The sequence below is a fragment of the Catenovulum maritimum genome (assembly GCF_001050375.1).
Lineage (GTDB): Bacteria > Pseudomonadota > Gammaproteobacteria > Enterobacterales > Alteromonadaceae > Catenovulum > Catenovulum maritimum.
In genome coordinates this window covers 1-115,343 of the sequence record NZ_KQ130488.1, presented here as the reverse complement: position 1 = coordinate 115,343, position 115,343 = coordinate 1, and the positions used below count along the sequence as shown (strand labels likewise).

Here is a 115,343-nt window from a genome sequence, read left to right as displayed (position 1 = left end):
GTATATTACGAAGATACGGATGCAGGTGGCATTGTTTACCATGCAAACTATTTAAAATACTATGAAAGAGCAAGAACGGAATTTTTATCTCATTTAGGTGTCGAACAAGACCAAAGTTTATCGGATGGGTTTGGTTTTGTAGTAAAACGTTTAAATATGGATAATGTTAGAGCGGCTAAATTTAACCAAAGGTTAGAGATATGCAGCCAGATTTGTCAGTTAAAACGCGCTAGTTTAACTTTCAAACAATGGATTGAATATGAGAACAACACGATAAATAAAGCTGAAATTGAAATCGCATTTATCGATTTAAAAAATCTAAAACCGGTAAGAATACCGCAACCAATTTTTGGGGAATTTCAACGTGTCTGCTGACATTACTTTTTTTGGTCTATTTCTAGAAGCGAGCTTATTAGTTCAAGCTGTAATGGTGACTCTATTACTTGCCTCTTTAGTCTCTTGGGCAATGATTTTTCAACGCAAAGCCATTTTATCTAACGCCCTTAAAACGGCCCGCGAGTTTGAAGACAAATTTTGGTCTGGAGTCGAGTTAAGTAGTTTGTATCATGAAATTACCCATAAACAAGAAGCATTAACAGGTGTAGAAAGCTTATTTAAAGCAGGTTTTAAAGAGTTTGCTCGTTTTCGTAAGGGGAATCATGGCAGCGTTCAAGGTTTGATGGATGCAACTCACAGAGCAATGCGCGTGAGCTTATCTAGAGAAGTTGATAAACTCGAAACAAATTTACCTTTTTTAGCGACCGTTGGTTCTATCAGCCCTTACATAGGTTTATTTGGAACAGTATGGGGGATTATGAATGCCTTCATCGCCTTAGGCGAAGTGAAACAAGCTACCTTAGCTATGGTTGCACCAGGCATAGCGGAAGCACTGATTGCGACTGCTATGGGCTTATTTGCCGCCATTCCTGCCGTCATTGCATATAACCGTTTTTCGCATAAGGTTGAAAAATTAGAAAACAGTTATATCAATTTTATTGAAGAGTTTTCGTCAATTTTACATCGCCAAGCTTTATCTGCTAGTGCTACAGAGAAGCAGGGAGCTTAAGCTTAAATGTTTCAACGCAAAAGACGCCGTCCTGTTGCTGAAATTAATGTTGTACCATACATAGATGTTATGTTGGTGCTGCTGATTATCTTTATGGTGACAGCACCTTTGATTACTGCAGGGGTCAATGTTGACCTGCCTAAAGCTGAAGCCAATCCATTAGCGGAAGACAGTAAGCCACCTATTGTGGTTTCGGTTAACTCTGATTATGAGTATTTTGTCACTGACGGCTCTAGTAAAGATGGACCTATGTCTCCTGGTGATTTAGCTGCATTAGTTGGAGCTTACATCAAAGTAGAGCCTGACCGACCTGTTATGGTCGAAGGGGACGCCACTGTCACCTATGATGTTGTGGTAAATTTGATGGTGTTATTACAAAAGCAAGGTGTGGAATCTGTTGGCTTAATGACAGATCCAGTTGAGGAATAAAATGAATTTATATCCAATAGCACTGATAGCCTCGATCTTTTTACATCTTCTTTTAGGTATCGTTTTGGTATTTAGTTTTGAGTTCAAAACACCAGTTAAAGAACAAAAGGAGCATAGTAACCCGAGCCCAAATAGCGAGCATAAAACTAAACCAGATTTAGTGCATGCCGTATCTGTTGATAAATCGGCATTAGAAAAACAAGTTAAAAAATTGGCAGCTAAAAAAGCGGCAGCAGAAGCAGCCGAAGCAAAGCGGGTCGCAGATTTAGAGCGTCGAGCTCGAGCAGCAGAAAACAAATTGCAAAAAGACAAGCAAGATATAAAGCAGCTAGAGAAGCAAAAACGTAAAGCCGAAGCCGATGCTAAAGCTGCAAAACAAAAACAAATTCAAGAATCTAACCGAGCTAAAGAGCTGAAAAAACAAGCTGAAGAACAAAATGCTTTAAAGCGAAAAGCTGAAGATGAAGCTAAAAAAGCGAAAGATAAAGCGAAACAAATTGAAGAAGAATTAAAACGTAAAGCTGAAGAGAAACGCAAAGCCGAAGAAGCGGCGAAGAAAGCGGAAGAAGAACGTAAACGTAAAGCGAAAGAAGCAGCCGAGCAAGCAGAATTAGAGCGTCAAATGCGAGCTCAAATGGAAGCTGAACAAGCTGCGCGAAATCAACAGCGTCAACAATACGTGATGACAGAAGTTGAAAAGTACACAGCTATGATTAAATCTGCGATTCAAGTAAATATTAATCAAGATTTTGTTGTTGCAGGTACTGCTTGTCGGGTTCAAATTCGAATTTCACAAAGTGGCGTCGTTATCTCAACCAAAATTTTGTCTGGTAACGCAGTAACTTGTAAAGAAGTTGATAAGGCGATTAATAAAACTTATCAAGTTCCAGTTTCAAAAGAAGCTGATGTAACCGCAAAATTAAGAGATATTATTCTTAATTTTGGTGAATAAATTAAATATCAAAGAGATATAGAGAAAATTAATGAGAATATTTTTATCCCTGCTTTTTACACTCTTGCTTATAAAGCCGTCCTTTGCGGCGATTGAAATTTTCATTACTGAAGGGGTTAGTGGTGCTAAACCAATTGCGGTTGTGCCATTTGAATATAATGGTTTTCAAACTGTTCCATTGAATGTCGCCAATGTTATTGGCTCTGACTTAGGTCGAAGTGGCAAGTTTCAGCCAAAATCAGAATTTGAAATGCCACAAATACCTAAAACTATTAATGAAATAGATTTTACCAAATGGGCAGAACAAAATATTGATACTCTAGTCATGGGACAGGTTAGAGATGTTAGACCTGGCTTGTTTGCTATCTCTTATCAAATTGTTGATGTGATACGTGGCCAGATTACCGGTGGCGCAACTCAAATGTTAAGCAATGGCGAATTGGTTGAGAGTAATGACTATATTGTGTTTGCAAGTAAGCCATTTCAAGTTGAAGAAGGTGACTTTAGGCGAGCTGCGCATTCAATCAGCGATAGAGTATTCGAAACTTTAACAGGGATTAAAGGCGCTTTTCAAACCAAGATTGCTTATGTGTTAGTTAACGATGACGCACCTTTACCTTATCAGTTAGTTGTCGCTGATTATGATGGTTATAACGAAACCGAAATTGTACGTAGTTCAGAGCCTTTAATGTCACCGTCTTGGTCACCTGATGCAACTAAACTGGCTTATGTCACATTTGAAAATCGCCAAGCTCAAATATTTGTTCACGATCTTTATACTGGTCGTCGCGAAATGATTGCATCTTATCCAGGTATTAATGGTGCGCCTTCTTGGTCGCCAGACGGCTCTAAGCTCGCTATGGTGTTGTCTAAAGATGGTAATCCAGAAATTTATTTAATGGACTTACTAACCCGCCAATTAACACGTTTAACGAATAACAGAACCATAGACACTGAGCCAAGCTGGGCGCCAGATGGACAGTCTCTTGTGATTACTTCTGAACGAGGTGGTAAACCTCAGTTGTATCGAATTGATGTGAATACAGGAAAAACTCGACGTTTAACTTTTACAGGTGAAATGAACCTAGGTGGTTCTTTCACGACAGATGGTGAAAGCTTGATTATTGTCAACCGAACACGTGGTAAATATCATATTGCTCGGCAAGATATTCGTTCGGGTACAATGAGTGTATTAACGAAAACTTATTTGGATGAATCTCCTAGTATATCTCCAAATGGAAATATGATAATTTATAGTACATTACATGGTCAAAATCAGGTACTTGCTTTAGTATCTGTTGATGGACGCTTTAAAGCCCGATTACCTTCAGGGGTAGGACAGGTGAAATCACCATCTTGGTCACCCTATTTAGAATAAAAATTACACTTTATTTTCATATTTAGGTCATTTAGTGTATAAAACCATCAAAAATAACATTTTGTTTGGTTTTTAGCGCTAAACCTTTATATAAAATGGCTTTTAACTTTAAAAATATAACTTACCAATTATAAGGAAAACAACATGCAACCAACTAAAATTGCAAAATGCCTAATGATTGTATTACCGCTATTTACAGCAGCTTGTTCAACTACTACTGGTGAAGATGAGTCTATTGCTACAAATGCGGCTGATACAGCAACGACAAGCGGTGGTGTTGCTTCAAACGGCACTGCAAATGGTGGCGTTGAGGTTTCAACTTTAGAGCAAAAGCGTCAAATCGAAATTGAGCAAGAAAAAATGAAGCAAAAAGCTTTATTAAAAACTAGCACAATTTTCTTTGATTTTGACGAATCAAACATTCAAGGTAAATACTTTGAAGTGTTACAAGCTCACGCGACATACCTAACTAAAAACCCAAGTGTTAAAGTCGTTATTGAAGGCCACTGTGATGAGCGTGGTACGCCTGAGTACAACATTGCATTAGGTGAGCGTCGAGCTAAGTCTGTTGCTAAGCACTTACAAAATCACGGTGTTTTAGCATCTCAAATCTCTACTGTAAGTTACGGTGAAGAAAAAGCATTAGATAAGTCACGCACTGAAGCAGGCTTTGCAAAAAACCGTAGAGCTGTATTAGTTTACTAATCAATCAATCGAGTTTTATATGACCAAGCTAGTAAAATTGCTTGTATTATCTTTAGGGGTTGCGGTTGTAACCCCTAATGCATTTGCTGAACGCCAAGTTTCTTTAACCGAAAGGTTGGATACTATGGAGCGTATCATCAATGCACGTGGTCAAGCTCAAGTTAATTTATCGCAAGATATAGATTCATTACAAAACGAATTAAGCGAACTTAGAGGTATCTCTGAGGAGCATAATTATAAACTTTCTCAAATTCTTGAAAGGCAACGAGAGTTGTATCAAGAACTTGATAAATTAAATGAATCAACCAAAAAAATGATGGCGCTTAGAGATGCGCAGGCAGCACCTAGTTTACCTATGTTATCTCCTAATGCTAATACATCCGTTTCTGGTCTTCAGGTCGCTCCTGCGACTCAGCAAGCGAGCTTAGATGAGAATCAAGCTTACGACAAAGCAGTTAATTTAGTTTTAAAAGATAAACGCTACGAACAAGCGATACCTGAATTTCAGGCTTTTATTAATAAATACCCTGAATCTAGCTATCAACCCAATGCACATTATTGGTTAGGTCAGTTACTTTTCACTAAAGGTGAGTTTAAATCTGCAGCTAAAAACTTTCTGACTGTTGTCGATATGCACACCGAATCAAATAAAAGACCGGATTCTTTATTTAAATTAGGTTTAGTTGCGCAAAAATTATCTAATTTGGCAGAAGCTAAAGTTAGATTTGAACAAGTTGTTTCGGAATATCCAGATTCAACAGCAGCTAAATTAGCTAAGCAAAGATTACTCGAACTGTAATTTGTTCTATTATTAATCAATAAAAGTTTGTTTAATAATCGTTTTGTTTTATTTCATTTATTTCGTAAAAAAAAATGAAATTTTTGTTGCGTTCGCCAAACATATCAGTATTATACGCCTCCGTTAGCAAGCGGTCGGAAAGAAAGTTTGAGCGAATGCTAACAAGATTGATAAAGTGGGTCATTAGCTCAGTTGGTAGAGCAGTTGACTTTTAATCAATTGGTCGCTGGTTCGAATCCAGCATGACCCACCACTTTTATCAATCAGACTTATGTAAGGGTCATTAGCTCAGTTGGTAGAGCAGTTGACTTTTAATCAATTGGTCGCTGGTTCGAATCCAGCATGACCCACCACTTACATATAGTCGCCATCCAATTTTAAAGTGGGTCATTAGCTCAGTTGGTAGAGCAGTTGACTTTTAATCAATTGGTCGCTGGTTCGAATCCAGCATGACCCACCACTTTAAATATCCTCAGATTGATTTATCCTCATAAACATTATTTATTAACTTATTCTTATACCTAGCTGCCTGTAAGGCTTGTATGCTAGATTAATTACACTTTGAGTTATCTACCTCTATTTTTCTTTGGGAGCTACTATGGCGCGTAGAGTAAGCTATAAATTTAAAAACGTTGCGAAAGAGATTAATTTTTCTTATGACAAGCACAGGGATATTTATGAAGCAATTGCTGCTGCAGAGAAGATTGATTTGACAAAATTTTTGCAGATGGAAGAGCAAGTGCACATGACAGCGAAAGATAAATCTGCGATCAAAAACTTTCGTCAAAAAGAATTTGAACGCATGGGCTTTAGTGAAATAGTCTCAATTAAAGAGATTAAAGAATAGGAGCTTGCCGGCTATAATGGTTAAGCAGGCTATAATATAAGCCTACTTAACTAGAAGTTATTTTAGATCTATAGTTGGTGAGATTATTCTAAATAAAGTTTTAAAAACTCATCATGGGATGGCATTTTCTCTAGCGGGGCTGATTTTGCCCTCCTAGTATTGGTAAATATTTCTGTTAGTTTAGCTTGACTATATTGGCTTGCTAAAGGATGGTAACCCATAGGTTTAATGCCTTGGCCTAGCATGACTTGTAACCAAGATGGCTCCCAAAATACGTCTAAATCATCGTGTACTAAGGTTCCATTTTCTTTAAACATATCTAGTTTTTCTGTTAGCCTCCTCGGTAACTCTAATGCTTTCATATCCCGCCAAAATTGGCTGTCAGTTCTACTGGTAGCACAGTAATGTAAGATTATGAAGTCTCGAATAAGCTCATATTCTCTTTGTGATTGATTATTAAATTCATTCACAGATGAAGCTTGAATACCTTTATGTGGAAAGAATTTAAGTAATCTAACGATTGCAGATTGTACGAGGTAAATGCTAGTTGATTCTAACGGTTCTAGAAAACCACTAGATAGGCCGATGGCAATAACATTTTTGTTCCACTGTTTTCTGGTTCTGCCCGTTTTAAACTTGATTAAATTAGGATCTGCTAAAGTTTTATTCTTGATATTCTTTATTAGTGTATCTTGCGCTTCATCGTCAGAGCAGTAACGGCTCGAATACACTATTCCGTTACCGTTCCTATGCTGTAATGGTATATTCCATTGCCACCCCTTAGAATGTGCTATAGAGCGTGTATAGGGGAGGGTTTTGGTATCTCTTTCTGATGGTATTGCAATTGCCCTATCTGCCGCTAACCAATGACTCCAGTCTTCAAAGCCTGTACCTAAAGCTTGGTTAATGAGTAAGCCACGCATACCGGAACAATCTATAAATAAATCGCCTGTGACAGTTCCGCCTCCGGTCAAGGTTAAACTTTCTACGTTACCAGTCGCTGGGTTTAAATTTACGTTTTCAATTAGACCTTCTGTTCTAATAACACCTGACTTTTCTGAATGTTTACGTAAGAACTGACCATAAAGCGCTGAATCGAAATGATATGCATATTTCATTTCGTACATGGGGTCTTGAGTTTCAAGCTTAGCAAATTTACCAGCAGTTGCTGCTAAGTAATTTAAGTCATAATCCCATAAATTAGTTTTTAATCCGAGTGACTCTGCTCTTGTCCATAGGTGATGATAATGACAAAAAGGTAAGCTCTGTCCAGGCGCGCCAAAAGTGTGAAAATAGCTTTGTCCTTTTTGCCACCAATTCTCGAATTTAATCGCTAGCTTTATACTTGCCTTTGTTTCCCGCATGAATTCAGCTTCATTTATACCTAGCACTTCATTAACTGTTTGTATAGGAGGGATAGTTGCTTCACCAACGCCTATTATTCCGATTGTTTTTGATTCAATTAACTCTATATTTACTGTATTGCCTAATATCTTTTTGAGCAGAGCTGCAGACATCCAACCAGATGTCCCCCCACCAACGACAACAACCTTATTGATATGATTCATCTTGACCTTATGAATTGAAAATATTGAAGTTTATTTAAAGGTAGCACATAACTTTTAAATTGTAGGCTTATGTTCATAAAAGGAGAAAGGCTCTATTGATTAAATCAATAGAGCCTTAAAATTGCTAACCTAGAAGGTAAGAGAATGGTATTAGAATTTGTAATTTAATCCTAATAAGTAGTTTGAACCAAACGATTGGTGCTTAACGATTTGTCGAGGATCACCGTTGGCAAATTTAACTTGATCTTCATCTGTTATATTTTGCGCTTGAAGTGAAACTGTTAAGCCTTCAAGGGAATTAAAACCACCTTTACCAAAGTCGTAGCCAATTTGTGCATCCCACAGAGTACTACCATTATCAGTAGAAGGTTCTAGAGCTAGGCTTAAACCTCTATCTTCGGTTAAAAATTCGTCACGTTTAGTACCTGCGATACGAATTTGTAATCCACCAGATTCATAGTAACCAACAAGTGAGTAGGTTTCATCCGATAAGCCTGGTATTTCTAATGTCTCATCTAGCTTAACACCTTCGAATGTATTTAGATTTCCATCATTAAAGGCCGCACTAAACATAACACCGAATCCATCTAAGCTGTCAGCGACTAAATTCAGTGGTAGTGTTACTTGGAATTCGTAACCTCTAACAAAGCCTTCTAGTCCGTCAATTTTTGCCGACGAAATACCCATGAAAGTACCAGGTGTAATTACATTTCCTTGGTCATCTTCTGTTTTATGATAGCTTGCAATGTAAGCATCACTAAAGTCACGAGGTAAACTTGCTTGATAATGCCAGTTTGTTATGTCTTTATAGAAAAATGCAGCAGACATAAATCCATCTTCAGCAAAATACCAGTCATATGCTAAATCAAATTGGTTTGCTTCAAGTGGTTTTAGGAATGGGTTACCACTGTCTGCACTCCATGGACTGTTATCAATAGTTGTACTTGCTACTCGACCTGGATTAAAAGAAAAATCAACTTTCCCACCGGCTTTCATATCATCAATTCGTGGCCTAGTTTGCGTTTTAGCAACTGCAGTTCTTAAAATATGGTCATCCATTAACTCGAAGTTTAAAGATAAACTAGGTAATACGGTTGAATAGCTAAGCTCTTCCGATGTTTCTGCTGCATTAACCAAGCTTCCCTCACCAATTTGAGCGAAGAAACCACTTGATGACTGAGTCGTGTCGACATATTGAACACCCATATTACCTCTAACATAAATAGAACCAATTTCGGCTTCTATATCTGCTTGTAGATATATTTGAGTCATTTCTTCAGATACAGTATATGAATCACCTTTTCGACCCGTTTCAAAAAGAGCGGCATCACCTTTTGTGTACTCATTATTATCGAACATAGCTAAGCTGTCATACGCAACCATGTTGCCTAAACCTAAAAAGCCTAAACTTGTTTGCCCAACAATATACTCTTCTGGAATTTGACCCTGGTCAGGCCAAGCTGTAGAGGTTAAAAATGCACCTCTATTGTCTTTTGATTTACTTCTATCACTGTATCGGATACCAGTATGTAGTTTAGTAATAGGACCTAATTCGACTAGGCCTGTCGCATTAAACTTTAACGCGTCCATTTCTTCGTGGAAAACGGGTTCGTTAACAAAACCATCTTGAGCTTCTGCATAGGTAATTGGCGCATCTGAATTTTTAGCTTGAGTCGTATTTTCAGGGAATCTATCAGCGAAGCCTTGCATTCCACCACCCCAAGATTGCGGTCCTGCTAGTTTAACTACAGCTGTGTCTGATAGGTCTGGGTTAGTTACTCCAGTTGGTTGGTTATACATCACCCCAGTCGATGTCATTTCGAAACCACGGATCATGCCAGCACCTTGATCTTTATGTCTCGAACGGCCAACGCCTGAATAGCTTTCTATGTCTATAATTTTTTTATCAACTTCACTGCTAGAAAGATCTAATTCTAATTTCCAATCTTCATTTAATTGATATTTAATATTGGCACCAAAAGCGGTCAAATCTGCCGTTTTTGCATATGAGTCGTTTCTGACGACAGTTTTAAATGCATTATTGCTATCACCAGCTCTGCCAGCTGTGACCAGTCCTTTCTCGACAGATGAGATGGTATAATGCTTACCTGTACCCCATTCAGCTCCACCTTCTTCAAACCCTCGTTTTACTTGAGTATCAGAAAAATCAATTTTCAATGCATCTAGGCTGATTGTTAAATCGTCGCTAGGTTTGAATTGAACGACAGCTGCAAGCGTATCGCGTTCAAGTAGAGCTGATCTAACATATGAATCATGTCCGCCTAATATTTTAGCGCCAGCTAAGTCATCCTTTGTCAGGCCATTTTCGAGGCGGATTGTGCCAGCTGGGTTTGTTATCGCGTCATAAACATGGTCTTTTGTCACGTTACCATCTTCATCTTTATCTTCTAAACCTACATCAGCGTAGCCCCAGCCTCGGAACTGCTCTTCTTGGCTAGGAGACTCAGTCGTTGCATAAGCAACAGCAACGCCAATAGTGTCATCAGCAAATTTTTGTGAAAAGCTAACAGCGAGACGATGGCCATTATCATCGAAGTCAGGGTTACCTGATTTCATACCGTTCTGCTCTAAGTTCATATTAATAGCAAAATATTCATCAGAGGTTAGAGGTTTAGCCGTTTGTAGATCAACTGTACCAGCAACACCTTGTGTTGTTAATTTTGCTTCTGGAGATTTGTATACAGTTACACCACTCATTATCTCAGATGGATATAAATCGAATTCAACGCCGCGGTTATCACCCATGCCTAATAATTCACGGCCATTCATAGTTGACCCTGAGTAATCTTCTCTGAAGCCTCGTACTGAAATACCACTTGTACGACCATCTCTCCTTTCACCTGCCATACCAGGTAGACGAGAAAGAGACTCGGCAATAGAGCTATCTGGTAATTTACCTATATCTTCAGCTGAGATCACTTCGACAACAGAGGTACTCTCCATCTTAGTTACCTGAGCTCGCATTAATGCACCACGAAGGCCAGTAATTTTAATCGTTTCGACTTCTTCGTCTAAACCTTGATCAGCCGCATAGTTGTAACCGGAAAATAATCCTGTCGTCGCGAGTGCTAAAGTAAGAATACTTGGTTTAAATTGTTTCATTTGTCTGACCTCATGCCATAAAAAATTATATGTTTTTGAATTTTGTTCAGCTTGGCTTTAACTACTCAATGAAGCGTTTACTGATTACCTTTGACTAAATACTAATAGCGGATTGTAAATAACGACAACTGCTTGCATACGTATTCAACGAAAATTCATTACATTATTTTTACAACTATATTGGTCGTTTTTATTTTAAGTGATTGATTTAAAATGGGGTGTTCTAATTAGGTTAAATTATGTTAATTAAATTAACTTAATTTAACTGTAAATTATTGCATACGTATGCATAGGTATTTGGAAAGTTTTTTTAGAATTCCCCTCCCAATTAACTATCTGAGATAGCTAATTTAGGAGGTAAATGTGTGTGGAAGGTTATTTAAAGTGTTTTTGAATTAAATTAAAAACATCAGTCATTTTAAACTGAGTTGAGTCTTTAACTAATTCAGTTTTAGCAATTAATATTGGACCTTGGTTAGGGTTGTCGGTAATTCTGCCATGGCTCCCTTTAATTAAATGAGTATCTAAAGGGATGATATCCATTAGATACCTGAATCCTAATTTTTTCTTTAATAGACGCCAAACTACCGCGAGTAAAGGGAATTTTATTTTGGGGTCAATAAACATTTCTAGCGGGTCATATCCGGGTTTTCTGTGAATATCCACCGTTCTGGCAAAATCAGGCGCATTTGCGTCATCCAACCAGTAATAATAGCTAAACCAAGCGTTGGCTTGGCTAATGGCGACTAAGTCTCCACTTCTTTCATGGTTTATATTTAGCTGACTTTGTTGGTCTTTATCCAACACGCTTTCTATGCCTGGCGTTTCAATTAATAACTGCTTTATCTCGTCGAGTTTAGATTTGTCATTGACGTATATATGAGCGCATTGATGATCTGCTACGGCAAATGCAGCAGAGGCGCCACAATCTAAGTTTTCAAACTGATTTGTTTTCCTAACTTGGATATAACCTTGTTTTCTTAATATTTTATTGATGTCGATACACTGATCTACTTGGGTTATTCCGTATTCAGAAACTAACATAAAATCTGCGCTTTCATCCGTTACGCTGGCAAAAATATCTCCTAATACTTTGTCTATGGCTTGGATCTCAGCTGCGATTGATTCGTGATCAGGACCAAATTTTTGTAAGCAGTAATCTAAGTGGGGCAAGTAAATAAACTGTAAATTGGGTTTATTTTGTTTAAATTCTTCAATTGCCGCTTTGGCTATCCATTGGCTAGCGCCAATTCCAGCTTTAGGTCCCCAAAAATTGAAAAATGGAAATTTTCCTATTTTGTCTTCTATCCCTTGATGTAAGCCAGTTGGACTTGAGTAAAGGTCAAATATTTTACCGCCATCTGCTAGATAATGTGGTCTAGGTGTGATGCTGTAGTCGACATCTGCGTACATGTTGTACCACCAAAATAATTTAGACACTTTAAACTTGGGTATAGTGGATTTTAATTTATGCCAAATTTTATCCGCTTTAACCAGTTGGTTCGCTTGTTTCCAGAACCCGACTTCTGCTAAGTCTTTAAAATACCAACCATTACCAACAATCCCGTGTTCATTGGCCTGTTTACCTGTCAACATAGCGCTTTGCGCTGTGGTGGTTACCGCAGGAAAAACAGCTTCGAGCGCGTTTGATTGATATCCTTTATCAAGTAACTTGTTTATGTTTGGGGTATTTTCACCCAGCATGTAAGGGCTGAGAGCAACTACATCAATGACGATTAAGGGTTTTGTCATAATTTTTTTCGCTTGTTATTTTAATAATTTGAGTTCAGACAAAGTATTTTCTAGCCAAGTTAATTCTTGCGTTAGGCCTGAAATCAATTGAGTATCTAGCTTGATGCTAGCATCAATAAAATTTAGCCAGGTATAAGTTTCTACTTCTAAAAATGGCCTGCAATCTGGGTTATTGACTAAAAAGCTTAAACACTGTTTTATCGCATCTTGTGTGCTTGAGATAAAGCCATATGGGAATGAATCTTGATTTATCGGTATGTGGTAATGAATTCGAGCGGAGAAAGCTTGGTTCTGATTTTGTTGTAAAAATTGTTCTAATTCAGATTTTGATAAATCTGCTAGTGCGGTTGAGCTTTCTTGTGGCGACGCTTTAGAGGTAATTTTTGTTTGGTGTAAAAACTTAGGATCAGAAAATAATTGATTGAGCTGTTCAATTTGTTCAGTATTTTTAATATCTGCTGCAACTGCATTTGATATTTGAATTTTAACAATCTCGATCCCCAGTTGACTAATTTGCTCGAGCGAAATCAATATATCTTCATTCAACACAGCCTGATGGCAAGTATCATAACAACAGCCTATATAGCGCAATACTTGATGCTTACTATAGCCAGCTATTGCGGCAGCAGGCAGTAAATCGTGTTTAAAATAATCGACTAGTTGAGATGTTTTTTCAAATACGCAATCAGGCTCCATTTCGATGCCAAATTGAATTTGTTTACCCGTTTTTTCTTCTAACTCAATCAGGTATTTAATTAGCTCTATTAATTGCTCTGTTGCTTTTGCTTGTTTACGGGTATTCCAAAGTGACGCATAACCAAAGGGTAGGGTCGATATTGCGCCTTTTAATTGCGCTTTCGGCATACATAGCGCCAATATTTTAGCTAAATTTTTGCTGTAATCGAGGCGACTGGTTTCTGACCAATCAGGCAAGTAAACTTTATTTTTAACGACAGCTTGATGAAAGTCACCAAAAGGAAAACCATTTAAACTGGTAAGCTCTACACCATTATGTTTCAAAACTTGCTGAAATAGACTGAGTTTATCCGGTTCATCGATTAAGGATTTTGCTGCTTTATTGGCGAGCCAAAGCCCAGAGTGCATGCTCGACAATTGTCTCGCGTTTTTAACCTTTACAAACTTAGTTTGTATATTGTCAATGACGGCATCCAGTGATTCCCCTGGATGCACATTACTACAATAAGTTAACTGGTTGGCGCTGTAGAATTCGGTTTTCATTTAGCTTTCAATGATTGGATCTTGACCACGTAATACTTTGTTTTCATTGTACGTTTTGGTTTGATCTATTAAAGGCTTTTTAACCATATCGATAGAAATTCGACCACTTTGTGCAAAAAAGTTAATCGGATTATTAAAGGTCACCTTTTCAACTTCGGCCTCTGAAAAGCCTGATTCAAGCATGGCTTGTGCTGTTTTTGGCACTTTAAGTGGATCGCTTATACCCCAATCCGCAGCGCTATTGATCACCATTTTTTCAGTGCCGTATTCTTGCAGTAATTTTACCATTCTCGGCTCAGACATTTTTGTATTTGGGTAAATACTATGCCCACGCCAGCAGTCAGTTTCTAAAACCAGTGGTAAGGTTTGTTCGTTTAGATGATCAATCAATACCATTTCCTCGGCAATACCACTATCTCTAATCGCATCAATTGTTCGCTTAGTACCGCTGACTTTATCTCTGTGTGGGGTGTGTACTAAAACCGGCAAGTTTAAGTTTTTTGCTATTTCCAATTGCTCTAATAAGAACCTGTCTTCTTCTGGAGTAATATCGTCATAACCAATTTCACCGACGCCAACAACGTTATCTTTTTGGCAGTACCTAGGCAAAATCTTCATTACAGCTTCTGCTAGGTCAACGTCGTTAGATTCTTTGGGATTTAATCCCATGGTACAAAAGTGCATAATGCCAAATTGTGATGCTCTAAAATGCTCCCAGCCAATTAGGGTATCAAAATAATCAATAAATGATCCTACTTGAGTTCGGGGCTGGCCTAACCAAAATGCGGGTTCGATTACGCCAATAATGCCTGCTTCTGCCATATTTTGGTAATCATCAGTTGTGCGAGACAACATATGGATATGTGGATCAAAGTATTTCATTGTTATTTCCTACTTAAGGCGTTTAATCGACTAATAATAGCAAAAAAACATTATAATTAAGTTGTACATTAGTTATAAATTTTAATATTTATGACAAAGTTAGGTTTAAATTATGTGATTTTATATAACAATTAACTGCTAGCTGATGAGCTGTATCTTGATAAAAGTAACTTAGATATTGTTCTAATGATTGCGCTAAGTCGTCAGTTAAATCTTCTGGTTGAATGGCTAACCAAATTGAAGCAGGTGGCACTCGTTCTGCGAGCGCTTGCTCAATAACATATGAAAAACACATATTGGATAGCTTAGGATTTAACCGAGTAGATAAGCCAACTGTTTTTGAGATGTCTAAGCCTAAAAATAAAGATTTTAAAACAAGCTGGTCAAAATTGAGTTCTGGAAAATGTAAACTTGGGTAAGCGTTGTTGAGTGCAATTGAGGAAAACTCAATTAAGCTATTACATCGTGCTGAGTTGATAGCAACATTAACAGCCGAACCTTGAGGGTCGAGTAAATTAAAGCTTTTTAGCAACGTACATTTTTCACTTTCATCGCCAGCTAGGTAATATGCACGAGCTAATGATTTAACTTCTAGTTGTTGTTGGTGAGCTGCATCAAATGCTGTTTTTAACAGGATAAAGCGAATGATTTCATCTGCTGAATAAAGTGCAAAACTTTCATTAGCTGTGGTCAAGTCTTGATTAAATTTACGTTTGACTACAACAGACAAATCTAATAAATCGTTTTCTATATCATCTGTTGTCGCTAGTTGTTTTAAACTTTTTGTTAGCCAGGCAGCTTGTTCACTGGTTAATTGCTGAGTTATTTCGTCTAGTAAAGTATTCATCATAAGGTTAAGTCACGGCTAAATATTTATTTAATATCCGACACGGTGGCAGTAAGGCTAAAACAATTAAACCCATTACATAATGGCCAGAAAGTCCAAGCATGATCGCATCTAAAGGGATGACTCCTATTATCATCCAAGAAATCATTTTTTGAATATTAGCAGGGGTGAAATCTTTAAACACCTTAATCAGTTTATGTCCAATTAAACTGCTGGCAATGCATAAAATAATTGCAGCTATGACTAACTCAGTATGATTTAAGTTAAATTTATAGCAGATTAAGCCTATCAAGCTGATTAAAGTTAAACTTAAAAGTAGGGCTGTGCCATATACAGCATTCTTATTTTTTCCTGATGATTCTTGTTTGCTCAAAAAGGTCAGCGCAGCGATATAGAAAAATATAGGCAGACCAATAGATAAATTCGCATAGCTTAGACCAACAAAACTGGCGCCAAGCAACCAATTTAGATATCTGCAACTCGCCATGCAGAAAGAACCCATTAAACCTTCTTTGATTAGTCCATTATAAATTAAGATGGAAGCCGACAACGCAAGCGCTAAGTAACCAGAAATTAAACTGGACTGAAAAGCAACAAAATTACCTAAAACCATTAAGCTTAAGCTAAAAAACCATGCATTTTTTAACGATAGCTTTCCTTTGACTATGGGCCTGTTCGAACCTTCTTTTAAATCTTCTTTATAATCTAAGCAATCATTTAAACCCATGCCCGCAAAATATAATAATAGACTCGCTATGATTAGATACCCAAGTTGGTGACTGAATAGTCCCGCAGATGCAATAGTGGCCGCTGCAAGAATATTTGAGACTGCAGTTAATCCAGCAGGGGCTCGAACAAGTTGTAAATAAGCGAAAATCATCTTGGATTATCGACCTAAAGCGAGTGGTTGATTATTGAGCGTTAACTGGTTGTCTTTGAATAAACCTTGAGTTTGGTAGCCTGCTTCAGTTTTTGTTAGTAGCTTTTGTTCAATGTACTGAGCTAGCATTTGGCTAATGCTTTGTACCTGCTGTGCTTGCAAGGCGGTTATGTCTGCTGCTGGAATTTGATTTTTCTCTCCGGTATGAGCCATATTTTGGGTGATGATTTGCTGCACTAAATTTTCAGTAAATTGGGTATTAAACTCAATAATTAGAGCCGATCTTAGAGCGGCTTGGCTATTAAACTTGGGCGCTTGGCTAAATTTGTCATTAAAGTATGCGGTTGCATTTGAGGTTAAATAATTCACTTCATCCAAAGCAAAATTTAACTTATGTAGATTGATTTTAGGCTTATGTTGAATCAATTCCGTGAGTAATCTTACAATTTCCTGCCTGTGCTCATGCTCAGGCAATTTAGAAGCGTTTTGGTTTAATTGATACAGTTGAATTAAACCTGACTCATTTAGGCTATCTATGGTTATTGCAAACTCAGTATTTTTTAGTTTGATTGGTGATTCAGAACTAGAGAAACTATCTAAGCTGATTTTGTAACCTATGCTTAAATCATTGTCATTTTGCTTTGCTACTTGGGTACTTAAAACAAAATTGGTTAATTCGAATTGTTTTTTCCCTGTCATACTTAGTTTAGGAAAAATAAAACTAGCATCGCCATAGCTAAATAGTAACGAGTCGCTAATTTGCCCCTCGGCATTGATTTGTATTGGTTCAGCTTCAAAAGTAACGATAGGTGAGATAGCTGTACTTTTATTGATAACCCCATGAGTTTGATATTGAGTATTCGCATTCGACATTTGAGTAAAAATACTTACACCACCAAATACGATGCTTTGGTCACTATTTTGTAGGGTGAAAGAGGGGATATAAAATTGGTTTGCTAAATTACCAGCTAAGCTGGTTTGAAATTTTGATATCAATAAATAATCTAATTGCAATTTAGATTGGATTTCACTGACCCATTTCTGCTGCTGGTTTAAACCAATTTGAAAGCTATTTAATGCCAGATTAAAGTCTGGGGATATCACCACAGGACCATGCTGCACACTGATATCTAACACAAGTCCTTGGTTTAGAATTCGCTCAATAATATGTTTTTCTGCTTGGCTATTTTGGCTGAATACGCCAGATACGTCTGCTTTGATTAATATAATACCTACGGAAGTAAACCAGCCAGGTTGATATTTGACTAGTTTAGCTGAATAACCAGGCATAGCATCAAGTTGTTTTAAATAAGTTGTTAAAGCCTCGTGCCTATATTGGCCAATAAATTTGGGGGCGATTAAAACGCTGAAAGTAAGTAGTAATACAATCGCAAACAGTTTTTTCATGCTAGGCTCTTTTTATTTTTAGAATTATGGGTATTGAGAGCGAAATTGTTTGAAAGCCAGTTTTTAAAAAATCTGAGTTATGGAATCATTAACTCGGATTTATACCTGCTTATCTAATTCTAGGCTCTATGTTAAGAAAGAAATTTATCATATTTTTTGTTAAAAGTGCTCTAAATTCAATACGTTTTAATGGATAATCATCTGTATTATAGGTTTTACCTAGCAGCTGATTACGATCGACTTGCTTTTATAGGCAAAGCTACAATTGTAACCACTATTTGCCAGCACAATTTTGGTACAATAAAGGTTTTTAGTTTAACAAAGCTGACACCTTCTTGTTTTTACTAAAGTAATTAATTTTTTAGCCGTTAAAACATTTAGAGCGTGTTACTCTTTGTGTTATTTTTTCACTGAGCTCAATTTATAAACAAAGCTAAACATAGCCTAGGTAAAAAATAATATTTAAAAACTCGTTTTAAGTTGGTAAATGACAATGTTTTTTTCTATAGTTAGTCCATATCATTGTTAAATGACAGATTTGGTTCAAGTTGAAGGCAGTAAGCGCCTTAGTTACGCATCCTAACCAAAATAAAAATAATTGTTCAATAATTAGATAAGAAGGAATGATACTTTATGCTAAGTTTTCTAAAACCTAGTATTCCAATCGGCAAAACTCTTGTAGATCAAGTTGATTTAAATGAATTAGAAAAAAAAGCAGCTATATTGGATAAACTTCTTTCTAGTGATGCTTATCAAATTGCTGAGCAGATTAAAGATAATGCATATACAGTAAATCGTACCAGTGCAGATGGTCTGGATATGATTGAGCGTAGCTACGATTTAGTGAAAAACTTTATTGAGCAATCGATGGAAATAGAAAATATTTCTAAAAGTTCATATGAATCGGCTTCTGAAACATCAAGTACGAGTGAAGATTGTATTGAACAGCTAAGTAAGTTAGTTGAAAATATTAAAAGCTCAGCGCACTACATCTCAGAGTTTACAACTTTATTATCTAACTTAGATGAAAACAGTAAGAACATCGACCATTTAGTTGAATCGATAAAAGGTATTGCTGAACAAACTAACTTACTTGCACTTAACGCCGCTATTGAGGCTGCAAGGGCGGGTGAACATGGTCGAGGCTTTGCGGTTGTTGCTGATGAAGTTAGATCGCTTGCGAATACAGCCAATCAGTCAGCAGATCAAATTCAAACTGAAATGAAAAAAATTATGGATATTTCAAGTTCCATAATTACTAAGCAAAAAGAAGTTCAGGGATTAATTGAAACCAGTGTTGAAATAGCAGATGTAACAACTGATCAACTTGGCTCTTTAGTTAGAGTGGCTAAAGAAAGTGCTCACTCAATGGAAAATATGATGGATCAAATCCGTTTACAGCTTTCTAGTACTGAAGAGATTCGCTCAAATATGGATACTTTAGTTAATAGCACTAAAGATTCTATGGATGGCGCTTCAAGAAATCACGGTCTGAGTGAAGAGCTTATTTCAAACTTACAAAGCATTCGTAATTAATACGTTTGTTTGAATCTTGATTTACTTTCAAGGAAGGAGGCTAGGCCTCCTTTTTTTATGTCATGAAAAAATTATTAAAAAAAATATTTTGGCCGGATTGTCCTCGCTGCCGAAGGTGGCGAATTATTATTCTTTGGGCTTTAGCTATGTTTTGGTTTTTTATATATATATATTTACCTAAATTTGCTGAAGTAGGATAAATGAAAGAAAACCAAATATTTATTAAAGCATCGACAGCTGCAAATGGCCGCAGTATATTTGTGATTAGCTTTATCTGTTTTGTCGCATTGTTTATCATTAAATTAGCTTGGGTTGAAATGTATCAAATCCAGATAATCTTTTTGATAATGGCATCTATCACAGGGATGATCTTAGGTTATTTCAAATCTAGTGAGCCAGAATTTAGCTTTGTGTTAAAAGTTGATGGCTTGTATTACCAGAATCGTTTTGGCTATATTTTTATCAGTTGGGACAATATTAGTTTGGTTGGTGTGCCTAAATCGGTCGGCTTAAACCAAACTGAAATGGCGTATGTGGGGATTAAACTTAAACAGCCAGAGCTATTATTAACCAGTATAAGTTTAAGGTTAATATCTCATTTAATGGTGGAACAGAAGGCAATCTTTGAATATTACTTAAGGCATTCAGATAAAAAGTTTGATGATGACTATGGTTCGTTCATATTAAACTCTTATAAATCGGAACAAGAAACATACACGGGATTAAGAGCAATGTTCGCTCATCGAATGAAACAGTTTCGAGAATTTTCAGGGTATGATATATTTTTTCCTGAGACAGCAATGGATCGCTCAAGTAGCGAATTTAAAGTTTTGTTAAACAATTATAGACAACAGGGTCGTAATAAACTTTAATGATCAGAATGCCACTGTTTAAGTTACTATAAAATCAATAAAAATTATAAGGTTAGTTGTATTATGGCGCAGTTTTTCTTTGAGTTCGATGAGACATCCAATAAATTAAATGTTTCTATAAACTGCGAAGATGAAGTAGCACCAACAGATGCCTTATTGTTTGAAGCTTGGCATGAATCTGATTTCAATCAATTCCTTTATATGGAAGCGGAAGCTAAAAAAGCTGTCGCTTTAGCATGTCAGAACCTAGTTCAAAAAAAGCAGGATGCCGAAGTAAAATTTGCTATTGCGGAAAGACGCCCTGCGAAAGTTAAAATTATTGTTGCCACTGATATGATGTCAGCTAATGCCGAAGTTACAGCCCCTTATGGAGGTGCGCTCCCCAAACCAAATCAAATAGCAAAATGTTGTGCTCAAGCTGGTGTCACTATGGGTTTAGATCAGGCAGCCATTTCATCCTTAATAAAAGATCTTGAGAAAGTTGCTCCGGGAGAAGTCGTTAATCAGACTATTGCGCATGGTAAAGAGCCCGAAAATGGCGTTGATAGCTATTTTGAAATGCTTTCTAAATCGGCTAGAGAGAGAGTGCTAGAACCCCAAGCGCTAGAAAATGGCAAGGTTGACATGAGAGATCTCGGAGAGCTTATATCAGTTAAACCAGGAGATGTATTAGTTAAACGCCACCCGCCTACCCTAGGTAAGCCAGGCTATAACGTTAAAGGCGATGCAGTTAAGCCAAAACCGGGCGCAAAAGTTGATTTCGACATAGGGCAAGGCACAGTCATATCTCCTGACGATGAAAATTTATTGATTGCTGATATTCCGGGTCTGCCTTATGAAATGAAGAATGGCGCTAGAGTTGATAATGTACTTGAATTAAAAGGCGTTGATGTAAAGAGCGGCCATATAGATTTTGAAGGTGGCGTGATAGTAAACGGTGATGTTGCGGAAGGGATGAAACTTAAAGCTTCAGGCAATGTAACAGTTGTGGGCTTTGTCGAAAATGCCAACTTAGAGATACAAGGTGACTTAACGGTTATGAAAGGGATTATCGGCAGAAAAGTAGATGATGATGCCGATTTAGCAACTGCCGATTTTCATTGTAATATTAAGGTTTCCGGTGACATTTCTGCTAAGTATATACAAAGCGTAAATATTGAATGTGGTAATCAAGTTCAGTTTTATGGCCAGATTCTTCACTCGAGGATTAAGGCTAATTCAATTTTGGGCGGTAGTGAAAAGGCCTTAGGCGGTAAGATTGTTGGTGGTTTATATCAAGTTGAGCAAGGGGTTAAATGCGCATCTTTAGGTGCTATAGCATCCACTAATACTAGAATTGAACTATTTTTGGCCTTAAAAGATCAGCTAGCTCGTAAAGCACTTTTAGCTAAACACAAGCAAGCTAAAATTGAAGTATTAGAAGAAATCAAGCTAGCTTGGCAACATTTACGTGAAGACACAGAAAACGAAAATCAAAATAAAGCAGACCTGATTGAGCAAACAATAAAATCTTATAAGCAACAAGATAAAGAGTTAAGAAAGTTCAGTCATGCTTATGAGCAATTGGCTAAAAGAATCGAAACTCAACAGAATGCTGTTTATATTGAAACCTCTAAAAATCTATTTAGTAAGACGCAAATTGTGATGGGGGATGTGAGTTTCACTTCAGTAGAAGATTGGGGACCGACTAAAATTATCCATAAAAAACGGAAGTTTGTTCGTGTCTAATGATTTAAACCAGATTGGTTTGATATGATATGAATTGCGATAAAGCATAAAAAAACCGAACTCAAAGTTCGGTTTTTTTATGGGTAAACATGACTGCTAATTAGTCGATATTACGTAACAAACCGTTAATACCAACTTTAGAGCGTGTTTTAGCGTCTACTTTTTTCACAATGACAGCTGCGTATAAGCTATAAGTGCCGCATTTAGAAGGTAATGAACCAGAAACAACAACAGATCCAGCTGGTACACGACCGTATGTTACTTCACCTGTTTCGCGGTCAAAAATCTTAGTGCTTTGGCCTATGTAAACACCCATTGAAATAACAGCACCTTCTTCAACCACAACACCTTCAACGATCTCAGAACGAGCGCCGATGAAACAGTTGTCTTCGATGATAGTTGGGTTAGCTTGTAATGGCTCTAAAACGCCGCCTATGCCAACACCACCAGAAAGGTGTACGTTTTTACCAATTTGTGCACATGAACCAACAGTCGCCCATGTATCTACCATAGAACCTTCATCTACGTATGCACCAATGTTAACGTAAGATGGCATTAATACAGTATTAGGCGCAATAAATGAACCTTTTCTAACTGCGGCAGGAGGAACAACACGAACACCTTCAGCTTTGAATTGTTCTGCAGTGTAGTCTGCATATTTCATGTCTACTTTATCGTAGTATTGAGTTTCGCCACCATCAATCGGGGCATTGTCACGAATACGGAAAGATAATAAAACGGCTTTTTTAAGCCATTGGTGAACAACCCACTCACCTGAAATTTTCTCAGCAACACGCGCTTTACCGCTATCTAATAATGCAACCGCTTCTTCAACTGCACTTTTAACTTCAGCAGTTACGTTAGCTGGTGTGATCTCTGCACGTGTTTCAAATGCAGTTTCGATAATATTTTTAATATCTGACATATTTTAACTCTTGTTTGAAGGTTTAATTTGTAAAGCTTCTCTTAATTGCTGGGTAATTGATTCTTTCTCGACTGGAGTCAGTGGAGCACCGTTATTATTGGTTAAAGTAAAGAAATCTTCAGCACGTTCGCCTATAGTTGCTACTTTCGCAGCGTGAATTGTAATATTATTTTCAAAAAATACACGCCCAATTTTAACTAATAAACCAGGAGTATCCAAGGCTTCAAGTTCCATCAAGCTATATTTATTGCTTTTGTGTTCTACCCAGTTGATTTGGGTAGGCACTCTAAATTGTTTGATCTGCCTTGGTATACGGCTAGGCACACTAGGCTCTCCAACGCATCTAGCTGCTTCTTCAATCGCATCGTGGATGTCTTTAAAACGTTTTTTATTAACTTGGTTTCCATCTTCTTCAAGGATAATAAAAGTATCTAAAGCATAGCCATCATCAGTATTCATTATGTTGGCATCATGAATATTGAAGTTTTTTCGACCAATTGATGAGCAAATCGCTGCAAACAAATAGGGTCTATCCTTGGTATAAATGAAAATCGCAGTCCCACCTAAATGCATTTCATTGTGAGTAGCTACGACTAAGTGCTCCGCAGTACTATGCATGAGTGCTTTGGTATGCCAAGCAATTTGTTTCGAGCTATAACGTAAAAAATAGTCGGTTGGTAAACTGTGCCAAATTTCTTTGGCTTTTACTGTGTCTAGACCATTTTTTTCTAGACGTTGTAGGGCTGACTCTCTTCGCTCTTGGATTTGAATTTCTCTCGCCACTGGTTTTTCATGGCCACTTCGTAATGCATTTAATGTGCTGATATACAGTTGTTTTAGTAATGACGCTTTCCAGTCATTTAACAATGAGGCATTTGTAGCTCTAATGTCAGCAAGCGTTAAGGCATATAGTAAGTTTAGATGTGTCTCATCTTGCACTCGATCGCAAAAATCATAAATAACTTGAGGGTCATTTATATCTTTACGTTGAGTTATAACAGACATATAAAGATGGTGATCAACTAACCAAGCGACTAAATCGGTATCGGTTTCTGAAATACCATGGAGCTTGCAAAATTCGCGAACTGCTTTAGCGCCTAACTCTGAATGATCCCCACCTTTACCTTTACAAATATCATGGTATATCGCAGCAATATAAAGCAATTCTAGCTTAGCAAAATTGTGACAAATTGTGGTACAGCGAGGAAATTCATCTTTAAACTCGGATTGAGTGTATCTGAAAATGTTCCTAATCAGCCTGTTCGTGTGTTCATCTACCGTATAACTATGAAATAAATCAAACTGCATCAAACCAACAATATGCGCCCAATCGTGACTATAGATAGCCATGACACCGTGCTTATGCATTAACTGCCAGCTGAGACCAAAAAACTTTTGATGCTGGATTAGTTCGAGAAAAAGTTCACGGCAGCTTTCTATTTGGCACAACTCCATTGATTCAAATTTACGTCTCGCATTTCGCAATTGACGTAAAGTTGAAGAGTGTAGTGCTGTCATGTTTGGTAAATCTGCGATCGTCTTAAACAAAGACAATAACTGAACAGGCGTATCAAAAACTTGCTCGTGTTTTGCTTTTAATAGGCCATTTGCAAGTTCAAAATCTTGATTAACTTTACGACGCTTCCAAGGTCTAAATTTAGTGACATATTCATCGGCAAAGTATTGGAGTAAAACCTGATTTAATTCACCAACGCGCCTAACGATAACGAAGAACTTCTTCATCATGGTTTCAACAGCTTGCTTATCTTCCCCATAACCTAATAGATTAGCAATGGCTGGTTGATGTTCGAATAACAGTCTATTCTCACTTCTACCAGCAACCATGTGTAAAGCAAAACGCATATGCCATAAAAATTCACGGCAATCTTGCAGCTCACGTAGCTCTTCGTCGGTCATAAAGTTGGCTTTAACTAACTGGCTACCATCAAACACTTTATAATGCTTTTTAGCTATCCAACCAATATTTTGAATATCGCGTAAACACCCAGGATTCTCTTTAATATTTGGCTCAAGGTTATAACTGGTGTCATGAAATTTTGCGCGTCGATCTGCTTGCTCTTGCGTTTTCGCTTGATAAAATTTTATGCTCGGCCAAAAATTTTTGCTGTTGACCTTTTCAGTTAAACTTTTGAATAACTTCTCATCACCTATTAATAACCTCGCTTCCAATAAATTGGTGGCGATAGTGATGTCTTCTTTGCCTAAGTCTATGGTTTCTTTTAGCGTTCTAACACTTTGTCCAATATCTAAACCTAAATCCCATAATGCGGTAATGAGTGCACTTACTTTTTGTTCAGCATCGGGCGTTAAGGCATCTTTAGATAAGATTAATAAATCAATGTCAGAGTGGAGGTTAAGATGACCACGTCCATAGCCACCAACCGCAGCTAGCGTCAGTTCTTTTGTACCTTCTAAGCCTAAAATTTTCCATAGTCGACGAATTAGGTTATCGATATAAAATGCTCTTCCTAATACAAGTTTCGCAATAGGTTGATTGGTGAAGGATTCCTGTAACCAAGCATGGTACGAATCGACTTCTTTACGAACTTCAACTATTTTATCAAGCGAATTTACCGCTTGAATCTTGCTGATAAAAAATTGTTGGCTACTCAATGTTACAACCTTAATTAACCTATTTGAGGAATTGTCTCGTCTGGGCGGAAAGTCAAAATTTCATATCCAGTTTCTGTGACTAAAATAGTATGTTCCCATTGCGCACTTAAACTGTGGTCTTTGGTAACAACTGTCCAGTCATCTTTGAGCAATTTAGTGTGTCGTTTACCTGAATTAACCATAGGTTCTATAGTTAAACACATACCCGCTTTAAGCTCTACACCAGTTCCCGGCTTTCCATAGTGTAATACTTGCGGTTCTTCATGGAATTCTGTGCCTATACCATGACCACAGTATTCACGAACGATTGAAAAACCTTGAGCTTCAGCATGTTTTTGAATGACATAACCAATGTCACCAAGTTTACATCCTGGTTTGACCATTTGGATGCCTAAATACATAGCTTCTTGTGTAGTTTGGATCAAACGTTCAGCAAGCTTTGTTTTAGGACTAGATTTGCCAACGATAAACATTTTACTGGTATCACCATGATAACCGCCAACATGATTTGGATCATTTAAATCTTCATCAAATCTTACAGTGACATCGATATTAATGATATCTCCATCTTTTAAAGCTTTACTGCTTGGAATGCCGTGACAAACAACATGGTTAACCGAGGTGCAAATCGATTTTGGGAAACCGTGGTAGTTAAGCGGAGCAGGGTAAGCTTTTTGTTTATCCACAATATAATCATGACAGATTTGATTTAATTCATCTGTCGTAATCCCTTTTTTAACAAAAGGGCCAATCATATCAAGTACTTCTGCGGCCATTTTGCCGACGATGCGCATTTTTTCAATATCTGCAGCAGTTTTAATTACAAGTGTCAAAGTGATGCCTTATCAGTTTTTTTAATCAATACGAACATATATAAATTGTCGTTTTAGGCTGTCTATGGTATAAAGCGCGCCGACAATTCGCAAATGAATTGTCGAAACATTTTAATTTAAATCACACACATGTCGAAACTATGTCCGGGGTGCTTACTATCAAATTGTGATAATAGGTCGGATTATAGCGGTATGTGGAGGCTCAACCCCAAACTTAAATGAGGATTATTATGCCAAACGTTTCAATGCGCGACATGCTTAAAGCAGGTGTTCACTTCGGTCACCAAACCCGTTACTGGGAACCAAAAATGAAACCTTACATCTTTGGTGCGCGAAACAAGATTCACATCATCAACTTAGAAAAAACTGTTCCTTTATTCAACTCTGCTTTAGAAGTACTTTCTTCAGCTGGTTCTAAAAAAGGTAAAGTTTTATTCGTTGGTACTAAACGTGCTGCAAGCGATGCAATCAAAGCAGCTGCAATTGAAAGCGACCAATTCTATGTTAACAACCGTTGGTTAGGTGGTATGTTGACTAACTGGAAAACAGTACGTCAATCAATCAAGCGTTTAAAAGATTTAGAAGCACAAAGCCAAGACGGTACATTTGACAAGATAACTAAGAAAGAAGCTCTTATGTTAACTCGTGAAATGGAAAAATTAGAGAAAAGCTTAGGCGGTATCAAAAACATGGGCGGCTTACCTGACGTTCTTTTCGTTATTGATGCAGACCATGAGCACATTGCTATTAAAGAAGCAAATAACTTAGGTATTCCAGTTATTGCTGTAGTTGATACAAACTCTAAGCCTGACGGTGTTGATTATGTTATTCCTGGTAACGATGATGCGATTCGTGCTATCCAGTTATACTTGGATGCTGCGACTTCAGCAATCAAAGAAGGCCGTAATAGCAATCTTGAAGTTCAAGCTGAAAACGACGGTTTCGTTGAAGCGGAATAACACTGCTGTAACAACTTTATGTTAAATATAAACAGGGGCTAGTTGCCCCTGTTTTCTAACTGCGAATTTATACGAGGATAAACAAGATGGCAATTACTGCTGCTTTGGTTAAAGAACTCCGCGAGCGCACTGGCGCTGGTATGATGGATTGTAAAAAAGCTTTAGTTGAAACTGATGGTGACATCGAGCTTGCAATTGAAAACATGCGTAAAAATGGCCAAGCTAAAGCTGCTAAAAAAGCAGGTAATATCGCTGCTGAAGGTCGAATTGTTATTAAGCAAAATGAAGGTGTTGCAGCGCTTGTAGAAGTTAACTGTCAAACTGACTTCGTTGCTAAAGATGATAACTTTGTTGCATTTGCTAACCAAGTTGCTGATGCTGCTGTTGCCGCTAAAGTAACAGTTGAAGATTTACAAGCGCAATTTGAAGAAGCGCGTGTTGCTCTAGTAACTAAAATTGGTGAGAACATCAATATTCGTCGTTTAGAATATGTTGAAGGTGCTGCATTAGCAACTTATTCTCACGGTGAGCGTATCGGTGTTGTTGTTGCTGGTGAAGGCGACGCAGAAACACTTAAGCATGTTGCTATGCACGTTGCTGCAAGCAAGCCTGAGTTTGTTAACCCAGAAGACGTTCCTGCTGAAGTTGTTGAAAAAGAAAGAGCAATCCAAATTGATATCGCGATGAATGAAGGCAAGCCTGCTGAAATCGCTGAAAAAATGGTTGCTGGCCGTATGAAAAAATTCACTGGTGAGGTTTCTCTTACTGGTCAAGCTTTCATCATGGAACCTAAGCAAACTGTTGGTGCAATCCTTAAAGAGAAAGGCGCTAGCGTTTCAACTTTCGTCCGCTTAGAAGTGGGTGAAGGTATTGAGAAGAAAGAAGAAGATTTTGCTGCTGAAGTTGCTGCTCAAATGGCTGCTGCTAAGTAATCAATATTTTTGTTTAAAGCCGCGTTAGTCGCGGCTTTGTTTTAACTTATTTTAAAATGGACAATTTTATGAATCCTAAACCTGAATATCGTCGTGTATTATTAAAATTAAGTGGTGAAGCTTTAGTGGGTGACGAAGGCTTTGGTATCGACCCTAAAGTACTTGACCGAATGGCGACTGAAATTAAAGAATTAGTTGAGCTTGGTGTACAAGTCGGCATTGTTATAGGTGGCGGAAACATATTTAGAGGCGCAGGTTTAGCCAAAGCTGGAATGAATCGAGTAGTGGGCGACCACATGGGTATGTTAGCAACAACAATGAATGGTTTAGCAATGCGTGATGCATTACACCGTGCCTATGTGAACGCTCGTTTAATGTCTGCTATCGAATTGTCAGGTGTTTGTGACACTTACAATTGGGCAGAAGCTATCAGCTTGCTTAAAGAAGGTAAAGTGGTCATTTTTGCCGCTGGTACGGGTAACCCATTTTTTACAACAGATTCAGCTGCGTGTTTACGTGGTATTGAAATTGAAGCTGACGCGGTTTTAAAAGCGACTAAAGTAGATGGTGTATACACAGATGATCCTGCAACTAACCCAGACGCAGTTTTATTAAACAAGCTAACTTATCAGGAAGTGCTTGAAAAAGAATTGAAAGTAATGGATTTAGCTGCCTTTACTTTAGCCAGAGATCACAGCTTACCGATTCGTGTATTTAACATGAATAAAGCCGGTGCACTTAAAAATGTTATTATGGGTGAAGCAGAAGGCACTTTAATTGATCACGCTGAAAATTTAAGCGAAACAAATTAGTTAATTTAGGAAGATTGTCATGATAAATGAAATACTTGAAGACGCGAAAATTCGCATGGGTAAAAGTGTAGAAGCACTTAAAAACCAAATGAGTAAAGTTCGTACTGGTCGAGCTCACCCTAGCTTATTAAATTCTATCATGGTGCCATATTACGGTGCTGACACGCCACTAAATCAAGTTGCGAACGTAACAGTTGAAGATTCACGTACACTTGCTTTATCTGTGTTTGATAAATCTTTAATTCAAGCTGTAGAAAAAGCGATTATGTCGTCTGATTTGGGTTTGAATCCGCAAAGTGCTGGTACAACTATTCGCATTCCATTGCCGCCATTAACAGAAGAACGTCGTAAAGAGTTAGTTAAAGTTGTTCGTGCTGAAGCTGAAAGTGGTCGAGTTGCGGTACGTAACATTCGTCGCGATGCAAATTCAGATGTTAAATCTTTACTTAAAGACAAAGATATTAGTGAAGATGATGCAAAAAAAGCAGAAGATAACATTCAAAAAGCAACTGACGAATTTATTAAACAAGTAGATGCTGTACTTGCTGATAAAGAAAAAGAATTAATGGCTATCTAAATAGGTTTAGCCCACTGTTTAGTGGGCTAATCATTTCTACATGACACCAGCGTTAAAACAAATAGAACAAATATCGTCTGATTTATACCCTAAACATGTTGGCATCATAATGGATGGCAATGGTCGTTGGGCTAAACAGCAAGGTAAAATTAGAACTTTTGGCCATAAAGCAGGTGTTGAATCTGTCAAAACGGCTGTAAAGTTTGCGCGTCAACATCAAATTGAAGTATTGACTCTTTTTGCTTTTTCGAGCGAAAACTGGAAAAGACCAGAACAAGAAGTCTCAGTATTAATGGAATTATTTATGTTTGTGCTAACGAAAGAAGTTAGACGCCTACATAAAAATAATGTCCGCCTAAAAGTAATAGGTGATTTGTCTAGATTTAGTGATAAATTACAACAAAAAATAAAAGAGTCTGAAGAATTAACCAAAGAAAATTCCGGTTTGGTGTTAGCTATAGCTGCGAATTATGGTGGTCGCTGGGATATTATTGAAGCTATGAAAAAAGCATCGATGGGCAAACCAGTAGATCAAATATCTGAAGACGATATAGATAAAAATATTTCATTGTCTGAATTCAGCTCACTAGATTTGATTATTCGCACTGGTGGTGAGCAAAGAATTAGTAACTTTCTATTATGGCAAGCAGCATATGCTGAGTTTTATTTTACGCAAGATTTATGGCCTGACTTTCGGGAAGAAAGTTTTGCGCAGGCAGTTTTGTGTTTTGCTAATAGAGAAAGGCGTTTCGGGCTGACAGGGGATCAGGTTGGAAAAAATTAATAAGAAAGTTTCAAAGTCGAGCACTTTGAAAAAGAGAATTATAACAGCTCTCGTTTTATTGCCACTGGCATTAATTGCAATTTTTAAACTATCACTGCTACAGTTCGCGTTCTTTACTGCTGCAGTATTATCTATAGGGGCTTGGGAGTGGGGGCCATTTATCGGCTTTTGCAATAAGCGTAAAAGAGTTCTGTTAATGCTTGCTTTGCTTGGCTCTATGGCAGGTTTTGGTTATCAATCTGGTTTGTTTCAACATGGTCAAATTTCGTTAACCAGTGAATTAATTCAATATTCAATCATAGCTTCCATTGGTTGGTGGATTTTTGCATTATTACTCGTAATTAGTTACCCAAGATCTTCGCGTTATTGGCGAGGTTTATCTTGGTTAAAAGGCTTGTTTGGGTTGTTTACGCTATTACCAACTTGGATTGGCATTAATCTTATCCGTGCAGATAACTTTCAGTTTGATCAACAAACGGGCGCTTGGTTATTACTCTATGTTTTCTCCTTAGTTTGGGCTGCTGATATAGGTGCTTACTTTGCTGGTAAAGCATTTGGTAAGCATAAATTGATGCCGAATGTGAGCCCAGGTAAAACGATCGAAGGCATGTTAGGCGGTTTAGTCGCTAGCTCTGCATTGATTTTTCTAGCATTACAGACAGAATTATTTTCTAGTCAAAACACCTTTCATATAGTTGCTATCTCCTTAATTGTCGTGGTCAGCTCGGTATTAGGCGATTTATTAGAAAGTATGTTGAAACGTCAAGCTGGGGTAAAAGACAGTGGCACTATATTACCTGGTCATGGCGGTATTTTAGATAGAGTTGATAGCTTAACTGCTGCGTTACCTATTTTTGCTTGTTTCTATTTTTATTTTATATAGATGAAAAATTTAGCTATTTTAGGGTCGACTGGCTCGATCGGACAAAGCACACTTGAGGTGGTTAGGCAGAACCCTGACAAATTGAAGGTTTACGCTTTAGCTGCGAATACCAATATTAGTGTTATTAGTGAGCAAATAAAAGAATTTGAACCTGAGTATGCTTTGTTGGTTGATCACGATGCCGCTCTGGCTTTAGAAAAGAAGATTAAAGCCTTGTCACTTAAAACTAAAGTTTTAGCAGGTAATGATTCATTAAATCAACTCGCAGCTGATAATGCGATTGACACAATTGTTGCTGCAATTGTTGGCGCAGCAGGTCTACCTTCAACTATGGCAGCAGCTGAAGCTGGTAAACAAATTCTGCTAGCGAATAAAGAAGCTTTGGTTATGTCTGGTCAAATCTTTATTGATACAGTCAAACAAAATAATGCCTCGCTGTTACCCGTAGATAGTGAACACAATGCTATTTTTCAAAGCTTACCAGCAGCGTATCAGCAAAATTACCTCAATGAACAGATTCACGACTTTGGTGTCCATTCTATTATTTTAACCGGCTCTGGTGGTCCTTTCTTAAATACCCCTTTAGAAGAGTTGGCTAGCAAGACACCAGCCCAAGCTTGTAAACATCCTAATTGGTCTATGGGACAAAAAATATCTGTTGATTCTGCCACTATGATGAATAAAGGTTTGGAGTTGATAGAAGCTTGTTGGTTATTTGGTGTTAAGCCTGACTTTGTTGAGGTATTACTGCACCCGCAATCGGTTATTCATTCTATGGTTCGATATCTCGATGGTTCTATTATGGCGCAAATGGGTGCACCTGATATGAAAACACCAATTGCACATTGCTTAGGTTTTCCTCAGAGAATAAAGTCCGGCTCAGAGCATTATGATTTTATTAATGGGCCGCAATTTAGCTTTAATAGACCTGACTATCAAAGATATCCTAACTTGAAACTTGCAGGCGAAGCTTTTGCTCAAGGACAAGAAGCGACAACCGTGCTAAATGCAGCCAACGAAGTTCATGTTGATGCGTTCTTGCAAAACAAAATTAAATTTACTGATATCGCAGAACTCAATGCAAAATTGTTAGCAAGCTACTCGCCGAATAAAGTGACTACGCTGGATTGCATCATGGAAATTGATCATGAAACCCGTAGGTTAGCTCAGCAAGGTTTAAATTAATGTCCTTCATTTGGAACTTAATCTCGTTTATTGTTGCGATTGGTTTATTGGTAACGATTCACGAGTATGGCCATTATTGGGTTGCTAAGCGCTGCAAAGTGAAAGTACTCAAATTTTCCATTGGTTTTGGTAAAGCCTTGTATAGTTGGAAAAATAAAGCTAATACTGAATTTGTTATCGCTGCAATACCACTTGGTGGCTTTGTACGTATGCTAGATAGCCGCTTAGATGAGGTCGAAGCCGACGAGCAGCATTTAGCTTTTAACCACAAGCCTGTCCTTCAGCGTATTGCTATTGTTGCTGCAGGCCCTTTGAGCAACCTAATATTTGCTGCCATTGCGATTTGGCTAATGTTATTAATAGGTCAAACGGTTTATAAGCCTATCATTGATGATGTCACCCCAAACTCAATTGCTCATCAAGCTTCATTTTCTTCTGGTGATGAAATCGTTACGATTGGCGGCAAGCAGACTCAGACATGGCAACAAGTTAATTTTGAATTAATGCGGGCAATTAATACAGATAAGCTCGAAATTAAAGTGAAACCTGACAACCAATCTTATTTAGTGACACACATACTCGATTTAACTAATTGGCAAGTGTCGGATAAAAACCCAGATTTATTAAAATCACTTGGTATTTTACCCTATCGAAGTGAAGTGCTCGGTGTGATTAGTCGAGTCCAATCAGGTTCACCAGCAGATAAAGCGGGTCTTCAAGTTAATGATGAAATTATCAGCTTTAACCAGCAAGATTATAATTGGCAAGCTTTAGCAACTTGGATCGCAGAACATCCAAACCAAACGATAAACTTAACTTTGCTCCGTGAACAAAAGATAGTTGAACTTTCTGTGACAACTGGCGTCAGAGAAACAAAGCAAAAAGAAGTCGGCTTTTTAGGTGTTGTTCCAACGGTTAAACCCGCAGAAGGTAAATATACGCGTTTAGTTCAATATGGTTTGTTTGATGGATTTATAAATGCGATTAATCAAACCTGGCGCATGATTGAATTAAGCTTTGCCATGCTTGGTAAACTCATTATGGGCGATATTTCGGTCAAATCACTGAGTGGTCCTATTTCGATAGCTGAAGGTGCTGGCGCATCTGCAAGCTTAGGTGTTGTTTATTTTTTAAGCTTTTTAGCATTAATTAGCATTAATTTAGGAATAATTAACATTTTACCCCTGCCAATACTTGATGGCGGGCATTTACTTTATTACCTTATAGAGCTTGTCACTGGTCGACCTGTTTCAGAGCCGGTGCAAGAAGTAGGGTTTAAAATTGGGGCTTTCATCATTTTTACTATGATGACTATTGCCATATTTAATGATTTATCTCTGTGGTAGATAAAGAAGTTTGAGATTTCGAATGTCAATAAGAAGATCTGTAATAGCACTGTCGTTAACTTTATTCTTTTCTAGCCAAGCATTGGCGATTGACGAATTTAAAATAGAAGACATCCAAGTTAATGGTTTGCAACGTGTCGCATTAGGCGCTACGTTGACTTATATTCCTTTACAGGTTGGAGATAAATTAAACGATTTTCGTTTAACTCAAACAATCAAATCACTCTATTCATCTGGTCACTTTGATAACATAGAAGCCTATCGAGAAGGTAAGGTCCTCATTATCAAAGTATCTGAGCGACCGACCATTAGCGAAATTGAATTTGATGGCAATAAAGATGTTAAAGAAGAACAGTTAGCCTCTAATTTAGAAGACCAAAATATCAAAATTGGTGAGCCATTAGACAAAACGACGTTGACTCAGTTAGAAAAAGGCTTAGAAGATTTTTACCAAAGCATTGGTAAATACAACGCTAACGTCACGGCAAAAATTAGCCATTTACCTCGTAATAGGGTTAAGCTGACTTTTGAATTTAGTGAAGGGAGTGCTGCAAGTGTTAAGCAAATCAATATTGTCGGCAATGAACTTTTTGATGATGCGAAATTATTAAGCTTATTTGAATCTAAATATGATTTACCTTGGTGGAAATTTTTGTCTAATGATAGATATCAAAAACAAACTTTTTCTGGTGATATCGAAAAATTAGAAAGTTTTTATAAAGATCAAGGCTATGTTCGTTTTAGTGTCGACTCAACGCAGGTTTCACTCACACCTGATAAAGAACAAGTTTATGTGACGCTGAATGTAAAAGAAGGCGAAAAATATAAGCTTAAAGATATCAACTTTATCGGTGATTTAGTTGGCCGAGAACGTGCAATTAAAGCTATGGTTCCGCTTCGTGCCGGCGACTTTTATAACGCAGCTGCCGTAACTTATACCGAAGAAACAATCACGAATTACCTAGGTGCATTTGGTTACGCCTACCCTGAGGTTAAAACCATTCCTGAAATTGATGATGAAACTAAAGAAGTTTCATTAACTTTAAATATCACCCCAGGTAAAAGAATTAACGTTCGTCGTATCGAATTTGTTGGTAACTCAGTTACTGATGATGAAGTGCTTAGACGTGAACTAAGACAATTTGAAGGTACAGCTCTTTCTAATCGTTCACTTGAAGCTTCGAAAGCAAGAATGGCTCGTTTAACTTATATTGAAGAAGTTGATTTTGAAACCATTAAGCTACCAGGTGAAGAAGATCAAGTTGATGTTGTCTTTACAGTGAAAGAACGCCCATCAGGCTCTTTCACTGCGGGTATCGGCTATGGCGATTTAACCGGTTTAAGCCTACAGCTAGGTGTCCAACAAGAGAACTTCTTGGGTACAGGTAACACCTTAGGCGTTAGCATCAATACCTACTCATATCAAAAGCAAATGAGCTTAAGCTATACCAACCCATATTTTACGATTGACGGTGTTAGTTTAGGTGGCTCTGTAAGTTATAGTGAAATTGATTATGGTAGCCGTTATTCAAATTCAGAAGATTATGAATTAATTCGAATTTCTTCACGCCTCACGGTTGGTTACCCATTGGATGAGACCAGCCGTATCAGTTATGGTGTTGGTTATTTGCATAACGAAATGTCGAATATCTCTACGCCATCTGAGCAAATGAGAAATTTCTATTCAATATACAATGATGCTGATAGCAAAACGAATCAATTGGTTTTCGATAATTATGAATTGAACCTTGGCTGGATGTATTCAACGTTAAATAGAGGTTTGTTCCCAAGTGCGGGTAAGAGCCAAAATGTTAACTTTAAACTTGCTATTCCAGGCAGTGACGCACAGTTTTTCAAATTTACTGCAGAAGATAGACGTTATTACCCACTGACAAGAAACCATAGATGGGTAGTGATGACTAGAGCTCAGTTTGGTTATGCAAACGGTTATGGTGAAACAGACTTAGGCGATGATCATGTATTACCTGTATGGGAATACTTTAGAGCGGGTGGCCAATCAACCATGCGTGGGTTTGAGAATAACGTCGTTGGTCCAAAATTATTTTATGCTACGCCAGCTACTCAAGTTAATCCAATTACAGGTGAAACTGAAGTGAGACCAGGCGAATTTGGCCAAATCCAAAAATATACCCGTAATGGCAATGCTGCTATATCAAATGGTGGTAATGCTCAATTACTTGGAACGCTGGAATTAATCTTCCCAATCCCATTTACTGAAGAAGACTCAAGCTCGGTAAGGCCAAGTATATTTGTTGATGCAGGTAATGTTTGGGACACAGAATTTGATTTATCTAAATACAGTGGCTTAGCTGATGAGCAATTTACGCAACTTGGTGACTATTCTGATCCAAGTCGATTCAGAGCATCAGCAGGTATGTCGGTACAATGGATATCGCCTATGGGACCAATCGTATTTAGTTTTGCAAAACCACTTAAAAAGTTTGATGATGATGATACAAAATTCTTCAGTTTCAACATTGGTCAAACGTTCTAATTAAAAATATATAAAGAGGTACACTAACATGAAAACTTATAATAAAGCTGCAGCATTATTACTTACATTAGCTTCTGGCCTTTTTGCATTACAAGCTAATGCGGCTGATAAAATTGCCTTAGTAAATAAAGCGGCTATTTTTCAAAATTTAGCGCAAGCATCTTCGATTGAAGCAGATTTAGCAGCAGAATTTAAAGATAGAATTGATAAAGTTAATTTATTGAAGCAAGATTTCGATTACTACATGGCAAAGCAGAAAAAAGAAGCAGCCACATTAAGCGAAACTGAAAAACAAGAGATTAATAAAAAATTACAATCACTTGGTATGGAATATCAACAGACAGCTAAACAGTTAGACGGTGAAATGCGTCAACGTCAAAACGAAGAAAGTAACAAGTTATTAGTTAAAATTGGCCAAGCTATCGAAACTTTCGGTAAAGATGGCAAATACGATTTAATTATTGCTCGTGAAGCGGTTGCATATGTTGGTTCTGATGTACCGGATGTTTCTGAAAAAGTACTTGAAGCTATTAACAAGAAATAAATAATGCCTATCCAATATACGCTTGCTGAATTAGCAGACAAACTATCGGTAGAATTTCAAGGTGATGAAAGTCACCTTGTTATGGCTACATCCAGCATTGATGATGCTCAAGCGTCTGATATTAGTTTTTTTACGGATAAAAAATATCAAGCTAATTTAGAGACGACTCAAGCTGGAGTGATTATCATTAGCCAAGATAATGCAGCGCTTTATGCGGGTAATAAGCTAATTTCAGCTAACCCTTATTTAACGTATGCATATGTTGCCCAGTTACTTGATTCGACACCTGCCATTGCCCAAGGTATCAGTGATAAAGCCGATATTCACCCTAGTGCTAAAGTGTCTCCACAAGCACATATAGCGGCATTTGCTGTGATTGAAGAAAATGCGGTTGTTTCAGCAGGTGCTTTTGTTGGTGCCAATAGTTTTATTGGCAAAAATGCTTTTATCGGTGAAGGCACAAAAGTTAATCCAAACGTTAGTATTTATCATAATGTTGTTGTTGGCGCAGAATGTTTAATTCATTCAGGTGCAGTTATTGGCTCTGATGGATTCGGCTTTGCGAATAACAAAGGTGAATGGGTTAAAATTCCACAAGTTGGTAAAGTTGTATTAGAAGATAGCGTTGAAATAGGTGCTAATACAGCGATCGATCGCGGCGCATTGCACGATACCATTATCCGTAAAGGCGTTAAAATAGACAACTTGGTTCATCTTGCTCACAATGTTGAAATTGATGAAAATAGTGCAATTGCTGCGAATGTTGCAATCGCAGGTAGTACCAAAGTTGGTAAGCGTTGTACTTTTGCTGGCTGTGTAGCAGTTAATGGGCATATAGAAATTACGGATGATGTCCACTTTACTGGGACCAGTATGGTAACTCAGTCTATTAAGGACGCAGGTGTTTACTCATCTGGTATGCCAGCGGTTACGAATAAAGAATGGCGTAAAAATACGGCCAGATTACGTAAAATAGAAGATTTAAACGCAAAAGTTAAATTACTTGAGCAGCAGCTTAAAAGTCTAACTTAGTTTTATCTTTTTAAACATCGCATCGCAACCAATAGCAATATATAATAGCCAGATATAATAAAAATCGAAATTAGGACACAAGACTTTGAGTAACGAATTAAACTCAGTAGATATTCAAGAAATATTCACTTTATTACCACATAGATATCCTTTTTTATTAATTGATAGAGTTCTTGATTATAAAGATCTTGATTATCTTCATGGATATAAAAACATCACAGTTAATGAACCGATTTTTACTGGTCACTTCCCAGGCAAACCAATTTTCCCAGGTGTCTTGATTGTTGAAGCATTAGCACAAGCAACGGGGGTACTAGGTTTTAAATCTATGCAAGCGGTAGATACTGAAGGTACAGATAAAGACGAATTATATTTATTAGCAGGTGTTGATAAAGTTCGCTTTAAGCAGCCTGTTGTACCAGGTGATCAACTACATTTACATGCTAAATTTGTTAAAGAACGTCGTGGCATTTGGAAGTTTGATTGTACAGCTAAAGTAGATGGCAAAGTTGTCTGCGAAGCTGAAATTACTTGTGCACGTCGTGTAATGTAATTAAAAAGAATAAACACATGATAGATGCAACTGCAACAATACATAGCACAGCAATCGTAGAAGACGGCGCTAAAATCGGCGCTAATGTGACGGTTGGTCCTTGGACTTTTATTGGAAATGATGTTGAGATAGGTGATGACTGCATCATTAATTCGCATGTCGTGATTAAAGGACCAACACAAATTGGTCGAAATAATCATATTTTTCAATTTGCATCTATTGGTGAAGCTTGCCAAGATAAAAAATATGCTGGTGAACCGACTCGACTCGTGATTGGCGATAATAATATGATCCGTGAGTCTGTGACTATCCACAGAGGTACTGTCCAAGATAAAGGGCTTACTCAAGTTGGTAGTAACAATTTATTGATGGCATATGTGCATATTGCTCACGACGTTATGGTTGGAGACGGTAATATTTTGGCCAATAATGCGACCCTTGCTGGCCATGTACATGTTGGTGATAACGCTATTTTAGGTGGTTTTACTGGTGTACATCAGTTTTGTAAAATTGGTAGTTTTTCGTTTTGTGGTGTTGGCTCCGTTGTCGTTAAAGACGTACCACCTTATGTAATGGCTGCTGGGCAAAATGCTGTACCGCATGGCATTAACTCTGAAGGTTTAAAACGACGTGGATACTCTAGTGCCAGTATCATGGCGATTAAACGCGCATACAAGACGATATTCCGTAGTGGTTTAACTTCAGCTGAAGCGTTAGAAGAATTGACTATCGCTGCTGCAGATGAGCCGGCTATCCAAATCCTGATTGATTTCTTATCTGCTTCGACTCGAGGCATTATCCGCTAGTTTATGGCTAGTTTATGGCTAGTTATATGAATAATCGAATCATTAAAATTGCGATTGTTGCCGGTGAAAAATCTGGCGACATACTTGCATCTAATCTAATTTCTGAATTAAAAACACTTTTTGATTCATACAATCAATCAAACTCAGAAACTCAATATCAGCTTGAATTTGAAGGCGTTGCAGGTCCTTTAATGATGGAGCATCAAGTCACTAAACTTTTCGATATGGAAGAGCTAGCCGTGATGGGGTTGGTTGAAGTATTGGGTAGACTTAGACGTTTACTTAAAATTAGAAAACAACTGACCCAGCACTGGATCAAGAATCCGCCAGATATTTTTATTGGGGTTGATGCGCCAGATTTTAATTTAACCCTAGAGAAAAACTTGAAACAAGCAGGGATTAAAACGGTTCATTATGTTGGGCCTTCTATATGGGCTTGGCGTCAAAAACGGGTTTTTAAAGTGAAAGCCGCGGTCGATCTGGTTTTAGCCTTACTACCATTTGAAAAACCTTTTTACGATAAATACCAGGTTCCTTGCCAATTTGTTGGTCACACGCTTGCAGATCAAATTCCACTCGAGTCTGCTCAAGCTAGTGCGCGTGCGCAGTTAAACTTAACTCAAAATCGAAATGAGTCAGCTGAATCAGCTAAAATCATTGCGGTATTACCAGGTAGTCGAAGCAGTGAGGTTGAGCTTTTAGCGCCCGAATTTGCTAAAGCTTGTGAGATTTTATACCAGCAAGATAAGCGCTTAATTTTTGTTGCTGCGAGTGTAAATGATAAACGCAAAGTACAAATTCAGCAGGCGTTTAATCAGTACGCACCTAGTGTCGACTTGATTATAATTGACAATCAATCACGTGAGGTAATGGCTGCTAGTGACGCCATTATGATAGCCTCAGGTACAGCAACGTTAGAGGCTGCTTTAATTAAACGTCCTATGGTTGCTTGCTATAAATTTAAAGCTTTGTCTTATTGGATCTTTAAACAAATGGTTAAGGTTAAGTATTTTAGCTTACCAAATATTATTGCAGATAAAGCTGTTATTCCAGAGTTGCTACAAGACCAAGTCACTGGTGAAGCAATCGCAACGCAAATACAAAAGTTTTTATCCATTGAGCAAGCTCAATTAAATACTGAGTTTTTAAATATCCATCATATTTTAAGGCAAGATGCAGGCAAACAAGCTGCACTTGCGGTAAGTAAACTGATTCATGCAAACTGAACTCGATTTTAATCAAGTCAATCAAAGCCAAATTGTCGCGGGTGTTGACGAAGTAGGGCGAGGCCCACTGGTTGGCTGCGTGGTTGCCGCAGCTGTTATTTTAGATCCTAACCAGCCGATAGTAGGGTTAAGAGATTCTAAAAAACTAAGTGAAAAAAAACGAATTGCGTTTGAAGCTGAAATTAAACAAAAGGCCCTTGCATGGCACGTAGCTGTAGCTACCCCAGAAGAAATTGACGAAATAAACATACTGCAAGCGAGTTTACTTGCAATGAAACGTGCAGTTGAAGGATTAAAAATTAAGCCAGAGCTTGCTTTAGTTGACGGTAATAAATTACCTAAATTAGATATGCCTGCTGAAGCTATCATTAAAGGTGATGATTTAATTCCTGCGATTAGCGCGGCTTCTATTCTAGCCAAAGAGCACCGTGACAGAGAGATGAAAGCGTTAGCAGTTAAGCACCCTGAGTATCAATTTGAAAAACATAAAGGCTATCCAACTGCATTACACTTAGCCAAAATTGATGAACACGGCATTATTGCAGAACATAGAAAATCATTTAAACCGGTAAAAAAAATAATAGAAAGAGATCAAAATGTCTGATCCAAAATTTATCCATTTACGACTCCATTCTGACTTTTCCATGGTGGATGGTTTAGCTAAGACTAAGCCTATTATTAGCAAGATCACAGAATACAATATGCCAGCGGTTGCGATCACAGATCAAATGAATTTGTGTGGCTTAGTCCGTTTTTATGGCGCAGCAAATGGAGCTGGAGTTAAGCCAATTGTTGGTGCTGATTTTTGGGTCAGAAGTGAAGAGTTTGGCGATGAAATATTTCGCTTGGTTATTTTAGCCGCAAACAATACTGGCTATAAAAATTTAACTTTGCTGATATCAAAAGGGTATTTAAGAGGTTCAATCCAAGACAAAGCGGTTATCGACAAAGAGTGGTTGGTTGAACATGCCGAAGGCTTAATTTTACTTTCTGGCGGTAAAGATGGTGATTTAGGCAAAACCCTTATTAAAGGCAATATGGGCCAAGCCAAACAAGTTACCGAATTTTACCAGCAACATTTTCCAAATAATTACTTTGTCGAATTGATTAGAACTGGTCGAAAAGACGAAGAAACTTATTTGCACCATGCTGTTGAATGGGCAAGTCAAAACGACTTACCTGTGGTGGCAACTAATGAAGTAGTATTCTTGAATAAAGAAGATTTCTACGCACATGAAATTCGCTGTGCCATCCATGATGGCTATACAATTGAAGATAAAAATCGGCCTAAGCGATTCTCTGAACAGCAGTATTTACGCACCGAAGCTGAAATGTGTGAGCTCTTCTCGGATATACCTGAAGCCTTGGCTAACTCGGTCGAAATTGCTAAACGCTGTAATGTGACTATGCGCCTTGGTGAGTATTTCTTACCTAAGTTTCCTACGGGCGGGCTATCAGATGAAGATTATTTAGTTAAAGTTTCTGAAGAAGGTTTAGAAGAAAGACTAGCGTTTTTATTCCCAGATGAAGCAGTTCGGGCTGAAAAAAGGCCTGAATACGACGATAGACTAGCGATTGAACTCCAATGTATTAACCAAATGGGGTTCCCTGGTTACTTCTTGATCGTTATGGAGTTTATCCAATGGAGTAAAGATAACAATATCCCAGTTGGACCTGGACGTGGTTCTGGTGCCGGGTCACTGGTTGCTTATGCATTAAAAATTACCGACTTAGATCCACTTGAGTTTGATTTGCTTTTCGAACGTTTCTTGAATCCTGAACGTGTCTCCATGCCAGATTTTGACGTCGATTTTTGTATGGATCGACGTGACGAAGTAATTGACCATACAGCTGAACTGTATGGACGAGATGCAGTATCACAAATTATTACCTTTGGTACTATGGCGGCTAAAGCTGTAGTACGCGATGTTGGCCGAGTACTTGGCCATCCATTTGGTTTTGTTGATCGAATTTCTAAGCTTATCCCTGGTGAGCCAGGTATGACATTGGCTAAAGCCTTCGATGTTGAGCCAAGGTTACAAGAACTTTATGATGCCGATGAAGAAGTTCAATCGCTGATTGATATGGCGCGCTTTTTAGAAGGCACAACCCGGAATGCAGGTAAGCACGCCGGTGGTGTTGTTATTTCCCCTACAACCATTACAGATTTTGCGCCGCTTTACTGTGACAGTGAAGGTAAACAGCCAGTTACACAGTTTGATAAAAATGATGTAGAAACTGCAGGCCTAGTTAAGTTCGATTTCTTAGGGCTGAGAACCTTAACTATAATGCAATGGGCCTTGGATATGGCCAATGAGAGGTTAGCTCGAGACGGCAAGCCAATTATTGATATTACGGCTATTCCAACTGACGACAAAAAAAGTTTTGCTTTACTACAAAGGTATGAAACTACCGCGGTTTTCCAATTAGAATCAAGAGGGATGAAAGACCTGATTAAGCGTCTTCAACCGGATTGCTTTGAAGACATGATCGCTTTGGTGGCTTTATTTCGCCCTGGCCCACTACAATCGGGCATGGTAGATAACTTTATTGACCGTAAACGCGGGCGAGAAGAAATTTCATACCCAGATGCACAATACCAGCATGAATGTTTAAAAGAGATACTTGATCCAACCTACGGCATTATTTTATATCAAGAGCAAGTTATGCAAATTGCTCAGGTCATGTCTGGTTATACCCTTGGTGGCGCGGATATGCTGCGCCGAGCTATGGGTAAGAAAAAACCTGAAGAAATGGCAAAGCAAAGAGCTAGCTTTGAAGAGGGCGCTAAAAATAATGGAATAGATGGCGAACTCGCCATGAAAATTTTTGACTTAGTTGAAAAGTTTGCAGGTTATGGTTTTAACAAATCTCACTCAGCTGCATATGCGCTTGTATCGTACCAAACCCTTTGGATGAAAACGCATTATCCATCTTTCTTTATGGCGGCGGTAATGTCTGCTGATATGGATAATACCGATAAAGTGGTTACCTTAGTTGATGAATGTGAGCGAATGAAAATCAAGATCATTCCGCCAGATGTTAACCAAGGGGAATACAAGTTTACTGTCAACGATGATTTTGAAATCGTTTATGGTATAGGCGCTGTCAAGGGGGTTGGTGAAGGTCCAATAGAAGCGATTATTGCGGCGCGTAATGAAGGCGGAAAATTTAAAGACCTATTTGATTTTTGTGCCCGAGTCGATTTAAGACGCATAAATAAACGCGTAATGGAAAAATTAATCCAAGCTGGTGCGTTAGATGCATTAGGCCCACACAGAGCGGCACTAAATGCGACACTTAGCGACGCTATGCGTGCAGCCGAACAACACGCTAAAGATTTGCAAGCCGGGCAAAACGATTTATTTGGCTTACTGACAACAGAGCCAGAAGAAGTAGAACAAGCTTTTGTTAAAGTACCGAAATGGCCAGATGAAGTTTGGCTTGAAGGCGAAAAAGAAACACTAGGATTATATTTAACTGGGCATCCAATAAATCGTTTTCAGCAAGAGCTTAAACATTATGCTCGTTCGCGCATAAATGAATTATCACCAACTCGCAGAGATGAAGAGATTTCAACAGCAGGATTGATCATAGGTGTTAAAACTATGGTTAATAAAAAAGGACGACGTTGGGCAATTGTTACTTTAGATGATAAAAGTGGCAGAATAGACGCCAGATTTTTCCCTGACTTATATGAAGAATACGAAGAAGTTTTACAGAAAGATAAAATTGTTATCGTGACAGGTGGTGTCATGCATGATGATTTTACTGATGGCTTAATGATAACAGGACGAGGAGTGAGTGAAATTGTTCAAATGCGTGAAAAACATTTGAGTTCAATTAAATTAGATCTCACGCAAGATAAATTATCTGAACCAGCAATAAATGGCTTAATTGAAAAAATTTCTCAATATAAAGAAGGGGTTACACCTCTAATATTTGGTTATGAACGTGAAAATGCATATGCACAAATTAAAGTTGGTGTGCAATGGTATGTGACACCAGAGGATAGTTTGCTGTATGATCTGCGTCAGATAGTCGGCGAAGACAATGTTTCACTAAATTTTGGTTAAATATTAGTCGTTTAAACGATAACAAATTTAATGGTTTAGATATATCTGTTAAAGTATAGCTAAATTAGGATTTAGATAGCTTGTTTACAAGCGTAGAATTAGGTAGAAATTGACTTATGAGTTTAAGTTTTTTGGACTTTGAACAGCCTATTGCAGAGCTAGAATCAAAAATTGATGAGCTTAGAAATGTCGCTCGTAACAATGGCGAGTTAGATATAGATTTAGAAGAAGAAATTAGTAAGTTAAAAAATAAGAGCCAAGACTTATCTAAAAAGATTTTTGCTAATTTAGGTGCATGGGAGATAGCACAAATTGCTCGTCACCCACAACGCCCATACACTTTAGATTACATCTCTCGTATTTGTACCGATTTTGATGAGTTAGCGGGTGATAGAGCCTATGCTGATGATCCAGCAATTGTTTGTGGAACAGCACGAATTGACGGTGAACCTGTGGTTGTTATTGGTCATCAAAAAGGCCGTGATACAGCTGAAAAAATTCGCCGCAACTTTGGTATGCCTCGTCCAGAAGGCTATCGTAAAGCGTTAAGATTAATGGAAATGGCTGAGCGTTTTAGAATGCCTATCATTACTTTTATCGATACTCCAGGTGCTTACCCAGGTGTTGGTGCGGAAGAGCGCGGTCAAAGCGAAGCAATTGCTAAAAACTTAAAAGTAATGGCACGCCTAACGGTTCCTGTTATTTGTACTGTAATCGGTGAAGGTGGTTCTGGTGGTGCATTAGCTATCGGCGTTGGCGATAAAGTGAATATGCTTCAATACAGCACTTACTCAGTAATTTCTCCTGAAGGTTGTGCTTCTATATTATGGAAGAGCGCGACAAAAGCAGAGCAAGCTGCAGAAGCTATGGGGATTACAGCGACTCGATTACAAGAGCTTAAATTAATTGATAATATTGTTGATGAGCCTTTAGGTGGCGCACATAGAGATTTTGATCTAATGTCGCATAACCTTAAACAAACAATTAAAAGTCAATTATCTGAATTAGCAGATAAAGATAGCGAAGCGCTAATTGAGCAAAGATATCAAAAACTAATGACATTTGGTTATTGTTAATTTTTTCTAGCTCTAAAAAACCCGCTTTTGGCGGGTTTTTTTGTTTTAGCTTAACGTTAAATTGAGCCCATATTAGTATTTTAATGAAGTCACATATTAAGCTTTTTTCACCACAAGAAATCGCCAGACTAAAACAATTTAGCCAGCAAAATAAATCGGTTTTCGTTGGCCTTAGCGGTGGTGTGGATTCGGTCGTTTTACTAGATACGATTCACAAATTAAATCAGACATTTGCACCTGATGAGCAGTTGTTGCTTTGTGCTGTACATGTACACCATGGACTGAGCGATAATGCAGAGGCTTGGCTAAAATTTTGTGCTGAATTTTGCCAACAAAGGCAAATCAAGTTTGAATTTAAAAAAGTTAAATTAGCAAAACAAAGTCGTCAAAGTTTAGAAGCGTTAGCTCGTGATGCCAGATATTCTGTGTTTAAGCAAGTTGCAGGTAAAAATGCGATCGTGGTGACTGCTCAACATTTGAATGATCAAGCTGAAACTTTCTTTTTAAGGTTAAAACGTGGCAGTGGGCCAAACGGGTTAGCAAGTATGAATCCGTTAAGTGATTTAACCCAAGATATAGAGTTGTGGCGTCCTTTACTAGGAGTATCTAAACTAGAGATTCTGGATTATGCAAAAGCCAATAATTTGGATTGGGTTGAAGATGAAAGTAATTTAAATGATGATTTCGATCGTAATTTTTTGCGTAATCAAATATTACCAGAATTAGAAGCACGTTGGCCGGGGTTTAGTCAATGTGTTGCAAGAAGTGCAGAGCTTTGTCGCCAAGAAAATCAAATTATTGAGGAAGTCGCAGCAGTAGATTTTAACGCAGCTGTTGTTTCTTTTTCAAATTTAGCTCGAGTTCAACCTATGTTCACCAGCCAAGTGTTGGACATTAGCCTAATTCAAAATTTAAGCTATGCGCGGCAAAACAGTCTGTTGCGGTTTTGGTTAAACAAGAATAACGAACTTATGCCTTCGCAAAAAATAATGCAGCAAATTTTAGATAATTTTACATGTTCAGAAGATCAGCAACCTAAAATTAAGTTAAAATTGGGTGAAATTAGACAATATAAAACCCGACTTTTTTATTTAACTCAAACTGAAATTGATGCCTTTGAGCAGGAAGCTGAACCTCTGAGTTGGAATGGCGAAGCAGAAGTTGAATTAAATACAGGCACTAAGCTACACATAGCCAATTTAGGCATAGCATTACCTACAGTAAATCAAATAGCTCAAATTCGATTTAAGCCAAGTTTATCGACTAAGTGCTACCCTAAGTATAGAAATTGTCGAAAAACGCTTAAACAGCTGCTACAAGAATATGAAGTGCCACCTTGGATGAGAAATCAAGTCGCGTATTTGTTTTATGATGACGAATTAATTTCAGCCCTCGGATTATGGGTATGCGAACCACCAATAAATTAAGGATATTATGTTAGTTATATCTAATAAAGTCATTATTCCTGCCTCAGAAATTGAGCTCAATTTTGTTCGTTCACAAGGGGCTGGTGGACAAAATGTGAACAAAGTCAACACAGCGGTACATTTGCGTTTTAATGTACGTGAGTCGAGTTTACCTGAATTCTACAAGGAAAGATTATTGGCTTTGAGTGATAGTCGAATTACAAAGGAAGGCGTTATTGTGATTAAAGCTCAATCAAGCCGTACTCAAGAGTTAAATCGCGAAGATGCATTATTAAGACTACAGCAAATTATCACCTCAGCGACTAAAGTTGAACGTAAGCGGATTGCAACTAAACCGACTAAAAGTGCCAAAATAAAGCGGATGGACAGCAAAAATAAACGTGGCCAGATTAAAAAAAATCGAGGTAAGGTGAGTTATTAACTGATTTAGTCGAGACTAATTCAGTTAATACAATTAATTGCTGGTCTTTATTAGCCTTATTCAGTCTCAACATCTTTAATATGTTTTACGATGCGGGCAGGGTTTCCCGCTAAAACGACATTATCACTAAAGCTTTTCGTGACGACCGCGCCTGCTGCAATGACGACATTATGACCAATAGATACACCGGGTAATATACTTGCGTGACCACCAATCCAGCAGTTATCGCCTATATTAATGGCTTTAGCAAATTGAACCCCTTGGTTACGAGGGCTAGGCTCAATTGGGTGACTTGAGGTGTAAATACCGACTTGCGGACCGATAAAGCAGTTATCACCTATTTTAACTTCAGCGGCATCTAAAATGACGCAATTGTAGTTAGCATAAAAATTTTCACCTAAGTGAATATTAACACCATAATCACATTGAAAGTTAGGCTCTATAAAGAGGTTTTCACCGGCGCGGCCAAATAATTGTTTTAGTAATTTCTTTCGGTTGCTTAGCTTGCTTATGCTGGTGGTATTAAAGGCTTCGGTTAATTTTCTAGCGTTAACTCTCAGCTTAAGTAACTCTTTATCAAACGGGTTATATGGCTTTCCAGCCAACATTTTGAGTTTTTCAGACATAAGCTAAATATTCGCATTTAAGGGTTATATATTATGACGCATTATATCAATTGCCTATAAGTACTTCTCGCATAAATTTATTTAACTCTATTTTAAATTTCTCTGGCTTAATGCTCGATTCAATTGCGTCATTTACATAAGCTTTAGACAGATCTAAATCTTTGATTTCTGTATGGTGATTATGGTTGGCGTTATAGAATATTTTAACAATAGGTTTAAGCGGATTATTTTGGTTAGACTCTGTCACTATTGCCAATTTACCACTTTTTAATTTAACCAAAGTGCCAACTGGGTGCACACCTACGCAGCGAATAAATTGATGCAATAAGTTACCATCTATTTCATCTGGCACCATACTTTGCATAATTTTAAATGCGGCACTGGGTAGCATACCTTTTTTGTATACTCGCTCGGCTGTCATGGCGTCATAGATATCGACTATGGTAATCATTCTCCCGGCTTGCGTGATTTGTTCTGCTTTTAAGCCATTAGGGTAGCCAGTACCATTTAATTTTTCATGATGCATACCGACAATTTCGATTAATTCAGCTGGAATACCGGGCGTTTCAGCCAGTGTTTTAATACCATAATTTACATGCTCCCGCATAATTTTAAATTCATCATCCGTTAACTTACCCGGTTTATGTAGAATTTCATCTGGAATTAAAATCTTGCCCATGTCATGCAGAAACGCGGCTTGTGAGAGCATTTCTATTTGCTCTTTATCCATATCTAAATGGCGAGCAAACATAGCCATTAAAATAGAAACATTGAGTGAATGTTCGTATAGATAAGCGTCTTTTTCTCTAATTCGGGTCATGCAGGTTAGGGCATCTTGGTTCCTAAAAATGGAATCTATCATTGAGCTTGTAAATTCTTGAATTGGCTTTACATCAATTTTTCGACCAGCTTGGATATCACCCAGTGCTTTTTTCTGTAGTTGTTGTGCTTCGTCGTATAACTTACGCGCTTTTTTTAATTCTTTTTCGACCGTTTGGGTTTTAAATGGAACGACTTCTTTAGCTGTTTCTGGTAATTCACTATCAGCCTTTTCTTCTGTCTCATCTATTATGGTTTTGTCTGGATCAATCGCGACTTCCAACACACCTTTTAGTTTTAGTTGTGTGATTATTTTATCTGTTTTCGCCCAGCCTTTGGTTTTTACTTCAACTTGACCATTCTGTTTGGTTACTTGGGTAACATACATACCGGGTTGTAATTCAGCAATTGGTATTTTTTTTATCATAGCTTAGCCTTTACAGCAGTTTATGCGCTTTAAAATTAACGACTTTAGTTGAAAGTTGTTTTATTTATTTAGACTTATTAAACATAGCAAAGCTAATTAAAAATGCTTGGAATTTAATCCTAAATTTCATAATTTAATGGGAGGAAACCGCAAGTATAGAGCTACTTGCGGTTTGTTAGCTAGTTTAAGCTTGAAATGACTTGGGTAACGTACTTTTGCAAACTTTTAGGGTGAGTTTGTAATAACTGTTCTAAATTACTTCTTGCTTCAGGACTTTCTCCTTCCGCTTGAGTATGTAATGCAGCCGCTTTGGCTAAAATATCACCTAAAACGAGTGAGTCATTTAATTTTAACTCTGCATTATCTTTACAATAACTTATATATGCCGCTAAAACTTCAACTAATGCCGCTTTGTAATAGATAGGGTGAGCATGTTGAATTAAGCTATCGATCAAATGTGCGAAGCTTTCTTCACCAGGCGTCATTGAACTTCTAATAAGCTGATTATCAATGAAGTATTTGTCGTCAGCTCTATCACCAAAAACGATTTTCGGGCAGTGGGCTAAACTTTGCCAAATTGATTCTAGGAAACTGTCATCAAATCTTGCAATTAAACCTCGTTCAGAACGCCATTCAAGCCAATCTGTGTCAACCGCTTGTGCTTTTTCAGCTTCGTAGGTCTGGTTGCCGTCTTGTTCTGAAAAGCTAGATTTAACGTCAAAGTCATACGCTTGATGTTGAGATTCTAATACTTGTTGTACTTGTTGTTTTAATTCGTAAGGTGAACGTAGAGAGAGTTGCTCAATATCCGATAGTTTCGAATCAGGCACACAAGTTTCACATAGACTTAATAAGTTATGTAAGTGAATTGAACGTATACCGTCAAATAATTGGGTATTGGTTCTAATTGTATGGCCTAAAACAACTAACAGCTCTTGAGCTAAACTGCGCTCAACAGGTGTTTTTACTGCGATGTTTAAGGTGTGAATTAGTTCATCTTGATCTAAAAATCCATTTTCACCACTTAAAACGGTATGGTTGTTTTCGCCCACTAATATCGTTAGATTTCGAGCACAAAGTAAGGATAAATCATCTGCCAGATCTCTATGTGAAAAATCAAGTACAGAAAAACAGCATCTTGCTGTTAACCAAAACTGTTTAATCGACGCGAAATGATAGATAGCCGTGATTAATTCTTTAAAATTGATACTGCCATTGGTACTAATGTCACTCTCTAAACTGTATTGGGTCACTAACGCTTTTAAAGATAGGTAACATGATTCGTCATTACTGAGGTTTGATTCGACAAAAGTTTTAAATTCTGGCGTTAAGTTATCCGTCGCTAAATTTAGCTCTTGATTATATTCGTTCAACTCAATATTGGTAAAGCTAGTTACTTGATGATTTGGTAAGTACAGCCTATTAACTCTGGATGCGCGTAGCGCTAATGAAGCCGACGCATAGCCAACATTTTGTTTGTTGGTTCTAAGTTGTAACTGACGAATTGTTTGCAGTAGCACATCTGCGTTTTTCGTTTCATACATATCTTGATTGATTAAGTAGGTAAACACAGCGACTTCGTTATTTGTCCAGTGTTTAGTTATGTGTGCAATTTCTTTTTCTAAAGATTCGCTCGCTAATTCTGCATCAAACAATCTATAGTTGTGTTTATCTTGTTGGAGCGAAGATAAACTAAGGTAGTTGTTTTGGTTAATATGATAAGTTTGTGCAGTAGCTAAACTTTGGAAACGACGTTTAGGACGACCAGTTAAATTAAGCGCTTTATTGGCTCCAACTTCTTGATACACATCGACCAGCTGTTTAGACGTCATCACTTTTAGTGGTGAAATCTCTTCGATTGTTTCAGCGATCACACCATGACTCGCTAATTTTTCCTTGAGTACTTGGTTATCGGTTAAAACGACAAGTGCGATTTGGGTTTCAGTATTATTGGTGGAGCGTTTACGTAAGCGTAAAGGATCTAAATCGTCCGCTGAGATTAAGCCTTCATCCAACATTAAGCCTGTGTAATACATACTTTGTGCCCAAACAAGTGGTAGGTTCTCGTTTGGTACTCTAGGCTGGCTGCCTGGATTTTCACGTTCGGCTGAAACTTTGTCAGCTTCAACAAAATACAGTTCTGGTATTAAATTTTTACCGTCTACTTCTACCATTACATTTTCAATTTTTTGACGGTAGTTTTTTGCAGCGTCAGTATCATTATCAAACAATGCTTGTATGTATAGGTAGGTATAAAATAATGGCCACTCAGATTCAATATCTTCAAAATTTGCAAGCTCATTATGTTCGTAATGAATGCGGCTATGGTCTTCTACCATAGTTTGATGGCCATCCCACAAAAAGCGTTTGCAGCCGTAATCGCCACCCAGTTCAGTTAGAATTTTATCTCTGGTTTTTTTGACTAGGGTTTGGTCACCGACAGCAAAAGCTGGGAAGCCGATAACGCTTAATAATGCACTATCAACTTCTTTAGATATAGATTCTCTTGGTAGCAATCTGGCAAGCGTATTCCTTGCTCGTGATACCGCATCAGGAATCGTATGTACTACGGCTCTTTTAGAGGCGTTTTCGCCAAACAAATTAAAACCATCTAAGGCTTGTAATGCTGCTTTTGCCATACCGACTGAGCTTGCATTGATTTCAGTTTTACCGTTATTAATTTTATTACCACGCTCCCAAATACCAAAGTCAGGAATTCGATAAGCAAAAGCGATGTAATAAACAAGGTTCTGGACAAAATCTACTTCATCGTAAGTTTTGATAATTCTTAGTCCAGAAGCTGTCATCTGTGCAATCATCAGCAAGAAAATTGAAGTCGCGTCAATTTGTAAATGACCCCAAGCATCATCTGCAACGACAGGTAAGCCTGTCGCGGTATCATATTTTGCGTGGAGCGAATCTATTGCTTCAAGTGTGTGTTTAAATTTTTCTACTTTAGGTGCTTGGCGCATCATAGATTGTAATAAGCCACGCATTAACTTGATAGTTGATTGGCTAAGTTGATCGCTTCGCTCCGTTTCACCTGTATGTTTATAGGCAATTCCAAGTGACCAAACACTCAAAATGGAATAAACATTGTCCCGTACCCAAGCGTCAGTGTAATTACCATGGTTAGTGATTGCTGTACTTGCAGGCAATAGCCCCGTTACAGGGTGCTGACGTTGTAAAATAATGTCAGAAATATCATGGTAAAGTCGATTTAAAAGTTCGGTATTTCTCATAGTCCAGTCATCTATTATTTATTATGTGAATCAAGATCTTGATTTAAGCGCAGTTTTTATTGTAGTCGGCTTTAAAATAAAGAAAAATAAAATTTAGTTTTAATATACTGGATTAGAAGCTTTTAGAAAGAGATTTTAATGACTTTTGTCATCTATTTAAATTTGCTAGGTTGAAGTGTAAATACTTGTGGTAAATTGTTGGAATTAAGCAGTGTTTATTGATGTGTTATGGGGATGAATTGTTGTTATTTTGTATTTATAAATCACCTAGAGAACTAGGTGATTTATTCAAGCTATCTTTTGTAAATTAGATACAAACGATATTTTCAGCTTGAGGACCTTTTTGGCCTTGAGCAACAGTAAACTGTACTTTTTGACCTTCAGCTAAAGTTTTGAAACCTGAGCTTTGGATTGCGCTGAAATGTGCGAAAAGGTCTGGACCATTTTCTTGCTCGATAAAACCAAAACCTTTAGTTTCGTTAAACCATTTTACTGTACCAGTAGTTGTAGACATAATTATTACCTAAAAATTGAAATATATAAATTGCCTGTTATCAGGCTCGCAAGCTATAAAGCAAAGATGTTATTAAAAATTTTAGGAAGGTCTAACTACGAAGGAGTAACACAAACTGAAATATAAAAACGCTTTTCTTTTAAGCTGAGGGCATAGTATAGATTTATTAGCGCTTGTAAAGGTTTTTTCGATTTAATTGTATAAAAAAAACACAATCAACTTGTTATTCGAGGTGAAGCTATTATCAAAATAGCGAAGAAAAAGAAAAAGAAAAAGTAAGTGGAGTTAAAAATCTGTGAGGTTAAGCGAATGAAGCGATAAGTTGACTGTTCTTCTCAATTCGGGTTTCATTAATAATGTCTTTTGCATGTTGACTGCATCTACCGCATTGGTTAGCGATTGCCATTTTGCATTGTAACGCAGCTACACTGTCACAGCCATTGTGCACTTCTTTTTTTATTTCTCTGTCTGTAACACCATTACACAAGCATACGTACATAACTAAAACCTTATTTATGAAAGTAAGGCTATTATAAATGAGAAATATTCGCATTAGCAATAAAAATTTAATAATTAATTTTTATATCTAGTATAAAGCTCGTTTACTCAGTGTCATTTGCTTTTTGAAAACCGCATTTAAGCTAGAGCCTGGATTAGTTCAATCTGATATTTGCGTTTGTGGTGACTTGTTCGGCACGAAATTCAAAATGTACTATAAATAGTTGACTAAGGTACTTGGTTTTTCAAAAACTGCCTATATACTCTGTTTCAGTTAGTGTTAAGTCTAACTAACACATATAATTCAAAATAAATGAATGGAGAAAATCATGTCTGTATTAGTAGGCCGTCAAGCCCCTGATTTCACAGCTGCTGCTGTTCTTGGTAATGGTGAAATCGTTGATAATTTCACTTTAAGTGATGCAATTAAAGGTAAAAAAGCGGTTGTTTTCTTTTACCCATTAGATTTCACTTTCGTATGTCCTTCTGAGCTAATTGCATTTGACAAGCGTTACGCTGAATTCCAAAAACGTGGTGTTGAAGTGATTGGTGTATCTATCGATTCAATGTTCTCACACAACGCATGGCGTAATACTCCTATCAATGAAGGCGGTATCGGTCCAGTTCAATATGCATTAGTTGCAGATATGAAGCATGAAATCTGTCAAGCATACGATGTTGAGCATCCAGAAGTTGGTGTTGCTTTCCGTGGTTCATTCTTAATTGATGAAGACGGTGTTGTTCGTCACCAAGTAGTAAATGATTTACCTTTAGGCCGTAACATTGATGAAATGCTACGTACTATTGATGCATTAGCATTCCACCAAGAGCACGGTGAAGTATGTCCTGCAGGTTGGCAAGAAGGTGATAAAGGTATGGACGCAAGCCCAGAGGGCGTTGCTAAGTACTTAGCTGAGAATTCAGATAGCTTATAATTTTTAGCTGTTAAAGATTTGAATAAATGCCACAAGTATTTGCTTGTGGCATTTTTTTTACCGTTTAATTTAGTTTAATCGGTATTATCATTTTCACTGTCACCGGCCTCTGACGCTTCTTCGGCATCTTGCCAACCACCTAAATTTTTCCATTTATTGACCATATAACAGAATAATTCAGCTGTTTTTTGCGTATCGTACAGTGCAGAATGGGCTTCTTTGTTATCAAATTCTATTCCAGCAGCTTGGCAGGCTTTAATGAGCACGGTTTGACCTAGTGTTAACCCAGCTAAACTCGTAGTATCAAAAGAAACGAATGGATGAAAAGGCGTTCTTTTTATCGCAGTTCTTGCAATAGCGGCATTAAAAAATGACATATCAAAAGCAGAATTGTGAGCAACCATGACTGAGCGTTGGCATTGATAAAATTTTTGCCTTTTTCTCACGAGTTTAAATATTTCACTCAGGGCTTCTTTTTCTGAGACTGCATTTCTTAACGGATTGGTTGGATCAATACCGTTAAATTCAAGTGCAGCTTGAACTAGAGTTGAACCTTCGAAAGGCTCAATATTGAACTGTATCGTTTCGCCACAATACATCTCGCCATCTTCTTTCATTTCTATCATAGTGGCGGCTATTTCTAGTAAAGCGTTGTTTTGGGCATCAAAACCAGCTGTTTCGACATCAATAACGACCGGGTAATAACCCCGAAATCTTTGTTTTAATTTTGTATGAGCCATATATATGATTTAAGCTATTTAGTTATAGGGCAGATAATGGCGTGTATTATGCCAGATAAAGCTATCTCTTGGTCTGTTTATTGCTAATATTCCTAATAAAGTTTCACTAACGCCAAAAATTTGTTGCTAGGCATATTAATTATGAAGAAATATTTACCTCTAGGCATTTTAATCAGTCTCAGCTGCTCGGCTCATTCAGCCGTGAGGCAGTATTCTGCCGATTTAGATTCCTCTATGTGGAAAGCATCTAATACTGCAAGGCTAGAATGTCAGTTGGAACATAATATTCCTCGATATGGGAAAGCTTTATTTGTCAGTAGGGCAAGCAAGTCACTCAATTTAAACTTTGCTCTGGATATGTTTAAGCTGCCCGATAATTATAGTTTCGCAAAGGTTGAATCTGTCGCGCCTAGTTTCAAGCCTGGCGTTGCCGCAAAGCAAATTTCGCAAATGCAATTGTTAAAGCAGTTTGATGGTGAATTAGAAAAAAAAGCCGCTTGGACTATGATCTCTGAGCTAGAGAAGGGCTTTAATCCTACTTTTTACTATCAGGATTGGTACAGCGATTTTGATAAGATATCAGTTTCGATTAATTCAGCTAACTTCCATAAAGCCTACGATGAATTTTTAGTTTGTCTAGATAATTTATTGCCATACAGTTTTGACGATATTTCCTTTACTGTACTAACTTATCAATCTAACACAGCGCAACTGAGTAAATCGTCGCAAAAACGTTTAAACATGATAGCTGAATACTTAAAGCAAGATCCTAGTTTGGAGCTGGTTCTCGTTGATGCGTTTACCGATAGTTATGGTGGACGTTGGCACAACCAAGAGCTATCCAAAAAACGAGCCCAGACAATTAAGACTTTTTTTACAGAAGCAGGTGTTGATGCAGCTAGGGTGGAGACCCAAGGCTTTGGTGAAAAACGCCATATCGCAAGTAATTCTAATGTGATTGAAAGAGCTAAAAATAGACGTGTTGTTATTAGAATGGATAAAAATGATTAAGGGTGGTTCAGATTCAAGTTTGAGCGAATACAAATAAGGGCGGCAAGGCCCTTATTTTGTTCAAAGCTAAGGGATTTAATTACCTAGAAATTAAATAACTGTAAGCCGTTGAGAAAGCCGATTGTTGAAACATCTTTAAACCTGTTTCTTTAAAATCGACTGGGATTGGATTTTCTTTTAAATATTCTTTTTCAGTTACATTTGATTGTAAGATTACATCAACTGTGTCTAGTAATTGGATGGCTGCTTCCATTTTAAAACCAACCGAACTACCAGCAAATTTACCCTTTAATGGTCTTTCTTTGATGACTACTACATCAACGCGATAGTCCTCCATCAATTTTTGAAATTCGAACTGAAAGTCTTTTATTTCATTTTGATCTGGGCTGCTGCGATAAATAAATTTTTGTGCTCTGCAATCAGGGATATCAAATAGACCGTCCTCTAATTCTAAAATGCATATAAATGCTTCACTACCTTTAATTTCGACGCCACAAGCTCTCATAAGTGTTTCCAATAATTCTATAATGCGACTATTTTAACGACTTATCTAAATTATGTAAGCCGTAGCCGCTAGATTTATTCTAATAGTTTCATTATTTCTGCTAACGCTTCATTGGCCGCTTGCCCTTCAAAGTTTTCTATTGCGTCAAGTAAGGTTTGATAAATCTGGTTATGCTCTGTTTGCGCAAGGGGTTGTAATATTGATAAATCATCCTCGCTGATAAATTCGTCATTCGCTAGCATGGTTTTTAAAGTGGCGATCTGTTGTTTTATTTGGGTCAGTCTTGTTGCTTCTATCTCGGCTAATTTTATCCTCGATTTATCCTCTACGTTATTGTCTTGGCAAAAATCTTCAGATGCCTGCAAACTGATGACAATGATCTCATTAAGTTGAGCTAAGTAATAATCTAATTCTTCAACTTGGTTTTGTTTTATTTCATGTTCAAAGTCTTTACAAATATGATGTAGTTTTTGTAAACCTAGATTGCCCGCAACCCCTTTTAATGTGTGTAGCTTATTTTTTGCATTATCAGTTTCATTTTCGGCTAGGTCTTTAGCTATTTGAGATGCGTAGGTTGAAAATTCGTCATTAAATCGATTCATCATTTTCAATAATAAATTGATATTACCGGCCAACTGATTTTTAGCGAATTCTATATCAAATGTTTCAAAGCCCTGATATTGCTTATCGATAGACTCATTTGGTTTGATTTCATTGGTAATTTTTACCTGTTCTAGACTTATCTCTTGTGCCTCTTTTAGTTCAGGTGAAATACAGTCCCGTCCTAACCAATCTGAAATGCTATCTAATAATAGTTTTTCATTTATCGGTTTGCCTATATGATCATTCATGCCTGAAGCTAGGCAAAGGTCTTTATCTTGAGTCATGGCGTTGGCTGTCATGGCTATAATTGGTAGGGATGTATATTCTGGAATTTGCCTGATTTGCTTGGTTGCTTCATAACCATCCATAACCGGCATTTGAATATCCATTAACACAATATCAAATTTAAAATGGTCGACTAAAGCTTTGTTCAACATATCAACTGCAACTTGCCCATTTTCAGCTATGGTCACAGCCATACCGTGGTAACTTAAAAGGGCTTGAGCTATCTCTTGATTTATTTCATTGTCTTCAACGAGTAATACTTTGATTTGGGTAAATTTATCACTCGAGATTGGCGTTATTTCCACTTCGTGTTTTTGGTGGATAGGCTGGTTGTTTAAAATTCGGGTAATAATTTTAAACAGTTGCGAGCTATTAATCGGTTTATACAGGCTAATGAGTGTCTCGTCATTTAACTCTTTGGCTATGCTCGGGCTTATTTCAGTATTATGCATTATGATAAATTGAGCGTTTTTACACTGATCATGCTGTTGCAGTGCGTGGATTGTTTCTTTACCAGTTAGACCAGACGGCATTTGCCAATCGAGAATACAAATATCGAAATAGTCTTGAGCGGTATCGCAAATACTAATGGCATCTTCACCAGAGTAGCCACATGTGGCTTTTAAGCCAAAAGTTGTCAGCATACTGGTTATCATGTCTGCGTTGGTGCAGTTGTCGTCAATGACTAATACTCGGCTGTTTTTATGCTCCGCAACTGTTAGCTCTAATACAGCTTTAGGTGTTGAATCTATTTTAAACGGTATAATAAAAGAAAATGTTGAGCCTGAAGTTTGCTTGTCTTCAATATTGATTTCTCCATCCATTAAATGGCAGAGTTGGCGGCAAATCGTTAAGCCTAAACCTGTACCACCATACTCTCTAGTTGTCGAGGTATCGGCTTGAGTGAATGAATTGAATAATTTTGTTTTTTGGCTTTCGGTTAAACCTATACCCGTATCGGTTACCGAGAATTTTATCGTTACTTTATAATCTGTCGCCATAACGATTCTTATTTGAATCTCTATTTGTCCCTGATGAGTAAATTTTAGTGAGTTACTCAAGAGGTTAGTGATAATTTGATTGAGTCTGTAAGGGTCACCAATTAAATAAGTCGGCACACTAGGATCTATATTGACGATAAATTCTAAGCCCTTTTGGTGTGCCTTGTGCGCAAAGATATCAGATATATTCGATAAAATTTCTGATAAGTTAAAGCTGACGTTTTCTATCGTTAGTTTACCGGCTTCGATTTTTGAGAAATCGAGTATGTCGTTAATGATAGAAAGTAGATTTTCAGACGACTTTTCTATGTTTTTGACATGCCTTTTTTGTATTGGGTTGAGTGTTGTTTTGGTTAATAAGTTACTTAAACCGACAATCGCATTCAATGGTGTTCTGATCTCGTGACTCATATTCGCTAAAAAGTCACTTTTAGTTTTATTCGCCAGTTCTGCTTTATTTTTTGCACTGGTTAATTTTTCATGGCTAGCTTCTAACTGTTGGGTTCTTTCATTAACACGATTTTCTAGCTCTTCGTTCAACTTGGTTAACTTTTGTTCTATATTTTTTCTTTCCGTGACATTGGTATGAGTCCCGACCATTCGAGTGGTAGTATTGTCATTACTGAACTCTACTGTCGTCCCTCTAGAATGGATCCAAACTGAGGTGCCTGATTTATTGATCATTCTAAACTCATGATCTATTTCAAAGCTTTCCCCTGTTATAATTTTGGTTATTATTTCTTCTAATTCACTCTTGTCTTGTGGATCGATTAAAAATTGGAAAGTTTCTAGTGTGGCGGGCAGTTCGTTTGCTTTATAACCGAGCATCTCAAACCATCTCGGACTAAAATAAACTTGATTGGTTATTAAATTCCAATCCCACATCCCATCATTTGTTGCTTCTAGTGCATAGCTGAGTCTTTCTTGACTCTGTTTTAGTTCAGCTTGAGCTAGTTTCTCTTCTGTGACGTCATTGATAGTCCCCATTAAGATAAAGTCTTCACCTGTGCTATCTTTTTCTATTTTGATGACAAGATATTTTTCAATGCCACTTGGCAAAGTTAGCCATGATTCCAGCATGCATGATTCTTGTGTACTTGAAGTGGTGAGGTGGGTTAGTTGTTTTTCAAACTCATGACCAAATTTGTCACCTAGGCTTTTGATTAATGTTGCAAGTTTGGGGCGGCTGTTGTCTTTTTCTAACTCTAAAATAGTAAATAATTCATCTGACCAAAACATTAATTTTTCATTGGACAATTCAAAGCTACCACATTTAGCCAAAGTTTGTGCACGTTTGAGTTGCTGCTGTTTTCGCTTAAGTTCTTGGTTTCTTCTTGCTAGCCTCTCAGCCATATAATTAAAGGCTTTTGCTAATGTACCTATTTCATCTTTAGATGGGGTTTCTACTCTTAAGGTTAGATTACCATGCGCCATTTTGAGAGCGAGCTTGGTCATGTCGACAATCGGCTGGGCAAATAAGCTAGCGGCTGCACTCGCGACTAAGATAACTAAACCTAGGGTAATCAGTATCAGCCAAATGCTAGTACGGAAAATATCACTCATAGGCTTTAGAAAACTTTCAGAATTTTCTAAAGTTACGACTGCCCAATTATTATGTGAAATAGGTGTTAAGTGGGCGGCATATTCAGTTTGAAATTTTTCCTGATCTAGCTGAATAAAGTATGGGGTGTTTTTTGTATGCTTATTTAAGTTATAGGCTTGTTCAGTGGATATTTGAGTTATCTTGTGACCATTGTCAGAAATATTAATTAGGCTTTGATACTTCTCATTAATCAAAATATGAATCAGCCCAGTATCAGCCGTTAACGGAATGAGACTTTTAAGGTCGTCAGCTAAAAAATCAACTAATAGAATTGAACTTATACCAGCAGCATCAAAGATTTTTACTACGAATTGTAATTTATTTTGATTAAACCCTATCTTGTAATGGTTGTTAGTGTGAAATAATTGGTTGAAAATAGGATTTGAGCTAATGTTGTTGTCAATATCTTCTGTACTAGCAACAATTATTTGGCCTTTGTTATTATAGATAGCGACGCTATTTGGGGTTATTTGGTTAACCTTTATATTTGAGAAATCTGTTAACAAAGCTTGAAATTTTGCTCTAGGTGCCTCATCTATCCAGCTTGCTTTCAGTTTTTTCTCGATTATGAGATGAGAAAATAAAGTTATTCTATCCACTTGTTGATTTATAAAGTGATCTATAGTTTGATTTACTTTCAATGATGAAGCGCGAAGTGATAGATAATTACTTTTATTGATTGCTTGTTTAGTTTCCGTTGCGTCACGGTAAATAGTGAATACGATCGGGATTAAAGCAACAATAATAAAGCTAGATAGTAAGCGTACAAAAAGGCTGGAGCCAAAATTAATTAACATATTTTACTCTAAGTAGATCATTCAACGCATGATGTCAAAGCGCAAACTTTATATGACTTATAAATGTAACATGCAATTAGTTGAGTTTGAATAATTGTAAAAAATAATCGTATTTTTTCTTCAACATACTGAAATAAACAGTATTTAATCATCAAAATGGAAAGATATAGTGAATCTATCAAAACACTTAATCGACTTTTTGCGAATGCAACCCGCTGGTTTTTCTGCTCAACTTAGCCGAGGAATCGAAAAAGAAGCGCTAAGAATAAAGCCCAATGGTCAGTTAGCCGACTCTCCACACCCTAAAAATTTAGGATCTGCATTAACCCATAGTTATATCACTACAGATTACTCAGAAAGTTTATTAGAGTTTATTACTCCGGTTGAGCAAAACACCAAAAAAAGTATAGAACAACTACTGGATTTACATAAATTTTCTTATCAGCAACACCCAAATGAATTACTTTGGCCTATGAGCATGCCTTGTTTTGTCGGCAAAGAAGATGATATTCAGCTAGCCTATTACGGCGAATCTAATATTGGAAAAATGAAGACGTTATACAGAGAAGGGCTAAAGCATAGATACGGTAGTTATATGCAAGTTATTTCTGGTGTTCATTTTAATTTTTCGTTTCCGATTAGTTTTTGGCAAGCTTGGGCAAAAGATAAAGGGCAAGATTGCTGTAAGGATATGATTTCTTGCGGTTATTTAAGTGTCTTAAGAAATGTGAAACGTCACTTATGGGTTTTAGCTTATTTGTTTGGTGCTTCTCCAGCTTTGTGTTCTTCTTTTTTAAAAGACAAAAAATCAAATTTCCCTTTTGAGAAAATAGGTAAAGGTACCTTATATTTACCTTACGCGACATCGTTAAGAATGAGCGACCTAGGCTACACCAATAAAGCTCAGTCTTCATTAGGTATTCGCTATAATCAGTTAGATGAATATATTGCGGGTATTAAGAAAGCGATCAAAATGCCTTCTGCTGATTTTGCGCATATTCCTTATGGTAAAAATGGTGATTATAAGCAGCTCAATAACAATGTATTACAAATTGAGAATGAATATTATTCACCAGTTAGGCCTAAAAGAGTCACTTTGTCTGGAGAAAAGCCAAGTGAGGCGTTAGAAAGAGATGGCATTCAGTATATCGAAATTAGAGCATTGGATATTGACCCATTTTCACCAGCTGGTGTATCCGAAGACCAAGTTAAATTTTTAGATTTATTTTTAACTTGGTGTGCTTTAGTTGAATCGCCTGAATTACATGCAAGTGATGAATTTTTAAACACAGCCAATATGCAACAAACCTTGCTTTATGGCCGTAAGCCAAATGTAAAATTAAAACGTGATGATCAAGATATTAGCTTAACCGATTGGGCGTTAGATATATTTGCTGAATTAAAAATAATTGCAGAAATATTCGATCAGGATTCAACTAATAAAGCCTATCAACTTGCTTTAGAAAAACAATTGGCAAAAATTAATAACTCTGATTTAACGCCATCAGCTAAAATTATTAATCAATTGCTTGAGCAGAATATTGATAATGGTGCTTTGGGCATGCAGTTAGCTAAGCAATACCAAGCGGAAGCAAATACAAGAGGTTTTTATCAATTTGACCCCGAATATTTAAACCAAGAAACGCAAAAAAGTTTCGATAAACAGGTTAGTATTGAAGCTTCAGATAAATTGGACTTTACGGACTTTTTACAAGCCTATTTTGCAGATTAAACATGATGAATAAATTAACCATAACTTTTACCCTAGCCGTTGCTTTGTTTGTCAGTGGCTGTGCAACGCCGCCGCCTAAAAACCCAGATAATATCTGTGAGATTTTTTTTGAGCATAGAGACTGGTATCACGATGCTAAAGACGCACAAGATAGGTGGGGTGCACCTTTGCATGTTTCCATGGCTATGATGTATCAAGAAAGTTCATTTAGGTCTGATGCAGCTCCGCCAATGCAATATTTTCTTGGGTTTATTCCTATTGGTCGAGCCAGTAGCGCGTACGGCTACTCTCAAGCTAAAACTATGACTTGGGAAGATTATATCCGTGAAACCGATAATAGTGGGGCGGATCGAGATGATTTTGATGACGCCATTGATTTTATGGGATGGTTTGTTTCTAAAACGCATAAAATTAATAAAGTATCCAAGTGGGATGCTTACAACCAGTATTTAAATTACCACGAAGGCTGGGGTGGTTATCGTAATAAAAGCTACAATAAGAAACCATGGCTTAAAAAAGTTGCGCTCAAAGTAAAAAGTAGGGCGAGTAAGTATGGCGCACAGTTGAAAAGATGCGAAGACGACTTAAACAGCAGTTGGTTGTGGCGCTTATTTTTTGCTTAATTTAATTTATCAGACTCAATGGACAGAGCATTGAGTCTGACTTCAAAACTGCTAAAAGTCGTGTTTTAATCTCACAATTTAGCGATAAGCTCGATTATTTGAGTTGAACCTTTAGTCATTAATAAATAAATTCCACCTTAGTTAATTCCTTTTTGTTATTACTTATTTCAAAAAGTTAGATTCATTGGCTCTTTTTACCTCTAAGTTGATGAAAAAATAAGCATTCCAATTCCCGCTTATAAATAACCCCTGGTCATATGTAATTTGCTCCAACTAACTTTCTTCAAAAGTAGAATACTTGTCTATGCTTAATTTAGTAACAAAAATGTTACATAGGTATTCAGTGGATGATTTTTAACGTGTTGCTTGAAATGAAAAGGCATTGAGCCCCATCATTTTAATCAGACACAAGCAGGTTTGGGTTAAATAAGCTCTACGAGGTTGTTAATGCATCATCAAAAGCAAATGCCAACAAAGACTTGGAAGATAAAAACTTCAGATGGACGATTTCTGAGCGTTGAAGGTGGAGAGGTAAAACTACAACAATCAGCTGCTGAAAATATGCTGGATTGGTTATTCCAACCAGCGGAAGAGCATGGTCGATTTTATATTAAACATGCCACTACTGGTGTAACCTTGGTCGATACTGTTAATGGCGGTTATGACAGTTGGAGTGTTGAAGATTGCTTTGATGGTACAGCTCAATTGGTTAGTAGAGGTGGTTTATTTCGTCACTTTGATAACTTAATCGAGCAAAGCCAGTCGATTAAGCAAGGCTTTGCCGAATACTATAATTGGCTGATTGAATAATTTAAATCTATTCCCGTTTACCGCAGTTTAAGTTAGCTCTCTGGTAATTTGAACTGCGGTATTTTTTACTTTCTCTATCTCAGCTAGGGTAAATTCTGAACCACGAATATCGGTAGACGATAAGTTTAATGTGCCCCAGACTTGGTCATTAATTATAATGGGATAGCCTATATAAGACTCTAGTTGAAGCAAGGTATAAACTGGGTGCAGACGCATTTTTTGAATCTTACCTACGTTAGTGTAAGTCACAAGCTTTTGACTTTGGATCACAGCTTCACAATAGGTTTGAGTTAAATCAAAAGTATCTCCAGGATTAAAAATATCCATTGTTGAGCTAATATCTTCAATTTTATATTGATTATCAGAGATCTGAGCTAATATTGCTGTTTCCATATTAAGTTCTAATCTAAGTTGACTGAGTAAGTGTTTTATTGACATGTTAAATTCCAAATCATGCTATTTTCAGTGGGTAGCTACCTTTGTATTCGCTTGTTCCTTTCGATCAATTTATCATATCTTTCTTGTTGAACGTCATCTAAGTTAGCTTGCTCTAATTGCTTATTCACTTTGGTTAATATCTCGGTGTGCTCTTGTGCTAACGGAGCCCTTAAATTTTGCTCAATTAGGGCTTGAAATAAGTTAAGTGCGATTCTGTGATTATTTGGCATAAGCCTGATGGCATCACTAAAAGCTTGGATCGAAGGGAGCAGCTGTTTTTGGTTATAAAACTGTACTGCCATGTTATTGAGTTCTTTAGGAGAAAAAGGAATATCTCTTTTTTCTTGTTTCTCTTGATTTAAATACTCTTGTAATACCTTATTGCCTATCTCATTTTCTTCGATTAACTCATCTATACTATTAAGTATAACTAGCGCCTCTTCTTGATAACCTAGCTCATGGTATGCCTTAGCTTTATCTAAGCAGTCTTCTAAATTATCGGTGAAACTATGTTGCTTAACAGTTTCGATTAACTGTTTAGCTTTTTCATTTTCGTCTTTTAAGTAATGTAGCCTAGCTTGAACAACGGTTACTTGATCTTTTGACTCTGGGTTTTGTGCAAATTCTTCTTTTAGTGTTTCTAGATATCTTTCGGATTGCTTAATCACACTGAATGCTTCGTTATCGGTTAATGTCAGTGCGTAATCTATGCCTGCACGGGCAACCGATAGGTATAAATCTGGTGTTTCATGTAATGAACGTTTGGCGAATTTCGCCATGGTTTTAGCGGCTTCGTATTGGTTTTCATGATCATGAACTAAACGCGCTAAGTTGATGACATTTTTGTGCCGATTTATGTTGCGAGGTGATAAGCTGCTGGCACTTTTAAATTGTTTGAGTGCTTTTTCATATTCATCGTGTTCAATATAATAATTGGCTAATAAATCAAGCGCTGCCAATTTTGTTTCAGGTTTTCTAACTAGTTTTTCTAAAATTTGTTTGGCTTTAGTTTCTTGATTTAGCCCAAGGTAAGCTTTGGCGAGACCCACCATAGCCCAAGTAAATTTTTGCAGGTTTAATACTTCATAATAAAACTGGGCGGCGGCTTCAAATTGTTTATCTGCGAGTAATACATCTCCTTTTAAGCGCATAATAAAAGGAAACAGATTAGATTGATTGGTATCACTCAAAGCTTTATCCATATGCTCGAGCGCTTTAGCATAATCTTGACTGTCTAATGCCCAGTAAATTTTATTTAACTTTTGCTTTCGGTTTAACACGCGGCTTAACCGCTCATTTAATTCTTTTGCGGTAAAGGGTTTAACTAAAAAGTCATCAGGTTGTAGTTCAACGACACTATTGACTAAGGCCGCATCTGTATCTGCACTGGTAAAAATAAATGTTGTGGTGAGTTTGACTAAACCTTTCGACTTAAGCTCTTCAAATAAGTGATAACCATCTCTATCTCGGCTTAAATTAAATGAGCAAATATATAAGTTGAACTGAGTCTCTTTTGCTAAACGCAAAGCATGCTTAGCACTTTCTGCAATTTGAATTAGCTCAAAGCCTATTTTCTCTAGGGATTGTTTTAAAAATATTTGTGCGAGTGGTTGATCATCTATGATTAGCACTTTCGCATATTTGAGCATTTCTCTATTCATTTAGATTGCTAGATGGTTGTCATTTTAATTTTAAGTCCATTAAAGGATTATTAATTTAATCTATCAGAATTACAAGTTAACTCATGTCTAATAAATTATTTTTTAACGCTATTTTAGACATTTTGAGCAAATATCTAGCTTGCAGGCTTAATCAAATAAAGACTTATAATTGATTTAATGCTTTTAAATTTTTGCGAAATCGATATACTTTGCTCGAAACTTGTCGGAGTGCCGTAGGGCTGAGATCGCGTAAGTGGGATCCGTCGAACCTGATCTGGGTAAAACCAGCGTAGGAAACAAGAGTAAACATCTAAATGTTCTCTGCTAAAAACGATTTAAGCTTAACTAGAGCGAAAATATAAATTAGTTTATTGCAGAACGCACCTAGCTACTACCTTGTCGAATCAGCATTCCGTCTTTATTCTAGCAAACACAGATAAAGGCATGATATCCATGGCTACAAGCAACAGAAGAGAAACGAGAGCAGCTGCTCAGGAATTTATTAATAATTTAACCGGTCAACCATTTCCTAACTCTAAAAAAGTTTATGTAGAAGGCTCAGATCCATCTATTAGAGTGGGTATGCGTGAAATCTCAGTTAGTGACACTTTAGTTGGCGGTACAAAAGATGAACCTGTTTTTGAAGCCAATGAGCCAGTACGTGTTTACGATACATCTGGTGCTTATACAGATGAGTCGATTGCAATTGATGTACACAAAGGGTTGCCAAGAATCCGCGAACAGTGGATCGACAGCCGCAACGATACAGAAGCATTAGATTCAGTATCTTCGCGTTTTAGCCAAAAGCGTTTAGCCGATGAAGGTTTAGACCATATTCGTTTTGAACATTTACCTAAAATCCGTCGTGGTCAGCCAGGTAAAAATGTGACGCAAATGCATTATGCTCGTCAAGGTATTATCACGCCTGAAATGGAATATATTGCGATTCGTGAAAACTCACGCATTGCTGATCACAAGGATGAAGTTTTAAAACAACAGCACAAAGGTTATTCTTGGGGCGCAAATATTCAAACTGAAATTACGCCTGAATTTGTTCGCAAAGAAGTTGCTGAAGGCCGTGCAATTATACCTGCAAACATCAACCACCCAGAAGCTGAGCCTATGATTATAGGCCGCAACTTCTTAGTTAAAGTTAACTCAAACATAGGTAACTCTGCAGTTACTTCCTCAATTGAAGAAGAAGTAGAAAAGCTAGTATGGTCAACTCGTTGGGGTGGCGATACAGTGATGGATTTATCTACAGGCCGTTACATTCACGAAACACGTGAGTGGATTATTCGTAACTCACCAGTGCCAATCGGAACAGTACCTATCTACCAAGCACTTGAAAAAGTAAATGGGGTGGCTGAAGACCTAACTTGGGAAATTTTCCGTGATACTTTAATTGAACAAGCAGAGCAGGGTGTTGACTATTTTACTATTCATGCTGGTGTGCTTTTACGTTATGTACCTTTAACTGCTAAGCGTTTAACGGGTATCGTTTCTCGCGGTGGTTCTATCATGGCGAAATGGTGTTTAGCACATCATAAAGAAAACTTCTTATACACTCACTTTGAAGAAATTTGTGAGATTATGAAGCAGTACGATGTTTCTTTCTCTTTAGGCGATGGTTTACGTCCTGGTTCATTAGCAGATGCAAACGACGAAGCTCAGTTTGGTGAATTACGTACTTTAGGCGAACTCACAAAAATCGCTTGGAAGCACGATGTACAAGTCATGATTGAAGGCCCAGGTCATGTTCCTATGCACATGATCAAAGAAAACATGGAAGAGCAGTTAAAACATTGTGATGAAGCGCCTTTCTATACTTTAGGTCCGTTAACAACAGATATCGCACCTGGTTATGATCACTTCACATCTGGTATAGGTGCAGCTCAAATTGGTTGGTACGGCTGTGCAATGCTTTGTTATGTAACGCCAAAAGAGCATTTAGGTTTACCAAATAAAGAAGATGTAAAAGAAGGTTTAATTACCTATAAAATCGCAGCGCATGCGGCTGATTTAGCAAAAGGGCACCCTGGCGCACAAATTCGAGATAATGCTTTATCTAAAGCGCGTTTTGAATTTAGATGGCACGATCAGTTTAACCTAGGTTTAGATCCTGATCGCGCGCGTGAATATCATGACGAAACTTTACCGCAAGAATCAGGTAAAGTCGCTCATTTCTGCTCTATGTGTGGTCCTAAGTTCTGTTCAATGAAGATCACTCAAGAAGTACGTGATTATGCAGCTGATTTAGAAGCTAAGAAAATTGATATCAAAGATTTAGGTGCTGCGGATGAAGGCATGGCTGAAAAGTCTAAAGAATTCCGCGAGAAAGGCGCTGAAATTTATCATATAGCTAAGTAAAGAACGCTTTTTTGAGCGCTCAGTTCAAGCTTGATTGAATTAATCAAGCTTGAACTTTTATTTAAGCTTATTGTTTATGATCAAATAATTAGCAGAGTATTTAAGTTAATTTAGCGCCCTAGGTTAACTTTGAGGTAAACAAATGAAACTTGCAGTCGTCGGCGCTGGGTTATTAGGAAAGTTGTTAGCAGTTCAATTAAGTCGATTTCATCAAGTCGATTTATATGAACAAACGAGTTTAAAAGCTGACAAAAGTGCCGGTTATATTGCCGCTGCTATGCTGGCACCTACAGCCGAGTCCGTTATTTCTAGTGAGTTGGTTGTTGAACTAGGTTGTCATTCCATGACACTCTGGCCCGAAATACTTAAAAAATTACCTCATGCAGTTTTTTATCAACAAACGGGTAGTCTTATTTTGGCGCATAACCAAGATAGAGGCGACTTACATAGTTTTTCTCAGCGACTAAAAGCGAAAAATTTTGAATTTGTTACTAGTCGTCAAATTACCGATTTAGAACCTGAAATTGCAGGTCGTTTTCATCAGGGTTTATATTTACCAACTGAAGGTCAACTCGACAATCGCGCTTTATATATTGCGTTAAACCAGCAGATCATGGCGAGCCAAGTTGAAGTTTTTGCCAACACCCATGTTGAAATTGATGGTAATACCCTGACTGCGAGTGGCGCAAAAATTGATTATGACTGGATTTTTGACTGTCGCGGCATAGGGGCTAAACCCCAGATTAAATCGCTACGAGGTGTTAGAGGCGAAGTTGCTCGAGTTTATGCGCCTCAGGTTAATTTAACTCGGCCTGTTAGGTTAATGCACCCAAGATACCCTATTTATATCGCACCTAAACCAAATAATCAGTATGTGATTGGTGCAACAGAAATTGAATCGGAAAGCGATAAGCCGGTAACTGTTCGTTCCGCTTTAGAATTATTATCTGCGGCGTATAGCGTACATACTGGTTTTGCCGAAGCTGAAATATTAGAACTAGAAAGTGGCTTGAGACCTAGTTTACCTGATAATGAACCTAAGGTTTATTTAGAGGGTAACACGATTAGATTAAATGGATTATATCGGCACGGATATTTACTAGCACCAGCTATTGTTGAACAAGCGCTTACTTTATTTAATCAAGCTAACCAGTTAAGTCACAGTTACTTTACGCATGTAGTTGAATTAAACCGCAATGTGGTGAAAGAACTCAATGTACTTGAAGCAATCATTTAAGATAAAAATACAAGACAGATTCTATCAATATGAATATTAAAATTAATGGTCAGTTAATTGATACCCAAGGTGAAAAATCCTTAATTACATTAGTTAAACAATTTGGTGCAACTGCACCTTTTGCTCTAGCAGTGAATGGTCAATTTGTGCCTAAAAGTCAACATGATAAGTATCTTGTTGACGAGGGCGATTTAATCGATGTTTTATCACCAGTTCAAGGCGGTTAGTTATGTCTGATGTGCAAAATAAGCAAGATACTTGGAATATATATGGCACTGAAATTTCAAGCCGATTATTAATTGGTAGTGCTTTGTATCCTTCACCTAGCATTATGGAAGATTCGATTAAATCCTCAGGTGCAGAAGTTGTTACTTTGTCTTTGCGTCGTCAGTCACCTGAATCTGGTGGGGGTAATGCATTTTGGCAGCACATTAAAGATTTAGGTATGAAGATTTTACCTAACACAGCTGGTTGCCATTCAATTCAAGAAGCTGTGACCTTAGCGCAAATGTCGCGAGAAATTTTTGAAACAGATTGGGTTAAATTAGAACTGGTTGGTGATGAATATAATTTACAACCGGATCCGATTGATTTAGTCAAAGCGACAGAAATTTTAATTAATGATGGATTTAAGGTCTTGCCATATTGCACAGATGATTTAGTTATCTGTCGTCATTTAGTGGAATTAGGCTGCGAAGTTTTAATGCCATGGGGTGCACCAATTGGTACAGGAAAAGGTCTGCTTAACCCTTATGCACTGAGCGCTATTCGTCACAGATTTCCGCAAACGACTTTAATTGTTGATGCTGGTTTAGGCATGCCATCTCATGCTGTGCAGGCTTTAGAGTTAGGTTATGATGCGGTCTTATTAAATTCGGCAGTCGCCCAAGCGCAAGATCCTGTATTAATGGCAAAAGCATTTAAGGCTGCGGTTGAAGCGGGTCGTTATGGTTATATGGCTGGAAGCATGCCGGAGAAAGATGTCGCTAATCCAAGTACGCCAACCTTAGGTATGCCTTTTTGGCATCAAGAAAATAGCTAGTCAGTTTTTCTTAAGTTTTATATAGCGGCTGAAAAAACCAAGCTGTTATTAAAATCCCCTCTGAATTTGAAGGGGGTTCTTAGTCTAATTTCAAACTAGCGCAAAAATCAACTCGAGAAAATAACTCAATGTCAGAAGTGAATACTAAACCTGTAGTATGGACAATTGCAGGATCAGATTGTAGTGGTGGAGCTGGGATTCAAGCTGATATCAAAACAGCACATAACCTAGGCTGCGAAGTTTGCTCTATTATTACCGCTAATACGGCTCAAAATAACTTGGGTGTACAAGAAATAAATGCTGTGAGTGAGGATGTTTTATGGTCTCAACTACACTCGTTACAGCAACATAAACCAGCTAAAGTGATAAAAATTGGTATGCTGGCCAATAAAAGGCAAGTAGAAGCAGTTGCCGATTGGATTTTGCGTTGTCAAAGCGAATGGGAACATGCGCCTGTTGTGGTTTATGATCCTGTTGCTATTTCGTCTGCTGGTGGCGGTTTAACCGAAGAAGATATAACAGAGACCATAAAAACTAAATTATTCCCACTTGTTGATGTTTTAACGCCTAATGCAAATGAAGCGCAGCGCCTTTCTGGGGTTTATATTATTAGCTGGCAGAGTATGTTGGATGCCACTAATGAGTTGCTGGCTATGGGCATTGGCGCTGTTATTTTAAAAGGCGGCCATGTTGATATAAATGAAGATTATAGTGTTGATCTTGCTAATAATGGTGACCAAGCTTATTGGTTAGCGTCAGAAAGAATTGATACTGAACATAGCCATGGCAGTGGCTGTACTTATGCATCTGCGGTTGCTGCTTGTTTGGCACAAGGCTATTTATTGCGCGATGCAATTACAGTCGCAAAAGCTTATATTAACCAAGGCTTAGTTGAATCGGCTAAATTTGATGGTGTTTATGGTCCAATTTGGCAGGGGCCTTGGCCGCTAGAGAAAAAGTATTACCCAGAAGTGATACTCGCTAACTCACCTATTGCGCAAAAATTAGATTGGGACTTAGATGAAGAATACGAGTGGAGCTCTGACTTTGCCAGTTGTGATACCCAATCGCTAGGTCTTTATCCTGTCGTTGGCGAACTCAAGTGGATTGAATTCTTGTTAGAGCAGGGGATTAAAACCTTGCAGCTAAGAGTTAAGAATTTACCACTTGAAGAAGTTGAACAGCAGATTATTGCAGCGATTGAGCTAGGTAATAAATACCAAGCGCGTTTGTTTATAAATGACTACTGGCAATTAGCGATTAAGCATAAAGCATATGGGGTTCATTTAGGCCAAGAAGACTTAACTGCAGCAAATTTGATCCAAATTAAACAGGCAGGATTAAGATTAGGTATAAGTACACATGGTGAATATGAGTTGCTTAGCGCAATGGCAATTAAGCCTAGTTATATTGCAGTAGGGGCTATTTACCCGACCAAAACCAAAGATATGACAGGTCAAATTCAGGGTACTTTACGTTTATCTCGTTATTTAAAATTGCAAACTGATTTACCTATGGTTGCCATAGGTGGAATTAATTTAGCGCGAGCTGAAAAAGTTTGGCAAACTGGGGTTGGGTCAATTGCTGTTGTGACTGCCATTACGGAAGCGGAAGATCCCGTCGGTGCAATTCAGTCTTTTAATCAAATTATGGTTTAACTATGTCTCATATTGGTTCTGACTCAACAGGTTTATCGGGTCAAGAAAGTTTACGTTATAGTCGTCACTTATTACTAGGTAAGGTTGGTGAGTCGGGCCAATTAAAACTTAAAAATGCACATGTGGTGATAGTAGGCGCGGGTGGATTAGGCAGCCCGAGCGCCTTGTATTTAGCTGCGTCCGGGATTGGTAAAATAACCATAATCGACCCGGATAAAATTGAAATATCAAACTTGCAAAGACAGGTTTTATATAAAACTAACCACGTAAAACGAGAAAAGGCGCAAGTTGCAGCCCAACAATTACAAGCCTTAAATCCTGAAATTCAAATCCAAGCTATAGTTGCCGAAGTTGAAAAAGCCAATTTTTCAGCGTTAATCAAGGCTGCGGATGCTGTTCTAGACTGTACCGATAATGCTAAGACTCGTTATTTTGTAAATACAGCTTGTGTAAATGCAAAAGTACCATTGATAACGGCCGCAGCAATTCGTGGCGAAGGTCAATTAATGGTGTTTAACTATAAACAGCAGACTAGTCCATGTTATCACTGTGTATTTCCGGATTTAACCGATAATGACGCTGGCTTAACTTGTAGTAATAGTGGTGTACTAAGTCCACTCCTTGGCATTATGGGGAGTATGCAAGCATTAGAATGCATTAAACTGCTATTAAATCCGGCTGAATATCTCAATAATAAACTCTTATGTTTTGATGCATGGCAGCTTAGTTTCAACCAATTTAATTTATCTGCCGATCCCGAATGTAAAATTTGTGCCACTATGGCATAAAGTGTTCGCATCGTTTGGTGCTTTCAGCTATCTTTTAATATAGAAACACCATGAGTTAATTATATAAAATTTAAGGTTGTGTCATGGCAATACGTATTACTGCTGCTGAAAAGAAAATTTTACAAGATGTCACTATTCCGCCTCGACCTGAGGCTTTACTGAAAGTGAGTCAAGAAGCAAAACAACCTGAACCGGATGTAGCTGAAATAGCTAAAGCGATAGCAAGTGACATTGGCATTTCAGCCGCTGTGTTACAAGTGGTCAATTCCGCTGCATTTCGACGAACTCGAGAAATTAAATCGATTGACCAAGCCGTTATGGTGCTAGGGCTGAAACGAGTATTTCCGATTGTTAAAGCCGTCGCGCTTAAAAGTGCGATGTCTGCCAGCGATGAGCTAAATCAATTTTGGCAGGATTCAACCGATATAGCGAATGTTTGTGCGCTTGTATCCAACCAGCTCGACAAGCCACAATTAGGTGACAATGCATACATGCTAGGCTTGTTTCACGCTGCTGGTATTCCGGTGATGTTTTTAAACTTCCAAGATTATGCAAAGATAATGCATCAAGCAGAATCCGAAGGTTGGAGTGATGAACTACTTGAGCAAGAGAATCTATTATGCCAAACCAACCACACTACTATAGGAGCCTTGCTTGGTCAGAGATGGAAGTTAGCCAAAGATTTAATCGAGGTCATTTATTACCAGCATGATTGCAGCACATTATTTAGCTCAACTGAATTAAGTAAAGTTGGTTTATGGTTGTTAGCCATTTTGAAAATTTCAAGGCATATTGTTGTTGATTTGCAACAAGGCAAGGACGTTTCGCCTGAATGGGAAGCGGTCCGAGATCCGATTCTAGAGTTTCTGAAAATAGACGACGGTGAGCTAGATTATGTGATTGAAACAGTAAGGTCGAACATAAATTAAGCAAACAGTTAAATTGTTGAATTTTATGCTTTACAGTCGCAAAAGCCTATGTATAATTCAGCACAACTCGTTAGGGGCGTAGTTCCAATTGGTAGAACAGCGGTCTCCAAAACCGACGGTTGGGGGTTCGAATCCCTCCGCCCCTGCCAGTATCTAATACTGGTAGGTCCTAACAAAATAAATCATTTCTAATACTCATTCTTGCTTATCATTTATCTTAGATACCCTAAATACTTACATTTGTTGTAAACATTCGTTTTATAAAAATTCTTATAAAAAAACCTCTTTTTACTTAAAAGTAATACAATTCTCTCATGCTCTAGAGAGTCTAACCATATTTTATATTCAGCATTTTGCGCACTATAAGGTCTTCATTTAGTTAATTGACCTTTTGTGTTTAAGCATTAGCTCGATAATTCTGTACTTCATATTTTTTAGTAAAAAATTCACATCGGCATTTTTTATTTTTAATTCAAAGGTATAACTCAAAATGCCAATACAACAAACCTACATAAACATGTTATGTTTATGTAGGTTTATTGTGTTGAGTGTAAATTTTTTGTATATTCTTCCCCAGATTAACGTAAATAAATCTAAAACAAGCATTAATACATAATTAAATTATTACTCAACGACTCGCGTTGAGTTTGGGGAAAATTAATGAAGATCATTAAATCAGCACTGCTGCTCGCACTTGCTAGCTCGCAAGCTGTCGCATTACCAGAGCGTCCAACAATAGATCGTGACGTACATATGCAAGAGACTATTCAAGGTGAGCCTCAATACATTGCTCCGACTATCCCACCTTTACAAACGAGCGCCGATGGTAGAATTGGTGTAGCACATAGACCACAAAATTTAACAACTGACGCACGTGTAGCATTTCGCTTATTAGTACCTGAAAAATTGAATACACCATTTATGAATTCAGCAGCAGGTACAGAAATTCTTGCTTTTCCTAATCAAGATGCGCCTGATCAAGCGACTATACCCACTGCCCAAATTTTAGGTAGTGGTGGTCAAGCTCATGCTGGTTTATGTGATGCGACTTTAGCGCCTGACAATCCAGGCCGTAATAACCCTTACGCGTGTAACGCTAACGGGGTAGAACAAAATAACGGGGTTTTTGATTGCTATGATTTAACGCTTATCAGAGGTAGTGGTAATAATAACGGTGCCTCGCGTACTATTTATGGCATTGATGTTCGAGTACGAGTACAAAGTCCAAAAACTGTTGATGCACAAATTGCTGATGTCACAGTCACAAATCAAATTACTGGACCAACGATTAATGGTTTAGCATCATTTTTTGAGCCAACCATCACCAGCGATGGTCGTATGATGGTAATGCGTGTTGGTAATAATAGTAACTATAGATGGTTTGATAATAACGGTAACCAACGCAATAATGGCCATTCTGATATCACTTATATAGTGCCAGAAAATATTGATAATCCGGCTTATGGTCCATGCGATGTTAGACAATGGCAAGCGAGTGATATTCGTCCAATGGCACATGCGCCTTATGATGACACTATCAATACTCGTTATGGCCTAGCTATGCAGCCATTTCGAGATGCTGAAGGTGATTTAATCGGTGAAAACTATGAGTTTGGTAGTTACCCTTGGATGGATAAAGACGGTGCAAATATTGCGTTTACTGGTTACTTTGATTCTTTAAACGATTTTAGAAGTCGCACGGGTATTCAAGCTTCTTGTGTTGCCGGTGAGGTATGTGGTCCTCGTTTTAATGGCGTTTCTATGGAAGAAGGATCTAACTTCCAAGGTCGTTCAATGATGGGCTTATGGACGCGCGGTAAAATGGTGGTACTGGATAATCAACTTAACCACTCAGATTTTATGCTAACTCAGCAGCGTAATTTCAATTTATACGATGATGGCGTGCCCAAGCGAGTGGGGATGGGTCGTCAACGTGAGTATTCTTTGATGCCTGCAAGTAACTCTGCTAACACTAATTTTTTTGATACCAATGAACATAGATTTAACTATCACTTTAATATGCGTCCTGTTTCTCCTGCGGATGTGACTTGGTTAATGAGTACAGGCCGAAGTACTGATGAGGTTCGTTTTGATGATTATTTGAATCCGAATAGCTTTATTAATGCCAATATGACTTATGCTGTGAACGTTGCAGATAATAATGTTCGTGGTGAATCTCATAATCATGTGCAAAACGCAGCGACAGGTGGTCGACCTAATTTAAATGGAACAATTCCAACTAATGAGTGGATTATTCCTGATCGCGGGCGTTTATTAGAAAACGTGAACAACTCAGATGCAAGGGTTGAACCTATTAGCAATGGTGGTATTCATGGTAAAGGCTTGTGGTTAGATGGACAAAACGATGGTATTGAATTTACGATTGCGGCTCAAAATCGTAATGTTTTAGCCTCAAACTGGTATTACAGCATTTTTGTTGACCCTAGAGATACAGGTGGTACGCGTAACTTGATGTCATTCCCTGATGGTAGTGAAATTCGTTTACGTGGTAATGATCAAATTGTATTTTTTAATGCTGCGGGTGCTCAATTACATGTCATTACTTCACCAATTGAAATTTCAGCCAATGCTTGGTCGCATATTGCGTTCCAGTTAACGAATGGCAATACAGATATTCGTACTTATATAAACGGTATGACGATTGATACTTTTTCAACCGCCAACAATTTAGCGCTATTTCAATTAACACCAGGTAATTTATTAGTTGGGCAAGGTGATGCGACTGGTTTTAGAGGCTGGATTGATGAATTTAAAATTTTAGCGGAAGAGGTGAATGCGGAAGTGGCGTGTAATCATGCTAATGGTACTTTAACCGGTGTGACAGCAAATGCTGAAAATAATTGGCAAAATATGGCAGCAAGTTATCCTGCTAGTACACATGCTGAAATTACTAATACGCTAGCTGATAACAACGAAACTAGTTACCCAGAATATGTTTGCTACCATGACTATACTGCTGATTACGCAGCGCATTTAGGCAATATTCCAAATGGTCTTGTTAGTGTACGTGAAAGTATTAACTTTCCTGAAGGCCCTTTGTTAAGAAACCATCCTAGACCTGATTCATCGCAAAATGCATTTTGTTTAAGTTGTCACATGGAACCAGTTAATGAGCGCCCGACACTTAGTATTGCCGCTTTAACATTAGATAATTCGGTTAATGCACCAGATGATCGACGTCGTCAGCCTATGCAGCCTGATGCTTTAGTGTTTGGTAATATTCCTGAAAACTGGTTAGGTCAGGGCATACCAGCCCAAGCTTTTGTTGCACCACCTCAAGGTTTTAATATCGATAATTTAATTTTACCTGAGGGAGAACCTGGTAATGACAATGATAATGGAGGTGGTGGTTGCCAACCTTGTAGTCCATGTGATCCTTGTGATTCAGATGCTTCACTGCCACAACCTGGCAGCGCAGAATGGACAACTGCTGGTAATACTAATGTGATCACAGATAATGGATACAATAATGTTGCTCATATTGACGGTGCAGGTAGCTTTAATTTGAACCTAGCTCTGTCGGGCAATACACAGTATACCTTAACCGCAATGGCACGAGTTGCGAATCAAGGTGAGAGCTTCTGGCTTGGTGTGACTGACTTAGTCAGCACGACAAATCTAGGTAATACACCAATTACTGATACTAGCTATCAATTGCAGACTTTAACTTTTACCACGGCCAATTATGCTGGTGAAAGAAACCATAATATCTTTATTTGGAATAATGGTGGTGGTGATTATTATGCTTATGACTTTGATCTTGTAGGGCAGACAATTGGACCTGTGTTACCAACGGAAATTGAGCTGACTTCACCTGTGACTGATTTAAGTTTAAATGAAACAGCTCAGCTGAATGTTAATCTTACACCGAATAATACGACAGATACTTCAGTGACTTATACATCTAGTAATTCAGCCTTATTATCGGTTAATGCGAATGGTTTAGTCACTGCTCACGCCACTTCATCAACTCAGGCAGTAACCATTACAGCTACTTCTGTCGCAGCGCCTGAGCTGTCGGATTCAGTTGTGATTAACCTTCACCCAGAAAATTTAATTGCTAATTCAGGCTTTGAAACAAACGCCAATGGTTGGATGTTAAATGGTGCAGCAAGCGTACAAAATGACAATGGCGACAATGTTGCGTATGTCGATGGTGCGGGGAGTTTTAACTACAATATTACGCTAGCTGCAAACACTCAATATACGCTAACGGTTAATGCTAGAGTTGGTAACCAAGGTGATAGTTTTTACCTTGGCGTAACGGATATATCTAATGCCGCGGCACCAAATAATTTAGTGAGCACAAGTGTGACTAATACAGGTTATCAAACGCATACCCTGACATTTACAACCGCAGGTTCACAAAGATTGCACAATATTTTTATTTGGAATAATGGTGGTGGCGATTATTATGCAGATGATTTTGTCTTGGTAGCTGGAGAGCAGGCTAGTTTACCAGCACAAATTGAGCTAACTTCATCACAAGCAGGTTTAACGATTGGCGACACGCTTCAGTTAAATGCAAACGTAACGCCAAATAATGTGGACGATGATACAGTCACCTACACATCAAGTAACAATAATATTGCAACAGTTAATGCGAATGGGGTTGTCACAGCCATAGCAGAAGGAAGTGTTACCATTACAGCGACGACAGTGAATAATTTATCTGACTCAGTTGTTTTAGATATAGTGACAGATAATTTAATTGGTAATTCAGACTTTAGTAATGGCTCAGCTGGCTGGACATTAAACGGTGCAGCTAGTGTACAAGCGGATAGTGGTAACAATGTTGCCTTTGTCGATGGAGCAGGGAGCTTTAACTACAATGTTACTTTAGCCGCTAATACTCAATACACATTAACAGTTAATGCTCGAGTAGCTAATAACGGCCAAAGCTTCTGGTTAGGTGTGACCAACTTAGCGACAGGTGCAACCTTAGATAATGCACAGGTAAACAATGCTGGTGGTTATCAGTTATATACTTTAACTTTCACGACGGGTAATGCTGAGCAAACGCATAATATCTTTATGTGGAATAACCAAGGCGGTGATTATTACGCAGATGATTTTGTATTAATTGCGAATAATTAAGCTTACCTTACTGCCCTATAAGTCTTTGTAGGGCAGTAAATTTAACACTTGAATTTAGTAATGACGAGAGGTAATCCTTTTCCAGTATTTAGGCTAATCTCTTAATTCCTTTTTAACCTGAACTCTGGATAACAAGTTAGCTAATACTTTGTAATTTATAACAAAGTTTATTCATAACTCTTCTATGGAGGTAATTATTCTTAGAGCAAGGCGAATTTGTGTACGTAATAGCTGGCTATTACTAGCGAATTCAACGCAGTTATAAGGATAAATAGCCCATAGAAAGCAAGTTGTTATCCAGAGTTCAGGTTTTTTAGCTTCCCCACAGTAAAATATTTAACTTCAACGAAGTTATTAAAAATGTCCCTCAATCAATCAATCAATCAATCAAGCAAGCAAGTTATTATTCCACATTGGGGCTATTTATTTATACCTGCAGCAAGTTTAGGTGAAATAAATCTTCTTTGCTATTATACTGTTTTTATATACAGTTAATTTGGCGGGTAAAATGAAAGTCGTTCCTATTTATGCGAGTGCTGGCATTGTTGGTTTTGAATCGCCGGCAGCTGAATACACTCAGTTAGGTTTGTCTTTAGATCAACTACTGATTAAGCATCCAGAAGCTACCTTTATCGGCATTGCCTGCGGTGATTCAATGCAAGGGGTTGGAATTTTCGATAAGGATTTACTGATAGTTGATAGAGCAGTTAATACTAAGCAAATGAGTGTGATTGTCGCCAATTACAACGGGGAGTTTATTTGTAAGTTATTAGATAAAAACCGTCGTGTTTTACTATCGGCGAATACAGTTTATAAGCCAGTTTCTATTTCTGAAATAGATGAGTTTAGAATAGAAGGCGTCGTTGTATGTTCAATTAGAAATCACGATATGCCATTTCATGAGTTAACCGAATGTATGCGTTAGTCGACGCTGTCTCTTTTTACGCTTCAGCTGAAAAAGTATTTGATCCAAGCATACGTCATAAACCTGTTGTTGTGCTCACAAACAACGATGGCTGTATCTGCGCGGTCTGCCCAATTGCTAAAACTTTAAATATCCCAAAATTTGAGCCTTACTTTAAGTTAAAAAAGTATTTAGATCAGCATAATGTTGTGGTGCGTTCTTCAAATTATGAACTCTATGCTGATTTATCCGCCCGAATGATGGCTGTGATTGGACGATTCTGTTCGGAGCAACATGTTTACTCAATTGATGAATCCTTTTTATTATTTAGTCAAAAATTAGGTAATTGGCGTGAATACGGTGAGCTGATCCGCAGCACGGTATGGCGCGAAACTAAGTTACCTGTAGGCGTTGGTTTTGGCATGACTCCAACTTTGGCTAAAGTCGCTAACCATGCCGCTAAAAAGTTAGTTGGCTTTAATGGAGTTGCTGTTATTGATAACTTGGAACAAGCTGAATACATATTGAAACAAATGAAGCTGGCAGATATTTGGGGAATTGGTTCCAGGTTATCTAAACGCTTAGCTTTACTTGGTTTATCTAATGCGTGGGAGCTTGCTCAACAAAGCGCTAAAAAAATGCGAGATTTCCATTCTGTGGTATTAGAAAAAACGGTACGAGAGCTGAATGGCGAAGTTTGTTTTAGTTGGGACGAAGTTAAACAACCCAAAAAAGAAATCTTTTCAACACGAAGCTTTGGCCAAAGAGTTACGGATAAATTTAACCTTAACTCAGCATTAATTACCCATGCTGATATTATTGGACGAAAATTAAGACAACAAAATTCAAAGGTGAAAAGGTTATTAATATTTGCTCATACCTCTCGGTTTGATCCTGCCTATATAAAGCGAGAATATATACACGATTTCGTTACACCAACCAGTGACAGTTTAAATATTGCCAATGCAGTTTCAGCCTTGGTCGATCAAATTTATTTGCCTAACATTCAATTTTATAAGTGCGGCTTGGGAGCACTAGAGTTAGTTAATGCTAGTTTCACTCAGTTTGATTTATTCGAATTGAGTAGAGAAAAAGATTTGTTGATGCGTTCTTATGATGCAATTAACCATAAATATGGGCAAGGTACTTTATATATTTCAAGCGCAGAGCAAGTGAGTCAATGGAAAATGCGTAGGGCTTTATTATCGCCTCAATATACAACTCGATGGTTGGATATTCCCAAAATAAGATGCATTTAACTTGATGTGTTTATTTAGCTAGATTAATAGTAAAAAACACCGAGAGAAAAAGGGCACATAATATGTGCCCAGTCAGTTTATAGCCTAAATTAATAGCGTGGCCAGCCGCTAGAATCCCAGTTTAATGTGCTAATCAATAGCTTAGGTGTGCCATTATCATTTGCATCGTAAGCATGACGAACAATAACGTCTGTGTTTAAGATGTCTTGGCCTCCAGGACCAACCCAAACATTGTTACCCGCATCTAAAATAGAGCCGCCGCTGCTCATCATATCTACCCCGTTTTTATCTAAATATGGGCCTCTAATGTCTGTCGAACGACCGTAGGCAATTTGGTATGTACTATCGACACCAGCACAACATTTTCCAATAGACACAAATAGATAGTAATAACCTTGTCGGTAAATAACGGTCGGCGCTTCAATACCGCCAGAACGGCTTGCTAAAGAATACAAAGAACCATAAGGTTTCATTGTTATGGGATTAATACGCTTGAGCTTTATCCCAGAGTTCCATGAACCAAAAACTAGCCAAGGAGCCCCGTTTTTATCTAGCACTAAATCGGGATCAATAGCGTTATAATTGTTACTATTTGTAGTATTAACAACGACACCTTCGTCTTGCCAATCACCAGCAGAAACACTAGATGCTGAAGCTAAACCAATAGCAGATACGCGAGAACCAAAAGTTGAAACCGAGTAATACAAGTAAGCACGTCCATTATAGTGTTTGAGCTCTGGAGCCCAAATATCCATACCATCATGCTCAGGTACATATTGTTGCCACCAGTTTAAACCATTTGGAAAAATGGGAGCTGCGCCATTCCAATTTACACCGTCAGAAGACCACTTTCCATAAATGCCAGGTCCAGTTTGAAATAACCACCAAGTACCATTTTCATAACCAATTGTTGGGTCATGGGTAACAAGATTACCTGATAATGCCCAGTGGTTAGCAGCGCCATTGGTTGTTGAAGGGTCCCAAGGTGCATTTTCTATGCTGCCGACTTTAGTCATAGTCCAACGTTGGGCATTATTACCTGAATATTGCCATTGGCCTATATTAGCGCCGTTATCAGTCGAAAAGCCTAGTAAATCTAAGGCCTTACCACTATTTTTATTGACTAAGTAATATTCATTATTACCTAGATCATTCACTTCCCACTTTTGCGCATCACCACCCCAGTATTCCCATTGGGTAACATTTCCGCCATTCTCTGTGTCGAAGTTATAAATTTCCATCGCTTTACCACTGCTTAAATTAATAAGTGAGTAGTAACCGTCATCTGTTGGGGTAACCAACCATTTTTGAGTGTCGTGACCATTACTTGGCCACTGATTAATATTTGCGCCGTCACTTGCGTTTGCGCCGCCAACTTCTACTAACTGCCCTGTATGTTTTGAAGATATTGTGTAAACGCCGCTGTCTATTGCACAAGATTGCCAGCTCGCGAATGATAATAAACCACAAGCGAAACCAAACATTGTATTGCGTGCTGAGTGCATGGAGCCTCCAAAAACTTTTATGATTATAGGATTAAGGTTGTAAGAAATATGTTTTTAATGTTAAAAACAATAATAAGATACTATAGTATTATTATTTATCAAGGTGAAAGTGTTATTTTTATTGGATGTATTACTGCTCGTGGCTTTGAAATGAACTGAATGCTCGTGTGTGATTGAGGTTTGATGGCAGGAAATATACTAAATTACAGAATGTTATTGAGTAGGGCATGAACAGGCGTCTCCACTCTGTTCATGCAAGCAGTTTGCATTTTATTTTAAAGTTGAAAAAAGTTAGCCAGAGGCTGGATGGATTTTTGTTGTAACTCGGTAACGACGAGTTTAGCTACTTCAATGGCGCCTGTTTTTGAAAAATGGGTTTTATCTATTTTACCTTCGGGATATCTAGGATGTTCGCCCGGTTTCACACTCATATATAATACAGCCGATTTTTCAGGGCCATATTCTAGTAATAAAGCACAGCTGGTTTTAAACAAATCGATTAAAGGTGTGTTAGTTTCTACTGCCGCTTCACGCACTAAACTTGGGTATATACCATGAGCATCTTTCAGTTTACCTTGGTTGTCGAAGTAGCGTCGCATCACAGGTGTAATCAGCACTGGATGAGCGCCTTTAGCTTTTACCTCTTGAGTAAATCTTATTAAGTTTGCCTTGTAATCTACAGGTGCGGTATACCTTTCTTGTTTTTGGTATGAGGCATCATTATGACCAAATTGAATTAATACCCAGTCGTCTTTCTTGAGCTTATCTAATATGGTTTGCCATCTTTTTTCTGAGAGAAAAGTTTTAGTGCTGCGTCCCCCTTTGGCATGATTTTCTATTTTTAGCGCTGAGTTATCCGAGAGATAAATGGGAAGCAATTGCCCCCAGCCAAAATCAGGCCCTCGCTCGGGATCTACGTCTTGCATAGTTGAGTCTCCTGCTAAAAATAAAGTAGTAGCAGAGACTTGTATTGATTGGGTTAAGCAAATCAGAGTGAATATAATTTTAAATATGGATTTAGTCATTATCCGGATTCCATTTGTTGTTATGACAACCCCAGAGCAGGGCATCACTCTGGGTCGTTAGGACTCGCCTATTCAAAGGGGTTAAATAGGGGAGTCTGGGGCTGGAAATTTTATAAATTTAGCTTCTGGGCAAGCGATTGCTTCTGCAGGCAGGCTTGAGTTATCTGTTACGCTGATTGAGTCTGATTCAATAAATGGGAAGTTAACTGTGCCCCTTGTACCAATTGTGTATTCTATGTTGTGATGATGCTTATCGCGTACAATAGGTTGAGTATCAAAGACAATATTGTCGAGTGTAATTTTTAGTGGGTTGACCAATTGGTTATTTTTATAACCACTAAAGTTAATTTTTGCCTTATTGTATTTTGCACCAGGGTAATCAACGTAATGGAAGTTTTTGACTTTTATATCGAACATATTTGGAGGTAAATTAGTCTTTTTAGTTGAGCTATAATATGGGCTAAAAACTAAAGAATCTTTGGTTCTACGCATACAAACATCTTGATATAAAACATTACTAATATTGCCACCTCGCTTGCCATCCGATTTAATTCTGATGCCAACGCCATGACCACTGTCTTGGCCATCTAGCACTAAATTCCATACTTTTATATTATGAACACCAGCGTCGGTTTCACTACCAATTGACATACCATGACCGTAATAAAAGTAGTTGTGTGCGTATAAGTGGTTTTCGGTCGCGGGACGATTAGATTCTTTGCCTGATTTTATCGCGACATTGTCATCACCTGTGCTGACAAAGGAATAAGCTAAGGTGACATTTTTGCTGGTTCCTGGATCAATACCATCGGTATTTTTAACCAACTCAGGGATAAAACAGGTGCTCGGTTTATCCAGTTTTCCTGGGCGAGGTAAATCTTCTTCTGCGCATTGGTAACCTGGGTTGGTATAAGCGAGTGAAGGCGTTAATAATTTAACACCCCAAGCGATTAAGCCATCTACGCGTTTGCTGCCTACGTGAAACTTAGCCGCATTTTGTAGGTTTATTTTATAAAAAGTAAAGTCTTTACTGTCGTCAATTTGGATCATTCTTGGATTGTTTTGCTCAAGTTTGACTTTGGCTTTACTTTGCATTGAAAGATCCCACCAAGTTGTTTGATATGCCCTGTTACCAGAGGTTAAAACCGATCCGCCTCTAGCATCGAGTGTACCTTCACCAACAATGCCGCTATTCACTGTATTTTTGGCATAGATCCAAGGTTTACATCGATTTTTAATTTTTGGCAGGGCGTCACCGCAAACGCCATCGCCTAAGTCGTAATCAGCTGGGCTGCGAGACGCGAATAGTTTTACTTCTTTATCTACCCACAATGTCACTCCAGAAGGTATGGTGAAAGGGCCAGATAAAAAGGCGTTATTGCCTTGCTGATCTTTAACAAGTTTAACCGCGGAACCAGCAGGGCAGTTATTTAATGCTTGTTGTAATCGGTTTGAATCGGGTGATGAATCTTTAGGGTCTTGATCAACTTCGTCCGCTAAAACCCAATTAGAATATTTTAGTTTTGCAGATAAGTTTATGCAGACGTTTGTGGGTAACTTAGGTTCATCCGGGAGCAGGGCATCTAACTCAGTATATTGGGTCATATTTTTTACCGGTGCTGCTGAATTTGAACAAGCGGTAAGTCCTAAAATGAATAATAAGGAAGTTAGCTGTTTGGTTTTAATGGACATATAAAGCCTTAGATATTTTAGGATGTATAGTGAAGACTACATCTTGTTAACATTAATTGTATTTTAACTGATAAAAAACACAAATGCTACCGGTGGCATATTTTAGATTTATCATTATAATATACTTTCTCTATTATTTAGTAATAAGCACTAACAAAGCTGCAACACATTTTAGCGAGAAATTTATGATTAAAATTTTCCAACTAGCAAACTTAGCGACGGTCTTGACTGCCCTTTGCTTAAATGCATTTGCCTACGAGGTAAATGATAGTTATACCGTGTCCCAGCGATATGAAAAGTATAAAAAGTTACAGCCTGATTTGGTTTTGCCTAAATTAGAATTAAATCAGGGAGCTCAGATGTATTTTGATCTTCGTTATGCTAAAGAGGGTAAGCGAGAACTACACCTTGATATTTTTAGGCCTGCGAGCAAATCTAATGAGCTTAAACCAGCTATTGTTTTAATTCACGGTGGTGGTTGGATGTCTGGTAATAAATCGCATATGTATGGACTGGCAATTAAGCTTGCTAATATGGGTTATGTCACCATACCGGTTGAATACAGGCTATCACCTGAGTCTACTTACCCGACAGGGTTACGCGACATTAACAGAGCGATTAGCTGGGTAAAACAAAATGCTCATTCTTATAATATTAACCCTAAACTCGTTGCTATCGCTGGTGGTTCATCTGGAGGACAAATGGCCGCCTTACTAGCAACTACAAGTCAAACAGGGCTTTATAAAAATGACACTGATAACACGGATCTATTTGCCGTTATTGTGTTAGATGGTGTGATAGATTTTACTGATCCACTTGCATTATTGTATGAAAATAAAAAAGCGGGTCACTCGGCCGCAGCACTTTGGTTAGGCGGTTCATACCAAGAGCTTCCTCATATATGGCGGCAAGCTTCAGCTTTGACTCATGTTTCAAATAAAACACCCGCAATGCTTTATTTGAGTAGTGGCCAACTTAGGTTTCAGGCGGGACGTGAAAATTTATTTAAGGCGTTAGATAAATTCAAAATCGCTCATAAAACTTATTTTTATAATGATGTAATTCATACTTTTTGGCTATTTGAACCTTGGTTGTCTGATTCTGTCGGTAAGATAGACCAATTTTTACAACAGCAGATAAGTTTGATAAAAGGTAGTTAACACCAACTTGGGGTAACAACTTGCTTTTTAATCGCCTTTTGCCGATAACTGAGTTGGATTCGCCTAATAACCAGCTACTAGGTACGTAAATTAGCTTTGTTCTAAGAAAATACTTCTCAAGAAAGAAAACAATAACATCAATGATTTAATGGGGTTGGTTAATTTCTTATATGGAGTTAAGGAAAATTGTAGGGGCTATAAAAAAACCTTGGCGCTAACAGCGCCAAGGTTTTTAAGATGTCATTTTGATAGTTTAAATCAGCTATCCATTAGTAGCGGTATGTCTCAGGTTTAAATGGACCTTCTACTGTTACACCAATATAGTCTGCTTGTTTTTCAGTTAGTTTAGTAACAACACCACCGAAACCAGCAACCATGTAAGCTGCAACTTCTTCATCTAATTGTTTAGGTAATACTTCAACTGTAATTTTAGCTGCTTTTTCTGCCGCTGGTAAATCAGCAAATTTTTCACCGAATAAGTGAATTTGAGCTAAAACTTGGTTCGCAAACGAGCCATCCATAATACGTGATGGGTGACCTGTTGCGTTACCTAAGTTAACTAATCGACCTTCAGATAATAAAATTAAGCAGTCGTTAACATCGTCGCTGCGGTAAATTTTGTGAACCTGTGGTTTAATTTCTTCCCATTTCCAGTTTTCACGCATGAAAGCTGTATCGATTTCGTTATCGAAGTGACCAATGTTAGAAACAACAGCGCCAGATTTAAGCGCTTGTAACACGTTCTTGTCACATACGTTAACATTACCTGTTGTAGTAACGATTAAGTCAGTTTTGCCTAAAATAGCTGTGTTAACGTCTTCTAATTTACCTGTATTGATACCATTGCTGTATGTTGATACAACTTCAAAGCCGTCCATACAAGCTTGCATTGCACAGATAGGGTCAACTTCTGTTACACACACTATCATGCCTTCTTGACGTAAGCTTTGTGCAGAGCCTTTACCTACATCGCCGTAACCAATTACTAGCGCTTTTTTACCAGATAATAAGTGATCAGTACCACGTTTAATCGCGTCGTTTAAGCTGTGACGACAACCATATTTATTATCGTTTTTAGACTTAGTAACAGAGTCATTTACATTGATAGCTGGTACTTTTAATTCGCCCTTTGCTAACATTTCTTGTAAACGGTGAACACCCGTAGTTGTTTCTTCAGTTACGCCATGTATGTTATCTAGTAGCTCTGGGTATTTGTCGTGTAAGATTTGAGTTAAGTCGCCACCGTCGTCTAATACCATGTTTGCGTCCCAAACTTTACCGTCTTTATTGATAGTTTGTTCGATACACCATTCGTACTCTTCTTCTGTTTCACCTTTCCAAGCGAACACAGGTACACCAGCAGCAGCGATTGCCGCAGCAGCATGATCTTGAGTTGAGAAAATATTACAAGATGACCAGCGTACTTCAGCACCTAATTCAACAAGTGTTTCAATTAACACACCAGTTTGAATTGTCATGTGAATACAACCTAAGATTTTTGCACCTTTTAATGGTTGCTCTGCTTTATATTTAGCTCTAATTGCCATTAATGCAGGCATTTCGCTTTCTGCGATAGTTAATTCTTTACGGCCGTAATCAGCTAGGCTGATATCTGCTACTTTGTAATCTGTCATTTAGATTAACTCCAGTTTGTTGAGTTTTACTGGGCCTAACACCGCAGTAATTTAAATTTAAGTAAACTTATACTTTTGCTAACAGCGCTTGTTGCGCTGCTTTAGAAATTCTTGGGCCAAATTGGGTAACTACTTCGGCGGCTGCTGCACAGGCTAGTGTGGCAGATTTTTCAGCGTCCCAACCTTGTGCTGCACCGTATAAAAATGCACCAGCAAACATATCACCAGCACCGTTGGTATCTACAGCTGTCACTTTTGGTGATTCTACTTGAGTTACTGAATCTTGGGTATAAACACTTGCGCCATTTGCACCTTGGGTGATAGCGACTTGTTTAGCTTTATCGAGCAGTTTCGCTGCAGCTTTAGCTAAATCTGTTTCATCAGTATAGGTCAGTGCTTCTTCTTCGTTACAGAATAATAAATCGATTTTTTCATCACCTAATAACTCAGTTAAACCATCTTTAAAATATTTAACCATAGAAGGGTCAGAAAAAGTCATCGCAATTTTACACTGGTTAGCTTTTGCTTGCGCTTTAGCTTTTTGAATCGCTGCTTTAGCGGTTTCAGATGTAACTAGGTAACCTTCAATATATAGGTAATCAGATTCAGCTAGTTCTTCTAAAAATAATTCATCTTCAGACAAATCAGCTGTAATGCCTAAATAAGTATTCATAGTACGCTCTGCGTCAGGCGTAACCATCACCATGCACTTACCAGTTTGACCGGTTAAGCTTAACTCGTTAACTCGGATATTAACGCCAGCTTGTTTTAGGTTATCTACGTAAAATTCACCCGTTTCGTCATCGCCAACTTTACAAGCATAAAATACATCACCGCCAAATTGAGCAATACCAACCATGCTGTTAGCTGCTGAACCACCGCCAACTCGTTTGATTAAACCGAATTCAGCTTTTAATTTAGCTAATAAATCTAAGTGTTGCTGTTCGTCTAATAAGGTCATTAAGCCTTTTTCTATGCCTGCGGCAGCTAAAAATGAATCTGTTACTTCAAACTCTTTGTCGACTAGAGCATTTCCTAGGCCATAAACTTGGTATTTACGCATTTTATTCTCTTGTATTGTGATATTTGGTCGTGTTTTTGTATCGTTTCACTCTAAAAACTATACGCAAAGGTCGATTTTAAATTTTAGTTGTAAGTTATAGCTAAAATTTAACCGATCCGCGAAGTTATACAGATAAAAATTGGTTGCAGATCATAACTATGCTGACGCTAATTACAATCATTATTAGCCAAATAAGGTTAGATTGATAAATTTGTTTAATTGCATCTTGAATATCTTTCACTTGAACTTGTCGATATTGGCTGATTTGCGGCCTGCGTATTTTACGATTGCTATATTTAACTGCACCACCTAGCTGTACTTTTAATGCTTGGCTCATACCTGCTAAGGGTGAAACTGAAAGCGAAAAAGGCCAATCTTTGGTGACAGATTCTTCTAATTTTATCCAGCCTGAAATGCCTTTACCTAGACAGTAGCTAAAGCCTGATAGCTTGAGTGGTAGATAAGCTAAAACATTGACACAGCTTCTTACAGGTAAACCAAAATGTTTAAAGCTGGAGTTTTTGGTGTTCCACACTTGGCTTAGTTCAAGCAGAAGTCGGTAGCTTAGCGCTATCCAAACGCCACCTAACAAAAACCAAAAAATTAAACCATGGGTGTAATAGCTATTTCTTAAAGTTAAAGATTCAATTGAGGCTTTGGTTATGCCTAATTCAGATAACGAAGTAGTGTCCCTTAGTACCCATTTATCAAGTCTATCTCGAGCCAGCATTTTTTGTTGCTTTGTTAAGGCTTTAGCAACTCGTTTATGATCATAAATACAAGGGTAGAGGCTTAAGCATAGCCAAAATAAAAAACCTTCAAATACATAGGGAAACTCGATGAGTGGCATAAAAAATATACCAATTAAGACTAAAGGTAACACCCAAGCTAGCGCAGCTAAAGCGCCAGAAATAATGAGTTGAGAGCTATGCCGATTCGGATCTGGATTAACTTTATCTGCCAATCTAATCGCCACTAAGCGGAAAAAGTACAGCGGATGAAATTTTTCTCCCATAGGTAAAAAATAGTCTAATGTCATGACTAAAATTATGCTGATGCACCTAACTGCATATTCGGGGAGCTCGGGTAAGTTAATCAAGTCCATTGAGATCAAAACGCCTTAATCACAAAGCTTGATAAAATCAGTGACTAATTTTGATGAATGTTTAGCTGCTTGTTCTAGAAAGGTTTCAAAACTTAAATGAGAAGACTTGCCTGCAATATCTGACAAGGCTCTCACGACAACAAATGGGGTTTCAAATTGAACGCAAACTTGAGCAATTGCTGCTGCTTCCATTTCCACCGCTATCATTTGTGGGAAATGATGACGAGCGGTTGCGACTTTATCTGGACATGCCATAAAACTGTCGCCCGAGCAGATTAAACCAACTTCGGCTTGTAGTTCACTTTGTTCTCTTGCGGCTAGTAATGCTTTTTCGATTAATTCTAGAGATGATTTAAATGCAGCTGGAAAATTAAAGCCTTGGCCTATTTCAAAGCCAAATGCGGTTAAATCAACGTCGTGATGTCTCACTTCGCTAGAAATGACGAGGTCGCCTATATTTAAATGACTGGCAAAGCCACCAGCTGAGCCTGTATTTAACACAAGGTCTGGTTTAAAGTTGTCGAGTAAAATACTGGTAGCCATGGCCGCTGCGGTTTTACCCACACCCGATTGCACGAGTACAATTTCTTTACCTTCAATTTGCCCAATGAATATTTGGCAAGGGCCATGTTGTTGAGTTTGTAAATGAGTAATTTGAGATTTTAAAATCGCAACTTCTTGCGCCATAGCGCCGATAATACCGATTGTCATTTGCTAGCTTTTACCTTTGGCTTAATTAAAGTTACACATCTTCAAAAAATGATTCGATTTCTTGTTTGGTTTCTAATATTTTGCTGGTATCGACAGGCGCAATAAAAATAGTATCGTCTCCTGCTATTGTTCCTAACACACCATGTGATTTGTTTAACGAATCTAGCATGCGAGCGATAAGCTGAGCAGCACCAGGTGACGTTCGAACAATGATCATAGCTTGATTGTAGCTAACGTCCGAAACTAAGTTTTTTAATGGACTTTCGGTGTGTGGCATTGCCAGCTCAGGAGGTAGGCAGTAAACCATTTCTTGCTTTGCATTACGAGTTCTAACTGCACCAAATCGAGTTAGAAGTCTGGATACTTTAGACTGACTAATGTTGTCATAGCCTTGGCGCTTTAACTCTTCAACTATATCTGCTTGAGAAGAGCAAATTTCATCCTTTAAAATGCTTTTAAAACTACGAATCAAAGGCTCTTGTTTATCTTGGTAACTCACGTGTATATCCTGTGCTAGCTAATTAGCTAGCAGATTTAGGTTTATATAATATTTTTAGATTTCAACATCTGCTGTGAATATAGTAATTTTTTTGTCAGCACATGTCTTGGATTTGTTAATACTTCTGAGGTTTTTCCTTGTTCAACTACCATACCGTTGTGCATCACAAAAACATAGTCGCTGATGTGCTTCACTATGTTGAGGTTATGAGAAACGAAGATATAGGCAAGGCCAAAAGTTTGCTGTAATTCCATAAATAAATTAACCATTTGCGAACGAGTGGATGGATCCATTGCGGCAAAAGGTTTATCAGCAACGATAATTTTAGGATCTAGCATAAGTGCTCTAGCTAAGGCAATACGCTGTTTTTGTCCATTTGAAAGCATATGCGGGTAATGCCAAACATAATCTGATAATAAACCAACGCGATTGAGAATTTTTTCTATTTTTTCTTGTCGTTCAGCTTGATTTAAATTGGTGTTTAGCTTTAAAGGCTCGTCTAGTATTTTACCAATTGATAGATTCGGATTTAGGGAAGTCGCCGGATCTTGGAAAATCATTCTAATTTGCCGACATCTTTCTTTAGCTGAGGTATTTTCTATTGGATTACCGTTTAACAGGATTTGACCTGATGAGGGTTTTTCTGCGCCAGCTAGGAGCTTAGCGAGCGTAGATTTGCCCGAGCCTGTTTCCCCTAAAATGGCTAAGGTTTGGTAATGGTCTAAAGAAAAGCTAACTTTGTGTAGTGCTGTCGTCTTTTTGGTTTTCCAAGGTAAAACGCTTTGCTTATATTCTTTAGATAATTCGTTAACTTCTAAAAGCACTTAAGACTCCATATTAATCGGGTAATGGCAGCTAAACACTTGGCCTTTATACTTAACACTTTTAGGCGTTACAACACATTCTTTTTGCGCTCTTGGGCAACGAGGGCCAAGTCGACATCCGATAGGAAGATGTTGAAGTGGTGGGGTGGAACCTTTTAATGTCTCTAATCGTGATTTTGGCGCTATTTCAGTGTTAAATTTTGGGATGCTTTTAAATAAGGTCTCGGTGTAAGGATGAAAAGGTCTTTTAAGTAATCTTTTTACCGAACCCGATTCTACTGATTGGCCGTTGTAGAGTAGGGTCATTTCATCTGCATATTGCACCACAGACTCTAAATCATGCGTGATTAGTAACACCGACATATCTTTACTTTCATTTAGTTTTTGCAGCAGGCGTAAAATTTGAATTTTGGTTGTACTTTCCATCGCATCGGTGGGCTCATCAGCAATAAGCAATTTTGGATGACGTACAATAGCCATAGCTATGTTCACTTTTTGGCAAAGGCCTTCAGAAAGTTCATGAGCATAACTGTTAGAACAGAAGTCGTAATGTTTAATGCCAACTTTTAGCAATAGCTTATTGACTAGGGTTTTGCGCTCTTGTCTTCTAGTCCAGAATGAACCGGTAAAATCTGATTTTGGTATGACTTCTTCTATTTGTTCACCGATTCGTGCTGTCGGGTCTAAACTTAATTTTGGTTCTTGAAAAATCATAGCAATGTCTTTGCTGATGATTTGTCGTCTTTGCTCTTCCGATTTTCTTAATAAATCTTCACCTTGCCAAAAGAAGCGATCTGCTTTTACATGCCATTTATCTGATAGGGTGCCGGTTAATGCTCGAGCAAATAATGATTTACCTGAGCCGGTTTCGCCGACTAACGCATGGATTGAACCATCCCTCATAGATAGGCTCATTTTATCTATCGCGCTGACATCTAAACTTTCGGTTTTTAATTGTACGGTTAAATTTCTGACATCAAGTAACATTATTCACTCCTTTGCTTAAGTGTGTTACGTATGCCATGCCCCATGGTATGCACCGACAGTAAGCAGATGAACATAGTGATTCCAGGCAGTGTAGCTAGCCAAGAAGCACGATAAATTAAGTCTATACTATCGGCTAGCATAGCGCCCCATTCGGGCGAACCATGTTGAGCACCTAAGCCTAAGAAGCCTAACGCAGCTATATCTAGCATAGCTGCCGAAACTGCTAAACTGTATTGTAAAATGATAGTTTCTATAATATTTGGCAAGATAGTGTTAGTTAAAATATGAAAATCACTGGCACCATCTAAACGAGCTGCTGTGACATACTCTTTTTCTAACTCAATCTTAATTGCAATCCGGGTTCTGTGCACAAATTGTGGAATTAATACGGAAAATACAGCCCAAATTGTATTCTCTAATCCGGGTCCTAAAATCGCTACTATGATAATAGCAAGTAGTAAAGATGGGATAGATAAAATCGTATCTAACAAATGATTGAAAAAGCTCGCACGTAATCCACGACTCATACCTGCCATAGCGCCTAATGCACAGCCGACTAACATAGCGACTAGAGCGACAATTAAACTAATGCCGAAAGTAACTTGTGTACCATGTAATAAACGAGAAAAAACATCTCTGCCTAAATCATCTGTACCGAGTAAAAAATAAACATTACCTGCGGTTTGCCAAGATGGGGGATGCAAAATGTTTTCATTATGCTGAGCGTATGGTGAATAAGGCGCAATAACAGGGGCAAAAACCGCAACAAAAATAAAAGTTGCGACTAAACAAAAACTTACCCAAGAAATATGGTCTGATTTGAATCTAGACCAAGCTATTTGGTATGGTCCAGGATACTGAACTTCTTTATAGATTTGGTTATTTTGCATGTAATGTTTGTCTCGCTAGAGGGTTGACTAACATATGAAGTATATCCAGCACGACGGTAATCATGATCATAATTGAAGCAACTAACAATAAGGTTGCTTGTATTGCCGGGTAATCTCTTTGGTATATCGCCTCTATGAGCCAGTGGCCAATACCGGGCCAAGAAAATATAATTTCAGTTATCATAGTACTTGTCATTAATATATTGAATAGCAGAGAAAACTGAGGAATGATAGGTACTATTGCATTTCTAAAAACATGCCTTGAAATGAGCTCTCTTGTGCTTAGCCCTTTGGTTAATGCAGCTTTAATGTAAGGAGATCGCATAACGTTAACGACTGAACTTCTCATCATACCAATTAACAAGGTCGTTGGTAGAATCGCTAGGGTTAAAGTAGGAAGTACTAAATGTGTTAATGCATCTTGATAAACGGCAAGTTTATTAGGCATGTCAGCTAAAAAAATATCCATTAGTAGAAAACCAGTTTGGCTCGGCACTTCATATAAAAGATTTAATCTGCCAGACATAGGGAAAATTTGGTTATTCAATGAAAAAATCAAAATAAATATTAAACCTGACCAGAATATAGGTACAGAGTTAGCCATAGTCGCTAAGGTAAAAATAATCTTGTCGACTAACTTATGCTGCTTAATACCAGCCCATAAGCCAAGTGGTAAGCCTAAAACCAGAGTTAAGAGCAAGGCGTAAAAGCTTAACTCAATTGAGGCTGGCATAACGCGAATAACATCATCTATTAATGGCGTTTGAGTCGAGAAAGATAACCCTAAGTCGCCATCTAAAATACGCCTTAGATAAATAATGTACTGCTCAAAGTAGGATTGATTCATGCCTAAAGTTTGACTTAAGGCTTCATATTCATCGTAGTCTAAACTTTGCTGACCGCTAAAATTGATAACAGGGTCGCCCGGGAAAAAATGGCCGAGCGAAAAAGAAAATAAACTAATTAAAAATAGTGTGGTAATGAGTAAATTGAGTCGTCTGATTAAATAAACAAACATTAATTCTTCTCCGCATATTTAAAAGATATAGCAGAGAAAGCTTCAAATCTAACATTGTGGATATTATCTTGCTTTGCAATAAAGCTAAGTGAATGAGCAATTGGAAAAAGTGGCAGCTCCGTATTTAAAACTTCTTGGGCTTGGATGAGATAAGCTTTACGTTTTTCTAATGAATCTGATAATTCTGCGTTTACGAGTAGTTCATCAAATTTAGGTTCGCACCACGCTGCTCTATTAATACCAATTATTGCAGCAGAGCAACTGAGTACCGGCCTTAAATAATTATCAGGGTCAGACATATCAGCATTCCAACCAAATAAAACGCTATCGTGTTCATTCATTGATAATTTTTTACGAAGTGCCGTCCATTCAAAATCTATTATTGTGACAGATATACCAACCAAGGCTAAATTGGCTTTAATGACCTCGGCCATTTTTATCGCATTGGGGTTATAGGCTCTTTCAATGTTTGGCGCCCAAATTTCCATTTCAAACCCTGATTTTATTCCTGCTTGAATCAGTAGCTCTTTGGCTTTAACTGGGTCATATTCATATTGTGTCAATTTATTGTTATAAGCCCAAGAGCTTGGAGGTAGTAGGGAGTCTGCCGGGAAAGCAGTGCCGTAATAGATGGTTTTGTAAATTTGCTGTTTGTCTATTGCTAGTGCTAATGCTTGACGGACGATTTTTTGATCAAATGGTGGCTTAAGCGTATTAAATGCCCAATATGAAGTATTTTCAGGTGTTTTAGATTGAACATTTATCCCGTCTTTGTCTTGCAAAATGAGCATTTCACTTGCAGTAGGATAGCTAATGACATCACATTCTGCGCTTAATAATTTGGCTAATCTAGTCGAGCTTTGTGGCGTAATGTCATAGACTAGTTGAGATAATTTAGGCTTATCCCCCCAATAATTTTCATGCACTTTAAACCTAATGTATTGGTCTTTTATGTACTCTTGGAATTTAAAGGGGCCTGTGCCTACAGGTTGAGTATCTATTAGTTGTTTTTCTTCTTTTAAACTTAATTGAGCACCGTATTCAGCAGAGAGTATTACCATATAATCTGTTGCTAATTGCTCGATAAAGCTATTCGATGGCTGTACAAGTCTAATTTGTATTTGATGATCTGATATCCTAATTATATCTTCAATTAATAAATTGAGTTGCTGAGTTTGCATGTACGGATAACTGTCAGCAACGTCATGAAAAGGGTGCGACTTAACCCGCCAGCGATTAAAACTAAATATAATATCATCCGAGTTTAAATTTCTGTTTGGCGTAAAATATTGTGTATTATGAAAGCTAACGTCATCGCGTAAAAAAAAGTTATAAACTGTGCCTTCAGGATTGCTTGTCCAATTTTTAGCAAGGGATGGGACTATTTCATGCGTGATGGGGTTTAACTCCAACAACCTGTCATAAATTTGCCGACCACTTGCATCTATTGTGATGGAAGATGTGGTTGTTTGGGGATTAAAATTTTCAGGACTTCCTTCTGAACAATATATCAAACCGCTTTTAAGCGTATCATTAGACTTTTGTTCACAACCTAAGGTGATAAAGCAAGTTAAAACCATGATAAATAGGTTTAACAACTTTATGTCAATCATTTGCAGTTGACTCACTATTATAATTTTTTATGACAGATTTATCGCAATGATACCTTAGACTGAATAGTTCTGCACTTTAACTCAACCTTAAATTGTCATATTCCCACTATAAATTTAATACTGTCTGGGTATAATCAAGATAGTTTATTTATATGGAGCCTTTGGCTATGGAATTTTCGACCTCTTATATATGCGACACTTATACTGACTTAGTAGATGTTGCTGAGCCTATATTTCTCTCTTATGGTGGAATTTCATCCTTTTCAGGTTGTATAAAAACCATTAAATGCTTTGAACATAATGGTTTAATTCGTTCAGTATTAGAGCAAGATGGTGCTGGTTTAGTCCTTTTGATTGATGGTGGTGGCTCTAAACGCCGAGCTCTAATTGACGCTGAGCTTGCAGAATTAGCCGAAGCAAATAACTGGGAAGGCATTATTTGTTATGGCGCAGTGAGAGATGTCGATGAACTTGAAGACGTTGAAATTGGTATACAAGCTATCTCTGCTATTCCGGTAGGTGCTGAAGATGAAAATATTGGTGAATTAGATGTCGCGGTTAATTTTGCAAGCGTTACTTTTTTGCCTGAAGATTATATCTACGCAGATTCAACAGGTATCGTATTATCGCCTGAGCTTATTCACTTTGATGAAGAAATTGAAGAAGACGAGTAATTCGTCTTCTTTTTAGATATTTTAAGCTAGTTTAGCTGTATCACTTATTGCTTCAATCAGGCCAATAACTAACACCGATAAATACTTCTCTCGGTCTGCCAACAAAATATCTGTATTGGCCAAATGCAAAGTCAGCCCTTTCCGCATAAGTTTTATCCAATAAATTGAATATATTGAGTTTCAACTCGATATTTGAATTGATTTGATAAGCAGTCATTAAATCAAATATCGTGTGCCCTGAATATTCATGTTGATTTTCTGGGTCAAGGTAATAGTTGGATAAATGCTTGGTTGCTAACTGCGTTTTTAAGTTTTCAGTTAGTTGCCAGTCTAGGTTTATTCCTGCCATAAACCTAGGTGCCGTATCTATATCATTATCGGTTAAATCAGCTAAGGATTCATTGCCGTCGAGATCCGTTTGATTGATGTCATTGGCATACCTATGTTTAGCCCAGCTAAAGTTAGCTTGGATACTAAAGGATGGCGATACTTCAATACTACTTTCTACTTCTATGCCTTCATGTTCAGTTTTAGCATGATTAACATAGTTTCTATTACTGTCGAAAAAAATCACATTGGATTTTTTGGCTGTATATAAGCTGACATCTAAGCGGTATTTGTCAGATAAGAAATGTATCCCAGTTTCGAGTGTGTCTATTGTTTGATCTGTAATATCTGGTTTTAACTGGCCATTTTGCAATTTGTACAATTCGGTATTGTGCGGCGCTCTGAATCCATGATCAAATTTAGCATAACCAAATAAGTTTGAGTTAAATTGATACCCTAGCTCTAAGTTGTAAGAAACATGCTGAAATGTATCTTTTCTATCTGCTGGGCGGGTATAACGACAGTTGGCGATCTGACAATTTTCGCCATTTTCTTGCGTATTGCCTGAGTTCATCTGGTTATCATAATCATAACTAATTTGGTCATAGCGTATCGCGCTGTTTATGACGGTATTAGTTGTAATAGGGTAACTGAGCTGAGCGTAAATAGCTTGGTTTAGACTGTTGACTTGGTAATCATAATGCTTACCTTTAGGTAAGATGCTATTTAGAAAATTTGAGCTTGTATTAGTTTGATTGGCTTGCGTTTGTTTTAAGTAGCCTTGCGTGTATTCAGTGTCTAAACCAATCAGCCAACTGCTGTTAGTTTGATCTAAATTGGTGAACTGACCAGAAAAGCCAATACTAGAATGTCCATTTTCTTCAACCGGCGTACCAGGTAAAAAATGCATTAAAAAGGACATATCATTAGCTCTTAAATAAGGTGTTAATGTCCATGCATAGTGATCAGTTTGTGCTTCTATTTTCGCTTGGTAGCGCAGGGCTTTCGCTTTACGAAAAGCCTGAGGATGGTCATTTTGCTTTGTGATGCTTCTATCTTGATACGCATTTTTACCTGCTTGCAGATAACCAGCCGTTTGTTGATCTAAATAATTAATACTGGCTATGTGGGTAACTTTGAATTGTTCACCTTGAGTAGCAAATTGCGCATTTAATTTTAATTCTTTATAGCCTGAGCTCTCTTGGTATCCACCGTCGTGTTTAAGACTTAACCCGACAGCATACTCATTGGCATAATCAAGCATTTTAGTATTGTGTATTTTTAAGTTGGCATATTGGTTAGGCCCAATTATTAGGCTAGCTTGATTTGCTACTTCATTTATGCCAATTAATGGACTGGATAAATTAATTAAACCATGTAGCGCATTTGCGCCATATCGAGCAGAGTGCGTGCCTTTGATCACTTCGATATTACTTGCATTGAAGTAATGATAATCAAAAGTTTGGTTTACATTACAAAAGCCTTTTGCTCTTAGTGGTACACCATTTTCTGCGGTTAAAAATTCACCGCAGCTGCCTGTTCCAGTAAATACAGGCGATCGAATCGCGAGTAAGGACTCTTGACCATTGCCGCGGCTTAACCAAGTTCCTGCTGATTGATTAAATAGTTGATTTAAATGCTGAGCGGATATTTGATTGATTTGTCTATTGGTGATCAGATGACTGTTACCTATCAGTTTTGAGCTGACAATTGGCTGTCTTTGCGCGGTTATAGAAATGTGATCAAGTTCTAGTTTGTTCATTTTCACTTGGTTGTCTATATTGGTGGGTGTTTCTTGCTCAGTTTGCTGCGTGGATAAACTGGCGAGCACCTGAGATGGAATGCAAAAACACAAGAGTAAAATGGAGTAAGTAGAGTGCATAAAGAAAGCTTCTGTTCGTTTACTTTAAATTAAGGTGGGTGAACTATAAAGGAAATGAATAGCTTAAGTTAAGTTTTATCTAACTTTTTTATTGGTGATCTTTTATGTTGATTGGGTCAGCTTTAGGCTGGTTAAAGATAAAGCAGGGGACATGGCTATCCGCCTGCTATGATTCTCAAAACTAGGTTAGATTAATCTTTTACAACATCAATATAATAACCTTCAACGCCATTTATTGTTTCTTTTACTAAACCATGCACGTCAGTTTCAAACCCAGGAAATTCAGAATTAAAATCACGGGCAAACTGTAAGTAGCTAATAATGGTTTTGTTGAATCGCTCTCCCGGTACCATTAATGGTATACCTGGAGGATAAGGCGTAACTAACATTGCAGTGATTCTGCCTTCTATCTCATCAATTGAAACTCGCTCAATTTCTCTATGCGCCATTTTCGCCCAAGCATCCGCTGGTGTCATAGCTGGCTCTATGTTAGACAAATACATATCAGTCGTAATTTTTGCGACATTGTATTTTTTATACATAGAATGAATGCTTTGACATAAATCTCTTAAACCAACTCTTTCATATTGTTTATGTTTGCTCACAAACTCAGGTAACACTCGCCATAAAGGTAAATTTTGGTCGTAGTCATCTTTAAACTGCTGTAACTCTGTCACCATGGAGTTCCAACGGCCTTTGGTAATGCCGATAGTAAACATGATAAAGAATGAATATAGACCGGTTTTTTCAATGATGATGCCATGCTCTGCAAGATACTTGCTGACAATCGCCGCAGGTATGCCTGTGTCGTCAAAATCACCTTTCACATTGAGTCCTGGGGTGATTATGGTTGCTTTGATTGGATCAAGCATGTTGAAACCAGTCTCAATATCACCAAAATCATGCCAGTTATCACCTTGGCGGATTACCCAGTCTTCGCGCTCACCAACACCTTCCTCTGCAATTGTGTCTGGTCCCCAAACTTTAAACCACCAATCGTCGTCCCCAAATTCGTCATCAACTTTACGCATCGCACGACGAAAATCCATTGCTTCTAGCAAGGATTCTTCTACCAAGGCTCTACCACCAGGGGCTTCCATCATTGCGGCTGCGACATCGCATGAGGCAATAATAGAGTATTGCGGGCTAGTAGATGAATGCATTAAGTATGATTCATTAAATCTATGTGTATCTAATTTACGATTATTACCATTTTGTACCAAAATTTGTGATGCTTGTGACAAGCCAGCAAGCAACTTATGTGTTGATTGAGTTGAAAACACTAAAGTGTCATCAGATCTCGGTCTATCAGTACCTATAGCATGCATATTTTTGTAAAAATCATGGAAGGTGGCATGTGGTAACCAAGCTTCGTCAAAATGTAACGTATCTATAGTGTTACCTAAGATATCTTTAATTTCTTCAACATTATAAAGGATGCCATCATAAGTACTTTGAGTGATGGTTAAAATCCTTGGTTTTTTGTTTTTAGCATTACGTGCAAATGGATTCGCTTCGATTTTCTTTTGAATCGACTCAGGACTAAATTCCGATTTAGGAATTGGGCCTATGATGCCGTAATGATTTCGTGTTGGCATTAAAAATACTGGAATAGCACCTGTCATGATGATCGAATGTAAAATAGATTTATGGCAGTTACGATCAACCACCACTATATCTCCAGGGGCAACAGTTGAATGCCAAACGATTTTATTAGACGTTGATGTACCATTCGTCACAAAAAATAGATGGTCGCTATTAAATATGCGAGCCGCATTCTGTTCGCTTGCAGCGACAGGACCTGTGTGATCAAGTAATTGCCCAAGTTCATCTACTGAATTACAAACATCCGCACGTAACATATTTTCACCAAAAAATTGGTGAAACATTTGTCCAACTGGGCTTTTTAAAAATGCGACGCCACCAGAGTGTCCAGGACAATGCCAAGAGTAAGAGCTATCACTTGCATAATCCATTAACGCATTAAAAAACGGCGGTGCTAATGAATCTAAATATTTTTTAGCTTCTCTAATAATATGCTTTGCAACAAACTCTGGCGTATCCTCAAACATATGAATAAAGCCATGTAGTTCTCTCAGTACGTCATTTGGAATGTGTTGCGAGGTTTTAGTTTCGCCATATAAAAAAATCGGAATATCAGCATTTCGGTTACGCACCGCTCTGATAAATGCACGTAATGGCGCAATGGCATTTTCAACTGCTTCAGTTGAACCATCGCCAAATTCTTCATCGTCAATTGAAACGATAAAGCAAGAAGCTCTACTAGCTTGCTGTGCAAATGCAGTTAAATCGACGTAACTGGTAAAGCCGATAACTTCCATACCTTCGTTACCGATAGATTCAGCAAGATCTCGGATACTAGAACCGGATATATTTTCTGCTCTGAAATCTTCATCAATGACGACGATTGGAAAGCGAAATTTCATTGGCATTATTCCTTTTATAAAGATTAAGTTAGGGTTATTTAATTAAGTATTCGTTATTTTTGTGACAAGTAATTTACTGATTCTCAGTTTATCCATGTCGACGACTTCAAATCGATAGTTAGAAAATAGAACACTATCGGTTAATTGTGGTAGTTTTTTTAATTTATGCATGATGAATCCAGATAAAGTTTCATAATTTTCTGGATCAGACATTTCAGCGACATCTAAGACTCGAGACACATCAATAATTGCAGCGCTACCATCCATTAACCATGAATTTGCGTCTCTTTTTAGAATCAATTGTTCAGTCATTTGACCGTTAAAGCCATCAACTACGACATTGATAACGTCTTTAATTGTTACTAAGCCGACGACCAATGAGTATTCGTTAAGTACAATCGCGACTGGTTGCGTATGGTGTTTAAAAGCCTCAAGCGCTTCAGATAAACTAAGTGAATCAGGTAAAAAAAACACATCCTTTTCTATCATGTCTGGCGTGATTTCAGCTTGATAGCCAGCTAATACTTTTTTTAGTAATGCTTTAGACTCTACAATACCGACAATTTGATCTAAATTATTGTCACACATAAGATAAAAATTATGCGGATGGTTAATAATTTTTGCGCTGATATCTTGGCTTGTATCCTGATCATCAAAATAAATAATGTCATCTCTAACTGTCATAACCGACATTAAGCTTCGGTTTTCTAGCTCAAATACATTACCTATCATTTCGTATTCATGGCTTTGAATAGAACCACTAGCAGCACCTGCATCCATCATGGCGACTATATCTTGTGCTGTGACAATATCGACTCTTTCAGTAGGAAGCCGGCATAGCTTCATAATTAAATTGGATAGCCCATCAAATAAAACCACAAAAGGTTTAAGTATAGTGACGCAAAACATCATAGGTTTAGCGACTTTAAGTGCGATTGTTTCAGGCAATGCCATGCCAATCCGTTTTGGAATTAAATCGGCAAATAAAATGAATAAACTGGTGACGAAAAAGAAAGATAAAGTAAAGCTAATTGGATGTAAAAAATCGCCTTGATAAAAGTACGCAATGAGTTCCTTAATCATAGGCGTAAATGCGGCTTCACCAATAATACCGCCAAGGATAGCAATTGCATTTAAAGCAATTTGAATTGCGGCAATGAAAGCACCTGAGTTTGCTTGTAATGCAAGCACTAATTTTGCTTGTTGATTACCTTCGTCAACTAAAACGTTAAGTTTAATTTGACGAGCAGCAGCAAGAGAAATCTCTGCGATTGCAAAGAATGCGCTGGCGATAATAAGTAGGCAAATCCAAATGAAATCTTGGTTCATAAAAACTCCTAAAGAAAGTTAGCTTAGGAGCTGTTTTAGACCGAGATTTTGAGTTTGGCTAAAACAATTTGGGCTATCTATTCTTTCATTAATCAAAACAAAAAAAAGACATTGTTGTTTGCTGCTTCAATACTTTATGGTACTAGCAAACTAAAAAATAATAAGCAGTAATTAAGCTTGCTTATTTTTTGCGAATTAAAACAGTTTTTTGAAAAAAAAAAAGCATTATTTTCAATTATTTTTAAATTAATTAATTTAGGTGATTGTAGACAAATTTAATACAGGGAATAGCTGGGTTTAAATTTAATTTGTATAAATTGTGTTACATAAAAGTCGGCAAAACATCGTAAAGGGTAAGCGTTTTAACAAATAACCTGCACTAGATGATTAGCATAATTTATTTTTATGATAATTCTATCACTCTACATTTGTTTTGTGGCTTCTCAGTCTGCTATAATGTCGCCCCGTCTGTAGTGTCTATTTTTTTCTTTTTTTCAGGGTTCGCATGACGACTAAATATATATTTGTAACGGGTGGGGTTGTTTCTTCACTTGGTAAAGGGATTGCTGCGGCTTCTTTAGCTGCTATTTTGGAAGCTCGTGGTCTTAAAGTGACTATTTTAAAGCTTGATCCATATATTAACGTTGACCCAGGCACTATGAGCCCGATTCAGCACGGTGAAGTTTTCGTTACAGAAGATGGCGCCGAAACCGATCTTGATTTAGGTCATTACGAAAGATTTATTCGTACCAAAATGACTAAAAGTAATAACTTTACTCAAGGTCGTGTATACCAAGATGTTATTGCACGTGAACGACGTGGTGACTATTTAGGTGCAACGATTCAAGTCATTCCTCATATAACGAACGAAATCAAACAAAGAGTGATTGATGGTGCAAAAGGCAGTGACATTGCATTTGTAGAGATCGGCGGCACAGTTGGTGATATTGAATCTCAACCTTTCTTAGAGGCAATTCGTCAGTTAGGCACAGAGCTTGGACGTGAAAATGCAATGTACATGCATTTAACGCTTGTGCCTTATATGCGTGCTTCTGGCGAAGTCAAAACTAAGCCTACTCAACACTCAGTTAAAGAACTACGTTCAATTGGTATTCAACCAGATATTTTGGTTTGTCGCTCAGAGAATTCAATTCCAGCAAACGAGCGCAAGAAAATATCTTTATTCACAAACGTAGAAGAAAAAGCTGTTATTGCGCTTAAAGATGTTGATAGTATTTATCGCATCCCTGCGTTATTAAAATCTCAAGGTTTAGATGAATTAGTGACTCGTCGTTTCCATTTAGATTGCCCAGAAGCGGATCTAACTGAATGGGAACAGGTATTATATGAAGAGTCTAATCCAAATGGCGAAGTATCAATCGGTATGGTTGGTAAATATGTCGAACTTGCTGATGCTTATAAATCAGTTAATGAAGCTCTTAAACATGCAGGCCTTAAAAATCGTTTAACGGTTAATATCGTTTATATAGATTCGCAAGACTTAGAATCTAAAGGCACTGAAATGCTAGCTAATTTAGATGCTATTTTAGTACCTGGCGGTTTTGGTGAGCGTGGCACAAGCGGTAAAATGCTTGCGGCACAATATGCACGTGAAAAAAATGTACCTTATTTAGGTATCTGTTTAGGTATGCAAATGGCACTTATTGAGTTTGCTCGAAATGTTGCCGGTTTAGAAAATGCAAACAGCACAGAATTTGATTCTGAAACACCACATCCAGTTGTTGGGTTAATTACAGAATGGAAAAATGCTGAAGGTGATGTCGAAGTTAGAACAAATCAATCTGATTTAGGCGGCACTATGCGCTTAGGCAGTCAGCTTTGTCATATTAAAGCGGGTACTCGAGCAGAAGAGGCTTATGGCTCAACTGAAATTTATGAGCGTCATCGTCATAGATATGAAGTAAACGACAACTATATTGCTCAATTAGAAGCTGCTGGATTAGTTTTCTCTGGCTTATCTTCAGATAAAAAATTAGTAGAAATGATTGAGTTACCAAATCATCCTTGGTTTGTAGCAGCTCAATTCCACCCAGAATTTACTTCGACACCACGTGATGGCCACGCCTTATTTAAAGGTTTTGTAGCAGCTGCACATGCTTGTCAAAAGTAATTGATTTAAAATAAATATAGATATTAAAACAGCGAAATAATCGCAACTTATATATTAAGAGGACGAACCACACATGGCATCTATCGCTAAAATTCATGCTCGTGAAATCATAGATTCACGCGGCAACCCAACTATCGAAGCTGACGTAACTTTAGAAAGCGGTGCATTTGGCCGTGCAGCAGCACCATCTGGTGCTTCAACTGGTACTCGTGAAGCTTTAGAATTACGTGATGGTGATAAAGCACGTTTCTTAGGTAAGGGTGTTTTAAAAGCTGTTGCTAACGTAAATGATTTAATTGCACCTGCATTAGCAGGCAAAAATGCATTAGCACAAGCTGAAATCGATCAAATCATGATCGATTTAGATGGTACAGAAAATAAAGACAAATTAGGCGCAAATGCAATTTTAGCGGTTTCTTTAGCGGTTGCTAAAGCAGCTGCAGCAGAAAAAGGCGTTGCTTTATACGAGCACATTGCTGACTTAAATGGCACATCTGGTCAATTCAGCATGCCTTTACCTATGATGAACATCATCAATGGTGGTGAGCATGCAGACAACAACGTTGATATCCAAGAATTTATGGTTCAACCTGTTGGCGCTAAAACGTTCAAACAAGCTATCCAAATGGGTGCTGAAATTTTCCATAACTTGAAAAAAGTTTTAGCTTCTAAAGGTTATAACACAGCAGTTGGTGATGAGGGTGGTTTTGCACCAGATCTTAAATCAAATGCAGAAGCATTAGCAGTTATCGTTGAAGCTGTTGAAAAAGCTGGCTACAAAATGAACGAAGAAGTAACTTTAGCATTAGATTGTGCTGCTTCTGAATTCTACGCAGACGGTAAATACAACCTTAAAGGTGACAACAAATCATTTACTTCAGCTGAATTCGGTGATTACTTAGCTGATTTATCTGCACAATACCCAATCGTTTCTATCGAAGATGGTTTAGACGAAAGTGACTGGGATGGTTGGAAATTATTAACTGATAAATTAGGTGATAAAGTTCAATTAGTTGGTGATGATTTATTCGTAACTAATACTAAGATCCTTAAGCGTGGTATTGAGCAAAGCATAGGTAACTCTATCTTAATCAAGTTCAACCAAATCGGTTCATTAACTGAGACTTTAGAAGCAATCAAATTAGCTAAAGACGCTGGTTTCACTGCTGTAATTTCTCATCGTTCAGGTGAAACTGAAGATGCAACAATTGCTGACTTAGCTGTTGGTACTGCTGCTGGTCAAATCAAAACTGGTTCTATGAGCCGTTCTGACCGTGTAGCTAAATACAACCAGTTATTACGTATTGAAGAAGTTTTAGGTGATAAAGCTGTTTTCAACGGTCGTAAAGAGATTAAAGGTCAAGCTTAATTGCTGAACCTGCGACCATATATCAAGTTTTCTTAGCGAAAACTTGATTGTCGCGCATAATCTGGTAAATATGGTGTTTTAATTGAGATATTTAAATATATCGACCAATTAAAGCACCTTTTTTATATCTGGAGTATGGCTAAAGCCAAATAATAATAAATGCTAGAGCAACAAGATTTTGCCAATGATAGCTCAAGACTTTTGTCTTATGCTCAACTGTGTAACGTTTTTTATGAGCGAGAATTGCGTTTATTAACGGCCTGTGATTACAAGCCGGACATGCTAAAAAAACGACTTAATAGCCTGCCTTTTTATATTAAACGCGCTGCTGAATCATTATTATCTTTAGAAAATCCACTATCGCTCGATACTCAGAACGGCACTTGGTCGGCCAAACAAAAACGTAAATCTCCGACCGAAAAAATCACTATAGAAATGAATCAAAAATGGTTAACTGATTATGCCCAAGTAGGCTTGATCGTGCCTGTCGTTATTATTGAACATGGCCATTGTCATTTTCGCTTAGACTGTATTGATTTGATTAAAGAGGGTCGGATTCGACTTAACGAACATGGTTGGTTTACGTTTGATGGCCAACAATTATCTGATACCCCTAAACCGCATAAGGCCATATACAAAGCAACGAGGGAAGTGATGACTGCTGCGGCATGTGGGCATCAGTGGATCGGAACTGATACTACATTTCCAAGAACATTAACATTGCGAGAATTATTACTAACCACAGTGATTAATTGGACCAATTTAAATAAGCCTATGCTGCTAGCACATTAATTATGAAATTATTTCGTTTAGGACTAATCATTATTTTTATCAGTCTTCAATACCGGCTTTGGTTTGGTGAAAATGCTTATCCAGAACATTTGAAAATGAGTGATAAAGTTACAAAATTGAATAAAGAAAATGAACAGTTAGCAACGCGAAATAAAGTCATGATGGCAGATATCCAAGATTTAAAATCAGGCTTAGAAGCGATAGAAGAAAGAGCCAGAAATGAATTAGGTTTAATTAAAAGTAATGAAACCTTTTACCGAATAGCACCAACAGATAGTAAATAAAGTGACAACACAAAATATTATTGCAGTTATTCCTGCAGCTGGCGTCGGTCGTCGAATGGGCGCTAATTTACCTAAACAATATTTAAAAATATTAGGTAAAACGATTTTAGAACATACTATTTTAAAGTTAATCAGTGTAAAACAAATCAGCCGTATTGTAGTTGCAGCATCCAAATCAGATCCTTACATCGCAGATATAATTAAACCTTATTCTGATGTAATTACTTTAGTTGAAGGTGGACAAGAAAGAGCAGACTCGGTTTTAGCTGGACTTAACGCTATAGAAGCTAGTGCAAATACATGGGTATTGGTTCATGATGCCGCTCGGCCGTGCGTATTAACTGCGGATATAAATAATTTAATCAGCCAATGTATTAAATTAGAGCGGGGCGGGATTTTAGCGTCTCCAGTTGCTGATACTATGAAACGCGATGATGGCAATTTAAATATTTCGAAAACGGAACAGCGAAAAGGTATGTGGCATGCATACACACCACAAATGTTTAAATTGCTAGAGTTAAAACAAGCTATATCAAAAGGCTTAGCAAATCAGGCAGAAATAACAGACGAAGCCTCTGCTATGGAGTATATCGGTAAACCTGTATTGTTAGTTGAGAGTAATAACTGCAATATAAAGGTTACTCGACCCGATGATTTAGCTTTGGCTGAATTTTTTTTACAAAAATCAATTGAAAGTAATAAAGAGTAATCAATGAATATTAGAATTGGCCATGGCTTTGATGTACATAAATTTGGTGGTAATGGACCTATTATTCTAGCTGGGGTATCGATAGAGCATGAGTTTGGTTTCATTGCACATTCTGACGGCGATGTCGCTATTCATGCAATATGTGATGCGGTTTTAGGCGCACTGGCTTTAGGTGATATCGGCAATCACTTCCCCGATACCAGTGCCGATTTTGAAAATATAGATAGCCGGATTTTGTTACGTCATGTCCTCAAGTTAATGACAGAAAAAGGTTATAAACTAGGCAATTTAGATGTCACTATTATCGCGCAAGCGCCTAAAATGGCACCGCATATTCAAAATATGAGAGCCATTTTAGCACAAGATTTTCAATCAGAGATTGATCAAATTAATGTAAAAGCGACTACGACCGAGAAATTAGGTTATGCCGGCCGTAAAGAAGGCATTGCCGTTCATTCAGTTGTTTTATTGGATAAAGCATAATGGATTTAGCTTACATCCACGGCAAGCCTGAATTACAAGGCAGCATACGTAATGCTAATCAGGATTTCCAAGTCGAAGAAGTACTTGGCTTTGAATTAGATGGGCAAGGAGAGCATATTTGGTACTGGATTGAAAAAGAAGGCCAAACAACTAACGCTGTAATTAAAGAGTTCGCCCGTAAAACGGGTGTTCAGGCCAAAAAAATTGGCTATTCAGGCATGAAAGATAAATATGCGATTACTCGTCAATGGATTTGCTTGCCTTGGCCAATCAAAAAAGCAGATCCAATCTTAAGTTTAGAGACTTGTAAAATTTTACGATGTGGCCGCCATAGCAAAAAATTAAAAATTGGTACACATAAAAAAAATAAGTTTAAGATTAAAATTCAGCTAAATAGTGGCGATCTTAACTCAGTAGAAAGCCGTCTTACTTCAATTGCGAATTTAGGTGTTGCTAATTATTTTGGTGAACAAAGATTTGGCCGTGATGGAGATAATGTCGATTCAGCCATTAAAATGTTTACTGGAGAGAAAAAAGTTTTCGATAGAAAGCTACGTGGCATGTTTTTATCTGCAGCTCGTTCAGAAATTTTTAACCAAGTTTTAAACAAACGAATTGAGCGTAATTTATTTCAGCCAACTTTAGGCGATGCTTTTATGTTATCTGGCTCTAATTCATTCTTTGTTGCAGAAGAGATTGATGATGCAATTATTCAGCGTTTTAACTCAGGCGATATTTTATTGAGTGGGTTAATGTTTGGTGAAGGCGAAAGCATAACACAGGGTCAAATCTTACAGCTAGAACAAGAAGTAATTGAAGTGAATAAAGTTATAGCTGATGGTTTGGTAGAGGCAGGTTTAAAGCAAGACAGAAGATCTTTACAGTTACCTGTCGAAGATTTATCTTGGGAGTTGATAGACAAACAAGATAATCAGGCCTTGGTTTTATCATTTGTGTTATCAGCTGGTAGTTTTGCAACCTCAGTGTTAAGAGAAGTTGTGCAATATCAAGATGTGACAAGGAAGCCTAGTTGAGAATTTTATTAAGCAATGATGATGGCGTAGATGCAATTGGGCTAAAAACGCTGTATGAAGTGTTGTCAAAAGCGCATCAAGTCACAGTTATTGCGCCTGACCGAAATTGCAGCGGGGCGAGTAATAGTTTAACCCTAGTCAATCCCTTAAGGGTTAAGCAATTGGACAATGGATTTTATTCCGTTAACGGTACGCCAACCGATTGTGTCCATATCGGTATTAACCAGTTAATGCATGAAAAACCTGATATAGTTATTTCAGGTATTAATCATGGACCTAATTTAGGTGATGATGTTATTTATTCTGGTACTGTGGCGGCTGCAACAGAAGGCAGATATATGGGATTACCTGCAATTGCGGCTTCTTTAGCTGATTATGATAGTCAGGATTTTTTTTACGCTGCAACTATCATAGCTTCTATATTGGAACAAATAGAAAGTCATCCTATCCCAAATGATCAAATTCTAAATATCAATATACCAGCTTTACCCAAAAATGAGATTCAAGGGATAGCTGCTACAAGATGTGGTCGTCGTCATCAAGCCGAGACTATGGTTAAATCAAAAGACCAACATGGCCGAGAGATATATTGGTATGGGCCAGTGGGAGAAATAAAGGATGCTTCCGCAGGCACTGATTTTTATGCAATTACTCAAGGATATGTGTCCGTTACTCCCATTAGTGTGGATATGACAGCAAAAGAGAGTATAAATTTACTGGATAGCTGGTTTACAGAGATGAAAATTTGATACCATATCATCGAATTTCGTATCTTCTATGTTCTGATTAAATATTAATAATTAAATTTCTATAGTGGTGTTATAAAAATAATATGTCTATTGGTCTAAATTTCGCTCGCAGTGGTGAGCGTTTAACTCAAATCTTGATTCAAGAAGGAATCAAAAATCAACAAGTACTAGAAGCTGTATCAAGAGTACCAAGACATGCTTTTATTCAACCAGCTTTAGCCCATAAAGCTTATGAAAATACAGCTTTGCCAATTGGCAAAGGGCAAACTATCTCTCAACCTGCAATTGTAGCCAGAATGACAGAAATCGTTTTAGATCATCATCCTGAACTTTCGAATGTGCTAGAAATAGGTACGGGTTGCGGTTATCAAACGGCCGTATTAGCTCAGCTTGTCGATAAGGTTTTTTCTGTTGAACGAATTTCGTCATTACAATTTCAAGCAAGACGTGTTTTACGTCAACTAGATTTACATAATATCAGTTTAAAACACGGTGATGGTTGGAAAGGGTGGGCAAGTAAAGCGCCTTTTGATGCCATTATAGTCACAGCGGCAGCTGCATCTGTACCTCAAAAACTATTGGCGCAAATTGCAGATAACGGCATTATGGTTATTCCAGTGGGTGTCGAAGATCAGGTATTAAAAGTGATCAAACGCAGTGGTGATGATTTTCAAATATCTGATGTAGCGAATGTTAAATTTGTACCATTGGTTGCAGGTGACATAGAGTAATTTATGCAAAAAAAAATAAGAAGTGCTAAAGACTATGCATTGTTAACTGCCAAAGGTATGGCTATGGGGGCGGCTGATGTTGTTCCTGGCGTTTCTGGTGGAACGATAGCATTTATTACTGGAATCTACGATGAGTTACTTGGTTCACTTAAAAATTTAGGCCCTTCAGCGTTATCTATCTTAATTAAGCAAGGATTTAATCCGTTTTGGCAGCACATTAATGGTTGGTTTTTAGTCGCTGTTTTTGGTGGTATTTTAATTAGCTTAAAAACCTTCGCTGCATTGATCATGGTTGCACTTGAATCACACCCTTTGCAAGTATGGGGCTTTTTTTCAGGGTTAATCCTTGCTTCAATCTATTTACTATACAAATCAAACCCAAGTTTTAGGGTAAAGGAATGGCTTGGCTTGTTGATCGGTGCTTCACTCGTTTATGCGATATCCATATCATCCCCAGGACAATTGGCTGGAGATTGGTGGATTTTGTTTCTTGGTGGTTTCGTGGCTATATGCGCGATGATATTGCCTGGCATATCAGGAAGCTTTATCCTTTTACTTGTCGGCCTATATCCTGTGTTTTTAAATGCGATAAATGACTTTGATATAGTGTCATTAGCTAGTTTTGGCGCAGGTTGCTTTACAGGCCTACTCGTATTTTCAAAATTTCTACACTGGTTATTAGCTAAATACTACTCAGTAACTGTAGCTGTTCTGACTGGATTTTTAGTTGGCTCGCTTAATGTGACATGGCCGTGGAAACAAGTTATTCAAACAACAGTAAATAGGCATGGGGAAGAAATTCCAATTGTACAGCAAAATGTGCTACCTGATAGTTATATACAAATTACAGGCAATGATAGTTTGTTTATATCAGTATGTATTTTCAGTTTACTAGGTTTAATGCTTGTCGTTTCCACTGAAAAATTAGCCGAGTTACTTAAAAAGTAGCCATAGAATATTTTTCGTTATTATAAAAGGAGCTAAATAATAATGGCAAAAGAGCAAAAAGTTCTTAACCTTATTTTAATTAGTTCTTTATTTCTAACTGCCTGTGCTAAAAGAACAGGTCCAGCCCCTGTTACCTCAGTGTACCGGGGTAACACCATTCATGATTACAAACCTAAATCATTGAATTCCAGTCAGTATATCGTTCAAAAGGGCGACACCTTATATAGCATAGCTTTCAGAGCGGGTGTGGATTATCGGAAATTAGCGCAAATGAATGGGATTTCGTTATCTTCAAATATCTATCCCGGTCAAAAATTGAATTTGGTGATTGGTAATAAAAATAGAGGTAAGAAATCCAATAAAAAAACTACGAAATTAACTAAAAAAATAGTTGAACATAAAAAGCAAGAGGAGTATGTTGTTAATCAAGGTAAACAAGTTGTTACAGAAATTAACAATAATAAAAATAACACTTCTACATTTAATATTAAAAATTGGCAATGGCCAGCTGAAGGCAAAATTATTGCTCGATTTTCAAATAAAGACTTAGGTAATAAAGGGTTAGAGATATCAGCTAAAGAAGGTACACCAATCTTGGCTGCTAACTCAGGTAAAGTCGTTTATGCTGGTAATGCACTTCGTGGTTACGGGAATTTAATAATAATAAAACACTCCGATGACTATTTAAGCGCTTATGCTCATAACAAACGCATACTGGTTAAAGAATTACAATGGATTCACGTTGGGCAAAAAATTGCTGAAATGGGAAATTCAGAAAGTGATACCGTTAAATTGAGATTCGAGATTCGGTTTAAAGGAAATACAGTTAATCCTGAAAAGTTTCTTCCTAAATAATAAGCAGGTTGAAACATTCTAGGTTGATTATAGTGGGAACGAGAAATTCTAATGTTGTTAATGGGAGACAATATATGAGCCAAGTAAATACTAGTAAAAACCAAGAGTTTGTTGAAGAGTCTGAAGTTAGTGTTGATGCCTCGGTTGAAGATATTGAAAAAGAAGCTGCGATGGAAGAAGTATTCGCAGCCGAAGAAGTCACAAAAACGTTAGATGCCACTCAAATATACTTAAGTGAAATCGGTTTTTCGCCTTTATTGTCTGCTGAAGAAGAAGTCTTTTTTGCAAGAAAGGCATTGAAAGGTTGTGAAGCTTCAAGAAAGCGTATGATCGAAAGCAACTTAAGATTAGTTGTAAAAATTGCTCGACGTTACAACAATCGCGGACTAGCTTTATTAGACTTAATAGAAGAAGGTAACTTAGGTTTAATCAGAGCTGTTGAGAAATTCGATCCTGAACGCGGTTTTAGATTCTCTACATATGCTACATGGTGGATACGTCAAACGATTGAACGTGCCATTATGAATCAAACTAGAACGATTCGCCTACCTATACATGTAGTGAAAGAACTAAATGTATACTTAAGAACCGCGAGAGAATTAGCCCAAAAATTAGATCATGAACCTACAGCTGAAGAAATTGCAGAAAAGCTAGATAAGCCAGTTTCTGAAGTTAGTAAGATGCTTCGCTTAAATGAAAAAATTAGTTCAGTAGACACACCAATCGGTGGGGACTCTGAAAAAGGCTTGTTAGATATTTTATCTGATGAGCGTAGTGATGGACCTGAAGAGTCACTTCAAGACAACGATATTAAAAATAATATTGTACATTGGTTAAGTGAACTTAATGCCAAGCAAAGAGAAGTATTAGCAAGACGCTTTGGCTTGTTAGGTTACGAAGCTTCTACACTAGAAGATGTGGGCAAAGAAATTGGTTTGACGCGCGAGCGTGTACGCCAAATTCAGGTTGAAGCGTTAAGAAGATTAAGAGATATTCTATCTCATGAAGGCTTATCGATGGAATCTCTCTTTCAGATGTAGTTTTAATCCTTATCTATGAAGCCTCTTATGAGGCTTTTTTTATCTCTAAAATTAGAACAAACGTACCAAAATAGACTTTTTTGATTGTTTTTTAATCGAACA

At 37.7% G+C, this 115,343-nt stretch carries 96 protein-coding genes, 4 tRNA genes and 1 riboswitch (1 of these 101 running past the window's edge); of the genes, 63 read left to right on the top strand and 37 right to left on the bottom strand.

Features of this window, described 5'->3' with window-relative positions; translation table 11 throughout:
- From ybgC to XM47_RS08895, 11 genes are all read left to right on the top strand, one after another.
- A protein-coding gene (ybgC, locus tag XM47_RS08945; protein ID WP_048691758.1) for a tol-pal system-associated acyl-CoA thioesterase crosses the window boundary here: on the top strand, nt 1-375 show its 3' portion. 30 nt of this gene lie to the left of the window's left edge; only the last 375 of its 405 coding nucleotides appear in the window; its start codon lies off the left edge, out of view; its stop codon occupies nt 373-375.
- Entirely contained in the window at nt 365-1,066 is a 702-nt protein-coding gene (gene tolQ, locus XM47_RS08940; RefSeq protein ID WP_048691756.1) for a protein TolQ, read from the top strand. Before ybgC ends, tolQ begins: the two co-directional genes overlap by 11 nt.
- Nucleotides 1,067-1,072: 6 nt before the next feature.
- Nucleotides 1,073-1,495 (top strand): protein TolR, encoded by a 423-nt coding sequence (tolR, locus tag XM47_RS08935; protein ID WP_048691754.1) that lies wholly within the window; start codon nt 1,073-1,075, stop codon nt 1,493-1,495.
- 1 nt (nt 1,496) lies between these two features.
- Nucleotides 1,497-2,447 carry a cell envelope integrity protein TolA gene (gene tolA, locus XM47_RS08930; protein WP_048691752.1) on the top strand — a complete coding sequence of 317 codons (951 nt, stop codon included), beginning with the start codon at nt 1,497-1,499 and terminating at the stop codon, nt 2,445-2,447.
- 31 nt (nt 2,448-2,478) lie between these two features.
- Nucleotides 2,479-3,825 carry a Tol-Pal system beta propeller repeat protein TolB gene (gene tolB, locus XM47_RS08925; protein ID WP_048691750.1) on the top strand — a complete coding sequence of 449 codons (1,347 nt, stop codon included), beginning with the start codon at nt 2,479-2,481 and terminating at the stop codon, nt 3,823-3,825.
- A gap of 144 nt (nt 3,826-3,969) precedes the next feature.
- Nucleotides 3,970-4,530 carry a peptidoglycan-associated lipoprotein Pal gene (gene pal, locus XM47_RS08920; RefSeq protein WP_048691748.1) on the top strand — a complete coding sequence of 187 codons (561 nt, stop codon included), beginning with the start codon at nt 3,970-3,972 and terminating at the stop codon, nt 4,528-4,530.
- 19 nt (nt 4,531-4,549) lie between these two features.
- Nucleotides 4,550-5,329, top strand: coding sequence for a tol-pal system protein YbgF (gene ybgF / locus XM47_RS08915; protein ID WP_048691746.1), 780 nt, complete (start codon nt 4,550-4,552; stop codon nt 5,327-5,329).
- Nucleotides 5,330-5,506: 177 nt separating this feature from the next.
- Nucleotides 5,507-5,582 (top strand) — tRNA-Lys (locus XM47_RS08910).
- A gap of 24 nt (nt 5,583-5,606) precedes the next feature.
- Nucleotides 5,607-5,682 (top strand) — tRNA-Lys (locus tag XM47_RS08905).
- 31 nt (nt 5,683-5,713) lie between these two features.
- Nucleotides 5,714-5,789, top strand: a tRNA-Lys gene (locus XM47_RS08900).
- Between the two features lie 138 nt (nt 5,790-5,927).
- On the top strand, nt 5,928-6,176 hold the full coding sequence (locus tag XM47_RS08895) for a DUF2960 family protein (protein ID WP_048691744.1): 249 nt from the start codon (nt 5,928-5,930) through the stop codon (nt 6,174-6,176).
- Between the two features lie 83 nt (nt 6,177-6,259).
- On the opposite strand, the gene XM47_RS08890 is transcribed toward XM47_RS08895, so the two are convergent.
- The 8 genes from XM47_RS08890 to XM47_RS08855 all read right to left on the bottom strand — a co-directional run bounded on the left by XM47_RS08890 (nt 6,260) and on the right by XM47_RS08855 (nt 17,874).
- Nucleotides 6,260-7,744, bottom strand: a complete 1,485-nt coding sequence (locus XM47_RS08890) for a tryptophan halogenase family protein (protein WP_048691743.1) — start codon at nt 7,742-7,744, stop codon at nt 6,260-6,262.
- 150 nt (nt 7,745-7,894) lie between these two features.
- Nucleotides 7,895-10,867, bottom strand: coding sequence for a TonB-dependent receptor (locus XM47_RS08885; RefSeq protein ID WP_048691741.1), 2,973 nt, complete (start codon nt 10,865-10,867; stop codon nt 7,895-7,897).
- Between the two features lie 375 nt (nt 10,868-11,242).
- Nucleotides 11,243-12,619 carry an alkaline phosphatase family protein gene (locus XM47_RS08880; RefSeq protein ID WP_048691739.1) on the bottom strand — a complete coding sequence of 459 codons (1,377 nt, stop codon included), beginning with the start codon at nt 12,617-12,619 and terminating at the stop codon, nt 11,243-11,245.
- A 15-nt stretch (nt 12,620-12,634) separates the two neighbouring features.
- Nucleotides 12,635-13,858, bottom strand: a complete 1,224-nt coding sequence (eboE, locus tag XM47_RS08875) for a metabolite traffic protein EboE (protein WP_048691737.1) — start codon at nt 13,856-13,858, stop codon at nt 12,635-12,637.
- Nucleotides 13,859-14,740 (bottom strand): TatD family hydrolase, encoded by an 882-nt coding sequence (locus XM47_RS08870; RefSeq protein WP_048691735.1) that lies wholly within the window; start codon nt 14,738-14,740, stop codon nt 13,859-13,861.
- An 88-nt stretch (nt 14,741-14,828) separates the two neighbouring features.
- Entirely contained in the window at nt 14,829-15,590 is a 762-nt protein-coding gene (locus tag XM47_RS08865) for an EboA domain-containing protein (RefSeq protein ID WP_077066518.1), read from the bottom strand.
- A gap of 4 nt (nt 15,591-15,594) precedes the next feature.
- Nucleotides 15,595-16,467 carry a UbiA family prenyltransferase gene (locus XM47_RS08860; protein ID WP_048691733.1) on the bottom strand — a complete coding sequence of 291 codons (873 nt, stop codon included), beginning with the start codon at nt 16,465-16,467 and terminating at the stop codon, nt 15,595-15,597.
- Between the two features lie 6 nt (nt 16,468-16,473).
- Nucleotides 16,474-17,874 (bottom strand): DUF945 family protein, encoded by a 1,401-nt coding sequence (locus XM47_RS08855; protein ID WP_048691731.1) that lies wholly within the window; start codon nt 17,872-17,874, stop codon nt 16,474-16,476.
- A 633-nt stretch (nt 17,875-18,507) separates the two neighbouring features.
- Here XM47_RS08855 and XM47_RS08850 point away from each other — a divergent pair.
- The 3 genes from XM47_RS08850 to XM47_RS08840 all read left to right on the top strand — a co-directional run bounded on the left by XM47_RS08850 (nt 18,508) and on the right by XM47_RS08840 (nt 22,010).
- Entirely contained in the window at nt 18,508-19,410 is a 903-nt protein-coding gene (locus XM47_RS08850) for a methyl-accepting chemotaxis protein (RefSeq protein ID WP_048691729.1), read from the top strand.
- Between the two features lie 200 nt (nt 19,411-19,610).
- On the top strand, nt 19,611-20,282 hold the full coding sequence (locus tag XM47_RS08845; RefSeq protein WP_048691727.1) for a DUF2982 domain-containing protein: 672 nt from the start codon (nt 19,611-19,613) through the stop codon (nt 20,280-20,282).
- A gap of 63 nt (nt 20,283-20,345) precedes the next feature.
- Complete coding sequence (locus XM47_RS08840; protein ID WP_048691725.1) at nt 20,346-22,010, top strand: DUF342 domain-containing protein; 1,665 nt, start codon at nt 20,346-20,348, stop codon at nt 22,008-22,010.
- Nucleotides 22,011-22,110: 100 nt separating this feature from the next.
- Here XM47_RS08840 and dapD read toward each other — a convergent pair whose 3' ends face one another.
- The 3 genes from dapD to map are packed head-to-tail and all read right to left on the bottom strand — an operon-like array spanning nt 22,111 to nt 26,402.
- Nucleotides 22,111-22,935 (bottom strand): 2,3,4,5-tetrahydropyridine-2,6-dicarboxylate N-succinyltransferase, encoded by an 825-nt coding sequence (dapD, locus tag XM47_RS08835; RefSeq protein ID WP_048691723.1) that lies wholly within the window; start codon nt 22,933-22,935, stop codon nt 22,111-22,113.
- A 3-nt stretch (nt 22,936-22,938) separates the two neighbouring features.
- Entirely contained in the window at nt 22,939-25,569 is a 2,631-nt protein-coding gene (gene glnD, locus XM47_RS08830; RefSeq protein WP_048691721.1) for a [protein-PII] uridylyltransferase, read from the bottom strand.
- Nucleotides 25,570-25,583: 14 nt separating this feature from the next.
- Nucleotides 25,584-26,402, bottom strand: a complete 819-nt coding sequence (map, locus tag XM47_RS08825) for a type I methionyl aminopeptidase (protein WP_048691719.1) — start codon at nt 26,400-26,402, stop codon at nt 25,584-25,586.
- Nucleotides 26,403-26,632: 230 nt separating this feature from the next.
- On the opposite strand from map, the gene rpsB reads away from it, so the two are divergent.
- The 19 genes from rpsB (at nt 26,633) to arfB (ending at nt 47,556) form a co-directional block, all read left to right on the top strand.
- Nucleotides 26,633-27,361 (top strand): 30S ribosomal protein S2, encoded by a 729-nt coding sequence (gene rpsB, locus XM47_RS08820; RefSeq protein WP_048691718.1) that lies wholly within the window; start codon nt 26,633-26,635, stop codon nt 27,359-27,361.
- Nucleotides 27,362-27,447: 86 nt separating this feature from the next.
- A complete protein-coding gene (gene tsf / locus XM47_RS08815) occupies nt 27,448-28,293 on the top strand; it encodes a translation elongation factor Ts (protein ID WP_048691716.1) in 846 nt (281 codons plus the stop codon).
- Between the two features lie 68 nt (nt 28,294-28,361).
- Nucleotides 28,362-29,105: a UMP kinase gene (gene pyrH, locus XM47_RS08810; RefSeq protein WP_048691715.1), complete on the top strand. Its 744-nt coding sequence runs from the start codon at nt 28,362-28,364 to the stop codon at nt 29,103-29,105.
- A 19-nt stretch (nt 29,106-29,124) separates the two neighbouring features.
- Entirely contained in the window at nt 29,125-29,682 is a 558-nt protein-coding gene (gene frr, locus XM47_RS08805; protein WP_048691713.1) for a ribosome recycling factor, read from the top strand.
- A gap of 40 nt (nt 29,683-29,722) precedes the next feature.
- Nucleotides 29,723-30,466 carry a polyprenyl diphosphate synthase gene (gene uppS, locus XM47_RS08800; RefSeq protein WP_048691711.1) on the top strand — a complete coding sequence of 248 codons (744 nt, stop codon included), beginning with the start codon at nt 29,723-29,725 and terminating at the stop codon, nt 30,464-30,466.
- A gap of 25 nt (nt 30,467-30,491) precedes the next feature.
- Complete coding sequence (locus XM47_RS08795; protein ID WP_077066523.1) at nt 30,492-31,349, top strand: phosphatidate cytidylyltransferase; 858 nt, start codon at nt 30,492-30,494, stop codon at nt 31,347-31,349.
- Nucleotides 31,350-32,534 (top strand): 1-deoxy-D-xylulose-5-phosphate reductoisomerase, encoded by a 1,185-nt coding sequence (gene ispC / locus XM47_RS08790; protein ID WP_048691707.1) that lies wholly within the window; start codon nt 31,350-31,352, stop codon nt 32,532-32,534.
- Nucleotides 32,534-33,880, top strand: a complete 1,347-nt coding sequence (gene rseP / locus XM47_RS08785) for a sigma E protease regulator RseP (RefSeq protein ID WP_048691705.1) — start codon at nt 32,534-32,536, stop codon at nt 33,878-33,880. Before ispC ends, rseP begins: the two co-directional genes overlap by 1 nt.
- A 22-nt stretch (nt 33,881-33,902) precedes the next feature.
- Nucleotides 33,903-36,395 (top strand): outer membrane protein assembly factor BamA, encoded by a 2,493-nt coding sequence (gene bamA, locus XM47_RS08780; protein WP_048691703.1) that lies wholly within the window; start codon nt 33,903-33,905, stop codon nt 36,393-36,395.
- Nucleotides 36,396-36,423: 28 nt separating this feature from the next.
- Nucleotides 36,424-36,939 (top strand): OmpH/Skp family outer membrane protein, encoded by a 516-nt coding sequence (locus XM47_RS08775; RefSeq protein WP_048691702.1) that lies wholly within the window; start codon nt 36,424-36,426, stop codon nt 36,937-36,939.
- A gap of 3 nt (nt 36,940-36,942) precedes the next feature.
- Nucleotides 36,943-37,971 (top strand): UDP-3-O-(3-hydroxymyristoyl)glucosamine N-acyltransferase, encoded by a 1,029-nt coding sequence (gene lpxD / locus XM47_RS08770; protein WP_048691700.1) that lies wholly within the window; start codon nt 36,943-36,945, stop codon nt 37,969-37,971.
- A gap of 85 nt (nt 37,972-38,056) precedes the next feature.
- Nucleotides 38,057-38,524, top strand: a complete 468-nt coding sequence (gene fabZ, locus XM47_RS08765) for a 3-hydroxyacyl-ACP dehydratase FabZ (RefSeq protein WP_048691697.1) — start codon at nt 38,057-38,059, stop codon at nt 38,522-38,524.
- A 17-nt stretch (nt 38,525-38,541) separates the two neighbouring features.
- Complete coding sequence (gene lpxA / locus XM47_RS08760; RefSeq protein ID WP_048691695.1) at nt 38,542-39,330, top strand: acyl-ACP--UDP-N-acetylglucosamine O-acyltransferase; 789 nt, start codon at nt 38,542-38,544, stop codon at nt 39,328-39,330.
- A gap of 26 nt (nt 39,331-39,356) precedes the next feature.
- Nucleotides 39,357-40,556 carry a lipid-A-disaccharide synthase gene (lpxB, locus tag XM47_RS08755; protein ID WP_048691908.1) on the top strand — a complete coding sequence of 400 codons (1,200 nt, stop codon included), beginning with the start codon at nt 39,357-39,359 and terminating at the stop codon, nt 40,554-40,556.
- Nucleotides 40,546-41,160: a ribonuclease HII gene (rnhB, locus tag XM47_RS08750; RefSeq protein WP_048691694.1), complete on the top strand. Its 615-nt coding sequence runs from the start codon at nt 40,546-40,548 to the stop codon at nt 41,158-41,160. Before lpxB ends, rnhB begins: the two co-directional genes overlap by 11 nt.
- A complete protein-coding gene (dnaE, locus tag XM47_RS08745) occupies nt 41,153-44,632 on the top strand; it encodes a DNA polymerase III subunit alpha (protein WP_048691693.1) in 3,480 nt (1,159 codons plus the stop codon). The genes rnhB and dnaE overlap by 8 nt, the downstream gene beginning before the upstream one ends.
- 116 nt (nt 44,633-44,748) lie before the next feature.
- On the top strand, nt 44,749-45,708 hold the full coding sequence (accA, locus tag XM47_RS08740; protein WP_048691691.1) for an acetyl-CoA carboxylase carboxyl transferase subunit alpha: 960 nt from the start codon (nt 44,749-44,751) through the stop codon (nt 45,706-45,708).
- A gap of 83 nt (nt 45,709-45,791) precedes the next feature.
- Nucleotides 45,792-47,135 carry a tRNA lysidine(34) synthetase TilS gene (tilS, locus tag XM47_RS08735; RefSeq protein WP_048691690.1) on the top strand — a complete coding sequence of 448 codons (1,344 nt, stop codon included), beginning with the start codon at nt 45,792-45,794 and terminating at the stop codon, nt 47,133-47,135.
- A gap of 7 nt (nt 47,136-47,142) precedes the next feature.
- Nucleotides 47,143-47,556 carry an alternative ribosome rescue aminoacyl-tRNA hydrolase ArfB gene (arfB, locus tag XM47_RS08730; protein WP_048691688.1) on the top strand — a complete coding sequence of 138 codons (414 nt, stop codon included), beginning with the start codon at nt 47,143-47,145 and terminating at the stop codon, nt 47,554-47,556.
- Nucleotides 47,557-47,612: 56 nt separating this feature from the next.
- On the opposite strand, the gene XM47_RS08725 is transcribed toward arfB, so the two are convergent.
- The 5 genes from XM47_RS08725 to XM47_RS08705 form a co-directional block, all read right to left on the bottom strand.
- Entirely contained in the window at nt 47,613-48,182 is a 570-nt protein-coding gene (locus tag XM47_RS08725; RefSeq protein WP_048691687.1) for a sugar O-acetyltransferase, read from the bottom strand.
- A gap of 46 nt (nt 48,183-48,228) precedes the next feature.
- On the bottom strand, nt 48,229-49,425 hold the full coding sequence (locus XM47_RS08720) for a cyclic di-GMP phosphodiesterase (protein ID WP_048691905.1): 1,197 nt from the start codon (nt 49,423-49,425) through the stop codon (nt 48,229-48,231).
- 182 nt (nt 49,426-49,607) lie between these two features.
- Nucleotides 49,608-52,670 (bottom strand): phosphorylase b kinase regulatory subunit alpha/beta, encoded by a 3,063-nt coding sequence (locus tag XM47_RS08715; protein ID WP_048691685.1) that lies wholly within the window; start codon nt 52,668-52,670, stop codon nt 49,608-49,610.
- A 307-nt stretch (nt 52,671-52,977) separates the two neighbouring features.
- Nucleotides 52,978-53,184, bottom strand: a complete 207-nt coding sequence (locus XM47_RS08710) for a cold-shock protein (RefSeq protein WP_048691683.1) — start codon at nt 53,182-53,184, stop codon at nt 52,978-52,980.
- A gap of 301 nt (nt 53,185-53,485) precedes the next feature.
- Nucleotides 53,486-53,683 (bottom strand): (2Fe-2S)-binding protein, encoded by a 198-nt coding sequence (locus XM47_RS08705; protein ID WP_048691681.1) that lies wholly within the window; start codon nt 53,681-53,683, stop codon nt 53,486-53,488.
- 328 nt (nt 53,684-54,011) lie between these two features.
- Here XM47_RS08705 and XM47_RS08700 point away from each other — a divergent pair, with 328 nt between their 5' ends.
- Nucleotides 54,012-54,617 (top strand): peroxiredoxin, encoded by a 606-nt coding sequence (locus XM47_RS08700; protein ID WP_048691679.1) that lies wholly within the window; start codon nt 54,012-54,014, stop codon nt 54,615-54,617.
- A 74-nt stretch (nt 54,618-54,691) separates the two neighbouring features.
- Here XM47_RS08700 and rnt read toward each other — a convergent pair whose 3' ends face one another.
- On the bottom strand, nt 54,692-55,357 hold the full coding sequence (gene rnt, locus XM47_RS08695) for a ribonuclease T (RefSeq protein ID WP_048691678.1): 666 nt from the start codon (nt 55,355-55,357) through the stop codon (nt 54,692-54,694).
- 141 nt (nt 55,358-55,498) lie between these two features.
- On the opposite strand from rnt, the gene XM47_RS08690 reads away from it, so the two are divergent.
- The gene (locus XM47_RS08690; protein ID WP_048691676.1) at nt 55,499-56,368 is read left to right on the top strand and encodes a flagellar protein MotY; all 870 of its coding nucleotides are present in this window, start codon (nt 55,499-55,501) and stop codon (nt 56,366-56,368) included.
- 79 nt (nt 56,369-56,447) lie between these two features.
- Here the strand turns inward: XM47_RS08690 and XM47_RS08685 are convergent, their stop codons facing one another.
- Both XM47_RS08685 and XM47_RS08680 read right to left on the bottom strand, forming a co-directional pair.
- Nucleotides 56,448-56,873, bottom strand: coding sequence for a DUF3010 family protein (locus tag XM47_RS08685; RefSeq protein ID WP_048691674.1), 426 nt, complete (start codon nt 56,871-56,873; stop codon nt 56,448-56,450).
- A gap of 74 nt (nt 56,874-56,947) precedes the next feature.
- On the bottom strand, nt 56,948-61,162 hold the full coding sequence (locus XM47_RS08680; RefSeq protein WP_048691673.1) for a response regulator: 4,215 nt from the start codon (nt 61,160-61,162) through the stop codon (nt 56,948-56,950).
- Between the two features lie 169 nt (nt 61,163-61,331).
- On the opposite strand from XM47_RS08680, the gene gshA reads away from it, so the two are divergent.
- From gshA to XM47_RS08665, 3 genes are all read left to right on the top strand, one after another.
- Nucleotides 61,332-62,894, top strand: coding sequence for a glutamate--cysteine ligase (gene gshA, locus XM47_RS08675; protein ID WP_053084533.1), 1,563 nt, complete (start codon nt 61,332-61,334; stop codon nt 62,892-62,894).
- Nucleotides 62,895-62,899: 5 nt separating this feature from the next.
- Nucleotides 62,900-63,517: a transglycosylase SLT domain-containing protein gene (locus tag XM47_RS08670; RefSeq protein WP_048691899.1), complete on the top strand. Its 618-nt coding sequence runs from the start codon at nt 62,900-62,902 to the stop codon at nt 63,515-63,517.
- A gap of 447 nt (nt 63,518-63,964) precedes the next feature.
- Complete coding sequence (locus tag XM47_RS08665; protein ID WP_048691671.1) at nt 63,965-64,327, top strand: hypothetical protein; 363 nt, start codon at nt 63,965-63,967, stop codon at nt 64,325-64,327.
- 27 nt (nt 64,328-64,354) lie between these two features.
- On the opposite strand, the gene XM47_RS08660 is transcribed toward XM47_RS08665, so the two are convergent.
- Both XM47_RS08660 and XM47_RS08655 read right to left on the bottom strand, forming a co-directional pair.
- Nucleotides 64,355-64,765 carry a GAF domain-containing protein gene (locus XM47_RS08660; RefSeq protein ID WP_048691670.1) on the bottom strand — a complete coding sequence of 137 codons (411 nt, stop codon included), beginning with the start codon at nt 64,763-64,765 and terminating at the stop codon, nt 64,355-64,357.
- Between the two features lie 35 nt (nt 64,766-64,800).
- Nucleotides 64,801-66,426: a response regulator gene (locus tag XM47_RS08655; protein WP_048691668.1), complete on the bottom strand. Its 1,626-nt coding sequence runs from the start codon at nt 66,424-66,426 to the stop codon at nt 64,801-64,803.
- Nucleotides 66,427-66,640: 214 nt separating this feature from the next.
- Nucleotides 66,641-66,739, top strand: a riboswitch (TPP riboswitch).
- 140 nt (nt 66,740-66,879) lie between these two features.
- Here XM47_RS08655 and thiC point away from each other — a divergent pair.
- The 11 genes from thiC (at nt 66,880) to XM47_RS08600 (ending at nt 81,731) form a co-directional block, all read left to right on the top strand.
- A complete protein-coding gene (gene thiC / locus XM47_RS08650) occupies nt 66,880-68,796 on the top strand; it encodes a phosphomethylpyrimidine synthase ThiC (protein ID WP_412731122.1) in 1,917 nt (638 codons plus the stop codon).
- A 142-nt stretch (nt 68,797-68,938) separates the two neighbouring features.
- Nucleotides 68,939-70,033 carry a glycine oxidase ThiO gene (gene thiO, locus XM47_RS08645; RefSeq protein WP_077066517.1) on the top strand — a complete coding sequence of 365 codons (1,095 nt, stop codon included), beginning with the start codon at nt 68,939-68,941 and terminating at the stop codon, nt 70,031-70,033.
- Between the two features lie 29 nt (nt 70,034-70,062).
- Complete coding sequence (thiS, locus tag XM47_RS08640; RefSeq protein WP_048691665.1) at nt 70,063-70,260, top strand: sulfur carrier protein ThiS; 198 nt, start codon at nt 70,063-70,065, stop codon at nt 70,258-70,260.
- A gap of 2 nt (nt 70,261-70,262) precedes the next feature.
- Nucleotides 70,263-71,075 (top strand): thiazole synthase, encoded by an 813-nt coding sequence (locus XM47_RS08635; RefSeq protein WP_048691663.1) that lies wholly within the window; start codon nt 70,263-70,265, stop codon nt 71,073-71,075.
- Nucleotides 71,076-71,203: 128 nt separating this feature from the next.
- The gene (thiE, locus tag XM47_RS08630; RefSeq protein ID WP_048691661.1) at nt 71,204-72,733 is read left to right on the top strand and encodes a thiamine phosphate synthase; all 1,530 of its coding nucleotides are present in this window, start codon (nt 71,204-71,206) and stop codon (nt 72,731-72,733) included.
- A gap of 2 nt (nt 72,734-72,735) precedes the next feature.
- Nucleotides 72,736-73,521, top strand: coding sequence for a HesA/MoeB/ThiF family protein (locus XM47_RS08625; protein ID WP_048691660.1), 786 nt, complete (start codon nt 72,736-72,738; stop codon nt 73,519-73,521).
- An 83-nt stretch (nt 73,522-73,604) separates the two neighbouring features.
- On the top strand, nt 73,605-74,450 hold the full coding sequence (locus XM47_RS08620) for an HDOD domain-containing protein (RefSeq protein WP_048691658.1): 846 nt from the start codon (nt 73,605-73,607) through the stop codon (nt 74,448-74,450).
- Between the two features lie 72 nt (nt 74,451-74,522).
- Nucleotides 74,523-74,599, top strand: a tRNA-Trp gene (locus XM47_RS08615).
- Nucleotides 74,600-75,110: 511 nt separating this feature from the next.
- A complete protein-coding gene (locus tag XM47_RS08610; RefSeq protein WP_048691657.1) occupies nt 75,111-79,568 on the top strand; it encodes an Ig-like domain-containing protein in 4,458 nt (1,485 codons plus the stop codon).
- A gap of 508 nt (nt 79,569-80,076) precedes the next feature.
- A complete protein-coding gene (locus XM47_RS08605) occupies nt 80,077-80,493 on the top strand; it encodes a LexA family protein (RefSeq protein WP_048691655.1) in 417 nt (138 codons plus the stop codon).
- Nucleotides 80,481-81,731, top strand: a complete 1,251-nt coding sequence (locus XM47_RS08600; RefSeq protein ID WP_048691653.1) for a Y-family DNA polymerase — start codon at nt 80,481-80,483, stop codon at nt 81,729-81,731. Before XM47_RS08605 ends, XM47_RS08600 begins: the two co-directional genes overlap by 13 nt.
- A gap of 89 nt (nt 81,732-81,820) precedes the next feature.
- Here the strand turns inward: XM47_RS08600 and XM47_RS19460 are convergent, their stop codons facing one another.
- The 3 genes from XM47_RS19460 to XM47_RS08585 form a co-directional block, all read right to left on the bottom strand.
- Nucleotides 81,821-83,236: a family 43 glycosylhydrolase gene (locus XM47_RS19460; protein WP_053084532.1), complete on the bottom strand. Its 1,416-nt coding sequence runs from the start codon at nt 83,234-83,236 to the stop codon at nt 81,821-81,823.
- Nucleotides 83,237-83,511: 275 nt separating this feature from the next.
- Nucleotides 83,512-84,261, bottom strand: a complete 750-nt coding sequence (locus XM47_RS08590) for a rhamnogalacturonan acetylesterase (protein ID WP_172656515.1) — start codon at nt 84,259-84,261, stop codon at nt 83,512-83,514.
- A gap of 81 nt (nt 84,262-84,342) precedes the next feature.
- Nucleotides 84,343-85,866, bottom strand: a complete 1,524-nt coding sequence (locus tag XM47_RS08585; protein ID WP_172656514.1) for a glycoside hydrolase family 28 protein — start codon at nt 85,864-85,866, stop codon at nt 84,343-84,345.
- A 272-nt stretch (nt 85,867-86,138) separates the two neighbouring features.
- Here XM47_RS08585 and XM47_RS08580 point away from each other — a divergent pair, with 272 nt between their 5' ends.
- Nucleotides 86,139-87,113 (top strand): alpha/beta hydrolase, encoded by a 975-nt coding sequence (locus XM47_RS08580; RefSeq protein WP_048691650.1) that lies wholly within the window; start codon nt 86,139-86,141, stop codon nt 87,111-87,113.
- A gap of 269 nt (nt 87,114-87,382) precedes the next feature.
- Here XM47_RS08580 and ahcY read toward each other — a convergent pair whose 3' ends face one another.
- From ahcY to XM47_RS08530, 10 genes are all read right to left on the bottom strand, one after another.
- A complete protein-coding gene (gene ahcY / locus XM47_RS08575) occupies nt 87,383-88,747 on the bottom strand; it encodes an adenosylhomocysteinase (RefSeq protein ID WP_048691648.1) in 1,365 nt (454 codons plus the stop codon).
- 67 nt (nt 88,748-88,814) lie between these two features.
- Complete coding sequence (locus XM47_RS08570) at nt 88,815-89,810, bottom strand: adenosine kinase (RefSeq protein ID WP_048691647.1); 996 nt, start codon at nt 89,808-89,810, stop codon at nt 88,815-88,817.
- A gap of 124 nt (nt 89,811-89,934) precedes the next feature.
- Complete coding sequence (locus XM47_RS08565) at nt 89,935-90,915, bottom strand: cobalamin biosynthesis protein CobD/CbiB (protein ID WP_048691645.1); 981 nt, start codon at nt 90,913-90,915, stop codon at nt 89,935-89,937.
- A 15-nt stretch (nt 90,916-90,930) separates the two neighbouring features.
- Nucleotides 90,931-91,626, bottom strand: a complete 696-nt coding sequence (gene mtnN, locus XM47_RS08560; protein ID WP_048691644.1) for a 5'-methylthioadenosine/S-adenosylhomocysteine nucleosidase — start codon at nt 91,624-91,626, stop codon at nt 90,931-90,933.
- A 31-nt stretch (nt 91,627-91,657) separates the two neighbouring features.
- The gene (gene argR, locus XM47_RS08555) at nt 91,658-92,125 is read right to left on the bottom strand and encodes a transcriptional regulator ArgR (protein ID WP_048691642.1); all 468 of its coding nucleotides are present in this window, start codon (nt 92,123-92,125) and stop codon (nt 91,658-91,660) included.
- A 41-nt stretch (nt 92,126-92,166) separates the two neighbouring features.
- Nucleotides 92,167-92,949 carry a peptide ABC transporter ATP-binding protein gene (locus XM47_RS08550; protein ID WP_048691640.1) on the bottom strand — a complete coding sequence of 261 codons (783 nt, stop codon included), beginning with the start codon at nt 92,947-92,949 and terminating at the stop codon, nt 92,167-92,169.
- On the bottom strand, nt 92,950-93,939 hold the full coding sequence (locus tag XM47_RS08545) for an oligopeptide/dipeptide ABC transporter ATP-binding protein (RefSeq protein ID WP_048691638.1): 990 nt from the start codon (nt 93,937-93,939) through the stop codon (nt 92,950-92,952).
- The gene (locus XM47_RS08540; RefSeq protein WP_048691636.1) at nt 93,936-94,826 is read right to left on the bottom strand and encodes an ABC transporter permease subunit; all 891 of its coding nucleotides are present in this window, start codon (nt 94,824-94,826) and stop codon (nt 93,936-93,938) included. Before XM47_RS08540 ends, XM47_RS08545 begins: the two co-directional genes overlap by 4 nt.
- Entirely contained in the window at nt 94,816-95,844 is a 1,029-nt protein-coding gene (locus tag XM47_RS08535; RefSeq protein WP_048691635.1) for an ABC transporter permease subunit, read from the bottom strand. Before XM47_RS08535 ends, XM47_RS08540 begins: the two co-directional genes overlap by 11 nt.
- A complete protein-coding gene (locus XM47_RS08530) occupies nt 95,844-97,457 on the bottom strand; it encodes an ABC transporter substrate-binding protein (protein ID WP_048691890.1) in 1,614 nt (537 codons plus the stop codon). The genes XM47_RS08535 and XM47_RS08530 overlap by 1 nt, the downstream gene beginning before the upstream one ends.
- Nucleotides 97,458-97,624: 167 nt before the next feature.
- Between XM47_RS08530 and rraA the strand changes: the two genes are divergently transcribed.
- Nucleotides 97,625-98,131, top strand: coding sequence for a ribonuclease E activity regulator RraA (rraA, locus tag XM47_RS08525; protein ID WP_048691888.1), 507 nt, complete (start codon nt 97,625-97,627; stop codon nt 98,129-98,131).
- 52 nt (nt 98,132-98,183) lie between these two features.
- On the opposite strand, the gene XM47_RS08520 is transcribed toward rraA, so the two are convergent.
- The 3 genes from XM47_RS08520 to paeA form a co-directional block, all read right to left on the bottom strand.
- Nucleotides 98,184-100,340, bottom strand: coding sequence for a TonB-dependent receptor (locus tag XM47_RS08520; protein WP_078061870.1), 2,157 nt, complete (start codon nt 100,338-100,340; stop codon nt 98,184-98,186).
- Nucleotides 100,341-100,531: 191 nt separating this feature from the next.
- Complete coding sequence (locus tag XM47_RS08515) at nt 100,532-102,787, bottom strand: arginine/lysine/ornithine decarboxylase (RefSeq protein ID WP_048691631.1); 2,256 nt, start codon at nt 102,785-102,787, stop codon at nt 100,532-100,534.
- 42 nt (nt 102,788-102,829) lie between these two features.
- Complete coding sequence (paeA, locus tag XM47_RS08510; protein ID WP_048691629.1) at nt 102,830-104,116, bottom strand: polyamine export protein PaeA; 1,287 nt, start codon at nt 104,114-104,116, stop codon at nt 102,830-102,832.
- A gap of 505 nt (nt 104,117-104,621) precedes the next feature.
- Here paeA and XM47_RS08505 point away from each other — a divergent pair.
- From XM47_RS08505 to rpoS, 12 genes are all read left to right on the top strand, one after another.
- Complete coding sequence (locus tag XM47_RS08505; protein ID WP_048691627.1) at nt 104,622-106,247, top strand: CTP synthase; 1,626 nt, start codon at nt 104,622-104,624, stop codon at nt 106,245-106,247.
- A gap of 73 nt (nt 106,248-106,320) precedes the next feature.
- Nucleotides 106,321-107,616: a phosphopyruvate hydratase gene (gene eno / locus XM47_RS08500; protein ID WP_048691626.1), complete on the top strand. Its 1,296-nt coding sequence runs from the start codon at nt 106,321-106,323 to the stop codon at nt 107,614-107,616.
- 159 nt (nt 107,617-107,775) lie between these two features.
- On the top strand, nt 107,776-108,408 hold the full coding sequence (locus XM47_RS08495; RefSeq protein ID WP_048691624.1) for a hypothetical protein: 633 nt from the start codon (nt 107,776-107,778) through the stop codon (nt 108,406-108,408).
- Between the two features lie 2 nt (nt 108,409-108,410).
- Complete coding sequence (ftsB, locus tag XM47_RS08490; RefSeq protein ID WP_048691623.1) at nt 108,411-108,692, top strand: cell division protein FtsB; 282 nt, start codon at nt 108,411-108,413, stop codon at nt 108,690-108,692.
- Nucleotide 108,693: 1 nt separating this feature from the next.
- Nucleotides 108,694-109,401: a 2-C-methyl-D-erythritol 4-phosphate cytidylyltransferase gene (gene ispD, locus XM47_RS08485; protein WP_281175808.1), complete on the top strand. Its 708-nt coding sequence runs from the start codon at nt 108,694-108,696 to the stop codon at nt 109,399-109,401.
- A 9-nt stretch (nt 109,402-109,410) separates the two neighbouring features.
- Nucleotides 109,411-109,884 carry a 2-C-methyl-D-erythritol 2,4-cyclodiphosphate synthase gene (gene ispF, locus XM47_RS08480; protein ID WP_048691886.1) on the top strand — a complete coding sequence of 158 codons (474 nt, stop codon included), beginning with the start codon at nt 109,411-109,413 and terminating at the stop codon, nt 109,882-109,884.
- A complete protein-coding gene (gene truD / locus XM47_RS08475) occupies nt 109,884-110,918 on the top strand; it encodes a tRNA pseudouridine(13) synthase TruD (RefSeq protein ID WP_048691619.1) in 1,035 nt (344 codons plus the stop codon). Before ispF ends, truD begins: the two co-directional genes overlap by 1 nt.
- Nucleotides 110,915-111,667 carry a 5'/3'-nucleotidase SurE gene (surE, locus tag XM47_RS08470; RefSeq protein ID WP_048691617.1) on the top strand — a complete coding sequence of 251 codons (753 nt, stop codon included), beginning with the start codon at nt 110,915-110,917 and terminating at the stop codon, nt 111,665-111,667. The genes truD and surE overlap by 4 nt, the downstream gene beginning before the upstream one ends.
- Nucleotides 111,668-111,750: 83 nt before the next feature.
- The gene (locus tag XM47_RS08465) at nt 111,751-112,398 is read left to right on the top strand and encodes a protein-L-isoaspartate(D-aspartate) O-methyltransferase (protein WP_048691615.1); all 648 of its coding nucleotides are present in this window, start codon (nt 111,751-111,753) and stop codon (nt 112,396-112,398) included.
- A 3-nt stretch (nt 112,399-112,401) separates the two neighbouring features.
- Entirely contained in the window at nt 112,402-113,346 is a 945-nt protein-coding gene (locus XM47_RS08460) for a DUF368 domain-containing protein (RefSeq protein ID WP_048691613.1), read from the top strand.
- A gap of 42 nt (nt 113,347-113,388) precedes the next feature.
- Nucleotides 113,389-114,201, top strand: coding sequence for a peptidoglycan DD-metalloendopeptidase family protein (locus XM47_RS08455; RefSeq protein ID WP_048691611.1), 813 nt, complete (start codon nt 113,389-113,391; stop codon nt 114,199-114,201).
- 74 nt (nt 114,202-114,275) lie between these two features.
- Complete coding sequence (gene rpoS, locus XM47_RS08450; RefSeq protein ID WP_048691609.1) at nt 114,276-115,241, top strand: RNA polymerase sigma factor RpoS; 966 nt, start codon at nt 114,276-114,278, stop codon at nt 115,239-115,241.
- Nucleotides 115,242-115,343 lie beyond the last annotated feature (102 nt).

What these genes read in the sequence shown, in the direction of transcription:
- XM47_RS08620 (WP_048691658.1), top strand. Translation starts at nt 73,605, where the DNA reads ATGGCAATACGTATTACTGCTGCTGAAAAGAAAATTTTACAAGATGTC.
- lpxB (WP_048691908.1), top strand. Translation starts at nt 39,357, where the DNA reads ATGAATAATCGAATCATTAAAATTGCGATTGTTGCCGGTGAAAAATCT.
- rnhB (WP_048691694.1), top strand. Translation starts at nt 40,546, where the DNA reads ATGCAAACTGAACTCGATTTTAATCAAGTCAATCAAAGCCAAATTGTC.
- XM47_RS08570 (WP_048691647.1), bottom strand. Translation starts at nt 89,810, where the DNA reads ATGCGTAAATACCAAGTTTATGGCCTAGGAAATGCTCTAGTCGACAAA.
- XM47_RS08530 (WP_048691890.1), bottom strand. Translation starts at nt 97,457, where the DNA reads ATGATTGACATAAAGTTGTTAAACCTATTTATCATGGTTTTAACTTGC.
- XM47_RS08890 (WP_048691743.1), bottom strand. Translation starts at nt 7,744, where the DNA reads ATGAATCATATCAATAAGGTTGTTGTCGTTGGTGGGGGGACATCTGGT.
- XM47_RS08705 (WP_048691681.1), bottom strand. Translation starts at nt 53,683, where the DNA reads ATGTACGTATGCTTGTGTAATGGTGTTACAGACAGAGAAATAAAAAAA.
- XM47_RS08540 (WP_048691636.1), bottom strand. Translation starts at nt 94,826, where the DNA reads ATGCAAAATAACCAAATCTATAAAGAAGTTCAGTATCCTGGACCATAC.
- XM47_RS08885 (WP_048691741.1), bottom strand. Translation starts at nt 10,867, where the DNA reads ATGAAACAATTTAAACCAAGTATTCTTACTTTAGCACTCGCGACGACA.
- tolB (WP_048691750.1), top strand. Translation starts at nt 2,479, where the DNA reads ATGAGAATATTTTTATCCCTGCTTTTTACACTCTTGCTTATAAAGCCG.
- tsf (WP_048691716.1), top strand. Translation starts at nt 27,448, where the DNA reads ATGGCAATTACTGCTGCTTTGGTTAAAGAACTCCGCGAGCGCACTGGC.
- mtnN (WP_048691644.1), bottom strand. Translation starts at nt 91,626, where the DNA reads ATGACAATCGGTATTATCGGCGCTATGGCGCAAGAAGTTGCGATTTTA.
- XM47_RS08665 (WP_048691671.1), top strand. Translation starts at nt 63,965, where the DNA reads ATGCATCATCAAAAGCAAATGCCAACAAAGACTTGGAAGATAAAAACT.
- XM47_RS08625 (WP_048691660.1), top strand. Translation starts at nt 72,736, where the DNA reads ATGTCTCATATTGGTTCTGACTCAACAGGTTTATCGGGTCAAGAAAGT.
- thiC (WP_412731122.1), top strand. Translation starts at nt 66,880, where the DNA reads ATGGCTACAAGCAACAGAAGAGAAACGAGAGCAGCTGCTCAGGAATTT.
- pal (WP_048691748.1), top strand. Translation starts at nt 3,970, where the DNA reads ATGCAACCAACTAAAATTGCAAAATGCCTAATGATTGTATTACCGCTA.
- tolR (WP_048691754.1), top strand. Translation starts at nt 1,073, where the DNA reads ATGTTTCAACGCAAAAGACGCCGTCCTGTTGCTGAAATTAATGTTGTA.
- XM47_RS08680 (WP_048691673.1), bottom strand. Translation starts at nt 61,162, where the DNA reads ATGTTAATTAATTTTGGCTCCAGCCTTTTTGTACGCTTACTATCTAGC.
- ispC (WP_048691707.1), top strand. Translation starts at nt 31,350, where the DNA reads ATGAAAAATTTAGCTATTTTAGGGTCGACTGGCTCGATCGGACAAAGC.
- XM47_RS08655 (WP_048691668.1), bottom strand. Translation starts at nt 66,426, where the DNA reads ATGAATAGAGAAATGCTCAAATATGCGAAAGTGCTAATCATAGATGAT.
- rpsB (WP_048691718.1), top strand. Translation starts at nt 26,633, where the DNA reads ATGCCAAACGTTTCAATGCGCGACATGCTTAAAGCAGGTGTTCACTTC.
- rraA (WP_048691888.1), top strand. Translation starts at nt 97,625, where the DNA reads ATGGAATTTTCGACCTCTTATATATGCGACACTTATACTGACTTAGTA.
- XM47_RS08710 (WP_048691683.1), bottom strand. Translation starts at nt 53,184, where the DNA reads ATGTCTACAACTACTGGTACAGTAAAATGGTTTAACGAAACTAAAGGT.
- ahcY (WP_048691648.1), bottom strand. Translation starts at nt 88,747, where the DNA reads ATGACAGATTACAAAGTAGCAGATATCAGCCTAGCTGATTACGGCCGT.
- thiS (WP_048691665.1), top strand. Translation starts at nt 70,063, where the DNA reads ATGAATATTAAAATTAATGGTCAGTTAATTGATACCCAAGGTGAAAAA.
- XM47_RS08520 (WP_078061870.1), bottom strand. Translation starts at nt 100,340, where the DNA reads ATGCACTCTACTTACTCCATTTTACTCTTGTGTTTTTGCATTCCATCT.
- XM47_RS08515 (WP_048691631.1), bottom strand. Translation starts at nt 102,787, where the DNA reads ATGAAATTTCGCTTTCCAATCGTCGTCATTGATGAAGATTTCAGAGCA.
- ybgF (WP_048691746.1), top strand. Translation starts at nt 4,550, where the DNA reads ATGACCAAGCTAGTAAAATTGCTTGTATTATCTTTAGGGGTTGCGGTT.
- lpxD (WP_048691700.1), top strand. Translation starts at nt 36,943, where the DNA reads ATGCCTATCCAATATACGCTTGCTGAATTAGCAGACAAACTATCGGTA.
- XM47_RS08670 (WP_048691899.1), top strand. Translation starts at nt 62,900, where the DNA reads ATGAATAAATTAACCATAACTTTTACCCTAGCCGTTGCTTTGTTTGTC.
- truD (WP_048691619.1), top strand. Translation starts at nt 109,884, where the DNA reads ATGGATTTAGCTTACATCCACGGCAAGCCTGAATTACAAGGCAGCATA.
- XM47_RS08635 (WP_048691663.1), top strand. Translation starts at nt 70,263, where the DNA reads ATGTCTGATGTGCAAAATAAGCAAGATACTTGGAATATATATGGCACT.
- paeA (WP_048691629.1), bottom strand. Translation starts at nt 104,116, where the DNA reads ATGAACCAAGATTTCATTTGGATTTGCCTACTTATTATCGCCAGCGCA.
- bamA (WP_048691703.1), top strand. Translation starts at nt 33,903, where the DNA reads ATGTCAATAAGAAGATCTGTAATAGCACTGTCGTTAACTTTATTCTTT.
- uppS (WP_048691711.1), top strand. Translation starts at nt 29,723, where the DNA reads ATGACACCAGCGTTAAAACAAATAGAACAAATATCGTCTGATTTATAC.
- XM47_RS08725 (WP_048691687.1), bottom strand. Translation starts at nt 48,182, where the DNA reads ATGTCTGAAAAACTCAAAATGTTGGCTGGAAAGCCATATAACCCGTTT.
- eboE (WP_048691737.1), bottom strand. Translation starts at nt 13,858, where the DNA reads ATGAAAACCGAATTCTACAGCGCCAACCAGTTAACTTATTGTAGTAAT.
- XM47_RS08895 (WP_048691744.1), top strand. Translation starts at nt 5,928, where the DNA reads ATGGCGCGTAGAGTAAGCTATAAATTTAAAAACGTTGCGAAAGAGATT.
- XM47_RS08775 (WP_048691702.1), top strand. Translation starts at nt 36,424, where the DNA reads ATGAAAACTTATAATAAAGCTGCAGCATTATTACTTACATTAGCTTCT.
- XM47_RS08610 (WP_048691657.1), top strand. Translation starts at nt 75,111, where the DNA reads ATGAAGATCATTAAATCAGCACTGCTGCTCGCACTTGCTAGCTCGCAA.
- XM47_RS08505 (WP_048691627.1), top strand. Translation starts at nt 104,622, where the DNA reads ATGACGACTAAATATATATTTGTAACGGGTGGGGTTGTTTCTTCACTT.
- XM47_RS08870 (WP_048691735.1), bottom strand. Translation starts at nt 14,740, where the DNA reads ATGAAATACTTTGATCCACATATCCATATGTTGTCTCGCACAACTGAT.
- XM47_RS08495 (WP_048691624.1), top strand. Translation starts at nt 107,776, where the DNA reads ATGCTAGAGCAACAAGATTTTGCCAATGATAGCTCAAGACTTTTGTCT.
- XM47_RS08840 (WP_048691725.1), top strand. Translation starts at nt 20,346, where the DNA reads ATGGCGCAGTTTTTCTTTGAGTTCGATGAGACATCCAATAAATTAAAT.
- lpxA (WP_048691695.1), top strand. Translation starts at nt 38,542, where the DNA reads ATGATAGATGCAACTGCAACAATACATAGCACAGCAATCGTAGAAGAC.
- XM47_RS08855 (WP_048691731.1), bottom strand. Translation starts at nt 17,874, where the DNA reads ATGAAAAAACTGTTTGCGATTGTATTACTACTTACTTTCAGCGTTTTA.
- XM47_RS08700 (WP_048691679.1), top strand. Translation starts at nt 54,012, where the DNA reads ATGTCTGTATTAGTAGGCCGTCAAGCCCCTGATTTCACAGCTGCTGCT.
- thiE (WP_048691661.1), top strand. Translation starts at nt 71,204, where the DNA reads ATGTCAGAAGTGAATACTAAACCTGTAGTATGGACAATTGCAGGATCA.
- XM47_RS08465 (WP_048691615.1), top strand. Translation starts at nt 111,751, where the DNA reads ATGTCTATTGGTCTAAATTTCGCTCGCAGTGGTGAGCGTTTAACTCAA.
- rnt (WP_048691678.1), bottom strand. Translation starts at nt 55,357, where the DNA reads ATGGCTCATACAAAATTAAAACAAAGATTTCGGGGTTATTACCCGGTC.
- XM47_RS08580 (WP_048691650.1), top strand. Translation starts at nt 86,139, where the DNA reads ATGATTAAAATTTTCCAACTAGCAAACTTAGCGACGGTCTTGACTGCC.
- thiO (WP_077066517.1), top strand. Translation starts at nt 68,939, where the DNA reads ATGAAACTTGCAGTCGTCGGCGCTGGGTTATTAGGAAAGTTGTTAGCA.
- XM47_RS08605 (WP_048691655.1), top strand. Translation starts at nt 80,077, where the DNA reads ATGAAAGTCGTTCCTATTTATGCGAGTGCTGGCATTGTTGGTTTTGAA.
- XM47_RS08585 (WP_172656514.1), bottom strand. Translation starts at nt 85,866, where the DNA reads ATGACCCAATATACTGAGTTAGATGCCCTGCTCCCGGATGAACCTAAG.
- XM47_RS08860 (WP_048691733.1), bottom strand. Translation starts at nt 16,467, where the DNA reads ATGATTTTCGCTTATTTACAACTTGTTCGAGCCCCTGCTGGATTAACT.
- tilS (WP_048691690.1), top strand. Translation starts at nt 45,792, where the DNA reads ATGAAGTCACATATTAAGCTTTTTTCACCACAAGAAATCGCCAGACTA.
- XM47_RS08565 (WP_048691645.1), bottom strand. Translation starts at nt 90,915, where the DNA reads ATGGACTTGATTAACTTACCCGAGCTCCCCGAATATGCAGTTAGGTGC.
- XM47_RS08660 (WP_048691670.1), bottom strand. Translation starts at nt 64,765, where the DNA reads ATGTCAATAAAACACTTACTCAGTCAACTTAGATTAGAACTTAATATG.
- rseP (WP_048691705.1), top strand. Translation starts at nt 32,534, where the DNA reads ATGTCCTTCATTTGGAACTTAATCTCGTTTATTGTTGCGATTGGTTTA.
- XM47_RS08715 (WP_048691685.1), bottom strand. Translation starts at nt 52,670, where the DNA reads ATGAGAAATACCGAACTTTTAAATCGACTTTACCATGATATTTCTGAC.
- XM47_RS08455 (WP_048691611.1), top strand. Translation starts at nt 113,389, where the DNA reads ATGGCAAAAGAGCAAAAAGTTCTTAACCTTATTTTAATTAGTTCTTTA.
- XM47_RS08880 (WP_048691739.1), bottom strand. Translation starts at nt 12,619, where the DNA reads ATGACAAAACCCTTAATCGTCATTGATGTAGTTGCTCTCAGCCCTTAC.
- XM47_RS08535 (WP_048691635.1), bottom strand. Translation starts at nt 95,844, where the DNA reads ATGTTTGTTTATTTAATCAGACGACTCAATTTACTCATTACCACACTA.
- eno (WP_048691626.1), top strand. Translation starts at nt 106,321, where the DNA reads ATGGCATCTATCGCTAAAATTCATGCTCGTGAAATCATAGATTCACGC.
- XM47_RS08845 (WP_048691727.1), top strand. Translation starts at nt 19,611, where the DNA reads ATGAAAGAAAACCAAATATTTATTAAAGCATCGACAGCTGCAAATGGC.
- dapD (WP_048691723.1), bottom strand. Translation starts at nt 22,935, where the DNA reads ATGTCAGATATTAAAAATATTATCGAAACTGCATTTGAAACACGTGCA.
- pyrH (WP_048691715.1), top strand. Translation starts at nt 28,362, where the DNA reads ATGAATCCTAAACCTGAATATCGTCGTGTATTATTAAAATTAAGTGGT.
- frr (WP_048691713.1), top strand. Translation starts at nt 29,125, where the DNA reads ATGATAAATGAAATACTTGAAGACGCGAAAATTCGCATGGGTAAAAGT.
- XM47_RS08460 (WP_048691613.1), top strand. Translation starts at nt 112,402, where the DNA reads ATGCAAAAAAAAATAAGAAGTGCTAAAGACTATGCATTGTTAACTGCC.
- ftsB (WP_048691623.1), top strand. Translation starts at nt 108,411, where the DNA reads ATGAAATTATTTCGTTTAGGACTAATCATTATTTTTATCAGTCTTCAA.
- XM47_RS08690 (WP_048691676.1), top strand. Translation starts at nt 55,499, where the DNA reads ATGAAGAAATATTTACCTCTAGGCATTTTAATCAGTCTCAGCTGCTCG.
- rpoS (WP_048691609.1), top strand. Translation starts at nt 114,276, where the DNA reads ATGAGCCAAGTAAATACTAGTAAAAACCAAGAGTTTGTTGAAGAGTCT.
- XM47_RS08590 (WP_172656515.1), bottom strand. Translation starts at nt 84,261, where the DNA reads ATGACTAAATCCATATTTAAAATTATATTCACTCTGATTTGCTTAACC.
- arfB (WP_048691688.1), top strand. Translation starts at nt 47,143, where the DNA reads ATGTTAGTTATATCTAATAAAGTCATTATTCCTGCCTCAGAAATTGAG.
- XM47_RS08865 (WP_077066518.1), bottom strand. Translation starts at nt 15,590, where the DNA reads ATGATGAATACTTTACTAGACGAAATAACTCAGCAATTAACCAGTGAA.
- XM47_RS08600 (WP_048691653.1), top strand. Translation starts at nt 80,481, where the DNA reads ATGTATGCGTTAGTCGACGCTGTCTCTTTTTACGCTTCAGCTGAAAAA.
- accA (WP_048691691.1), top strand. Translation starts at nt 44,749, where the DNA reads ATGAGTTTAAGTTTTTTGGACTTTGAACAGCCTATTGCAGAGCTAGAA.
- dnaE (WP_048691693.1), top strand. Translation starts at nt 41,153, where the DNA reads ATGTCTGATCCAAAATTTATCCATTTACGACTCCATTCTGACTTTTCC.
- XM47_RS08850 (WP_048691729.1), top strand. Translation starts at nt 18,508, where the DNA reads ATGCTAAGTTTTCTAAAACCTAGTATTCCAATCGGCAAAACTCTTGTA.
- XM47_RS08685 (WP_048691674.1), bottom strand. Translation starts at nt 56,873, where the DNA reads ATGAGAGCTTGTGGCGTCGAAATTAAAGGTAGTGAAGCATTTATATGC.
- XM47_RS19460 (WP_053084532.1), bottom strand. Translation starts at nt 83,236, where the DNA reads ATGCACTCAGCACGCAATACAATGTTTGGTTTCGCTTGTGGTTTATTA.
- tolA (WP_048691752.1), top strand. Translation starts at nt 1,497, where the DNA reads ATGAATTTATATCCAATAGCACTGATAGCCTCGATCTTTTTACATCTT.